Below are 108301 nucleotides of genomic sequence, written 5' to 3'. Positions count from 1 at the left end.
TCGGCCGTCGCGTGCGCCGCACGCATCCGAGGCTCCGCCTATTCGCCATGACTCAAGCTACACTCGCCTCGGTCCTTTCGTTTCTCCTGCCGTGCCTGCTGTACGCGCAGGCCATCCTGCGCCTCTTCAAGGCGGCGTCCCTCAAGCGCGCCTGGTACACCGTTGCTCCTGCCATCAGCTTTGCCTTCACGTCCCTGTGGCTTTCGAGTTCCATCCGGTCGCACTGGGCAGGCGGTCTGCCGGCGGAATCCGTACAGGCACAACTGAGCATCGGACCGCTCTTCTTCGGCTTCCTGCTGGTGCTGGTCGAGGTCCCATTCCTGGCTGCATGGCTATACACGGCACGAGCACCCAAGCGGCGCGCGTGAGTGTTTTTTGCTGACATCCAGAGAGGCCCGCTATCAATCTTCAACCTCAGACCCCTTTTCTCGACCGCATGAGCCAGCTTGCGGCAGGAATGCGTACCAACTTCATCCAGCTGCAAGGCGCCATCGAAGCGGCCCGCAGCCGTCAACTGACGCCGGGACGCTTCGTCGTGCTGAAAGACACCGACGAGTTGGCCCTTGTGCTGCGCTACAACGACGCGGAGCTCTCGCTGTACCCAGGCCACGACTACCCCGTGGTGGTGCGCACCGGCCTCGGCGAGCAGGAATGTGCGCTAGAGGACCTGCACATGAGCCCCCTCGACCAGGTTGTCGCCGTACTCGAGGACGACCGCCAAGTTTGGGTTCGCGCAGTGCAGACCGGCGCAGGCTGGGTCCTCCACGACGCTCAAGGCCGAGCGCTTGCCCTCGACCAGCTGGTCGAGTTGCACGCGGATTCGTTCTGACCTTCCTTCCAAGTCGCCCCATTGGGCGACTTTCTTTTGGCTAAACGCGCCAGCTACAGGTTGCGTCTTCGAACCCACAACACGCCATGAATCGTCGTTTCGCCCGCTTCCTCCTACTGCCCGTGTTTGGCGTGCTTCTCAGCGCCTTGATGGGGTGCACCGGGAAACCGGACCTTGACATCGTCGCTCAGTGCATTGCCGACAAGGCGACGCCAGCTGAAGTTTCGCGGTATGGCTCCCTGCTCGTGAGCGAGGGCAAGGTGACGCCGGACCGCTGGGCGAGCGTTGGTTGCAAGGGCGGGTGGGCGGTGGCCACGGACAAGGAAGCCCGCCAGAGCGTTGCGGAGAAGCTCCCTGAACTCCTGGTCCCCGACCCGGAGTTCCGAGCGGGCGCGTTCAGCGCCTTGCTGGGTGACGGCGCGACGTTAGAGCAACGTAAAGCAGTGGCGTCCCTTGGCCTCAAGCTGGAGGACTTTGCGAACTTGCGAGAAGAAGCCTTGAACTGCATCCAGGCACCGGAGGCGGTGCTCCTAATGATGGCGGAAAGCGACCTTCCATTCGCCATCGCAGTGCTCGGGAGTCGCGCTGACATCGGCGAACCCGCGCACGCGAGGGCGCTCGCTGCGGCGCTGCTGACCCAGGTCAGCCAGACCGCGAGCCTGAAACGCACCCAGCAGTGCGAGGGCGCTAAGGACACTGAATTTCGCGCGTACGCCGCGGAGCTGGAGAGCTTCATGGCGGGCACGCATCCGTGGGCGCCGGGGTGCCGCGCTGAGATGGACGACAAGGGCATGACGCTCTCGTGCCGGGGCGTCGACAAGCCGTAGGCCTATATCCGCGGGCCGCCCGGCCCGGCGGCGCTGCGCCGTTGTAGCTACACGCAGGGTATTCCACCACTAGGACACCTGCACAATGCAAATTCGCACAATCGCTCTCGACACCGAGACCACGGGCCTGGACGCCGGCGCAGACCGGCTCATCGAAATCGCAGCGCTCGACTTCGACCCCGAGACCGGCCTGCCCACCGGCAACACCTTTCACCGGTTCATCAACCCCGAACGGGAAATTCCCCTCGAGGTCTCCCGGGTGCACGGCAAGACCTGGTCCGACCTGAAGAGCGAACCTGTCTTCAAGGAGGTCGTGAAGGACTTCAAGGAGTTCATCGCCGGGCAACACGTGGTCATCCACAACGCGCCCTTCGACCTGCGCTTCCTCGACGAGGAACTGCGCTTGGTCCGCGGAGGCAAGATGGATAAAATCGTCGAGCGCACGACTGACACGCTGGCGATGTCGCGGCGGCACACGACGGCCAAGGTTCACACCCTGGACGCGCTGTGCGACCGCTACGGCATCGACCGCACCAAGCGCGTGCTCCACGGGGCCTTCGTCGACTGCGAAATGCTCGCAGCCGTGTATCCACCCCTTCTGGCAGACGCCAACCAGCTTGTCGCGCGCCTCAATGCCGTGCTGCCGTTTCCCCTCGGAGATGCGGTGCCTGATTCCATTGAGGGCATGGCCAAGCGCGCGCTGTTGCTGGCCGACCTCAAGAAGGTCCTGGAAAAGGAGTACGACCGCTATACCGAGCCTGTCAAGAAGCTGACCGCCGGCAAGGACTTTGCGACCGAGCTCTTTGAGGTCACATACACCCCCAGCACCAAGACCGACTGGAAGAAGGTGCAGGCCAACCACCTCGAAGGGGTGGACCTCAAGCAGTACCAAACGCCGTCGAGTAGCATGTACATCCGCTACGTGTGATTCCCGAAACCAGCCCTTGCGGCTGGTTTTTCTTTTGCCCGATGCGGAAGGTCACAATAGAAAAGGCCCCTGACACGAATGTCAGGGGCCTCGAATGTTGATGTAGTCAGTGGCGGGGTAGGTAGCCACCGGCGAAACCGCGTTGGGGGTCGCCGTAGAGCCGAGCCAATCCACAGTTGTCCATCCATGCCTGCACCAGGTGCGCAGGCGCGCTCCTGATGCCGGCCTTGAGCTGCTTCGCATCCTGGCGCCTCACGTAGATGTAGGGCATGCCGAGACGTGCGGATGCCTCGCTCACTTCCGTGGGCGGCTCCTCGATGAACGCGACCTGCTCGCCGGCCAGCGAGATGCGTGGAGCTGCCTCCAGAAGCTTCGACGCATGGTCAATCTGGCGATGCAGTTCAACCTCGGTCAGGCCCCTGGCCCGGCAGCGACTCGCGATGCGCCAGGCGGCCAGCTCCTCAGGGGTTACGCCCGGGCATCGACCTTGGTAGGCCGAAGTCAGGCAGTGGTCCGCCGCAGCGATGACCAGCTGTTGCTGGGTGGGGTTCACGCCGATGAAGCGCAAGAACTGGCCAAGCGACGAACCCTCGAAGTACTGCTCCGGCGGCATCCCGTATCCGGGGTCGCCCGGGTGGTGATGGTCGATGATGTCGTCGGGCCTCAGCCCCATGACGGCGCACTCCACAAACACCTGGTGTGCGCCCACGGGAATGAGAGCGGTGACACCATTTGCTTGATAGGCTTCGTGCGAGTGGACGATGTTCCCGCCGACGGTTGCAAAACCGAAGGCGAGCCCGCGCTCTTCACAGATGCGGGCAATTTCCTGCATTTCGTGGTCCGGAGCGCCGAGTACGAAAAAATATGTTTTCATGTTGACTCAACGTTCAAATAGTTAAATGTTCCTGGGCCGTATAGCGAGCGGCCCGAACGTCTGCGGCGTTTAAGGGCCCGCGGGCGGAACGCGTTTAGGTACGAGAGCTCGGACTCCGCATCGCCCTCCAGGGAAGGCGCAACAGGCAGGCTGGCCAAGCTTGACGTCCACGCGGCTAAAACCGGACGCTAAATAGGCCATGACCCGTTCGTATGCAACCGACCGGCCAGCACAGCATGTTTGGCACATCACGTATTCCAGCAAGAGCGGGCAGCCGCTAGTGCCGGTTGCGGACGCCCACTTGCAGGCCGAGTCGTTGCACCTGGAGGTACTCGCGCTTCGCTTGCTGTACGCGCAGCAGCGCGAACGCATCGCGCAGCTCGAGGCGCAGTTGCAGGCCCGCTCGAGCGGGTCGATTTCCCTCACTTCCCCCCAATGACCGATTTAGCAAAGCCCGATTTCGAATACCGCGTGACGTACGCGGTTGTGCCTTCCGACTTTCCGGACCACGCTCGCGTGGCTGAGGACATGTCAAGGATTTCGCCCAAGCCGCCCAAGGGCGGGGGCTGGCAACTGGCTGGGTCGACGCCGGTTCAGAACGCGAAGGGCTGCGTCATCTTCTACCAGTGGGAGCGCCCGGCCCGCGAGCGCGCTCCGGCCGGCTGAGGCGCCATGGACGCCGAGCTCCGTTCGCTTGCGGTGGACGTGCTGTTGCCAGCCTGGGGCTGGCGCTGGGCGTTCATCATCGGGGTGGGCGTCCTGCCCTTTGCACTGCCCGCCATACTCCCCCTTCAGTGGAAGGACGTTGTCAAATCCGAGCTCCAGCACATCTGCGGTGTTGTAGGGTTGATGCTGTGCTTTCTCAGTTTTGGACTTGCTGTGGATACGGTCTTGGTCGAAGCGAGAAGCTCGCTGGCGCTTGTGGAGACGCAGTGCAAGGTTGCGCAGGCCCCTGATAGCCGGTGGAGCCGGCTGCAGTGCGACCCGGGCGGCTTCTACTTCGTTGAGAAGCCCATCGACGCCGCCCCCGGCGAGACTCTTCTGGTCACGCACCTGAGGATGTCGGGTTGGGCTCTAAAGGCTGAGCGCATCGCGCCTTAAAAAAGCCGCGGTGCCTGCAAGGCCCGAACGGCTCAAAGGCAGGCGAGGGCGAACCACCCGTCCGTGGGCCGGCCCAGGAGCCGGTCGACTGCCTGGCGAGCTTCCTCCGGCGTTCGAGCAAAGCCTGCGAGCAGCAGGGAAACGGCGCCCGCGCGGCGCGCGGCGAGAAGCTTCAGACAGGTAGTACGGCCCGGGCGGAAGGCCAGCTCGAGTGCCAGTCTCTCGACGCCCCGCTCGGCGAACAAGTCCAGGCGGCCCTCAATGACCCGTCCCTCGTGAAAGTACTCCTGTTTGGCGGTGCGAGTGACGCGTGCGCCGTTTTTCTCCAAGACCCAAACAAGGAGGTCAAGCATCCGCTCAGTCTGCTCGCGTGCGAGCCGTCGGTCTGCGCGTGCCTTGGCCCATAGGCTCGGTGCAGCATTGCGCACCAAGCGGGCGAGCGATGGCCCGGCGGCCGCAGAAGCCACGTGTGCCGGAAGCAATGTGCCCTCCGAACCGGGCTCCCTGAGCGCCGGTGCGGAAGACGGGGCCTGAAGGTCGGTGTCGGAGGGCGGCATTGTGGAGCCTCAGAGAAGGTTGGTCAGCTCTTCAGATGGAGCAGGTAGATGAGGGCGCCGCCCAGGACGACGCTTAGGAGAACGCAGATTCCCGTGATGAGCTCTGCGTTTTGACGAAGCCAGCGTGTCACAGCGAGGCTCCCTGATGGGATGAATTGTGGAATGGTCCGGACATGGCAAATGGGGTTAGAAAGTTGACAGCGCGTATAGGTAGCCGCTCAATTGAACGTGTTGAGCGGTTTCGTGTTGAGGAGCGTCAGGTACGGCCGCTTGAGCTGGTTGTGCTTGCTCGCGCTGAGGTATGTCGCGCCGTAGGCCACGGGCGGGGAGGCGAACGTGCGCTTGGGACCCGGGGTTGCGACTGCGACGTCAGTGACCTCGCCCAGGACCGCTTCATAGAAGGCTTCGTCCTGCTGGACCTGGGCGGTCGAAGCGGCCGCGGGGTCTCGCTTGCGGGTCATGCGCCTGGTGATGTAGGCGTTTACGCGCTTTGCTGGCTGGAGATAGGCCATCAGCAAGCCAGCAACGCCAAAGGCGACTAGTACCCAGTTTTGAAGAAAAAGGCCTACGGCCACGGTACCTGCCGCCAGAAGCCAATCCAGGGCGCCGAGATAACGAATGAGTTTTTCCATGATTCTGTTGGGGAGGGGTCCGCCTTGTAGAGAGGTGGTTTAGCCGGAGCCGCTCGTCGCGGGCGAAGAAAAAGAGCGTCGACGAATCGACGCTCTTTGAAAATGAAGCCTTTTAGGCTTATCCCTTCAGCCAGACCTCGCCAGCTTCGGGTTCGCAGCCGGCCTTCACCCCGTAGGGACGAAGGAAGTGCTCAGCTGCATCGGTCATGACCCGTCCGATGATTTCGTTGTACTCGTCCAGCACCTCGTCGGGCACCTCGAAAAGCACTTCGTCGTGGACCTGGTTGATGATGGTGTCGAAGACCTTCGGGTACTTGCGAAACTCCTCCATCACCTTGCCCAGAATGTCGGCGCCGGTCGACTGGTCTTCGTAGCTCAGTGCCGCGTTCAAGCCGAACGCATAGATGAGCCGGTTGCCCAGCGTGTAGGAGGCGTAGACAGCCTTCTTGCCGAAGCGGCCGCCACGGTCCTTGTCCGGAATCATCACCGTTTCCTGCGGGTTCAGCTCGGTCCACTTGTGCCAGAGGTCGATTTCGACGTATGCCGCAAGCCATTGCGCGCGAACTTCCGTGGCCTCTTCCAACGTCCAGTGGATATTGTAGTTCTTGGCAGCAGCGTCCATCAGGCCGCGTGCTTGCATCGCGTACAGGAGGGAGAGGTTGCCGACCTTGCCGGTTTGACGGACGTCGCCCAGCTCAGCCTTCCACTTCTTCAGCTCCTTGGCCACATCTTCGCCCTTCAGGCCTCCGAAGAGAGCCTTGGGGTTGCGGCCTGTCATGTCCAGCGCGGTCCACGTGTGGATGTCCATGCCTTCAATTTCGAACGCGTCGCGCAGGGAGCCCCAATCGGCGGTGCCGGCGGCGTCCGCGCGCATCCGCACTTCGGCCAAGCAGCGCTGGAAGCCCGAAAGCAGCTGCGTACGCTGCAGCTTGCGGTACTTGTCCCAGAACGCCTTGCTCGCATCTTTGCCTGCTTCCATGGCCGCTTCGCGACCCAGCTTCCACTCCTCGAAGTCCTTGACGGCCTTCAGCTCGAGCGCTCGCGCGTCTTCGTAGGTCACCCGGCCCTCAAGCACCCGGCTGATGCACAGGAACACATCGTTCTGCACCACATGGTCGCCCATGTAGGTCTCGACGATTTGCCTCTGAGCGCGAATCGCGAGCGCCGCGCCCACCCGCATGTCCAGTGCCGAATAGTCGGCGGAGACAATCTTGTGGCCAGGCCGAGCACGAACGCAATTTCGGAACTTCTGGTCCCGCGGAAACTGCTGGCAGTTCGGCTCCGACGAAGACAGGCGCCCTGTCACGGGGCCGTGCCCCGTGTTTGGATGCAGCCGCCCATCGTGCGACCGCCCCGCGTACGAGGAGACTTCCTTGGCCATGCCGCCGGCCTTCTTGGCACGGTTGAGTGCGGTCCAGGTGTCGAACAGGGCCTTGGCTTCGGGCGTGATGGCCGCGCGAACGCGCCGCAGGTCCTTTTCGCCAATCTTGAAGGCGCCGGTCTTCTCGGTCATCTCCAGCTCAATGCCGCGGCTCGTGAACGCCGTCCCGATAGCCTCTTTCAGCTTCGCGTTGACCCCGGTGGTCGGGTCGCTCAGCGCAGGCAGATAGTCCTTGAGCGCAGGCTCGAGTTCCGCCATCTTCGCAGCGTGCTCGCGCACCTTTTCCCACTGGGCCGCAACGTAGCCTTCGGATTCCTCCAGGTTCCACGGCATGCCCGTCTCGCGCATCCGCACGATGTCCCAGACCTGGGGCTCGATGATGCGCAGGGGAGCGTGCTCCTCGCGCAACTCGAAATAGCGCTCCAGCAGTTCCGCCGGGTCGTCGATTTCGAAGAACGACATCAGGAGCTCCAGGAGCACCTTCACGTCGTCCGTTGCGTAGTCGTACGCCTTCTGGGTCAGGAACGGCTCGCACCAGTTCTTCGGGCCTTGCATCTCCTTCGGAAGCACCTTGCGCAGCCGGCTGACCGCCAGGTCGGCTAGCGACCAGCCCGACTTGCCGCCCATGAACATGGACACGGCTTCGGCCTGCAACGTGGGGTCTTCGTCCTCATCCTGGCACATGCGCGCCATGACAACGGGCTGCTCGGGGTAGAGGACCCGTGCGATGAGCATCGAATCCAGGAGCAGCGACGGCTCGGTTGTCGCGTAGGTGCGGGTCCAGTAGGCGTCGAAGCCCGCGTTGTGCGCGATGACGACGTTTGTGAAGCATGCAGAGCACACGTCCACCTTCTCAGCTTCGGTGAGCTGGTCCAGGTCGAAGGATTCGACGAGGAACTTTGAGGTGACTGGAAAGCCGCAAGGCGTCGGGTAGAGAACCGACATCACCCGCAGCCGAAGCTCCGAGTCGACGCCGCGTTGATACTGCTTGCCGGAGAACTTCTGCTCCTTGCTCGCCGGGTTGAGGCCCGTTGTTTCAACGTCGATGATTTTCCACGGCGCCGCCGTGATGCGCGCCAGGAGCAGCTTTTCAGCTTTTGCCCATGGCACTGCTACGTGGGTGACCGGGTCGACGTAGTCGAGGTCGAAGCCCATTTGTTTGTTCATGAAAGTGGTTCCTTAAAAGCACGAGGTTTGGTTTCGCCACCCTCGCTGGTGGCCTCACCCGCCTATAGCGAACAGCGCCTACCGTGCTTTGCTGAGACCTTAAATCGCGCAGCTTCATGGCCGCACCCCGGGCTAAAGGGCATGGCTATCCCCTGAGACCGACCTCAATTTCGTGCTCACCAGACCTCACGCGGTTTACGTGGAGACCTGATATCGCTTCGCCCGGGCATGCGTTTGCCGTCAACTAGTCGTGCCTATACGAGCTCGTTAGGTCAACTAGAAGAAACCAGTTCTCGATATGTACAAAGCAACTTTTGAAATCCCTGCCATCGTTCAAGTCGAGGTTTACGTCGATGGCGTCACCAATCAGGTCGACGCGCTTGCCGATGCGTTCGACCGGCTCGGCGACGCCGCCGCGCGAAAAGCCACGGTCGTGTCGCTGAGCACGGACCAGGCACGCAATGTGGGCCTGGAGCGCCTGCCCGAAACAGGCGAGCGTACTTTCGCGCAGATTCCGACACCGGAGAGCGTGATTGGTGCACGCCGCGACGGGTACACGCTTCACCTATATCGCGGGGAGCTCAGAGGCATCGACCGTCCAGGCGACCTCGTCCTTGAGCATCCCGGCTACCAAGAGGCCCGCGACACGCTTGTGGACCAGGTGGAGAAGAGCGGCCGCGAGTACGGCGCTGGCCGCATCATCAACACGCTGACCGGCAACACCATGCTCACCTCACGCAACCCGCGCGGCGGGTGGGAGGTCGTAGGTCAGTCCGCGAGTGGTGAAGAGCGCCACAGCGAAAGCTGGCTCGACAAGGCAACGGCGCTCAGCACGGCCAGGAAGCTCAGCGTCCGGGACGACATCGCTGTGGTCGTCGTGAACGACTTCACGGACCGCGCTGCGGGCCCGAAGGTTTTCAAGCGAATCGCATGAAGCCAGACGTAGTCGGACAGCTGGAGCGTGACGGCAAGGTTCTGTACGCCGGCGAGCCCGTCGGAAACTTCGAACCGGATGCGTCAAACTTCACACTCACCCTAGGCATTGACGGCAACGAGGTCTCGCTGGACCTCTGCGGTCTGCGGCAAGCCAAGCTCCTCATCCAAGAAGGCGAACGTCGCTTGCTCCTGCGTCAGGAGCAAGCCATGAAACGCCGGAATCTCAGCCTCGATTTCTGACGGCCCCGGTCGCCAGCATTCCATTCAGACCCTGCATGCCAACAAGCGTGCAGGGTCTTCTCTTGGCGCGACGCCTAAACGGTTGCGCTAGACAGGGCTCACCCTCGCCGCGAAGCCGCTTAAACCCGCCCATGTCCATTTTCCCGACCCTGCAGCAGTACGCCACTGACATCCACCTGTTCTTCACCGGAGAAATTGGCCGTGTTGCTGCGACCGTCCTTGTCATCTTGGCTGCGGTCGCGGCCCACCGGCTCAACCTGCGCTACGTGGGGATGTCGACGCGACGAGAGGGCAGCCAGGACGGGTTGCGGCACCGCGTCGTTGCCATCAAGAACGTGCTGTTCCTCGCCGCCAGTCTTGCCATCGGGACCATCTGGGCCACCAAAATCGCCGGAGTTGCGCTTTCGCTGGCTGCCTTTGCTGGCGCGCTGGTTCTGTCGGCGAAGGAGCTCATCATGTGCGCGACCGGCTATCTGCTGTTCACGGTCTCCCGGCCATACCGGGTAGGGGACTTCGTCGAGGTCGCAGGGGTGGCCGGGCGGGTGACCGATGTCGACATGCTCTGTACGACCCTTGCCGAGACCTCCTCGGCGTACCAGCTCACAGGGCGCACCGTCTTGTTTCCCAACAGCTTCCTCCTGTCCACCTCAGTGCGCAACCAGTCGGCCACCGGGGGCTTTGTCATCAACCTCCTGCGCCTTGCGGTGCCGTACAGTGCAGACATCGACGCCTACGAGTCCGCAGCGGTCCGCGCCGGCGATGCGGTGTGCGCACCTTGGCTCGGAACGGCCGACGAGCACTTCCGCCGCATCGAGAAGACCGATTTTGTCGACCTGCCCTCATCGCGGGTGCGGGTGCTCTGGGAGTCTCACGACATCAAGCAGCACTGGCTGGTCATTCGCTTCGCCTCGCCGGCCTCCGAGCGCGTCAATGCACAGCAGGCGGTGACGCGCCTCTTTTGGAAAGAGCTGGGCTCGGTGCCCACAGCCTCGCAGGACTGAGGCGACACGCCTGCGCGCAGGGACGCAGAGCCGGCCAAGAAAAAGGGCCCCGCGAGGATGCGGGGCCCTGAATGATGGTGAGCGCTTAGCTGAGCGTCTTCACCGTGTTGCCAAGACGGTCCAGAATGCGAATCTCTGCGTAGCCGGTCTCGTCATCGAGCGCGAACGCGACTGCATCCTGCACGCTGTCGAACACGCCTTCCTCGCTGGTGCCGCCGCCATGGTCGTCTTCCAGTTGAACCGTGACACCGTCGTGCTGCACGCCGTGCACCGTGAAGCCTTCCAGGTCGTCCTGGTGGGCGTCGTTGTCCAGTTCGCGGTCGCCGCGGTCGATGCCATTGCGCTCGTCGATGGTCACATCGCTCACGCGGTTGCGCAGGCGCACGGAATTCACGTCACCGTTCTCCACCACGTCCTCGAACTCGGCCGCAGCGTCCGACAAGCGGTCGAAGGCCTCGTGCTCGCGCCAGCCGGAGCCATAGTCGACCTCGACGATGAACGGCATGTCTGCCGCCACCGTCGCCGCGGTGAGAATGTTGTTGTCGGCCTTGTACGCGTCGGTCAAGTCGCGAGTCACCTCGTACCTGCACACGCGCATCTTCGTGTTGTTGTAGTCGCGGGGGATGGCCACCACGTCGGCCGGATTCACCTTGCATTCCACGATGCGGCCGTTGGCGTTCGCGAAGTGCGGCAGGTAGTCGTACGAGCACACGTGGAGACCCCGGCTGCAGGTGCGGTCCGGATTCTCGTCGACCTTGTTGCGCAGCATGGTGGGCGTCTGCCCGATGCTGTTGTCGATGCTGCGGGTGTAGATGTCGAGCCAGTCCTCGGTGATTGCCTTGTAGGCGACGAAGCAACCGTCTTCGGTCAGCGCAAGCTTGCCAACCTCGAGGAATTCGTACAGGTGTTCGACCACGCGCAGCGACGGGTTGAGCATCAGGTTTTCCAGGAAATTGGCAGACGGCGTGAGGTCGAAGCCCTCTTCCAGCATGTCGAGCATGCGTTGGACGATGACGCCGGCCACCGGTTCACCCTTGTACAGGACCTGGCCGCCCTTGACCTCGACGTTCGGCGTGAGGAGCACGGCGGCTTCGAGCCGACGCTTCTCGCCGTCCAGGATTTCAAGGATGTCTTCGGGCTTCTGTTTCTCGACCAGGGCCTTTCGGACCGCTTCATAGTGGTCGCTGTTCTTCGCGACCATGATGGGGCGACCGTCGAAGACCATGTGGATTCCGCCGGGCAGGTGCATCATGCTCATTTGCATTGGGTGTTTCTCCATAATTAAAAAAGGTGCCTTACAGAGCGCAGAACAACCGCGCTACTGAGACCTATAGCGAGTGCGGCAGTGAGGAGGCCTATACGCGAAAAAAAAGAGCGCTCCAAATGAATGGAGCGCTCTCGAATGAGAACTTGCCGAGGGCTACGCTGCGAGTAGCATGGCTTCGGCGGTGACTTCGGCGGCAGGCTCGGGAGCACCGTCGCTGTTGGCAGCTTCGGCGGTCACATCGACTTGGGTGTCCGATGAGTCCTCGGCGACGTCCGGCTCGTCTGCATCTTCCTGCACAGCGTCTTCTGGCTCTTCGGCTTCCTCCAACTCCACCCTTTCTCCGGGCAGGGGGTCAAGCGCGAGCGCCGTCACGAGCATGGTGGCCGCCTTTTCAGGCGATTCGGCCATGACCTTCAGCAGGGCGTCGTCGTCGAAGATGCTCGATGCCAGGGGGTAGCTCTTGCCGACTGACTGACTCACCTCATACGGCGTCTTGCGCTTGCACTCGGTCACGTCGAGATACGCGCCGTCGATGTGTGACTGCAGGTACTTGAGCTCCGTTGCCAAGTCGTCGTCCCCGAGCGCTCCGTTCACCTTGAACGCAAAAGCTGCAACCTCCTCCAGCAAGGGATGCCCGGCGAGCCGAGGCTCAAGCGCTTCCCATGCAGGGGTACGCTTCAGCAGATGCATTGCCAGGATGCCTAGCAGCGAGTACTGCTTCGCGATGTAGGGCTGCGCCAGGTCTGCCTTGGGCGTGCGGTCGATGCTTGCGACCAAGCGCTTCCAGTTGCTTCCCGATTTCAGCTTGCCGACTGTCCAGGTCATCAGCGGGCGGTAGCCCAGTTCGACCAGTTTCAGCCGACGCACTGTCGCCTCGCTTTCCACCATCACGGCGCCGGCAACCTCGTGGCCGAGGCGCTTGAGCACCCGTTGCATGGTCCGCATCGTGCTGCAGAAGTCCCGCTCGCGCGGGCCAACCCAGCCGGTCGAGCCATGATTCATGAACCGGTCGCGGCGTCGGATGACGTAGAACTTCTCGGCTTCTTCCTCAATGTCGCCCAGCGTCGTCTTCGAGGTGCCACCCGCGGCAAAAGTGGTGAAGGTCACCTCTTCGCCGGCGGTCAGCTCCTCTAGCGTCATCGACTTGCGCATTCTGCGTCGTTCGAGGTCCGAGGCGTAACTCGGAGACACCGGCAGCGTCGAGGTCCCTGCACACGGCAGGCCTTCGATTCCGTCCGGACCGCAAATCCGCTCACCCAATGCCTTCGCGTGAACGGCGTCCACGCCCCGGCCAGCTACGACTAGGAAGAATGCATCGGTCGGGGAGCCCGACTGCCTCAGCGCGTAGCGGATACGCGCGTCAGCGGACTTGCTGTCCGAGTAGTAAACCCGGGTGTCCGAGAGCACCGGCACGGTGGTCAGAACCGGCTTGTCCTTGGTGAAGTCCTGATAGCCGTTGACGACTTCCTTCTTGCGGATACCGGTTTCGGTGGAGCGATACAGCCACACGCGGCAGCTGTTGTTCTGCCAGGTGGCGTCGACGACCGGATTTCCGGCGACGTCGCGAATCCAGTCGCCATCTGCATCCTTCTGGTAGGGCTGCTGCTTGCCCATGATGCCGTCGCCGACCTTGGGGAAGGTGAGCGCGCTCTCGTTTGCGACCTGTCGGATGTGCTCGATGTCGTCCTTGCCCACGCCGGCCTCCTTGAGGAAGCTGATGAGATTCATGCGGATGCTCGAGGGAAGCGTGCTCACGTAGCTATGGACCTTGCGATACCAGGCCAGCTTCGTCGGCTCCTTGGTCATCACGTCGGCGCGTACGCGCTCCGCGACTTCCTTCACCGCCTGGTCCAGCCGCGCCATGATGGCGCTGCGAGTCTTGTCGGTGTATTGAAGTGCTTCCCGCGACACGGCCATCAGAACTTCGCCGTTGTCGACGAAGAGATGGATGCCGCCGTCCAGCAGCGCCTGCATGTTCGGCGTCAGGTCGCGCAGCCGAGCCTTTTCGATGGGATAGCGCACATTGGCCATGACGACCGCGGGCACCCGGTGGAACGTTTCGCCACTGGTTCCGAAAGGAGCGCCCATATTAAAGAAGCTGCCCTCGAAATGGAACTCTGGCTTCTTGAGAGGCTTTTCCATCCCGAGGATGCGCGGGGGTACCGTGAACCACTGGAAGATTTCCTGCGCCTTGGCGTGGAATTCAGCGATGTCCCGGTCCTGGACCGGGAAGGTCACCATCACGCCGCTTTGCCAGTCCGGGTCGGCGTCGAAGACGCCCATGTCCGTCACTGCCGGCGAGCCGTTGTCGTCGAGGTGGCACACGTAGACGCGCTTCTTGCCTTCCTTGACCGCGACGACCGTGAAGCCGTCCTCGTTCTCGGGGTCGAAGAGCGTGTACGCAAAAGGCGATTTCGAGCCGAGACCGAAACCACCAGTTTGGTCGTTCGATTGCTGTTTGGTCGAGACACCGTAGACGGTGTAGATGCCTTTGACTTCCTCGTCGCTGAGCCCCGGGCCCCAGTCCTTGATGTAGAACTGAAGGTCGAGCTTCGTGGGAAGCTTGACCTCGATGGGGCGGGTGGGCATGCGCCCGAAGATGTGGGCGTCCATCGCGTTGCAGCCGACCTCGCGCTCCACGGCGCCAATCTTGTCCCCGTACAGCCCGGAGGACAGCACGTTGAACATGTGGGCGTTCTGGGCGATGCCGAAAGTGGCGGTCTGGCCGACACCTTGCTTTGCTACGACCGAAGTCGAAGAGCTTTGTGAAACCTGCATTGGGGGTCCCGTTTCCTGAGTGAGTTGATAAATGTTCCTGTGAGTCGTATAGGGAGCTCGCAGGGCCAGCTAAAGCGGCTGGCATCAAATCAGGGGAAGGGGACTAGGCCGACATCGAGCAGTCGGCGAGATGGGTCGCACGCGACCCTCCCGAGGCGGACCGCGCTCTTAGGCGGCCAGCATCGTCTCCTCGTCAAGGCTCGAAGCGTAGAAGCGCTCGATGAGGCGGAGGTTGAGTTCCTGCAGCAGTTCGCCATCGCCGAAACGAACCGGCAGATTCCATACCACGCAGTCGCTGGCCTCACGCCGAACCTCTTGCACCAGAGCATCTGCGGCTGCCTCCGCCTGGTCTAGAAGATTCATGAGCGCCGCCTCCAGGACCTCCGTTTGGACAGCCAGGCCCGCCGTGTGAACCACCGGCAGCCCAACGCGCAGGCGGGCGTAGCTGGCCTCCGGCGTCGTGACCCGCTCGGCGTGCATGGACAGGTGGACCAGGGCGACGCCCGCCACTCGTCCGCTCGGGCGCTGGACGGTTGCCACTGCGCGAACCAGAATGCCGGCTACATCGTCCTCGTTGACCGTCAGCTCGCCAGCTTGCTGGTTGGCCAGACGCCGAGCGGCCTGGGCCGTGAACGGGCCTTGCTCGGTGGCCAGCGAGTCGACCACCATCTCTGACCAGGCAAGGGCTTGCTGCTCACTGGGGAAATCGGGCAGGACCATCACCAGGTCCGGATTTCCGGGCGCAGAGGGAGAGGGCAGTTGAAGTTCGGTGCGAAAGGCGAGCACGGTGGCGGTCATGATGAGGTCCGTTGTGGGTTTTTTTGGATGTCGCGGGGCTTATTCCCCGCAGTGCCGAAAGTCTAAAAGTCATCGCTAACCATCCCAACGGCTTTCGCTACCCAGTTGTGAGCATCCTCACATCCGCCTGCAATCCGCTCGGGCTAACCCCGTGACGCATTTCACGGTTCCGAGCTGACGCTACACAAAGTAAGACCAACTAATTAACCAGAAACCATGAAGCAGGACACCAACATGCAATCTGTCAGCACCACTCTGCAGGACATCCTGAAGAGCCCCGAAAACGAGCAACCGGCGCTTCTGGCAGCCGTGCTCGACAAGTTCCCGCAGCTCTTTCGCGTGTTGCGCTCCCTGAACGTCGACGAGCTGATAATTGCGCCGGCCGAGGTCCCCGAGGGCGCCGGCTTCCTGGTGGTCGCCGACACAGAGACCACCGGAACGGACAACACGACGGACGACATCATCGAGCTCGGCATGGTCGAGGTCGCCTACGACCGTGAAATCGGCTACATCTATGGCGTGACCCGCGTCTTCAACGAGCTCGAGGACCCGGGCCGGGCGATTCCGGCCCAGGCGGCCGCGGTCAACGGCATCACCGACGAGATGGTCGCCGGCAAGCGCATTTCCGACGCGGAGGTCGACGCATTCGTCAAGGACGCTGACCTGGTCATCTGCCACAACGCGAAATTCGACCGCACGATTCTCGAGCGACGTTTCCCCGTGTTTACGACGAAAGCATTCGCCTGCTCTCAAAGGCAGGTGGATTGGCAGGCCGGAGGCATCACCGGCACGAAGCTGGACTACATTGCGATGTGCCTGGGCTTCTTCTTCGAAGGTCACCGTGCCTCCGTGGACTGCCTGGCACTGGTGAAGGTGCTGAACACGCCCATGGCCGGCTTCGACGGCCAGACCCCGCTGCAGCGGATTCTCGAGACCTACAAGCTCGAGGCGCGCCGTATCTGGGCCACCGGGGCGCACTTCGACTTCAAGGACCTGCTCAAGAAGCGCGGCTACCACTGGCATGACCCCGCGAACGAACCCGGTGCCGAAAAGGCCTGGGCGATGGACGTGGCTGTCGAGGACTTCGCGGCTGAACTCGACTGGCTCAAGGCCGAATGCCTGTATGGCAAGGGGCTCAGCATGCCGGTTGACCGAATCGACGCTTACAACCGCTTTACGTCGCGGCGCACTCCGATGGAGCGCGCGTACCGCTGATTAAAAAAGGGCCGCTTCCATGCGGCCCTTTTCTTGTGCGCAGGCGACTGGAAAGGCCTCAACCCAGCCTCAGCCTTCGGTCGAGCTCGTCTAGGTGCTCGGCCGTGAGTGCAATGCGGGGGTCCGTTCTGACCAGGAACGGGCAGCTGGGCGCGAATAGGCTGCCGTCGTCGTCCAGCGCAGCGAAGGGTCTCCGGACGCGCGCGCTCTCGCGCAGGTAGTGCTCAATCTCCGCTTGGCGCTGGTACCGGAGCGCGTCGGGCAGGTCTGGCGTCACGCCGACCACGCGCGGGTGGAGCTGCTCGCTCGCGAAACAGTCCCGAAGCTGCGCCAGGCTGCTTTCGAGCCGCCAACTCGACGAAATCACGATATCGACGCTCGGTCGTGCGAGGAGCCACGCTTCGAGCAGCGGCATGCGCTCAAACGTGCCATTCATGTTGCGGTGCACGACACCGTCGAAGTCGAGTAGGAGAGTTGAATTCATTCCTCCTATAGCGTTCCGCGCCTGGCTAACGATGGCTAAACAACATGCCTAGATTCAGGCATTCCAGGAGCATCGAATGCGCGTTTTCGCCCTGGCCGTACTGTCGGCCGCCCTTTTCGCCAGTCCCGCCTTCGCGTCCGACGACGCCGACGGCAAGCCTTTTACGCTGAAGGTGGAGTCCCCGGGCGTCCCTGAGCGCGGCACCATTCAGACCGATGTTGCTGCCAACCTGGACGGCAGCGCGGCAACCCCGCGGTCCGCCCAGCCACAAGTGGCAACGGCTCCGGTCACTCCTGCGCCGCAGGATGTGGCTCCCGCACCATTGGGTCTGCCGCAGATTGCTGGCACCGTAGGGGCACCGGGGCAACCTGCCCCCGTCCCGGCCCTCCCGGCCGCCACGGCCGCCGCGCCAGCGCCTGCTTCCGAGGCCCAGCCTGGCGGCGTACAACCGCCCGCTGCGGCGCCAAGCCACACTGCCCTGATTCCGGGTCAGCCTGCCAAGGTCTACACCACGCTCGCGGCTGCGGCCGAGGCGGGCGTGGACCCCTTGAACGAGCGGACGCTTACCGTGACTAAGCACCGTGATGCCGAGGAAGACGACGTCGAAGCCGGCTTCAACTGGCGCGACGCCAATGCCTACCTGACCGTCCTCAGAGCGAACGAGCAACTCGCCAAGCTGTGCGGCCTTGGTTTCTTGGGCGCCATCCTGCTGTTGTGGATGGTGCGCCGTCGTCGAGGCTGAGCCGGCTGTGCTGCTGACGCGCGACTACCTAGTCAAGCTTGGCGCTGGCTTTGCCGGCGGCGCGCTGTCGCTCGCGCTTGCGCACTTCATGGCCCCCAGCGTGGCGCTGATTCTCCCCAAGCCGCCTACGCCCGTGCGGGTGTCCGTGAAGGCTCCCTCCGCGGCACCAGTGGCCGCCGCGCCAGCCCCGGCACCCAGCTCGGAGAAGGAACTGAGGCTGAAGTCGGACAAGCCTGTCGAGGCACCGAAGCCGAAGCTCAAGCCGCGGCCGAAGCCGCCCGCCCCGAAGCCCGCGCCAAAGGTCGCGGAGGACGCTCCTCCCGCCCCCAATGTGGCCATTCCGCCCTCGGACCTACCCACGCTGTCTCAGCCCGCATTTCCGCAGGCCGTGCCGATTGCAGCCCTTCCCAATCTGCCGGCCATGGCAGCAGCGCTCGAGGAAGCCCCTGAGGCGCCTCCAGAGAGCCTGCCTGAAGGTCCGCGCGCCAAGATGTATCCAGAGGAGCAGGGCGGCAACGTGTTGGTGCTCGGGTTGCTCGTGAACGACCAGGGCGTCGTCATCGACTCCGACATCCTTGTCAGCTCATTCAAGCCTCTGTCCGATATCGCCGTCGCCTGGGCGTCCATCGGCCAGAAGTGGACGAACTTGCAGCCGCCGCTCAACCCTGGCGAAACACGCTGGATTGAGCTGCGCATCCCCTTTGTGCCGGACACAGACCGGCTGAAGACCCTTCCCTAAATCCAATCCGGAAAATCCATGCAACACCTCGCCGCTTCCATCGACTACCTTCTGTATGCACTTGTCGCATTGACGTTCGCGGTCATCATTTACAAGGGCGCTATCCTCTATGCGCCAGGCTTGGCGGGCATGAAGGCGCCCGCAAGTGCTGACAAGGCGGACATCGATGAACACGTTGAAACGCTGGAAAACGGCATGGCTCTGCTGGCTGTGATGGCCAGCGCGGCGCCGTTCGTCGGCCTCGCAGGTACCGTGTTGCACATCATGCAGGCGCTGTCGCGTCTGTCTTCGGCCGCCATCGACATCACGCTCATCAGTGGTCCCATCGCGACCGCGTTGAACTCCACCTTGGTCGGGTTGTGCGCGGCCGTTCCGGCACTTGTCGCGTACAACCTGATGCAGCGCCGCATCCAGGTGCTGCACAACCGCCTGCTGCGCGCCGCCAACGAGGAGGCAAGGTGAGCGTGGCTGATACCGTCGTTCTCCCTCCCGTAACCGTTGCCGGCTATGAGCTGAACTTCTTTTGCGACTTGGCCGGGGAAGGCGCCGCGCGCGATGTCGTTGCGACCCTGCAGGCCTGGTGCCGCCTGCACCGCCTCGAGAGCGCCGAGGTGGCCAAGCTGGGCGTCGCAGATGAGGACGGCTGGTACGACCTGGCCCGCCAGTGGATGCTGGAAGCTCGGCGCGACCTGACGTCGTGGAATGCCTGCACCCGAGCCATCGCCGCAGCTCGGGAGCCCATCGACCGGATGGGCGCCGCCGGCGGCCAGCTGCGCTACTTCCTCGCCACCTACGGCTGGATTCAATTCACCCCCGCCAGATGACTTCCAACCGCCAACAACTCGCCGCTATCAACGTCACGCCCCTGGTGGACGTGCTGCTCATCCTGCTTGTCATCATGATGTTGGCGATGCCCATGTTCGTGAAGAAGCTCCCCGTGGACCTCCCACAGACGAGCCTGAGCGGTGCCCCCTCAGTTGCCCAAAGCCTGTCGGTGTCGCTCCAGGAAGACGGCAGCCTGATGCTGGACAGCAGTCCCACGACGCTGCAGGAGCTGAAAGCGCGCATTACGCCCACGGTTTCAGTGGAGCTCTCGGTGGACCGCGCAACCACCTACGAGAAGATTGCAACGGTGATTTCCGAGCTTCAGGCGGCGGCGCCAAAGGACATAGCCCTCCTGACCCGATGAGGGCAGGGCCTTATCTGGCAGGCTTTAGGGGCTTAAAGCCGAGCCGTTCCATCGGAGTGGAAAGCAGTTGCGGGGTAGACCAGTAGTCGCTCCACGGGTCCTTCGTCCTCGTCGATAGCTCGTCCGCTGCGTTTGCCACCGTCCAATGGGCGCCACTCGTCAGAAGTGGCAGGTCATCCCAGTCCACAGTCATCGAGACGCCCAATCCTGGCCGGGCCCTTGCCGAAAACGCCGCTACGGTGGTGGCCGCGCGATTGTTCCGGAGGTAGTCGACAAAGAGCCTGCCAACGCGATTGGACGGGCCACTCTTGCTCACGAAACGCGAGGGAATCGCGCGAGCAAGGTGCTCGACGATGGCTTGGGAGAATCCCTTGACGACAGCCACCTCATGGACCGGGGCGAGGGGCACGAGGAGGTGCAAGCCTTTCCCGCCACTTGTTTTCAGCCAGCTTTTTAGCCCCAACTCCTGAAGCATCAGCCGAACCAGGGATGCGTCCTCCTGCACGTGCTCCCAGCTCGTTCCCTCACCGGGGTCGAGGTCGAAGACCATCTGGTCTGGCCTGTCGATATGGCCGCTTCGGGAATTCCAGGTGTGAAGCTCGATGACATTTGCGCGCGCAGCGCTCCACAACGCTGCCTCGCTGTTGACGACCATCAATGGGGCATGGCCTGGCCACAAGCTCGGCTCGAGGAGGGTCAGGCCCCGGACTGCCGCGGTATCGGCATGCTTCTGAAAAAATAGTTCTCCAGTTACCCCTTTCGGCCCCCGAAGGAATGAGCAGGGCCGGTCTGCCAGGTGAGGCTGCATCCAATGTGAAACGCGTTCGTAGTGGAGGACCAAGTCCAGCTTGGTGAGCCCCGTCGTGGGGTCGATGATTCGGCCAGGATGGCTGACCGGGCCACCCCTCACCGTAGCCTTTGACGGGCTCCCCGCGGCATTGGGCGAGTTCGCGGCGCCCTGGGGCTCCCGGACGACCTCTCGAGCGGGTTTGTCATCCCGCAGCCCACGATAGGACGCGTGGCGGATTTGCCCGCCCGGCGTCCATTCGGCGAACTCTACCTCGGCGACCAGCTCCGGGCTCACCCAGCTGACCTTTCCAGTGGACGAGTTCTTGGACCATCGGTCTGGCTTGGGCGCGCCGCCGACAAATGCAACCTTGGGCGTCACCAGCTTGCTTAGCCGGGCCCGAAGTTTCACGGCCTCCTTCGCCGACCAGCCCGTTCCCACGCCCCCGGCGGACTTGAAGGTGCCGTCGGGGCCGTAGACGCCAAGCAGCAGCTTGCCGACCTGAGAGGCGTCATCCGTCCTGGGTATAAAGCCGGCGATGACGAATTCCTGGCGCAGCTTGCATTTCAGCTTCAGCCAGGTATCAGTCCGGGCGGAAACATACGGGGAGTCCAGGCGCTTCGCTATGAGGCCCTCCAGCCCAAGGCCGCACGCCGATGCGAGGATTGAGGAAGGGTCGCCTGGGAGGCTCGAACAAAGTCGCACGTGCTCCTGCTCGTTCGTCTCGAACAATGCGGCCAAGGCCGTGTATCGGTCCTCGTGGCGCGCCGCTCGAAAGTCCCAGCCATTCAAGAACGGCAGCTCGAACACGAAGTACACCAGGTTGGCGGACTTTGCGCCTCGGTCAAAGGAGTTCTGGAGGGCGTTGAAATCCGGGGTCCCCTGGGCGTTCAAGCTGACGACCTCGCCGTCCAGCCAGGCGCTCCCGATGTTCATTGCTTCCAACTCTGCGATGAGGGCCGGCATCTTGGCGCTCCAGTCGTGACCACCCCTCGTGATAAGTTTTGCCCTGCCGTTTTCGACGCGCGCCATCATCCGGTAACCGTCCAGCTTGATGGAGTAGCTCCAGTGAGCCCCCGGGGGAATGCGAGTGGCGAGAGTAGCCAACTGTGGCGCCAGCGAGGGCGGAAGCTCGGAGGCAACTGCGCCTTCGATTGGCGGCCGGTCGGGCTGGGGCCTGGTTTTGCGGGCGGCGGGCATGCGGAGAATTTTCCACCCCGCGCGGTGCCCCAGGTTCACTCCGGTTGCTCGCGTCACCGTCGGACCGCGCCTTCAGCCGACTTGGCCATTGGCCGGCGGCGCGCCCTCTGGGGGCGGGCACTATGTGTGGTGGGCACCGTGCCCGTACGCCTGGAGACAAGTAATGGCTGACGACAAGACGAAGACTGGCGGCCAGGACCGCAGTCGGATTAACGTAAACGAGGACTATGAGCTTCGTGACTGGTCCGCCAAGTTTGGGGTGAGCCCCGAGCAGCTCAAGGAAGCCGTGAAGGCGGTAGGCCCCATGGCCCAGGACGTGGAGCGCCACCTGAAGGGGAAGGGCGGCTAGGCAGACTCGCGCTGCCAAAAAGAAGCCGCTCAAACCAGAAGGTTTGAGCGGCCAGCAGAATCACCTCAGGAGAGGTGTGCGCGCAGCTGCGTCAGACGCATGCGGCACATGTCGAGCAGAGGATTGCGAACATCCCCGAACTCGCGTACCTTGTTTTCGAGGTTCGTGCGCAGCGTGAAGAGTTCACGTCGGCTCGAAAGACGAAGCTTGTCGAAAAAGTCGCCTTCTTTGGCGATTTCCTTCAGGAACGGCTCGGGTTGGCGAGCGTTGTTGTTGGCAAACGGGAATTTGGCAATGGCGTGGCTCATGGGGTCGCTCCTCAGATGTTGACAGTGGTCCTAGGGGTGACTGAAGGGGAAGTACTTCAGACAAGACCTATAGCGACCCACTTGAAACAGCCTCGCCTGCCGTTTAAACTCGCGCCCCGTTCACCAGGAGGCCCATGCTTTTTCACCGCCGCGTCTTTTCACTAGGCTCCCACGACGGCATTCCTGTGCTTGTGCGCCGCGCCCTTGTAGACGGGCGGCTGCCGTACGTAGTGTTCAGGGAAGAGGTGGAGAGCCCGTTCCGCGGCGCGCTGCGCGCGAACTTCGAGAGCGTGGCGACGCAGTACTACCTCGAACTCATCGTCCGCGGGCAGCAGCGGCTAGGGCCGCACCTGCATTTCGTGCACGAGCGGCCGCTTTGGTCGAACGGGGTGGTGACGTTCTCAGCCGAATGGAACGAAGTCAGCATGGAGCTAACCCCGACTGGGTACCGGCGTGGCCGGTGGGAACCGGTCCCGCCTGAAGTACTGGCTCAGCTCAGTGCAGAGCTCCAGCCACCGCGTGTCGTGAGCTGAACCTGCCGCCCGCGAACGGCAGGCCGATGTCGGCGCACATCCCCTCGACGACGCGAAGCAGTTCGGAATCGGCCTCGAAATAGGTGAAAGGCGGGATGAGGATGATGTGACCGTCGTCTTCGTGGGGCAGCTTGCCGACAATTTCTGCGTAGCCCGAGACGTCGAAGCGCACGCCGACCTCCACATTACCGTAGGCCTTGCGGCTGTTGGCGAGATTGGCCTGCAGCTCGACGAGTGCCGGGCCATTGCAGCGAAGGTGCATCTCGGTAATCGTGTGCGGGATGTGGCTCACCACGGACTCCACTTGGACACCTTGGGACACCATCGAAGCCTGCACGACACGCGCAAAGGTTTCGCCCGGCCACAGTACGGTGCGGTTGAACACGGAGGTGGTGCCCACCGGCAAGCGGCAGGAGACCAGCATGAACATGGTCACGCTGCGATACGCGTCCAGCTCGGAATCCAGCATGAGCGGCAACGGCTCGAGCCGGTCTTCACCGCTTTGCTCGGCCTGGAGGACCATCCTTCCGAGCTTTCTCGGACCAATGACCTGGAGGTCCTCCCGCTTGAAAAGCTTTGTCGACGCGCGCAGGATGCCGTGGGGGTTGCAGTAGCCAATGGCGTCCAGTTCGCCGATGAGCGCCTGAGCGTCGATAACCTGGCCCTTGAAGGATACGTGCTGCGCGAGCGCCTCGGGGGCGAAGGTCACGGTGAAGGGCACCGCAAACAGCCACAGGAACTCGGGGAAGCTGCCATCCTCTGCTGGCAAAGGAATCTTGTCGTAGATGGCGCTGGTGCAGAACTCCAGCGTGCGCAACCTGCGCAGGTCGCCCTTGCTCGCCTCCAGGGCCTTCTCGACCAACCCGTCGAATCGGTCTGCCGAGTGCAGCATTTCCGTGTGCAGCGCGTCGTAGCAGGCCTTGATTGCTCCCATCTGTCGTCCCCCGTTTCGAGCCGTGGCGGCTTCATCGAGGTGGTACAGGAAATCGGGACGGGACGAACGCATTGACTTTTCTTTCTGATGGACCTAACTGCGGCGTGCATTTTAAGTCCATAGTTTAAAATGGTCAATGCGTTTTAGGCTCACGTGCAAGCAGCGCCGCCGCGAGACGGTCCGCGCCGTCGTTGAACGCGCGCGGAACCAGGCGCACCTCGAGGTGATGGAATTCCCCGGCCATTCTGAGCAGCTGCGCCTCCAGCACGCAGAATTTGAGGGCAAGCTTGCCCTGGAAGGCGCGCAGCACGCCGAGCGCATCGACGTGCAGGCGGGCCCTGCGGATGCCCGCGGCAAGCATGGCGTCCAGGCACAGCAGTGCCGCCTCCAGCTCTGCTTCCAGTGCGTTGGTGGTGTGCGAAGCCTGAGCTGCCTGGAGCGCTGGCGTGCCGACAGCACCGTGCACGAGGAAGGCAACCGCTGCGCGACCACCGCGCACAGCGCCGTCGCTCCACGCAAGATGCGCGGGCTGTGCGTCGGGCGAACCAAACCGCACAAAGGGGACATTTTCGGCCGAGCGCATGCCCAGTCGCTCCCGCAGTTGCATTCGGACCAGGTGGAAGCCTTCCTTGGCCAGCGCCCGTTGGTGGCGGCCGGCCGCCCCCGCTTGTCGCAGCTTTATCAACGTGAAGGCCTGGGCGAGCTTCGCGCCCAGCACCACAGCGTCATAGGGTCTTCCGCCCACAATGCGCTCGTACAGGTCAGTGGTGAGCTGCTCGACACTGGATTCCGTCATTCCGCGCCGGGCTGTCCGCCGGCAAGCACGGTAGGCGGACCAGACATGTGGCTGGTCAAGGTCGTTGAAACGAAGTAGCTTGCCGAGGAGCTGGGCAAGAGGGTGGGCTTGAAGCGCGCGTGGGAGCCGCGCCATGGCAATCCTTGTGGATGAGAGAAAGGGCAGGGCGTTGCGCCCCTCTCGTATAGCCAGGAGTCCGAGGCGTCCAAAAGAAAAAGAGCACCAGGAGGTGCTCTTAGGAAGAAGCTCAGGCGAAAGCGTGAGCCTTGTGCTTGGCGTAGCCGCGCTTGTGCAGGGCCTTACGGTTGCGTTCAACGCGAACACCAGGCTTCATGGACATGGTCTTGGGAGAGAGACCTTGTTCACGCATGGCGGCGTCGCGGACTTGGGCTTGGGTGAGCCTGATTTGCAGTTGCATAGGGGCCTCGAAAAACGTAGTTGAACTCAGCCCTATAGCGACGATGTCGGAACAGGGACGCGGGCCTAGGAACTCCGACGCATGGGCGGGGCGCGCGGCGCGGTCTGCGGTATTTGAGGGCGCCGCTTACTTTTCCGCCTTCGGGGGAGCGGTGTCGGCCAGCATGGCCGTACACCAGGGGGTTGGAACTGCCTCCCGGTAGCATGCCTTGCCGGCGGGGAATGACAGGGCCGCGAGGAACAGCCCCGCCCAGAAGGCGGTGTGCTCCCAGTAGGTCCACTTTCTCGCCTTGCCGTTGAGCCACGTTGCGCCCCAGGGGCCAATTTCTGACTCGAGGAACGCGGCGGACGTACCGCTCGTCACCTGCGTCAGGCTGCTGGCGATTACGCCGCCAGCCATCCCGGGCCATCCCGGCGATGAGAAAGCAAATGACTGCGAGCGAGGCCAGGGTGCCGGACAGCGGTAGCACCGGCCCGCCCGCGAAGGTGAGCCCAACTGCGGTGAGGTATGACGCTGTGAGCGTCAGATAGGCGCCGATATGGAACTTGGTGTAGTCGTACAGCCGGTCGAGGCTCTTGTTAGGGTCAAGGTCTACGGCGGCAGCTTGCAGTGCTGAGGAGGGCGCCGCCGGACCCAAGGAGAGCGCGGCAGGACTCGAGGGCGTGGGAGCAGTTCCGGTTGGGGACATCGGGCCTCCGTGGCTAGGGTAGTGGCGGCGCTCGCAACTGTGCCTTGGGTTCGTGGGTTCGACAATCCCCTACCAGGAACGATGCGAGCTTCAAGGGCCAGCGCGCCGGCGCTCTCCCCGCTCGATGCACTGTCCCCGCTCGCAGCAGTGACTCGCAAACCGCAGAAAGCGCCGCACCAGCAGAAAGGGAACACCGAGTGCAAAGACCAGGCCGCTCAGAACACCGAACCCCATGCTCACGTCCGCCACGGCCGAGCTCCCGGCTGCGGTCATCCCTGCCACTAGGGTGGGTGCCAGCAGGGGCACCATCACTGCAGCGAGGAGGATGAAGGCAGGAATGGTAAGGGCCAGCCACCAGAGCGACGCGGCGGTGGGGCTGCCTGACTTTGCGGCGGCCGCGCCAGGCGCCGGGCCATAGATGCGTTCCATCAGCCAGTCGCGGTAGCCGAGCCAGAAGAAATGGAAGGTGCAGGCGATGAAGGCGGTTTCCCGGGCATTCGCTTTATGGGTTTTCAACATGATGTGCAAGGCTCGCTATAGAAGTCAGGTCAACTGAAATCTTTAGCGATGAGCATTCATACCCTCAATCCAATGAACGAACGCCGATACAAAACCTTCCAAGAGCTCAAGGCGAAAGCCGACGGCGACTGGCCGTACATCCTCCAAGAGCTGGCCCCTGAACTGGCCGACGCGATGGACAAGGCGCCGCACCACGTGTCGTGCCCTATCCACGGGGGCACGGATGGTTTTCGGCTGTTCAAGGACTACCCGAAGACTGGCGGCGGCTACTGCAACACGTGCGGCCCCCAAGCGAACGGGTTCGCCATGGTCGCATGGGTGCGAGGTATCTCGTACAAGGACGCAGTCCGTGAAGTCGCCCAACTCCTGGAAGGCGAAGCCGCGGCACCCGTCGTGGTACGTCGCCCGCCGCCTCCGAAAATTCCCGACCTCGTCGACCCCCGAAAGGCGTATGGCCGCATCCGGCAAACCTGGATGGCCTCCACGACCCTGAAGGACACGCCGGCGGAGAAGTACCTCGCCGCGCGAGGCATCTGGCTGCAGAACATGCCAAACACGCTGCGTGCGCATCCGCGTATGCCGTACTACGACAAGGTCGCGAAGGCCATCACCGGCTGGCATCCCTGTCTCTTGGCCCCCATCAAGGACAGCCAGGGGCGCATTGCTTCGCTGCACCGAATCTTCGTCAGTCCGACAGGCGGCAAGGCCGACGTGCCCGAAGCCAAGAAGATGATGTCCGCCTGCCATCCTCTGCCCGGGGCAGCCATCAAGTTGTTCCAAGCAGGCGAAGTGCTGGGAGTCGCCGAAGGCATTGAGACCGCACTGGCAGCTCACGCCATCTCGCGCATGCCTGTGTGGGCCTGTGTGTCGGCCACGTTGATGGAATCGGTCGAAATCCCGGCGTCCGTCAGGAAGGTCGTCATCTGGGCTGACCTGGACCGCAGCGGTCGCGGCATCAAGGCTGCAGAGAAGCTGTCGGCCCGTCTGCGCACCGAAGGCAAGGAAGTCGAAATCTGCGTTCCGCAGGGCCCGATTCCTGAGGCCGTCAAGGGCGTCGACTGGCTCGACGTCATGCTGACGGCCGGACTGGAAGGCTACCCACCTCAATGGCAGAAGTGGTCTCCGCCGCCGGAGTACCGCAAGGCCGCTTAATCCATTCTTCAAGAGCTCCCTCCCGGGAGCTCTTTCTTTGCCAGGCGCGGGAGCGCTTCAGGCCAGGCCGGCAGCCACTGCTGCTGCAGCCACCTCGGGGCGCAACGTCCATACCCACTCGGCGCCCTGTCGCTCGCCGTCCGCAAGCGCAAAGGTGTAAACCGGCAAGCCCTCTCGGGGGCTCTCTGGCAGGTCCGTCGGCACCTCGCCGTACAGCAGCCAGCCCAATCGCCCATAGTGAAGATTCGCTGCCTCGTGGCCCTTGTATTCAGCGGCAGCGGCAAGCTCGGTCGCGGTTATCCGGCGGTCCTTTGCCTTCACGTGCGCTCGCAGCATGGCTCGCTGACCATCATGCACGCGCGGTTCGATGCGGCGGAACGCGGCGGTGAGCTCGCCTACTTCCGGGACCAGTCCGTTGCGTGCTCGAGCCTTCTCAGCCAAGCGCTGGGACGTCCAGGCCTGTACCTGCGCGAAACAATCGTCCAGGTTGGCGCCCTTGACTGTGAGCGCCTTGGCTCCGTTGGTGTACACCACGCCGAAATACTCGCCCTCGTAGAGCAACGCAACGAGCCTGTAGGGACCCACCTCGTCACTCTTTGCGGTCTCGTTCATGCGTAGCTCCTCTGTAAAAAACTTCTTCTGTCAGGCTATCAGGGCCTGAACCAGCCGAGCAGGTCGAACGCCTTCGCCAGTTCGTGGTGCATCACCAGCTGAAACTCCCCGCCCTTGGGCTGCATGGGGTTGGCCAGACCGATTGCACTGCTGTAGAACGGCTCGGAGCTTCCGGGATTCGGGGCAAAGCTCATCTTCAGCGACTCCCCCAGCTTGCGAGCAAGCTTGCCATAGAGCACGTTGGCCAACCGGTACGACTTACTCGTCCGTGCTCCCTCCTTGACCTGGGCGGCAGCATTGCCGAGCTCCGTGAAGGTGACCGTCCGGTTGTGCGCCCGGAAGTGCCTCTCAAGCATGGCTCGGCCCATTGCGCTGACGCCCCCTTCCTGTTCGAGCTGGAGGAGGGCTGAGGCATAGCGGTCCGCGCTGGGAACCTCGAACCTCATCACCTCGGCCTCGACCTTTTCACGGCGGGTCGCCAGTCGGAACACCTTCGAGTGGTCGGTAGGCACCCCTCGCTCTGTAAGGAACGAAGCGATTTCGCGCCAGGTGTGACCCTTCTCTCGGAGCGCTTCGATAGCTTCCAAGTAGAGCTCAAGCCCCTCCTTCGGGGCGGCGGCCAGGGCGTCGTTGAGTATGGTGGTAGGGCTGGGCATCGCGCACAGCTTACACCAGGCCGAACAGAATGCAACAGCGTAAACCAGGCTGCAACAAAATGGACTTCCTCGCGGGGCTCCCGGGCGGCCTGGGCGGAAAGCGCCAAGCACAGCCGCGCGGCTAAAGCCCGTGACTACAGGCCAGGTCCCCTCAACCGCTACCAGCCAATGCAAGTCCGTCTCATTGACGCCAACGCGCTGGGCTTTGCCCAGTATTTCATCGGGAAGAAAGCAGGCCACCACGACACGCACGCAGTTCGTGGCTTCCTGGAGCACGTGCGCTCCCGCCTGCACTTCTCGCAGGGCGTAGTGAACCTTCTCCTGTGGGACGGCAGGGCGCAGTGGCGCTACGACCTCCTGCCGGCGTACAAAAGCTCGCGGCACAAGACGCCTGAGCAGCGCGAGGCGCGCGAGACCTACGAGCCACAGCGGCCGCTCATCCAACGTGCGTTGAACTACTTCCCCGTGATTCAGCTTCTGCATCCTGGCGCGGAAGCGGACGACCTGGCATTCGGCCTTGCGGGACAGCTGGCGGCGCAGGGGCATCTGGTCGACCTGTCGACCTCGGACACGGACTGGCTGAGCCTCGTGGCAAACCGGGTGCGCTGGGTGAACGCCAAGAAGTTGACGCAAGTCATCGAGCTGGATGGGTTCTTCAAGGCAACCGGCGTGAGTTCGCCCCAGCTCTACGCCCACGCAAAGGCGATGGCCGGGGACACGACCGACGACATTCCTGGCGTCGAAGACGTGGGCCTCAAGCGGGCGGCGGCGCTCCTCGCGAAATACGGAAGTCTGGAGGCCGCGCTCACCGCGGCGGAGGACCTGCTCACCTTCGGCGCGGAAGCGAAGTACTACCAGGGCCTGACCGACGCGGACGTGCGTGAGAGCGTCCGCCGCAACGTCAAGCTGGTCGACCTATCGGCCGGCCCGGTGCTCCAAGGCTCGGACATCCGAACTACGGTCGGCCAACTCGACGAAATGGAGCTCGCAGGGCTCTTCGACGAACTGGGCTTTGCAGACTACCTGACCAACTGGAGCTACTGGGGTCGCCCCCTGTCCAAAGAGCTGGAGAAGGCCGATGTACTTTCGGTTCAACGCGCCATCTCCAACATCCACTTTAGCTGGACCGCGAAAAGATAAACGGCTGGACTAGACCGTATCACCCATTATTTGCCCCTTGGAGCACACATGAAACAAATGCCCGGCTTGCTGAGCAAACTTTCCCAAATGCAAAAGCGCATGGAAGCCGCTCAAGCCGAAATTGCCGCGATGACCTTCGAAGGCACCGCAGCCAACAACCTGGTCACCGTGACCATCACCGGCGCCGGCGAGCTCAAGCGCGTGAACTATGACGCCAGCCTGAAGAGCGAAGACCTCGAGACCCTGGGCGACCTGGTCGTGGTGGCTGTGGCCAATGCCAATGCGAGGAAGGAAGAAGCGTCGAAGGCCAAGCTGGGCAGCCTGGCCGCCGGCCTGATTCCCTTTGGCATGAAGGTTCCAGGCCTGGGCTAAACCAAGGGCTAGAAGTCCTTTGAAGGCCCGCTTCGGCGGGCTTCTTCATTTGCCTGAACGAAAAGGGGAGAGCCGGAACTGCGTTATAAACCCATCCCCTTTACTAAAGACTAAACTCTACGTAAAATGCATTGGCGCATGCCGGCGTTTTAAGGTTCGATGGCCAGTCCTTCTTCTTCCCAGCCCACCGAGCAACTGAGCGGTGTGGTCAAAATCCTCACGTACGTGAACCCCGAGAACGGCTATTTCGTCGCAAAAGTCGATGTGCCGGGAAAGGGCGAGCGCACGGTGCTCGGTACCGCCCCTGTCATCAACGTGGGCGAGCTCATCAGCGTGCGCGGGGCCTGGGGAAGCTCGAAATGGGGCCCGCAGTTCAAGGCGGTGGAGGTAACCCTTTCGCAGCCCACGATGCTCGAAGGCATCGTCAAGTACATGTCCAATGCCATCCCCGGCATCGGCAAGGGGTTCGCCCAGAAGCTGGTCGACGCGTTCGGGGAAGACGTTTTTGACGTCATCGAGAACCACCCGGAACGCCTGAAGGGCGTCAAAGGCATCGGCAAAAAGCGCATCGACTCGCTCATCGAGTCGTACGCCGAGCAGAAGGCGACGCGCGAAATCATGGTTTTCCTGCACAAGGCGGGCCTGTCTACCCTGCGAGCAAAGCGCATCCTCGACAAGTACGGCGCCTCGGCGGTCGAGAAAATCAAGGCGAACCCGTACATCCTCTGTCAGGACATCTGGGGCATCGGGTTCAGAACGGCCGACGAAGCAGCCTTCAAGCAAGGGATTCCGCGGAACAGCGAGTACCGCATCCGTGCCGGCGTGCACTACGTCCTGCGCGAGGCCGAGGGGCAGGGCAGTTGCGGTCTGCCGGTGGAAGTCGTTCGCGAGAAGGCGAGCGAACTCCTGGGTGTGGACTACGACGTTCTCAGCACCTGCTTCGAGCAGGAGGTTGAATCCGAGAGCCTGATTCGCGATTTCTCAGGCGGGGTGGAGTGCCTGTTCTCCCCGCGAACCTACAAGGCCGAGAAGGCGGTGGCGGACCTACTCCTGAAGCACGCCAAGCGTCCGCTGGCCCATACGGTCAAGGACATCGACGTCTCCATCCTCTCCGTCGAGATGGACATGCACATCACGCTGGAGGACGCTCAGCGCGATGCGGTTCGTGCGGCGCTGCTGTCTCAGGTATGCGTCATCACAGGGGGTCCCGGTACCGGCAAGACGACCATCACCCGGGTCGTTATGGAGTGTCTCCAGGCGGCCGGCATGAGCCCGCTGCAGCTGTGCGCGCCCACCGGCAAGGCAGCCAAGCGCGCGGCCGAAGCCACGGGTTTCCCCGGCCAGACGGTGCACCGCACGCTGGAAGTCCAGCGGGACGGTACGTTCAAGTTCAACGAGAAGAATCCGCTCGATGCGGACGTCCTCGTGGTCGACGAATCTTCGATGGTGGACATCTACATGTTCCTGTCCATCATCCGCGCGCTCGCGCCGCACACGCGCCTCATCATCATCGGCGACGTCGACCAGCTGCCTTCCGTGGGTCCGGGCAAGGTGCTGGGCGACATCATCGACTCGGGCGTGCTGCCCACGGTGATGCTGCGCCAGGTATTCCGCCAGGCCGCGAAGAGCCAAATCATCCGGAACGCGCACGCCATCAACCGTGGCGACATGCCGGAACTGAGCTATCTCCAGGACTCGGACTTCCACTTCTCTAGCATCATGCCGCGGGACCCGAAGAGTGAAACCGACAAGGAGAAGGCGCGCTCGGACATCGAGAAGGAAATCCTTCGCCTTGCCCGCGACATGTACAAGCTCGGCTACGACCCTATCCGTGACGTCCAGATTCTGGCGCCAATGCGGCGCGGCAAGCTCGGCGTGCTGGCCCTGAACGTTCAGTTGCAGGCATTCCTGAACCCGATGCCTGAAAAGCAGGTCGAGTTCAACGGGACCAAGTGGTGCACTGGCGACAAGGTCATGCAGCTGCGCAACAACTACGACAAGAACGTCTTCAATGGCGATATCGGCTACATCTCAGACGTCGATGCCCAGACCCGAACCGTCATGGTGGAGTTCGACGCGGTTCCGGTCGTCTATAGATTCCAGGACCTGGACGAGCTGGCGCTTGCCTACGCGTTCACCATCCACAAGAGCCAAGGCTCGGAGTTTCCGGTGGTCATCATGCCGCTCGATACCAGCCACTACATGATGCTTCGACGTAACCTCGTGTACACCGGCGTGACCCGAGCACGGAAGTTGTGCGTGGTCGTCGGCCAGCCAATGGCCATGAAGCTGGCGGTGGAGCGCGCTCAGAAGGATGAGCGTTGGACGCGCCTAAAGGAATGTCTCATGAAGGGGCTGCCCGCAGAGATGCGGCGAGAAGAAGCGCTTGCTGCATAAGTTAGCTGGCTATACCGAGGGCAACTACCAGCCCCGGAAATCCATGACCTCCAAGCGAAGCGGCAAGCTCAAAATCATCAACCTCTTTGGCGCACCAGGAGTGGGCAAAAGCTCCGTCGCTGCCGGCATCTTCTGGCTGATGAAGGCCCAGCACTGCAGCGTGGAGCTCGTGAGCGAGTATGCGAAGTATCTGGTTCTATCCGGGCGAAAGTGGCAGTTGACCGAGGAACAGGTCTACCTGTTTGCCAAGCAACATCACAAGCAGTTCGTCATCGAGCGCTCGGGTTACGAGTTTGGGGTGACGGACAGCCCGTTGCAGCTCTGCCAGTTCTATGCCCCGAGCAAGTACTTTGGCAGTTTTGAACCCCTCGTCGACGAGGCATCGGAAGCCTTTGAAAACATCAACTTCTTCGTTACCCGCGACCTGGAAGCGGGCCATTTCGAGGAACGCGGGCGGACGCAGGGTCGCGCCGAAGCGCTAGAAGTGGAGCGACAGATGCGAGCCTTCCTGGCACGGAAGAACATCCCCTACACGGAGCTTCCTGTCGACATGCTGGCGCCGTGGCGCGTTGTGAGCAGTTTGAACATTGGCCAGCCGCCGGTGCCAGAGTTTGCCGCCTTTGGGCTGGAGACCTCCTGCATGACGGAACATAAGCCGCTCTTGGTCATGACCTACCTGTTGGCTGTCGACGGGGACGGGTCGCCCTGGGCCACGCTGGAGCGCTGCACCAGACGAAAGAGCGCTCAGCCGGACCGTTGGGCCGTCCGAACGCCCTGGGGCGGCTGTCTGAACAAGGACGCCATCTTCGAGTACGAGCCGTCGAGCTCGAGCCGAGATGCCGCGTTTCTCGCCCGGGCCAGGTTTGACACCCCTGAGCAAGCCTTAGACGTTTGGCTAAAACACTATGCACATGAGCGCATGCAATCCGAATATGACATCCGAGGTATCCGCCTTGTCTGACAAAAAGCCGCTCCTAGAGCGGCTCTTTTCACTCGAAAACTTCCTGCAACTGGTGGGCGTGGTCGGCGGACTATGGGGCAACTACCTAATCAACCAGACCAACGCCGCAGGATTTGTACTGTGGCTACTGTCCAACACTGCGCTCACCTGCCTTCAGTTTCGGACCCGTCTATTTGGACTGGTTGCGTTACACATGGCCTATGTTTATTTATGCTTTCAAGGTATCGCTAGTTGGGCCGAAAAAGCGCCGGCGTCCCTCTCAGCTTGGGTGCCTGCGTGGCTTATTTTCGTCTCGCGGTTTGTCGCATAGCCGCGGCGGCGATAATCTCAGGTTAAGTTGAGTTGCCGGGTACTGCCCGTTTAGAGTGTTCGCTTGCTAGGTAACATATTTGAGCCAAATATCCGCTTCGGAACTACTGCAACTGGCCCGACTAGGGCTCAGCCCGGGCCCCGAAGGTGGGCGCCAGGACGCATTCGCTCTGCTTGCAGAGTGCGTCGAAGACTTTGTTGTCAACGACCGCGACCTCGCCTATGTCGTGTTGAAGGCGCGCTCAGAAAATGTGATTCTTGCACAGTATCTCCAGCGCGTTATCCGGACGGTCTCAGCCGAGGAAAACGTCCCGGCGGCCACAGACAGCTGGCGATTGATTCTCGGCGGCATCGGCGTGCTGCTGCCGCCCGGCTTCGACTTTCAGGTCGACCAGTGGGCGAGGGCCATCGAAGGGTTGGAGTCCAGCCTTTCAACCCTGTGGGCTGACCAGACCCACAACGTGACCGTCATGCCGGAGGCGAGCCCCGTCGAAAGCTTCTACAAGCTACGGCCTAAGGCTATTCGCTCCGGCCTATTGCAACTTTTCAGTGACAAATGGGCTGACGCCTTCCACCTGGGTGACGTGGCACCTGCTGAGGCGTGGTCCGCCTTCGTGCTTCCGTTCGTTGTCGCCGTGGAAGTTGAAAGTGCCCAGAGCTTCGTACGTAACGAACTTGCGCCTCGCGCGCCGACGCTCGCGCTATCCGGGATAAAGCACCGGTTTGAATCCCATTTTGACCTTGGCTCTCCGGGCGCCAAAACCCCCTTTCTGTTGCCTCCGGTGGATTGGGCGAACCTGTTCTCCTTCGTGCGCGGGATGCACTTTCGCAAGGCCGTGCGCGAGCTGGTGACCGACCGCCCGGAGGCCTCCAACGATTGGGTGCTGAAGTTCGACGCCCCGACCCTGCGTTTAACGAACTTCAAAGCGCGGATAACCAAAGAGTTCCTTTTCCCTGAGGAAACACCGGCGGATGTTCGGCAGATTGCAGCTGCGCCTGCAAGCCAGCTAGGCATCCCGTACGTGGACGGCACCAAGGCCGACTAGCTCCGTTTAAGCACAAAAAAGCCGCGCATCTCCCGACGACAGCGCCACGGCTGCGGCCTCGGGGCGCTCAAAAACCTCAGCAGTTCTAGGCCTTTGCTCCGACCCTGGCTACACGTGTCAGGACAATAACTGGAGCAGACATGCAGACCTTTCTCGTTGGAGGCGCAGTGCGCGACCTCTTGCTCGGCCTTACTCCCAAGGACCGCGACTATGTGGTGGTCGGCGCGACCGCCGAGTACATGCTCGACTGTGGATTTCGCCCCGTCGGCAAGGACTTTCCGGTCTTTTTGCACCCCCTGACGCAGGATGAATACGCGCTCGCGCGCGTGGAGCGCAAGACGGCAGCCGGCCACACGGGCTTCACGGTCTCTACTGAGAACGTGACGCTCGAGCAGGACTTGAGCCGTCGAGACCTGACCATCAATTCGATGGCGATGGCGCTCGGGGGCGACCTCATCGACCCCTTTGGGGGCAAACGCGACCTTGAGATGAAGGTACTTCGCCACACGTCGGGCGCCTTCCTGGAAGACCCCCTGCGTGTGCTGCGCGTGGCACGATTCCAGGCTCGGTTCGGCCCCGATTGGTGTATCGAGAACAGCCTGCTCATGACGATGCATGGGATGGTCGCCGCAGGCGACCTGGCGGAACTGCCGTTCGAGCGAATCTGGGCGGAACTCAAGCGCGGCCTCATGGAGCCACATCCCGACTGCATGGTGACGACTTTGCTTGGGCTCGGGCTTCTAAGTGGCCCGAATGCGTTCAAAGGCATCAGCGTCCGGCCGGACTACGTGGAATCGCTTCGGCGCGCGGTAGCCAGCGAGGCAGCCCTCGAGGTTCGCTTCGCATGCGCCTTCCGGCTCGACAGCGACCAGGTTTCGGGCAAGCTGCCAAAAGACGTGACGGACTTGGCGCTTTGCGTGCAGCGTGCCGAGCAGGCCGAGCTTCGCCAATTCGACAGCCTAGTCGCCCAGCGCCAACTGGCGTTGCTCGAGGGGCTCGACGTGCTGCGCCGCCCGCAACGGGTGGAAGCTACGGTGCAAGCGTTGCAGTTGATGCACACGTTCGGTGCCGACGGCTTTCGCGCGTCTTGCGATGCACTCAGGAACATTGACTTCCAGGGCTTGGCCCAAGGGCTAGCCGGACCTGCAATCAAGCACCGCATCGAGCAGGAGAAGCTCGCCGTGTTGATTGCTCGCAAGGCCATGGCCGCTGCCGCCTGAAAACTCGTTCTTCGAAGCGTCCGACCCCTCCGTCGGGCGCTTTTTCTTTGCCTAGGCCAGAAAAGGCGACGCCGGTTGAGCACCGGCGTCGTTGAAAAGGGGAGAAGAGGAGAAAGGGTCTAGCCGAACAGGGACGTGCGCATTTCGAGGTCTGGCTCGCGATAAGCCGCTGACTCGCGCACCACGCCGGCGCCGAACAGGCCTGTAAGGACCTCGAACGCGACGAATCCATGGTGGTTGAAAGGGAAGCCGCTTGCCGCTGCGTAAGCCACAGTGATGCACGTGACCAGCGTCGGCAAAACGAGGCGCCGGAATACCTGCAGGCTGGGGCGTGTGAAGACGGCGCGGCCGCCCCTCAAGTAGATGAAGAGCAGGCCGACCAGCATCACGACCGTTGTGTGGCCCGATGCCTGGTAGCCGCAACATACCGCACTAGCCCCCCACAACGCGACGGCGGGGTACCACTGTAGCCGAAGCAGCCGGCTTGCGAGCTCATACCGGGAGTGAACGGAGGCCATGCGGTCATCGCCAACCATTTCACCGGTCGCCGCGATAACAGCCAACACCGTCGCCAGTATGAGGAAGGTGCCTGGAGACAGAAATGTGTTCATCGTAAAGTTTTCGTTGAATGTTGTCCTGCACCGGTATAGCGACCGAACGGAACCCACTGGCAGTTGAGAATAGTGGGCACAAACGCTTTAGAGTTTAGAGCAACGTATGCTAAAATGCAACGCACCGACGGATGGGATTTAGCTTTTTGGCTCGCCAATTCAGGCGCGCGAGCAGGGGCAGGTGGCTATACGTCGAACGCCCTCTAGGGCGGTATCCTTCAATCCGGCTCTTCCGCGTCTCATCGCCAGCAAGAGCCATCGACAGAGAGTTCCATGAACACGTCGCTCCCGACTCCCAGCAAGAAGTTCGACCTCCTGGTGCAGAGCGCCATCCTTCGAGGCGAGAAGCCTACCAAGGGCCTTGACGCCCAGCTTGCGCCCAACGAAAACCAGATGCATCGACTCACGGCTTTCATGGCCGACGGCCGCCAGGTCGTGGTCGCTCAACGTCACGGCCGAGGCGGGATGGACTTCAACAAGCTGCTGGGCGGCAAGGTTTACGCGGTGGCGGCCGACGCACTGTCGCCGGTGTTCGAGAAGGAGAACAACAAGCCGACGAAAGTTCAGAAACAGGAGGAGGGCAAGCCCCTTTTCTCGTCGTCGGGCTTCTACCTGCTCTCGTCGAAAGACTATCCCGCGCTTCGAATCGCGGAGGGCTATACCCGCCTGTTTGCGGATGGAGCGAAGGTCATGCTCCTCACCGCGGAGCAGCTTGCGGCCAAGGAATCTCTCTCGATGACTTCGGACATGGACTGGGAGATGGCCCTTGCGTTCCTGGGCGCGGCTTTGGGCGATGACCGAAACATGGTCACGCCGTTTGACGCAGACATCAACCGCAAGCGCCGCCGCGGCATCGAGACGGCAAAGGGCGTAGCAGAAGACGACCAGGAGACGTACACCGGCGTCGAGTTCACCGAGTTGGGCGCGAGCAAGAAGGACGGAAACCCCTTCGTCCTCTACACGTGGCGCATCGACGGCGGTGCAGCCCGGACCGGAACGCTCATGCGTGAGTTCGAGGCGACCGACGACAACGACCGACCCATCACGAAGTACGACGACGCGGACGCCACGGTCGCGCGCTTTGCGGACAGCGCCGAGGGTCGTGAGATTGCAGCCGCCTGCGAGGCAGGCAGGACCGTGGACTTTGCCTTCGTCCAGGGCCACGTGATGCGCACGAGCGTTTCGTTCCGCCGCAAGGTCGAGAACGTTCGTGCTGCGGGGAGCGACAAGCCCGCGTACGGCGACGCCGTCTACATCTGGGGCGCGCTAGGCGGTTGGGTGAAGGGCTTGGTGAGCGTGATGCAGTCGATGCACCCCAACTTCCCGGCGAAGGATTACGACGCCCACCACTACGTCGCGGCCTGTCGCCAAGCCGAGGTCGGGATGACGAAGAAGCCGGACGGCAGCGGCTGGCTACCGCCGCAAGCCGTTACCTACGACCTGTCGGCAATGTTGGTCTGAACGACAGTTCTCGCCTAACATACTGTCGACTCGTGCCCGTGCCTGTCGCTCCTTCCCCCGTTCTACTGCAGTCCGGCGTGCGGTTTCGCGCACGCCCCGACGCAGCCATGGCGCAGCGCCTGCGCCAATGGGTCGGACACCAGCGGTGCATCTATAACGCAAAGGTCGACGAAGACCGCTACTTCGCCGGCATGCGCCTCTCGATGCTGGCGCGCGGCAGGACCGCGGCCGAGGCGGCCACGCCGCTGGACCGCGCGTACGCGCAGTTCCGGGGCGAGACGACGCCCTGGCTCGGTGAAGTTCCCTCGCAGGTCCTGCGCATCGGCGCCGAGCGCTGGTTCGAGGGCAAGCAGCGCCAGCTCAAAGGGTTGGCCCGGGCGCCGCGCCGGCGCAACCGCCTCAACTTCGACAGCGTGCGCGTCTCCAGTGAGCTCTTCGAGTTCAGGGAGCTCGATGAGCCTCAAGGCGACCTGCGCCACGAGCTCGTCCTCGGCAACGACAAGTTCGGGTTCGGCAGCCTCCCGTTCACGGCGCACCGTCCATATGAAGTGCCCAAGTCGCTGACGCTGCGCTGCACCGGTGGACAGTGGTTTGTCAGCTTCAGCTACGAGCACGCCGCGCCGAAGGGCTTTGTGGCGCGCAATGAGGAAGAGCTCGCCTACGAGCTCGACCTGCTCGACGGCCCCGCGCTCGAAACGCGCACGCTCGGCCTTGACCGCAATGTCGCGGACAACTGTCTCGCGACCTCCGACGGACGGTTCTACGCCCTGAGCGCCGTGCAGAAGGCGCGCATCGCCCGAAAAGCTGTCGGCGCGAAGCGCCACCAGCGCCGGCTCGCCCGTCAGGAGAAGGGCAGCGCCAACAGCCGCAAGACTCGAGACCGCCTGGCGCGCAAGCTCGCCTACAAGCGCGAGGTTCTGCGGGACTTCAGCCACCAGACCAGCCATGACCTGCTCGAATCCAAAGCGAACGACGCCGGCGTGCCGCAACTGCTGGTGCTCGAGGCGCTGAAGGTGGGAAACATGACGGCTCGGCCCAAGGCCCGGCAGGACGAGACCGGGCGGTGGCTTCGTCAACGGCGCCGCGAGCAAGGCGGGTTTGAACCGGGCCATCCTCTCGAGCGCCTGTGGGCGCATTGCCGAGCAGCTGGGCTACAAGGCGGCCCGGCGCAACGTTCTCGTGCTGCAGGTGCCTGCGGCCTATTCATCCCAAGAGTGTTCCCGGTGCGGGCACACTCACCCAGGCAACCGCGACGCACAGCGGTTTGCCTGTCAACGCTGCGGACTCGAAGCGCACGCCGATACGAACGCCGCCCGCATCATTGCGGGCCGAGGTATCGGGATGGTGCGCGACCAAAAGGTCGTCGTGAAGGCCAGGAAGCGTGTCGCCTATCGACGGCGCGCAACAAAGGCAGGGCTGGAATCGCCCGATGTGCCTGTGGAGGGTGGTGTAAGTCGCGACGAAGCGAAAGCCGACATCGCGCAGTGCCCGAGGAAGCAGGAAGGTGCCACGACTACAGCGCCGTCAGGCGTTTAGTCGCGGGAGATTCACGGTGGCCCACATATCTCGGAAAGCTTCGGAGGGCATGTCGGGGTGGCGAACGACGTTGTGCGGCTGACCGACGAGCTCATCCTCACTGTAGCCGCTCGCCTCAACGAACGCAGGATTCACGTAGGTGATGATGCTGTTCAGGTCGGTCATCGAGACAAGGGTCTCGCTGCCGAGTTGATATTCGCGATGGGTACCAGGGAGATTGCGCTTCATGGTTTGTCTGGTTTCGGGTGGCCAGCGAACGCCGGGCCTAAAAAAGACCGCCCCCTGTGTGGGAGCGGTCTGGAATGAAATGGAGTGGCTCTATCCGGCGAGAAGTGCCTCGAAGGCGGCTTCGTCCAGGACGGACACGTTGAGTTCCTGGGCCTTGGCCAGCTTGGTGCCAGCCTCTTCGCCTGCAAGCAGGTAGTGGGTCTTCTTGGAGACCGAGCCAGCCACCTTGCCGCCTGCGCCTTCAATCAGCGCCTTGAACGTCTCGCGGGGCTTGGACAGGGTGCCGGTGATGACGAAGGTCTTGTCCACAATGGCGGGATTCGCGACGCCGCTTTCGACATCCTTCGGTCCCACGAAGAACAGCAGGCGGTCCACTTCGGCGGCGTTGTCCGGGTTCGCGAAGAACGCCAGCACGTTGCTCGCAGTGGTCTCACCCACGTCCGACACCTGTAGCAGCGCATCGAGGTCCGCATTGCGGAACGCAGCGAACGACTTGAAGCGCTTGGCCAGGTCCTTGGCGGTCGCCTCGCCCACGCCCGGGATGCCCAGGGCATAGATGAACCGATTCAGCTCGGGCTGCTTGACCTCGATGACTGCGTCGACCAGGTTGGTGGCAGACGTAAGGCCCATGCCTGGCAGCGTCTGGATATCCTCCACGCGCAGGTGGAAGAGGCCACTGGGCCGCTCGAGGAGCCTTGCCTGCAGCATCTTCTCAACGGTGCCCTCCGCCATGCCTCGGATGTCGAGCGCAAGGCGCGACGCGAAGTGCGTGATGGCAAACAGCCGTTGCGCAGGGCAGTTCAATCCGCCGGTGCAGCGGTGGTCGGCGCTGTCCTCTTCCTTGTGCACTGCGGAGCCGCAAACAGGGCAGGTGGCTGGCGCCGTGTACGAGGCCTCGGTGCCCGCGCGCAGTTCAAGCACGGGGCGCACGATTTCCGGGATGACATCGCCAGCGCGGCGTACCACCACGGTGTCGCCCACGCGCACATCCTTGCGGCGCGCCTCGTCTTCGTTGTGCAACGTCGCGCTGGTCACCGTCACGCCACCGACATAGACGGGGGCGAGCTTGGCGACGGGAGTGAGCTTGCCGGTGCGCCCCACCTGGACGTCGATGCCGATGCATTTGGTAGTGGCTTCCTCGGGCGGGAACTTGAACGCGATGGCCCAGCGAGGGGTGCGCGAGTTCCAGCCAAGCTGGTCCTGGTAGCGAGAAGCGTTGACCTTGAAGACGACGCCGTCGATTTCGAAGGGAAGTCCGGCGCGCTCCTTCTGTATTTGCTCGAAGTGAGCTTGCACGCCGTTGACCCCCTTGACGACCTTGACCGTGTCGCTGATTTCAAAGCCTTCGGCGACGAGCGTCTTGAGCTGCTCGAACTGGGTGCCGGCTGGCAGGTAGCCCTGGCATTCGCCAAAGCTGTACGCAAGGAAGGTCAACCGGCGCGAAGCCGTGACCTTGGGGTCCAGGTTGCGCAGGCCGCCGGCCGATGCATTTCGAGGATTGGCGAAGCGCTTGTCGCCCTTGGCGTCCTGGGCCGCGTTGATGCGGGCGAAGTCTTCCTTGGTGATGACGACCTCGCCGCGCACTTCCACGCGCGGTGCCGTGTTGCTGATGCGCAGCGGCACGTTTCGGATGGTCCGAACCTGGGCCGTCACGTTCTCGCCGGTCTCGCCATCGCCGCGGGATGCGGCCAACTTGAGGACCCCGAACTCGTAGACCAGCGCGCAGGATGCGCCGTCGTACTTCAGTTCGGCGCAGAACTCCACCTCGCTCTCCGGGATGCCAAGCTGTGCGGCAACGGATGCGACGAAGGCCGCAGCTTCCTGCCCGTCCATCGCGTTGTCAATGGAGAGCATCGGTCGCAGGTGCCGCACGTCAGAGAACGCAGCCAGTGGCGCGCCGCCGACGCGTTGAGTGGGAGAGTCGGACCGGTCAAGTTCGGGATGCCTTGCCTCCAGCGCCTGGAGCTCGCGAAACAGTGCGTCGTACTCCGCATCGGAGATGACGGCCGCGTCCATCACGTAGTAGCGGTGGCCATGGCTGGCGACCGTTGCCTTCAGGTTGCTGTGTTGCTCGTGGATGGTCATGTTGTCCTTGTGTCCAATGTGTGATTATAACAGATTGCATGTAAAAGGGTTCTAGCACTAGTTGTTTAGATACCGGGGGTGTCTGGACTAAGTTTTAGTTTAAACGTCCTGGCTAGACGGACAAAGCTCCCGCAATTGCAGCCAATGTTTCAACTCATCCTGACCGTCATGGCCATCGCACTCACATCCGCGCTTGTGATGGTCTCAATCAACTACCTGCCGGCCTGGCGGGGGGCTGCACGTGACGTGGAGCAGCAGGTGCGCACCGCTCTTCCGCAGCTTGAGGAAGCCTATGACGCGGCGACCCGCGCAGCCGGCGGCGTGCCGCCCGCCGTCCTTGCGGCCAGTGATGGCGGCTTTTCCGCGCAGTTCCTGCCCTTGCTGCGCTTTGCGCCTGCTGCCCCCGCAGGCTACGTGTGGACCTACGGCCAGCACGGTGACGATGGCAGCCGGTACGCAAACCTGAACTATTTCTGCCTGGCCCCCACCCGGGCCGGGCTTCAGGGAGTCGGGCGAGGCCTCTACCGCGGCGTGAGCGCCTTCTCGCGCGACCAGGCGTTCGTGAACACGAGTTGCGGTGCGACGGTCACACAGGCGGCCCCCTCCAATTGGAACGCTGCGCCGGCTCGCGCGGTGACCTTCTACGTGGCGTATACCCCTGGCGTGAATCGATGAACCGCCGCCTGCGCACCACCGTCGCAGTCCTTGCCGTCGCGTTCGCTGCGCCTTGCCTGGCCGCCGAACCGATGTTGAGCGCAACGTCTGTCGGCGCGGAGGTCGCGCGCGCAGCCAAAGACGTGAAAAACGCGTTCTATCGACGCGCCGCCGTCTTCAGTCCTGGTACGTACGACCAGTTGCCCGCGGCCGCTTCTGCCGCAGACCTTTTCCCTGCGTATGGATTCATGCCCCGTGGCCACAAGGTTTCATGGGGGCTCTCGGCGGTAGACGAGGACCAGTCGAAGCTCTGCCTGACAGCCACCCTAAACAGCACGCAGGACTGGATTGACTTCGTTCGAGGCGCCCAGGGCGCCCACTTGACCCCCGCAGACGGCGGGTGCACGGGGGCTGCGCAATGGGTTGCACCCGCGGCATATCCCGTGGGCGCCTCGGCCATAGTGCCCTTGGACCGGAGGCTGGTTCCTACGCCCACCGCGATGGACGCTGGGCTGGAAGTGACTGGGACGCTTCAGGATGAGGAGCCGGCGGCGGTGCTGCCAGGGCATGCACAAGTGGCTGCCGTGCTCCAGGCGCGGGCAGGGCAGCTGAGCGCTCCCTGGACTCTCACCGTGACCAACCGGCTGCCAATGCAATCGCTGGCCATCGCCGGCGCGGCGGCTACGCCGGGCTTCAGCCTTGGTGATAGCAGCTGCGCGGTGCTCCTGCCCGGCGAAAGCTGCTCGGTCGCCGTGCGGTTTCAGTCGTCGGCTCAGTTGCCTTCGACGCCCGGGCGAGTCCGCCTCGAGTTCCGGCAAGAACTGGAAGGCCTGCCAACGGGAGGCATGAGCGCACTGAGCGTCACGCTCTACGGCGAGCAGGTACGTTGAGGAGCGCGTCGAGGTCGGGCGCGAGCTCCGGGGCTACTGCCAGAAACGGGGCAAGCCAGGCGTGCACGTGGGACGCTCGCTGCTCGGGGAGCGAACCGCCTTTGAGCAGGGTGTCCATGGCGTCCAGCATTGGGCTTAGCGAGGACTTGCGCAAAAGAGGCGGGCGCGCGCGCCATTCAGTCGTTGGCACCGGGAAGACGATGTCGCGCTGCTCGATAAGGAACCGGACAGGGTCCTCGGTCGTACGGAACCGCGCGCGCAGGGTCAGCTCAGGGTCCGGCACCGTGCGGTCAACGGCGAAAGTGGCCGCAGCGAGAAGGACCGCCTTGGCGTCGTCAGCGCGGGCTGCGTGGTGCAGCTGCTGAAAGCGCCCAGCAAAGGCCAGGGCGACCGCCTGGTAGGCGCTCCGGCTGAGCGTGCCGAGGCTCACGAGCGGGCTTCCTGGAGCCAGTTGACGTTGACAGGGACGCTGACCATCCCGAGCTGGACCTGGCGCTCGAAGAGCAACCCATTGTGCAGTTCGGTCAAGGACGGGTATTCGGAGCAGACCGCCATGCATTCAAAGCTTTCGAGCTGGCTCTGAATCATGGTCTTGGCACGTACGGCGGCTTCGCGATAGAGGCGGGGCGACAGCACGAGCCGGCGGCTGTCCGCAGCATCAAGCATCATCCCATAGCGGCCAAGCTCGACGCGAACTTCTTCCGGCGTGAGGGCGGCGAGGCCGGGGGCTGCAGCTTTGATGTTTGTCATGCTTAAAGTATACCATCAGAACCACTTTACGGTCAACCAGTATCGCTTCATTAGCAGCGGCGCTGGGGCAGATTTAGCATAGCGCCTATACCATAGCAAGCGACTAGGTCGCAAAACTCCGAAGTGATGAGCGGAATTTGACGGAGGGGCCCGCCTGATGCGGTCTCCTCCGTATTTCGTCCTAAGCCGCCGGCGCCTGGCCGAAGAGGTCGCCCAGGGCGTCGAGCATGCCGGCCCCGTTGGATTCCGGAGCGATATACACCGCCCCCGGTTGCCTTCTGGCCGCGTCAGTCACCCGCGTGGCTGCCTGCACGACCTCGGTCCATGTGGCCGGGCCGGGGCCGAAGGCGAGGACCCCGACGCTGACCTGCGGAGCGGTTTGGGCGTCCGACGCGCGCAGCTTCCCCAAAACGTCCTCCGCGAGGAAAGCGGCCTCCGGCAGGTCGCAGTTCTTGAGAACGAGGAGGAGGCTCGCCTCCGTCCAGCGGAACCCCCTGTCGCCCATGCGAAGGGTCTCGCGAACCGCCTTGCCCGCATTTCTCAGCTGCCCAAGGTTCGGACCCTGGTCCCCGCAACCTGCCATGTCCATGGTGATGACGGCGTGGTGCCCGTCGGCGGGCCCATTGGCGTTGAAGAGCTTTGTCAGAACGGACTGCAACTCGCAGTGCCGCCGCAGCCCCGTGGTTTCGTCTCTGAGGTGCACCCCTGCCACGGCGGGCACCTCGGCCGCGCTTGGACCTCGGATGACGATGACGGCGCCGGCCGTGCTTCCGTCCGCAAGGAAAACTGGGACAGACGCTTCCGAGAGGGGTACCGCCTTGCCGTCACGGCTCACCGCCTCCAAAGTGTTGACTCGTCTTAGCGCAGTCTTGGCGCTCAGCAGCGCAGGATGCAGGCTCGGCATGGTTTCCCCCGAAGCCCGTAGCCGCGGTTGGTAGACCTGGTCCAAGGGCCGGTTCAGCGCGTCGGAAACTCGCCAGCCCAGCAGCCTCGCCGCCACCTGGTTGATGGTAGTGATTCGAGATTCGCAGTCGACGACGAGGACGCCGGCGTCGACGTTGTGCAGGGCTGTTCGCAAGCGCGTGGTCTCCGCCTCCTCGACGGAGAGACTTTTTGTACTCGCGCGCGAGATGGTGCGCACCGCCTCCGCGAGTTCCAGCTCATCAGAGGTGTGCAGTCCGGACGTGTCCATGGCTGGGACAGTATTGCCAAGGCTCACCGCCGCCACCTGGCGGTGGAGAACGCGCAACGGCTGCAGCACCGCGCGGATGGTGAGCCAAAGCAGGGGGAGAAGTGCGGTCCCCGCGGAAAGCACGACCAAGAAGTGCCATCTAAGCTCAGCTTCGTCAGTGAAGATTTTAGACACCGGGGCCTCCATGACCAGTCGCCAGGGGCTGGACGGGCCCGAGATGGTGGTTACGTACATTAGGCTCGGCACGCCATCCGCATTCATGCCGTAAACGAGACCGCTTGGGGCCTCAGCTTCCGTAAAGAGCTTTGCCATCGGGCCCAGCGTGCGCACGGATTCCCCCATCCGGTCGGCGTTCCGTTGGGCAATGATGGTTCCCTCCTCGGAGGCGACGGTCACCAGGGACGCAGGGCCACCTGCGAAGTCGCCAAGGCCGGCGGTGGCGGCAAGCGCGATATTCTCGATAGACCCCACGACCACGCCGACCACCTTGCCTTCTGCTCCGTAAATGGGCGAAGAGAAAATCGTGACGTGCGTGCGAAGGGACCGACTGAGCACCGGACCCACGATGACTCGCGATTGTGTGGCGAGGACGCCGCTGAAGTAGCTCCGGTCGGCCACTGAAGCGTCGGCCTGTGGTCCGGTGGTCGCTGGCACCCATGCGAGTGGGTATCCGTTCAAATCCGTGACGCTCAGCGTCCTGAATGCGTGCGGGGCAACCAAGGTCAGTTGCGCAAGCCGCTGTTGAAGCCGGGGCTTGTCACGCAGGGCTGCCTCGTCGAGCGACGCTGCAACGCCGTCTGCAAGCTCGCTTAGCGCTTGCAGGCGGTCTTCGAACACGGCAGCAGTGCGCTCAGTGAGCCGCGCGTGGTGCCTCTCCACTGAGGCGCGAAGGGCGACACGGGAGCCCTGGTACTGAACAAAGAGCAAGGCGGCGACCAATGATGCCGCGACAACCGTGCATACGGTCGTGAGGCGAGCAGTAAGGCTCTGCCGGAAGGGAGGGGGAAGGCGGCTCAAAACTCAGCAATGCGTGTCCTGCGTAAGCGGGTTATCGGCATCCCGCAGCAGTCTTGAAGTCCGCGCGCTGCGTATCGCAATTTCTTGAAGGCGCCTTAGGCACGCGTCAAAACCTTGCTCCCTACACCTCCTGGACACAACCAAGGAGGTAAATATGTGGAGGAACGTACTACTGGGCGGCCTGCTGGCCACCGCGCTGGCGTCCACCGGTGCGGCGCAGCCAGGCTTTGCGGCTTGCCCGCAGTTCTTTGTCGGCGGCAAGGTGCCAGTCGTCTCCCGCGCGCCCGAGTTGCGACGGGAGCTCTGCTTCGATTCATTCGCAATCCTGCACTCCGGGCAGTCCAAGACCCCGCTCTTTGGCGCGGAGAGGCTGAACCGTAGCCTGCTGCTCGACGCCAAAGGCGAGGAGCGAACAGACCGGTTCTACGAAGAGGCGCGCTTGCCTCGAGCGGAGCGGGCCGCGCTGGAGGACTACAAGGCAGGGTTACTCGTCCAGGACCCGGACGACTCGACCAAGCAGGTCCGAGTTAAGGTCGACCGCGGGCACGTGATTGCGGCAGGGGACATGCCCAACGCCCGAGCGATGGCTCAAAGTTTCAGCTTAGCGAACATGATGCCGCAGGCGCCGCAGAACAATCGCAGGACTTGGAAGGACATCGAATCCGCGACGCGGAAGTACGCCATGCGCGCGACCGGTGATGTATTCGTCTTCACCGGGCCCGTCTTCGCCGGCCCTGTTCGGACGTTAGCGACGGGGCAGGTTTGGGTTCCGAGCCACCTATACAAGCTAGTTTATGACCAGACGTCTAACCGGGCATGGGCACATTGGCTGGAGAACACCGACACCGCGCGTGCCGGCCGGCCAATCTCCTACGAGGAGCTTGTCAGGCGCACCGGCATCGACTTCCTGCCAGGCGTTCGACCTTCCAGCTAAGAACGTGCTTTTACAAGCCCCGGGGATTTACCCGGGGCTTTTTCTTGACTGGCGAATCCCGCGCGGCCGCTGTTTAAACGCCCGTGCCTGTACGAGGCACACGCTCCCGCAACTCTTCTGTGTCTCAAATGAACCTCTTCAACGGACGTCTCGCCCGTCAGCCTGTCAACCGCACCCTGGACGCCTACGCCGCTACTGCCGGTGTTTATGCACAGCGCACTGCCGGGGTCGACATGTCCCGCGAACGGGGGTTCTTCGTGCAAAGACTTCCCAACGGCATCGCAGGCAGCACTGTGCTCGACGCAGGGTGCGGTAGCGCGCGGGACGCATTGGAGTTCCGCCGGCTTGGCCTGGAGGTCGTGGCATTCGACGGTTGCAAGGAGATGGCGGAGCTCGCCAGCGCGACTTGTGGCCAGGAGGTCCTGCACCTGCGCTTCGACGAGGTCGTCTGGCAGGGCGCATTTGACGGTGTCTGGGCATCCGGCAGCCTGCTCCACCTCGATGACTCGGCCCAGGTGGATGCGCTGCAGCGCCTCGCGCGCAGCTTGAGGCCTGGCGGTGTGCTCTGCGCGGTGATGGAGCGGGGAGAGGGCACGTCCGTCGCCAGTGACGGCAGATTCTTCAACTACACGACGACTGAAAAGTTCGCTCGCGTGGTCGCCCGGGCGGGTCTCGGCCAGTTCGAGAGCTTCGCTGCGGACAGCTATCTGGCGGCAGACGGTACGGTGTGGCTCACGATGTGTGCACGCAAGCCGTACTTATAATCGCGACGCTTTGTCGCGGCGACAATTAAACAATCGTAGCCGGATACAATTACTTTAGTTGCACTGCTGTCACCTATATTGCTACCATCAGCGGTTCGATAACCCTTCACGAACGAACCGATGAGCGCCGGAGATTCAAAGTCACCAGAACAGAAGCTTGCAACGTTTGGAGGTCGCTTGGACTTTGCGCTCGACGCGTTAGGCGTCCGCAATCGCGCGGCACTTGCGCGGCGTGCTGGTCTCCGGGAGGCCCAGAGCCTTTTAGCGGCGCTCCGTCGCGGCAGTGCGCACAGTGAGTACTTTGAGCCCGTTCTCTCACTCCTTCCAGACCACCTCGTAAGCCATAGCTGGGTGCGCTTGGGAGAGGGGCGAGGCTTCCCGCGACCCCAGAAACAAGCAACAGCGTTCGACTTCGACAGCGAAGCTTCGCCAACCACTACGGAGGCCCCAGCTGCTTCCAGCCAGAGCCCATCGCTCAGCATCCCTCCGATTGCACTCAAGACGACCTTCAGCGGCGGCACAAAGCTCGAGGTTTGTCCCGACCTGAGCGGCGAACGAAGGGAGTTTGGAGCGTTGCGTAGCCCGTCAACTGGCGGCAGCGCCGGCAGCCTTGTCTTCGCCGAGATGCCGGACGGGTCAATGTCTCCGTACCTGATGCCCGGGGAGGCCTTCGCCCTGAACTATCGAGATACGGCCCCGGAGGAGGGGAAGCTCTACTGCCTGTGGAGAGCTGGTCAGCTCACAGTGCGAAAAGCACAATGCAAAGGTGACTCCGTTGTGCTGTTGGTCTCGCCTATCGAAGCAAAGGATGTCATCGACCTGGCAGAGAGCGCGAACGTGCAGGTACTCGGGCGGGTGGTTGGGCGCGCCGGCGCTGAGCTCTAGCCGTAGCGTCGAGCGATGAGCCCCCGACGTAGCCGGCCGGGGTCGTGCCACCGGCCCTGGTCACGGCTTCAGCAGCATCACTGCCAGTGCGCCAACCGAGGCGCCAATGGCGGTGACGGCCCAGGGGAACCACCAGCGCGCGTCGATGGGCGGATTCTTGACGAGCTGCGCCTGCTTTTGCATTTGCAGGTAGCTGACCTCCCTAGCCAGCGCCTGGAACTCTTCGTCGTTGGTCGGCAGTGGAACGGCGGCTTTGTTAATGCTGTCATCGTAGCGGATGTGGGTGGATTCGTCCTGCCACCCCGCCGCCTTCCTCAGCCGCTGCGTTCTGACGCCAGAGCAGTAAGGCAGTATCCTTTAGCCATGAAGGCGGAACCGCCGAGAGAGCTCGCCCAGGTGAACTGCGTAACCTGTCTTGATAGCGGATGGGTCTGCGAAGACCACCCTGACCGGCCATCAGCGCTCGTAAGCGACAGCGGCTGCGAGTGCGGAGGCGCCGCCGTGCCCTGCGCATGCAACCGTGATGCGGTCTACGTGTTCGCGGAGGTGTATGCAGCTGTCGACCCGAGGTTGGGTAGCCGCTGGGTAGCCGTCCGGTCACAAACGCGGAAGCCAGGAAAGGTGCCAAGCCGGCGCTCCTGAGCGTCGCCTTGGCCGCCCCGACCCTCCGATTACCCGCGGGCTGGTCCTCTTCCCCCGCCAAATGAGAAAAAGGAGCTCCAGCACAGTTGGAGCTCCTTTGAATTAGATGTTCTGACGCAGCTGTACAGGAACAACCCAGCGACGCTGCTTAACCCGGACGGGTGTGCCCGGGTAGCTCGACGTGTGCCCACAGCAGTCGTGCTCGCAGCGGCAGCCAGTAGCGAAGTTGTCGCGCAGAACCTGCGCAACGATGTCCGCGGAGACGGCACGAGGGGCACGTACGGTGATGAAGCTTTGGCCGCCGGACCCGTACTCGGCCTCATGGTCCGATGGCGCCTGGTGGCGCACATTCAGGACGCGAAACCGACCCACGTGCTCATGTTCGTCCTCGGAGGCCCAGCCTTGGCGGAACCGATGGGTGAGGCGCTTGTATCCTTCGAAGTCGTAGCCCATTGAGATGTCCTTTGTGGTGAAAACTGCCACGTATAGGAAGTCTCGCGGGCGAAGCGTTCATACTTAAAACCACGCAACCTACCCAGCTGACCTGCGCGATTGTCACCAACCGCGATGCCATCAAGGCCCGGAGCCTGCGCAAGTTCGGAAGCCCTGCAATCCAGATGTTCCATGACTCGGCGGACGTGCGGGAAGTGCAGGAGCTGCGGCTGTTCCCGAGCGGAACCGCATGTCTCGAAACCCGCCGCCTGGGGGACTTCGACGCCAAGCGCAACGCGTGGACGACCGAGCTGGGCGTGCGGATGGACGACATCGACGACGCGCGTGCCGCCAACCGGGCTGCGGCCGCCATGCTCGCCGAGATTGCCGGCAGTCTGCATCCCTCACGTCACAACACTTCGAAAACCGAGTTCTTCTATCCGACGCCTGACCTTTAGCGCGTCGCGCGGCCGGCCCGTGCTGGATGCGGCACGCCGCCGTCTCAGGCCGCCTAGAATCCGGCTCACCAGGAGGCGCCCAGGATGTTGGTTGCAACGGTGCAGGGGTCCCGACTACAAGCCGCCAAGGCCTCGAAGAGCCAGGCGCCGTTCCTGTGCCCAAATTGCCAGGAAACGGTGATTCTTCGCCAGGGCACGGTCCGCGTCGCTCATTTCGCACACCGCTCGACCATTGCGTGCGCCTGGACGGTCGGAGAGTCGCAAGCTCATCTGCAAGCCAAGCAGGCGATGGCGGACGCCCTGAGAAACTCGGGCTATGACGCGGAGCCAGAGGTCCCACTGGGCGCGCAGCGCGCCGATGTGTACGCGGAACGGGATGGAGAGCGCTTCGTCGTAGAACTCCAGCACACGCCCATCGACCCGAGGGAAATTGAGCGGCGCACGCGCGGGTACGTCGACATGGGTCTGCACGTGGCTTGGGTCAGCCTGGTGGACATCGACTACCGTTGCTTTCTGCGGCCGAGCGATATTCCGATACCGATGCGGTATTCGCCGCGGCCTTTCGAGCGGTGGATTGAGGTTTTCAGCTTCGGGCAGGTGCCCATGTTCAACCCCCTGCTCGGGGGAGTGCTCTGCGGAAAGCTACGTGCTTATAGGACGTCTGTGCCCGTGAGCGAGTGGACGGAGCGCGGAGGCGCCCAACGGTCCGCTGGCGGCTATGAAAAATCCTCACGGAGGTATGCAGACCTGTTTTGCGAAGCCTATTTACCTTTGGAGTGCCTGCAGCTGGAGCGCAGCTGGCGCTCCGTTGAACTGCGTGTAGGTGGGATGTCGTTTCCTCGGGGAGGACTGGCTAAGCTTACGGTTCGCCGCTAGGCGCGCCGCGCCTTCCGCGGACAGGTGCCACCCATCGTGGTCTTGGAGCTCGGCAAAGGAATAGCGCCTGCCTTAAGCAGGGCATCCACCTTCTTCTGGAAAGCGGCCCTGTGCTCGTCGCTTCCGGCGTCGACAGCATACGAGAGCTCGACCATTCGGCTCTTTGTAGGGAGAGTCCACTCTTCGACCTTCCAAGCAACTTTCTTTGACACGTCCTCCTTGAGCCGGCTCACGAGGTTGGAGCACGGCTTCGGCACCATGTTGAAGGACCTTGGATAGGCTGCGCTTGCGGGCGCCGCGACCGAGCAGCTGTAAGAAATCGCTTCGCGGATGACGGGCGGAAGATGGGGCTTCGTTTCGTCCTCCAGGACCCATGCGACGTCGACTTCCACCTTCGCATCCTGCGTACCTTGCAGGGGGCATTGCCAGTTCGGTAGCGTCTGCCTCGCCGTGGGGGTGTTAGGTCCGCGCAGCTTGTACATGGCCTCTGGTCCCTTCTTGTCGGTGCGCTCTCGAGCAATGACCTCGAAGCCCGGGCCCGGCAGCCCGGGCGGCTGCTTGACGGTCAGGTAGCGCACCTCGAACTTCTTCGGTTTGTCATCATCGATTTCCAGCTTGGTCGCCGCATCTGCAGCCGACTGGGGCCCCCCTTTGTCCGGGTCCCAGCGCACCGCGTATTCGGTCGCCTCGGCGAATACGGAAGCACTTGCCCCAAGCGCGCAGAGGGGCAAGAGGAGGGTGGCTGTTCTCATGGGGTTCTCCTTGTCACGCAGGACTCGAAGGCAGGGCAGACGTCGCAAAGTGTCGAGCGCAAGCTAGGTCCCCGTCAATGCTTGCTGACGTGATTTGTGGCGCGCATTCCAGGGCTGGGGAGGAGGGTGCCACCGAGGCGCCGTACCGCGGAGCGGCACATCGGCGGGCACAGGGCGGCAACAGCTGTCGCCAGAAAGGCGACAGATGGCGTTCTGGACCTCCTCGCGGAACCTGGACTCCCTGCCACGTGCAAGCCCTCGGAACTCTGCCCTAGCGCTTCTTGACAGGGGTGTCGTCTGCCCGCGTCTCCACCCATCGCTTGAAAAGGTGGTCGTCAAACTCGTAGGGTCCGCGTGGCGATTTTGAGAGCAGGTTGCTGTCATCCAAGGCGCGCATGACTGACTGCAAAGTCGATAGCGGCAGCTGCTTGAGCCCCAGCTTCGCCGCGATTGCGTGTGCGGTGGCACGCGCGAATGGCTTGAAATCGGGGGCCAGGCTCAGCTTGAGCACTTCGCGCTGAAGCTCGGTGAGGCTGCGCCAGGTGCCCTCGTAGTCATCCTGCCCGGCAGCCGCTTTGACAACATTTTCTGCAGCTTGCTCGAGCGTCAGCTCCGGCGTGGCCAGCAGGTGCATCACCGCGGTCAAGAAGGGCTCGGGACGGTGCTGCATCCTGTCGAGCACTGCGACGCCCGCTTCGATGTCCAACACCCGCGTGCCACCTGTCGCCGCGATGAATTTGGCAGCGGCAAACTCCACTAGGTCCCGGCCCAGTAGGGGGAAGTCGATGATGCCGAGTCCCGGGGCGTACAGCGGCGCTTGGGGGTCGGAGAACATGTGCGACAGGCGTGACCGGGAGGAGCCCGTGTAAACAACTCGCACGCAGTCTCGGTGCTTCGTCAGTGCGGTACGCAAGCTCTTGGCCACGTCTTCATTCGCCTCGGTGCGGGCGAGTTCTTGTGCTTCGTCCACCAAGAGCAGCAGCGGGTGCTTCGACGACAGCTTCCCCACGAGCTCGTCAATGCGCAGCCCTAATTCGGCCGTGGCCGTCTTCGCATCGGCGAACTCGAGCTCCGCCTCGCCCTTGAGCTCTCCAACGCTGCCCTTCATCTTCAACTTCTTGATAGGCTCGCGCAGCTTCGCAGCGGCGCGCTCGCGCAGGCTCTTGGGCTCGTGGGCCTCCTCCAGACCCCTCACGATGGCGAGCGCCGGCGAGACCGTGGTTTGCCAGAGGTCGACGTAGGCGACGCGGTATCCCGCCGCCTGAGCGGCCGGCGTCAAGTCCTTACGCAAGAAGACGGTCTTTCCCGTACGACGGGGCGCAAAGATGGATGTGCTCGTGACGACGCCAGCCCCCAATTGGGCCAGGTAGGCTTTAGCGAGGTCTGGGCGCGGGCAGTGCCAAAGGGGTTGAAGTGGTGACATTATGGTCAATTATGTCGTGCTTGCGTAATTGTACTTCTTCTACGTAATCGGACGTAGTCTTGCGGCGGGCGGAGGGGTGGAGAGGCTACCGACCAGAACATGCCGCGCTGAGTCCATGTCGCGAGCGAGCCCAGCCAAAAGATTGGCCCAGGGCGAACCTCCGGGTGAGCGCTTGCAGGCAGATTGTCACGGTCGCGATGTGCCACTAGGCGGCATGCACGGGCACAGGGCCTCCGACTTGCCGGCGGAACCGGCTCCGAATCACGACGCGGCGCTCGCGATGTGACGGCTGAACTGTCATATCGCGAGAGCGCACGTCATGGGCCGGCGGCTGCATGCGCCGTTTCTGGGAATTCCTCTTCCCAGAAATAGGGCGGATGGATACAGTCGAGGCTATGGCACTTCCACTACCCCTTCGCCCTCTCGACCAGCTCAAGCCGCCGGCGCATCTGCTTGGAGCTTCCGGGCCCAACCGTGCACCACCAGAGCGGCTTCTCATCCGAGCTGACAACGACCTCGAAGCGTTGAAGTCGTTCTTAGCGCAGTTCGATTCGTCTCCGGAGACGCATCGCAAGTACGGCCGGGAGGCGGAGAGGCTGTTCCTCTGGTCCTGGCACGAGCGAGACAAGCCTGTATCCGCGCTAATGACCGACGACTACGAGGCCTACCTGCGGTTCATGGCAGACCCGCAGCCCGCCGAGACATGGTGCGGGGTCAAGGCTCCCCGAGAAACCGACCGGTGGCGCCCGTTTGTGGGACCAGTCGGTGAAAGCGCGCTGATGACTGCGTTCGCAGGCCTAGACTCATTTTTAGGCTATCTGGCCAACAGTGGCTACCTCTACGGCAACCCCTTGGGTCTGATTAAGCAGAAGCGCAAGCAGGTCCGTAAGCAGGTCTCGAAGACTGCTGCCAAGCGCGGCGAGCGGCAGCTCGACGAAGACGCCAAGATTGAGCGATTTCTCGACCCAGAGATGTGGATGGCCGTGTCCCAGGCAGTAGAAAGTCTGCCGGAAGACTCCGAGCGGCAGCTCGACGAAAAGGAGCGCGCACGATTCATCTGCGCCATCCTGTACCTTCTGGGCCCCCGGGCGGGAGAGCTTGAGAGTATGCGGATGAGCTCATTCCGGGAGGTCCGCGGCCATTGGTGGTGGCACGTGCTCGGCAAGGGAGACAAGTTCGTGAAGGTCGCCGTGCCCGACGACATGCTTCAGGCCCTAGTGAGATACCGCAAGCACCGCAAGCTCTCCGCGGTGCCAACCAAGAAAGACGACTCCCCTCTTTTGGTGTCGTTGAAGGACGGCAGCTCTATCACCGCGCGCCGGCTGAACCAGATACTGAAAAAGCTTTTTTCCGCAGCCGCGGACCTTCTGCCATCCGAGTCTGCGCACAAGAAGGAGAAGCTTCTGGCGGCCTCAGCTCACTGGGTGCGGCACACGGCAGTTACCGCTCGCGTTGATGCCAAGATGGACCTGCGAATCGTGCAAAAGGACGCGCGTCACGCGGACGCGCGTACCACCGAGCGATATACCCACTCACAGGATGAGGCGTGGCACGAAGAGAGCCAAAAAGTCACCCTCCCCTGGATTGCCTCGAAAGCCTGAATGGATGAACACCTGCCGCGGCGCGAAGCAGGTGTTCGGTAGGCGTTGACGAACCGATGTCCTACACCCCGCCTTTCCTTCGGTTGCAGGACTTGCAGAGCATCTTGCAGTTGGCCAGGATGGACTTGCCGCCGGCGTGCCAAGGGTCGACGTGGTCCCCCTCCATCTCGTCAAGCTTGAAGATTCGGCCCTTGTCTGGGCACGTCACGTCGGCGCACGCCCCGGCCTGCCGAGCGTAAGCCTCTGCCTTAACCTTGTCAGTGAAGGCCCGCAAGTTGAGGTGACGCTCTTGTTTTGTGATGAGGTACGAGTAGATGCCAGACTTCCTCGAGACGTCCTCATCCTTCATTAGTGCCACGACGCGCGTTTCTAACTCGGCCGGGTCCAAGTCGTCGTCTTTGTGCTTGTTATAGAGCTCTCCCCAAGGGACGGACTTCATTTCCCTGCGGACCACGGGGAATGTAGCCTTTACCCAATTTATGACGCTGCTAAAGTAATTCCAGAGTTCAAAGGCAGTCTTGTCGTGTTGGTGGCCAGACATGTAACGGCGCGGGTTACCCCCCTCAATCCAGTTGAGGGCTGTCTCCAGGTATTCCTGCCGGATAGGCGAGCCCGTCATGTAGTCGGAACCGATTTGGTAGGCCGGGCAGTTCGGTTTGCTGAAATAGGCCTTGGCCGATAGCAGCCACGGGCCAACAAATATTGAGTTCAGGAGTTCTTGGTCGGTAAGCTTTTCACCGGCAATGTTGATAGTTTGAAACCAATCCAGCTTCTCACTCTCAGGGCCTTCGCACACGTACACTGTCAGCGGGTATTCAAGAATCTTGTCCATTTGGTCTTGGGGCAAGTTATGAAAATACACCTCGTCAATTGAAAAGTCACCCTTCACGTACTTGCAAATACTCAGCGTGCGCTGCTGGCCGTCCAGCACTTCGAAACTGGCAAGCTTTTCATCGTCAGGAGCATCTGGGTCTGGGTTTCGAACCCAGTACATTACATTGAGTGGGTATCCTTTGCGAACAGTATCGAGAACCTTGTTGCGTTGCACGTCCTTGTAGACGAACTCACGCTGGTACGGCGGACGGATGTTTAGTCTCCCCCCGAAGCCAACTACGCCGGCGTCGCCGCTGTCTGCGTATCCACTTACCAGCTCCCCGATGGATATCTGTCTTGGTTCAATTTTCATTTTGCTTCTTCAATTTTACGATTATGCGTTTGTAGAGGGGGGCCTTGTTCACTACCGGGCCGTTCCACAACATGGACTTGCCCTTCGTGACAATTGCGGTTTTAGTGGCGCCTAGTTCCTCGCCGTGAGCGCCAGCATTAAAACTCCCCACGATTTCGAATTGGGACGGGTTGTATTTGTCTAGGAACGTGATGGGGACACCCATGCACCCGGCATAGTCACATGGAATATCGCTGACTTTGGACACTTCAATGGCATCAAAGTTGTCGTATCGCGGGTAGGAACTTTCGCTCCCCGCGTAAACTTTGAAAAGGACCAGCTCCGCCTTCCGTTTGCTATGGAAAAGGTTGGTGAACCAATATACGCTGCCCATGCTGAAGTACTTCACTCCATCAATAATTTGAACTCTTGATTGCGTCTGTATCTCATAATGCGTGGGCACCTCAAACCATTTCGTTCCTCCGTTGTCGGTCCCCGCCCAGACGACGTTTTCCTTGATAAGCGTGAAGATTTCCTTGTACGTAAGCGCGTTTTGATTTCCGATTATCAAGAACTGCTTCTTGTGCTCGATGAGCTGAGCCACGTATTCTCTGAAGAGGGAAAACGGCGGATTCGTGACAACGATATCCGCTTCTTGCAGGATTTCTACGCACTCTGCGCTACGGAAGTCACCGTCGCCTGTAAGGTCCGTCTTGACCAGAGACTTATCGGCGCCAGTGAACTCCAGTTTGTAGGATGGCCCCCCGCTTGCGTAATGCGTGGCAACTAACTTAGCCAAACCAAGGTGCTCAAAGTTCAGGGTGAAGTACTTCCAGAAGTTGGACCACTCGGGGTCATCGCAGTTGCAAAAGACAGTTTTCCCTGCAAAGTGGCCCTTGTAGTGCCGCAGCTCCTTTTCAATGTCAGTAAGCTGGGTATAAAACTCGTCGTTTTTGCCACGCTTGGCGGCATGCAGTGAAGTGTTGCTAGTGCTTGAATTGGTTGGTGAGGTGGCGGCACGTGTCAAAGTCTGCTCCAAGAGAGAGCAGCACCCGTAGCAAGCGCGAGTCAACTTTTCCGCCTGCTATCGCAGTGAGGCGGTGCTACGAGTGAATATCCTTGTGGGTGCTGGCGATGGGTTAAGCGCCGCACTTTCGGCGGCTATAACGCGTATAAAGGCCGCGTTTTAAATCCGCGATGAGTCTGCGCCTCGGGCGCGACCACCAGATGGAGCGAGCATGGCTGCAGCCGGCCAGCGCGGCCGTGCTAGGCCCCCAAAGATTTGAGGAGGTGGCGCGGACGCTCATTGAGACCCTCGCGGTTGTCGGAGGGTGGGATACCGTAAGGCCGCCGACCCCGAAGCGATAGCTCCGCGGCCAGCCCCTGACCAGTGCAACGTATCGAAGTGGGCGGCTCGATACCTGACATGGAGACAACTCTCACTAGCTGGGGCGCTCCAGGGCGTCGTTATCAGAGGCATCCCTCCCCCAAGTGTCAGCTACCCTCGAAGCAGCCGGCCCGTCCAACGGGTGCTTTGCCCTCCGGAGGGCCGTCACGTTCGGTGCTAATCCTTGTAAGCGAACTCACGCAGGTAAGCCGGCCTTGCGTTCCGGACGCCCTCGAACAGACGGCCGGGCTTAAACCACTCTGCTTAAAGGTCGCCGATAAGCATTTTGTTGCGGGCAAATGTTTAAAGGCGAGCCTCTTATAAAGTCTTGGACCTGATGATGATTCGCGCATACGGCACGACAACCTCGCTCTCCCGCAACATGTAGAGGTCGCCGTCGACCGCTCCTCTCTGTTGTACGGTTTTCCTATAAGCCTTGTGCTCAGCTAGATAGGGTTTGACGCCAATTTCAAGCCCAGAGCTGGCAATCCCTAGTCCTATTATTTCGAACTGATGAGGGCTATGTTTATCCAGGAACGTAATAGGTACGCCCATGTCTCCAGAATAGTCTTTTGGCAGGTCCTTTACCTGCGACACCTCGATGGCGTCGTAATTGGCATAACTGGGGTACGCATATTCGTGGCCACGGTACTCCTTAACAAGAATGATTTCTTCGTTGCGCTTCTCGTGCGGAAGATTCGTGAACCAAGAAATGGCAGGAACCTTGCCGAACTTGTTGCCAGCTTCGTCCAGCCTATCCCACTTTTCATAGTCGGCCGACAACTTAAACTCCATCGTCTTGTTCGCAGAATGACCAAGCCATAGTTGGCCATCCCTGAGCAGCCTGAAGATGTCTTTGTAGGTAATGGCGTTATTGTTGCCAATAATCACAAATTTCTTCTGATGCTCTATCAATTGGGCGACGTATTCCCTGAAAAGGGAGAAGGGGGGATTAGTCACCACGATGTCGGCTTCGCAGAGCAACTCGATGCACTCAGCACTCCGAAAATCTCCGTCCCCCTCGAGGGAAGTCCTGACACCCGCCATGTCGCTGCCACCGGTGTATTCACGCTTGTAGGAGACTTCGCCTCGAGCGTAATGAGTCGCGACAACTTTGGCCAACCGAAGATGCGTGAAATTTAGCGTGAAGTACTTCCAGAAACTCGACCACTCAGGGTCGTCGCAGTTGCAGAAGACGACCTTGTCCTTAAAGTGGTCCTTGTACTGCCGTAGCTCTTTCTCGATGTCGGAAAGCTGGGTGTAGAACTCGTCGTTTTTTGCGCGTTTCGCCGCGGCGAGTGAGTTATTGTTTGCGCTGGTAGCGCGGATTGCACTGGCACTGGCCAAGGTCTGCTCCAAGAAAGAGCAGCACCCGTAGCAAGCGTGAGTCGACCTTTCCGCCTGCTTGTGCAGAAGGCGGTGCTACGAGTGAATATCCTTGTGGGTGCTGGTGTTGTTGAGGGCCGCGCTTGCGGCGGCTATAGCGCGTCTAGGGGTCGCGATTTATACGCAGGCGAAACGCCCGTTTGGGTCCTACCTACGGCCGTTGTGACCCTTCGGCTGCGCCTTTCACCCGGCGTGCTCCGCCTCGGCGCCATTGGTCGAGCCCGAGTCTGGCTTACCCCGGAATCGGCACCATGGCCCCTTTATTGCGAGACGTTCGCCGCAGAGCTCGCGACTAAGGGCTGAGCTCCTGCTGAGCTCCGGGGCGCCAGTTCTGCTAATACCGGTTATCAGAAGCAGGAGGTTGGACTTCGAGTGGTTTCGTCGGCTACTATTTTGGGCCCGCCTACCCCGCCTACCCCGCCTGTCCGAACCCCGAGATTCCTCCAGCATGCAACGAGCTAGCAAGCAATCCCTCGACCACTACGACGAGCGCCGTCGGTGTAGCCAGGCGCTGGAACCCGCCGCTCGGAAGCTCATGCAGCAGATGCAGGACCGTGAAGTGTTGTGCATCGTTAAAGACAAGCCTTGGGCCTCGTACCGGGTAATTTCGGCGACTAGGGACGAAGTGGTTCAGCTAGCGGAGATGCAGCTCGCAACTGCATGTGGCGGGTCGCTGGGGGACGTGCTCGACTGCCTCGACCCCCTTCCGGCTCCAGATTCGCTACGGGAAGACGATGTCTGGAAGGCGGCCCTGAGGTCTTTGGAAGGACCCGACCACTCCCCGCCAGCGTTTCGCTGGTGGCCGAACACGACCGCGGGCCAAAGGGAATTTGCAGCAGCTGCCGCATCCTGTGGGTTGGCTGAGGAAGCTGCCATGCTCGTAGCCCGAGGCCATAGCCGATAAGCGGGGGGCCTGGTCCCTGGCCCTTTCGCGCAGGGTCAATCCTCGCGAGCCTGAAGTGACGCAAGTGCCTGAAGTGCCTTACGGAACTCCTCTTGGCCATCGAAATACCGGTTATCCGAAGTCTCCGGCGGCTGATTCGACGCCGACCTTCCCTGTTCCGCGCGCTAGCGCGCGGACCCCTATTCCTCGAGGTACTCAGGGATTCGCACCAGGAGCTCCCGGACGACAGAGGCAATGGTTAGCCGTACCGACCCCGGACCCTTCTGGTCGCAGGCAGTGAGCAGGCGCCGCATCTCGTAAGAGCCGGGTCGGCTTCCCGGGAACTTCACGGTTGCGTCAAACAGCCCATCAGCCGCAGTTCTCAGGTCCGCGGCGGCGGGGCCTTGGCTGAGCCCGAACCTTGCACCGTACTCCGATGGCGTGATACGCCGCCCAGGGGCCCCTTCGAGGGCAAGCCTTAGGAGCCTCTTCTCCGGAACAGAAAGCGAGTGCACCGCGCGAGCTACTGCGGCCAGTGCTAGGTTCTCATCGTCCATATCTTTGGTCCAGTTCGGCTCGGCCCTCTAAGGGCGAGCCCTTGACGCGTCGCTCAGTTGGTCCGCCATCATTGCGATGCTCGCGACAACACGCGCGGCTTGTTTGAGCTCCACGCGGTCGGAGTGCATTCGCAAGTTGTCGTCCACGACTGAGAACATCCTGTCGCCGTCGTGGGAGCCACGAAGCTTCTGCCATGCGACGACCCCCGACTCCTCGAGTTGCTCCCGCGTGAACACCACGCCTTCAATGTCGTCGTAACCCCGGTCGCAAAGGTGGAACAGGTCGTCCTCGAATCGCCCAGGGTCACGGACGAACACGTACGGGATGTCACCTCCGATGTGGGCCATCAGGTCGCCCACGCCTGGGTCGTCCGATACGTGGTCGCCGATGTAATCCAATTGCTTGGCCCAACGCATGAGCTCAACCACCGCTGCATGGCTCTGGTCCCCTGGTCGTTGCACGCGCAACCGAAGCTGGGGCAACGGTGCGTCGATGGTTGTCCAGGGCGCGGCATCCGAGCCTGCGACGAGCCTTCCGGCCTTGCCGGCCGCCGCGGCCGCATTCCAGTCCCTGAAGCCGTTCTGCTTTGCGACGGCCTCCAATGCGTCGGCTCGCTTGAGCGGGTGCCCTGAGGCGTTGGCTTGCACCTGCAATGCCTCCGCCTGAGCCTTGAGGCTGTAAAGCGAGTCATGCGTATGCGTCGATTTGAATTCCATGGTTTCTCCATATCCAGGCACATCAACAGGCGTTGTTCGCATTACGCCGGCCTGGGAAAACCAAGGTGGCGACAAGAGTTCGAAGAGCAGATTCACCAAGCCTGGAGGAGGCGCGAACGGCGGGGCTGCTACCCACTATTCCGGAGTGTATCGCGAGGTGCGGCTTTCAGGGGCTCCTTGCTAGACGGTGCATGCCCCAACTATCTGCTTTGCGTCAAGCCGCTCCCGCCAGGAGTGACCTCCCCGTCTTACCCGCCCTCCCCGGCGTAGGTATCCTTTGGGACGTCGACGGCGTCCTTGTGCGCAGCGAGCCACTTCACATGGAGAAGTTGGTCGCGGTGGCGCGCCGCTGCGGCGTCGAGATTCCCGCAGCTGCTTTCTCGACGGTACAGCGCTTCACCGTGCCTGGAGCGGAAGGCGCGCCTGTGGAGGCCCAAATGCCGCTATACGGCGCTGGCGACAAGAACGTCTACCACTGGCTGGTGAGCATTCGCCCTGAAATCAAGCAGGTACTCTCGCTGGACCAGTGGCTCGCTCTGCTCCTCGACCACTACCTGGCGCAAGCACACCGCATCGAAGCCCGAGGCTCGATACCAGAGGTGGTCAGACAGCTCGAATCCGCCAAAGCTCTCCAGGGCGTGGTTACGAGCGGCATCCCTGCCCAGGTGACTGCCAACCTCAAAGCCGTGGGCCCGGCCAGCGAGCACTTCGCCTTCGTGCTGACGGCAGACGATGTGACGCAGTCAAAGCCGCACCCTGAGGGGTATTTGCGAGGGGCCGCGCTGTTGGCCGATAAGTTTTTGTCGACAAAATCCGGCCCGCTCGTCATCGTTGCGGTGGAAGACAGCCCTCCCGGTGTCCGGGCAGCCTTGGACGCGGGGCTGCTGTGCATCCAATTCCTGTTGCCAGGCCAGGCGCCTGAAGTCTTGACGCCGCACGAAGCGGGCCGTTTTCGGGCCGCGACGAGCGCCGAGGAGGTGCTGGCTGCCATTCACGCGTTTGCCGAGCAGCAGCGCGGGCGGTAGCCCGCCCTGGGGGCAAGCTTCAAGACGCGAGAGCCTTTTCGAACTCGGCGACAGCTTCCTTGCTCAGCCATTGGTGGATGTGCTTGTCTCGGATGGGGCCGTGGTGCTCCAGGGTGAACCGCAGGAGCCGGGCACAGTACTCGATGGCGAACGCATGGTTGGCCTTGGTGACTGCCTGGAACGCCTCGCAATCGAGAGTGCCGGCGGCGGCTCGCACCAGGTCCTTGAGGGACTGGTCGAAATTCATGGAGTTACCCGAGACCTGGAAGATTCCAGCCTCGATGGTGCACGGCGTGTTCGAGTCCGGGTTCGTCGTATCGACGCCTGCGGTCCACTTCCAGGAACTCTCGTAGCCGGCGAGCACCCGTAACACCTCAAGCATGACCGCCCTCCTCTGGCGCATATCGCCAGGCGTGAAGGGGCCGAGCACCGGGGCAACGTCGGAATAGATTTCGTGCTGCGGTCGAGGTGCGAAGATGTCGTCGGGAGCGGTTTTGGCCCATGCGACGATTTCGTCCAGGAAGGCATCTGGTGCGACCCCTCGGTTGTGGACCTTCTTTTTCGCGGCAACGAATGGCGTCGGGTTTGGCATCAGGGGTACCTCCTGGGACGCGGATGGTCCCACCGTTCTGCCGGCGCGGCAAGCCCGCGGCCGCCACCGTTCGTGCGGGCCAGCGTGGAAAAAGCCCTGTGAACAGGTCACAGGGCTTTGGAATGAGCGAAACGAATCTAGACAGCGGTCCGGAGCGCGTCGAGCTCGTCGAGCTTGTCAGCAAAAGCCAGGACGCCGGCGCCGAGAGCGCGCAAATCGCTGGGTGTGAGACGCGACGGCAGCTTGATGCTGATGTCAGGCGTCTTGTCCGTCAGCAACGTAGCCTTGATGACCGTCTCGGTCTTGCCCTTGAGCCCGACCTCGAGCTGGGCCATCCCGCGGACGGTTCCGCTGGGCGTCTTGAATATCTGCTTGTTGATTTGGTGCATCGTTTGGTGAACGTGAGGTCTTCCCTGTAGCAATGTCCGCTGGGTCTTGGGAGGGGACGCCGCCCCTCAGCCCTCTTCGACGGCCTGAGCCTGGCGCGTGTCGACGACCACACCGGCCTTGGCGAACTCGGCCATGGTGTAGCCCTTCTTCAGGGCGTTCGACCAAATGAGGGCGTGCTCGCGAACGAAGGCCGCGCGGGCGCCGTAGGCCGTGTCGCTGAAGGTGTCGTAGAGGACGGCATTGTGGGGCCGCGGGGTCACGACGGCGAAATGCCCCTTGCGGTGCCAATCGGAGTGCTGACTTTCTTGGTTCGGCATGACTTGTCCTTTTGTCTGGTTGGCCTGAGAGGTATAGCGCCCTGCCCTCGCCCAGTGAACATTGGCGCCCGAAAGGGGCGCTCAGGACCGGTCTTAGGCCGCCGGCCTGCAGCCTGGCGGACCCGCCGGCGGGCTCTCCTAAACCCTTCCTCGGCTGCCCTGCCCCGCTAGCTATACGGCGCAGGACATAACCAAGGAAAACCATGCAATACAACAAGACGGCTCTCGAGCTCGACCTCTTCGTGAACAGCTCCACTCACGTGGACGGCACGGTGACCCAGCTCGAGAAGCTGTTTTACCCATTTGAAGACATAACCGACAAGTCCGTCTCGCTGGCTGCGGCCTACCGCGCGCGCGTGACGACCCCGACAGGCGACCACACGGTCTTCGTATCCTATCGGGAACTGGCCGGAGCGCCGACCTACAACCTGTGGTGTGGCGACAAGTTCTCCGAAGGCAAGGACCTCACCGACGCGCAAGCGAAGGAGCGCTGCAAAAAGGCGGCGGAAGGAACTTCCGACCCGAGGACGCTGATTGCCCAAATGATGTCCGAAGGCTTCGCGAAAATGCCGGAGTCGACGGGCTGCAACTTCTGGCGGCTGATGCGAAGCAACAAGATTTGCAAGCACGTCGAAACGTTCCTGTTTCACCTGAAGACGAACAACCCGGACTTCGCGACCGAGCTGGCAACGGACTACAAGGCCGTTGCGAGCGGCGTCCCGCCAACGGCCGCCGCGTCCTCGAAGCACTACACCCTTGCCGACCTGGCCTTCCGAGTGCCGGTGCTCTACGAGGGTGACCGCGGCGCAGGTAAGACCTTCGAAGCTCGCGCGTTCGCGCGCAGCCGAAAGCTGCCGTACGTGGAATGCCCGGGGCACGAAGGTATCGAGGCGCCCGACCTGCTCGGCTTTCTTGTGCCATACGGCCCTGGCCAGATGGTGTGGAAGGACGGACCGCTTTCCGAGGCGTTCCGCAAAGCTCAGAAGGGCAAGACGGTGCTGGTGCTGGACGAAATTCTGCGCATCCCCAATCGCGAGCTTTCCATCCTGCTGACGGCGTTCTCGCCGGACAACGGGGTGTACCGGCTGCGCACCGGTCGAATCGTATCTGTGGAAGACGGCATCGCGAGCGAAGAAACGCTCGAATGCCCGGTCGAAAACCTCTGTGTCGTGGCGACCACCAACGTGGGCTCCGAATATGCGGTGGATGACTGTGACCCGGCGTTGGCCGAGCGATTCATCGTGCTGCGCAAGGACACGAACGAGGCTGAACTGAAGCGCATCCTCACGGGGATTGCGGTCAAGAACGGGCTCTCCGCTACCGAGGTGACGAAGGCTCTCAAGTTCTTCAAGCACATGGGTGAGGCGATGAACAACGGGCTGGTGAAAAACATCCCGACGACCCGAACCATGGCTCGCGCGTTCGAGCTGGCGGTGGTCGATGAGGACGTCGTCAAGGGGCTGCGCTCGCAGATTCTTCTGTGGGTTGCGCGCACCAGCGAGGGCAAACCTGTCGCAGAGCAGGTGACGTTCGTGACGGCGACTTTGGACAAAGACTTCCCTTAACAAAAGGAGCTATCAATGCACGCGCTTTCCTTCGCAGGGCTCTCCCCGCGACCACGTGGCGCGCCGGTAGCGCCTTCGCCTCCGCCGCCACCCCCGCCACCTCGGCGGTACACGCTGTCCGACCAGTTCTTCAAAGGATGCATCGACCGCGCCATTCAGGCGGCAATCTTCGGCCCGATAACGCTGGGCGAGAAGCAGGTGGTGAAAATGAAGCCTGCGTTCGACACGGCATGCTGGGTGCATCTGCCGCCGCATCGAATCTACATCGGGGCGGACCTGTTCGAGAAGGACATGGTCAAGCTGAAGCTCTCGAGCGAGCTGCAAGAAAAGTACATCGCCAACCACTATCACCACGAGCGGGCACACGCCCTGTACACGATTCGAGACCTAACGGTCCCGAAGAAGGCTCTGGCGAAGATGAAGGCCCCGTTCTCGCTCTGGAATCTGTTCGAAGATGCGTATATCGAGGACCGGTATCGCCGTGAGGCAAGTTACCAGTTCGAATGGCGCCTCATGGAGGACGGCGACTTCAACAGCCGACCGGAAAGCGTCCTGTTCGCGTTGATACAGCGCGAAGGCGCACTGGACGACGTGACTGCTGACCTCGACGCCTGGACCTACAACGCAAAGAAGGCAGGACGGCCCGACGGACCCATTGCCATCGACGCAACGGGTCTGCGCCTGGAGCCCGACGTCAAGTCGGCGCTCAAGGTCTGGCTGCCGAAGGTTGCATTGTTCTATGCGCGAGCTGTCGCCGTAAGCGGCTCGATGGACCTTATGCCCATCATCAAGGCGTGGATTGCCGAGTTTGGCCTGCCGCCTGAGCGTCCGCCTGGCAGTGGCCAGTTTCCGGGAATTTCTTCGGACCTCCAACTGGGTGAGGGGCTGCAAGCGAGCCCCGAAGCACTCGCGGAGTTCGACAAGGATGCCAAGCCCATGATGGGCGGCGAAACACCTCGAGGAAGCGGGGGGAAGGGCACCGAGGCAGAAGACGACGCGTCTAAGGACGTCCCGGTGTCGCAAAAAGGCACCGTTCTCGGTGACGCGGAGCACTACGTGGACCCGTCAAGGGTGGATGCGGTGTTCCAAAAGCTGAGGAAGTTCTTCGAATCGAAGAGCCGCCATATTTCGACCTTGACGCCACAGCGGCGGGTTTCGGCGAGGCACTTCGCGGTCGGCCGCGCGCCCTACCGAAAGGTGGAGTTGCAGGGCCGCGCCAAGAAGAAAATCGTGATTGTGGTGGATTGCTCCGGCTCTATGGGCATGAATGACGGCCTCCACATCAATGAGGCACGCATCCTGGTCGCCGCGCTCTCGGAGCTGGCACGCAAGGGGCTCCTTTCCGGACACGTCGTCCTCACGGGTGTCGAAAAAGGGCCAATCCACGAGACCTATGAGCTTCCGATGCAGGTCGAGACCACGTCCAGAATCGGTGCCGAGTTTGGGGCCGAGGGGCTGGAAGCGGCCATTCGCGCAAACATGAAGCTGTGCAAGGAGGCGGACTACGTGTTCGTCTACACGGACGGACACATCACGGACCACCGCATCAAGAAGTCGGAACTGCACGCGCAGGGTGTTTACACCTGGGGCCTCTATGCGGGTTTCGACCAGTCGCTCCTGGCGGGCCTCCTGGCGTACTTCGATAAGGCCGTGCTGCGCACCTGCGCAGAGGACTTGGTCGACGCCATGCTAGCGCAGACAAAGTAGCTAGCCTTTCTTCAAAGCCTTGTCGCTCCGCGGCAAGGCTTTTTTCTAGATTGCTGGCTGGCTTGGCGGCCGGTTTAGGGCGTGGGCCCGCGCCGGCGCAACTCCCTATACGCGGTCAAGGAAACCAAACCAGAAAGACCATGCGTCAAGACAAAGCCATCAAGTACTTGCGGCACGCCGCAAGCTTTGCCCGAGAGTTCTCCAAGGACCGTTCGACTAAGGTCGGCGCCCTGTTCCTGCACCCAACGGATTTCACCATCCTGACCGCCGGCTACAACGGCATGCCCCGTGGGGCTGACGACGATGCTCCCGAGCGCCACGAGCGGCCTCTGAAATACGAGTATTTCGAGCACGGCGAGCGAAACGGTGTCTTCAATGCCGTCCGCCCGCTCCTTCGAGGCTCGATTTGCCTGACAACCGAAGTGCCGGGGATGAGCACCGCGCGCGCCGTCATTGCGGTGGGCGCCAGCGAGCTCTGGTTCCCGTACACCCAACTGCCGACAGATGGGCTCAAGCGAGCCCTCGCCCTGTTCGCAGAAACGGGGGTCAAGGTGCAGTCGTACCGCGGAGGCGTCGTCGCCGGCGACCCAGAACGGCACACCCGCAAGCTGACCGCATACCTGGCGCATGCACGCTCCTTGGCAGCAAACCTGGCCAAGGACCCTCGCGCCGGCGCTACGCTCTTCCTCGAACCGGGCACCTACACCCAGCTCGCCGAAGGCTACAGTGGTATGCCACGCGGCTCCAATGATGGCGCGAGCCACCGCTACGACGGCGAGGAACGACAGTTCTGGGTCGAGGACTCGGTGCGCAATGCCATCTACAACAAGGCACGGCCCTTGCTGACCGGCAGCGTCGCTGTCGTCACTGAAATGCCCTGCTCGGAATGCTTGCGCGCCATCGCTGCAGTCGGCGCCTCGGAGGTCGTCACGACGCCTCCTTCGGCCGAGTTCCAGGCCCGTTGGGCCGAACAGCTCGAGCGTACGCGCGCAATGGCGGACGAGCTTGGCATCTCGCTGACTTTCGTACCCCGCGATGAGCTCGCCCCCGCAAAGCTGGAGTTCGCGCTGTAGGCCCGCGCTCCCGCTGATTTCAAAAGCTCCTGCCGGCATTTGCCTGCAGGAGCTTTTCTGTGGCTAAAGCGGGTGCGCTAAACGGCGCATGCGAATTCCCCCGCCCGACCTGCTCGCGCGGCTTGACCCGAGTGCATTCAACCTTGCGAATGCTCCGCATGCGAGCCTCGCCCACCCCGACCCCGACGAACTAGGCCTTGACCAAGGTCGTCGAAGTTTCCTGCGCGCGGCCGCCGGCGCGGCCGCTGCCGGCTTCCTCCCTCCGGCAAACAGCGCGATGGTGTTCAATACGGATGTGGGCTCGGAGCCCGCGAAAGAAGACGCCCCTGCCCCGCAGGCGGTCGAAGAGGGCAAGGCGGAGCTGGTGCTGCCTCAGGCTCCCCGGCAACAGGCGATGCGTCGCCTTGCGATTGGCGAAATCCCAGGAGACTTCTGGGAGCGCCCCCGCGAGCTGCACCTCCAACGTCAAGGCACGTCCGAGCGGATGCGAATCGTCTACTGGCGCGACGGGAAGCTGGTCCCTGAGGGCTACTGGGCCGCCTGCAACCTGCTACGGGACGTCAAAGCCAAGATGATGACCTACATGGACCCAGCGGTCCTGGACATTCTGCGCGGCATCCTTGGCTACTACGAGGCCTGGAACTGGAACTACCCCATCATCATCACCTCCGGCTACCGGACGGTTGGGACCAACAATGGCCTGAAGTCCGAAGGAGCAGCGAAGAACTCGATGCACCTTTACGGGCGCGCGGTCGACCTCTACATGCAACGCATCCCGGTCGCCCACCTCGGCCAACTTGGCATGCACTTCCAGCGCGGGGGTGTGGGCTTCTACCCGCAAAGAGGCTTCGTGCACCTCGATACAGGGCGCCTGCGCAGCTGGAAAGGCTAGGGGTACGGATGGCCGGGCCCAATAGGCCTACTTCGGCTGGACGGCCATGACAGTTTCTATGGGCAAGCGCCGTTTCATTTGAGACGCCCAGCGCCCCTTGCGGGGGCAATCGCTAGACGTGAACAGGACAACCAACCCCCCCTGTTCATGGAAATCTCATTCAACCACGTCATCAAGCTGGCAGCCCGCTTGGGGCGCAGCATCCACATCTTCGACCTGGAGTGCACCACCTTTCGCGGCATGGCGAACTTTGGCATCACCGAGGTTGCCGGCTTCCGGGTCTGGCCTGACAAGGACTCCGGCGCCATCTACAGCCACCTCATCAACCCCGAGCGAGAAATCTCGCGTGAAGCTCAAAAGCTGACCGGCATCACACAGAGCATGGTCGCCGACAAAGAGCTTTGGGGTGCGCGCTACGCCGCCGACTACCGTCGAATGGCCGGCGACACCTGGCTCACCGGGTACAACATCAAGACCTTCGACCTTCATGCCGTCAAAGACATGAACGAGCGGTACGGATTCCCCATCGACGAGTTCAAGTTCGTCTTCGACGTCCGGGACCTTCACCTGAACCTGTCGTGCGCTGAAAACAAAAAGGGAACGCTCGTCGAGGTGGCCGCGATGTACGGCGTGACCCCCAAAGGCGCAGCGCACAGGGCCAAGGCCGACGTTATCCTGACGGTGGAGACCCTGGACAAAATCATCGACCTCTACGGGATGCAGGCGGTCCTCGACCGAATTCTCCCGAAGGCCGATGGGGCCTACGACAAGCTGACAGCTCAAGCCATCGCGAAGTTCGTCAAGAACAAGACCCAGGTCTCGCTCCCGCAACTCGCCAAGGCCTTTGTCACGGACGAAAAAAAGGTGAGCTTCGAGCTCGCCGGGCCATCGACGAGCGCCTGGTCGACCCGACCATCTTCGCGGCCGCGGACACGCAGCATTGGCTTGCTGAAGCACTTGTTGAAGTCAACGGTGAGCTCGTCACTGGCGGCAAGCTGAAGCCTCTGTACGAGGCCTTGGCGTCCGGCAAGCCTGAAGGCGTGCTGCTGGACTACGTGCAGCTGCGCGTGGCCCTCAGTAGCATGGGCATGGACTGGAGCTCTCGAAAGCCCACCTGAAGCGACAATTCGAAACGCCGGCAATGCCGGCGTTTTTCTTTCACTAGGCGGCCAGAAGGGCCGGGCTGTCGTCCGTGTCGGCGCTGAGGTCCAGAAGAACCGTTTTTTGCTGCTGGTACAAGACCGAGATGCGGGTGACCCGCTCATCCGTGAGCTTGAGCAGCGCTTCCTGGCAGGGCTGTCCCACCGGGTAGTAGACCCAGCGCAGCGTCTTGGCGCAGATTTCGGCCAGGAGACGCGTATGCAGGCGCGCGGCCGGGATGCGGGAAGTCCGCCAGCCGCCACGGTCAAGAACGCGAACGTCCACGAACGTATCCGGGGCTGCGGTGCGGTCGATGTTGATGTCAAAGAGGGGTGCGAAGCTCTCAAGGCGGCGGCGGTCGGTTTCAGTGAGCTTCTCAGTTGCTCGAACGATGGTTGCGGTCATTGCGGTCTTTCCATAGGCGTTAGCCGTGGAGGTTCATCTGGCGGGCGGAGCCCGGGCTAAACCAGTAACAGCGCACAAATGCAAGCAAGGAGCGCTGTACCAGCGGGGTACCGCAGGGCAACCGCCACGTCCGTCGAGGAAGGAATGGCCGCCCAGGCGGTGATTCCACCCACCATCCCCCAAAGGAGTTCCTCTCCTATTGCGGCGGACGATGGGCGGAGCCAGAGAATCCAATAGCTCGCGGCGCCAAGCACCCACAAGGGGGCCAGTGCCACGAATCCAGTCGAAAGTTTTCCTGGGGTGAATGTGACAGAGCCGAGTTCCCAGTAGTTGTCGCGAACCCGCTTCGGGATGAGCGAAAAGCCCGCTGGCCGGCAGCCAAGGAGCAACGCAACGACGAAATGCGAAAGCTCGTGCGCGACCGTGGAGGGCAGCGACTGCACCGCAAGCATCGCAATGCGCCTGGTGGTCAGGAAATGCAGGCAGATGAGCCCGGCGACGATATGGCTGAGGTTCATGGCGCGCAACTCAGCAGCGGCGGCTCGTAACCGTCCGAGACGCGTTCTAGGAGGTTTAGGGGTCGACCGCCCACCACTCCGCCACGAAGGAGGAACTCACGCAGGCCGGCCGGGCTTGAAATGTTGCGTCCGCAGTGCAGCAGGCGCGCCTGGAAGGGCATCGGGCGGACGCGAAGGGGCGCCGAACCCAGTTGCCGGAGGTGGTTCCTCGACAGATTCTCTGTTTCGATAAACCGTCTAGCAACCAACCCACCAAATTTTTAGCCTTTCCGAATTTAAAGGGCGTCTTCTAGACAGACGGTCCTCTTCCGCTAGCTATAGGTGGCTGGTAGAGCTTCTCTTCTCCCAACAGGTTCAACACACACAAAGGCAATATGGATACCAAGCAAATCATCGCAAACCTCCAGGCATTCTTCCCTGCATCGGCCATCAAGTGGCGCGCCGGCAAGAAGGAAAGCGAGCGCCGCGGCCTCGCCCTCCCCTACATCGATGCGCGCGACGTTCAGGCCCGCCTGGATGCCGTCGTTGGCGCCCAGGGCTGGGAAGTCACGATGAAGCCGTCCTCGGTTGGCGTCATCGCCGGCATCAAGATTCTCCTGGACGGCCACTGGGTCCTGAAGGAAGACGGCGCCCAGTTCGACAGCTTCAAGGACAACGACGCCAAGGAACTCGCCATCAAGGGTGCGTTCAGCGACGGTTTCAAGCGCGCCGCCGTGATGTGGGGCATCGGTCGCTACCTCTACGCCTTCGAGGCGCCGGTGGTCGACCTGGACGAAAACGGCGAACTGGTGTCGACACCGACCTTGCCGCCGCAGTTCCTGCCGGAAGCCGACCGCGAAGCTGCCATTGCACAGGCCCAAGCCGGTGCGACGTCGAGCAAGACGACGGACACCGCAGCCGAGGTCCCCGCCCAAGCCAACCCCGTTGCTGAGGCCAAGGTGACTCCGGTCGCCGAGGTGAAGGCAATGCCGCCCGTAACGGAATCCGTCAAGGTTGCCGAGACGAAGCCCAAGGAAACGAAGGTCCAAAAGACCTCCGCCCCGGTGCCGGACACCAGCGCTGACGACGAGCGCCGCGCACGCGCAGATGCACTTGCTGACAGCGCTGCAGGCCAGGACACCGGCTCGAAGGCCGCTGCCGCGAACGACAGCGCGGCTGGCAACGGCGCTGCGAACGACAGCGGCACGGCCAGCACGGCACCGGCCGGCGCGAAGGTCGTTGCAGGCTTCGACTACGGGCACCTGACCCTGAGCGACGCTGAAGAAGGCTTCGTGAAGGACATCCTCGTGAAGGTGCCGAAGTTCCCGTATGAAGTGCTGAAGAAGTACCTCGACGGCGACAAGGCAAAGCAGAAGGTCAACGAGACCGCCATGAAGTGGCTGCTGAAGTGCCTTGACGAAGAGAACGCCCGCAAGAAGGCCGCTTAACCCTCATTCGGCCCGCACCTTAACCGGTGCGGGCTTTCACTTCCCTGAAATTTCCTGAACAAGCAAATGAAGAAGTCCCTCATCGCCCTCGCCCTCGCCTTCGGTTTCGTTGCGGCCGGTCACGCACAAGATGCGACGCCCACCTCGCCGGCGGCAATCCCCGCTCCCTTGCAGCTGGCCATCCAGGGCGGCATGAAGGTCGAGAACAAGTTCGACGCCGCAGGTGGCCTCACCGGTTGGATTCTGTCGCAAGGTGTCGGCAAGTACCTGGTGGCTTACACCCCGCCGGGTGGTGAAGTCGTGCTCGCGGGCATGCTGCGCAACGCCAAGGGCGAAGACCTGACGAAGCAATACCTCGACAAGTACGCCCCGAAGCCGGACTACGACAAGTTCTGGTCCCGCCTGGAGAGCACGCAAACCATCAACGAGGGCGCGCAAGGCAGCGCTGCGAAGTCGGTCATCTATGCCTTCATGGACCCGAATTGCATCTACTGCCACTTTGCTTGGAAGGCCCTGCAGCCTTACGAAAAGGTTGGGCTGCAAGTCCGCTGGGTGCCGGTGGCCATCCTTGGCGGCAACTCGCCCGGCCAGGCCGCGGCGCTCCTCACGTCGAAGGACCCGGTCGCGGCCTTTGCAGAGCACCAACGCACCTGGGACCCGAAGAAGAACCAGGTTGGCATCACGCCGCTGGCGAGCATCCCCATGTCTGCTAAGAAAACCCTCGACGCAAACAGCAGCCTCATGGTCGAGCTCGGCGTGAGCGGTACGCCTGGCATCTTCTACAAGGATGCCAAGGGCAAGGTGCAAAAGGTCGACGGTATGCCAGGCCTGAGGGACCTGCCAGGCATCACTGGCCTTCCCGAACAGGCCATCACCGACCCGGAGCTGCAGCGCTTCCGTCGCTGAGCAGGCGCACGCGCGGAGCATGGGGCTCAACCGGACCCAGCACAGACCGCCCTTCCTGCAAAGGCCTGCCTCTCGAGGCAGGCCTTTTCGTTGGCACGGGCATCATCCCCTCAGGCTCCGAAGTCCCTACACCGCAAAGGCACTAACTAGCACAATAGGAAGGAATACCTCCATGACGTCGTTCCTCGTCAAGAACGGCAAGGGCGGATATGTCGAGGCCCTCGAGGCCATGCGCCTTGGCTACGACTACGACGGCTACAGCCTCTATCACGGAGGGCTCCGGTTCACGCCCTTCGAGGTGGAGACGGTCGAGCCTCACCTGGATGCACATCAATCGTGCGCCACGGTCAGCGAGCTGGAGGAAAGCGGCCTTCTTCGCACGGAGACGGGCCGACTCTATAGGCGTTTGCCGTCAAGTTGACGCTTTCCTTCTCAGACTAACGCCAGCCAGGGCCCAAGTTTGGGCCGTGAGCTATACGACTCGTATATGTTCTTGCCTAACCTTTTCGCCGCTCGCCGGAAAGGGGCCCTATGCGCTCAACGTCTTGGGGCTGGCAATCGAGGTCATCCGCGTTTCAGGTAGTTTTCTCATGGCTTACGAGCGAATTCAGGTAGTAGGAAATATCGGGTCTTCAGAAACCCGAAAGTCAGGTGCAGGGAACCCGTACTTCGAGATGAGTGTGGCAACCGACAGAGGCATTGGTGGCGCCAAGCAGACCGTTTGGTACAAGGTCTTGCTATTCGGCGCGATGGCGCAGAAGCCCGAGGCTTTGGCGAACTACACCAAAGGCCGACAAGTTCTCGTCGAAGGTCGCCCCCAGGTGGAGGCGTACCTCAAGAAGGACGGAACACCAGGTCTGGACAACGCCATTGTCGCCATCTCCATGCCCGAGCTACTCGGCCACAAGTGACCGAAGGCTGGAAGCTCCCTTGCCCGCGCGCGAGCTACATCGCGCCACTCCAGATACCGTGATTAACATCCCCGGAGCCATTGGTTCCGGGGATTTCTTTTTGCCCGCTCAGTTGGCGCTGGCCTAGCCGTGTCGGCAGCAAGGTGGTTGCGGTTCCGTGTCTTGTCTTTCTGGTCGTACGGTCGGCCGGCAGCCGCTCCGTGCTCGAAAGGACGTGCCCCGGCGGCCGCCTCGTACGACCCCGAATTTCAGACCCGAGGTCCGCAGGCTTACCGAGTTCGTACCCCGTCTGACGGCGGTCCAGGATGGACCTTTCCGCTGAACGCTAGAGCGTCGTCATTGATACCCAGGGGTCAGCCGCTGAATTCAACGAGCGTTGTCAGGTTCGCCTGGCTCGTACGGTAGACAATCATCTCGTTGTTCAGGACACCGCTCTCCCCTCCCTTTGCGAACGTGGAGTCGTAGCCTTTGGCCGGATACTGCGCGCGTGCGTTGGGTCCGCTCGGCGTCATGGCGCGGCCCATGGCGACGTCCGCGAGAAACATGAAACAACGGTTGTCGATGCCCTGCGAGCGGCTCCAGTCGCCCCGCGAGTACGCCAGGGACTTCGTCGACTGGTCGCTGAAGTAGAGTCCGTCGCCGAACATGCGCCCGGTGATGTTGTACGAACCGCCGCTCTTGGGAACAATGAGGCCCTGCTTGAGGATGGACAGCACGTTGTAGGCCCGGGTGCCGTGCCAGAGCCGCTGAACATTACCTACCTTCATCCCATCGTTCTCGAACGCCCGCGCCATCGAGCCGATGGTCACGCGGAAGGCCCGAACGGGCTTGAGGCCTGAGGACGCGTGCCGAAGGTTGATGGACTGCTTGAAGAAGCGCTCGATGCTGGTCCACTCCGCTCCGTCTTCGATGAGCTCCAGTTCGACGTCGAACACCTTGGCCGGCTCTGGGCCTGAGCTCTTTGCGTTGGCAAGAGCCAGTTCGATGGAGCCCTCGAGCTGGTCGAGGAACGCGCTCTGCTTGATGATGGCATCGTCCGCGGCGAGGAAGGTGGTGTGCCAGCCGCGCTTCGCCGATACCTTTTGGGGAACCAGCGTGAGGTACTGCTGCAGGTAGTCGATGAACACCGTGGAGTTGAAGTCCTTGGTCGCGTGGGATAACGCGATAGTGGCCAGCACCTGCCTGGCGGAGCGGACCGACTCGCCATCGATGACCCCGACGGCGGTCGTCACGACGCCGTCAGCGGACACATTGATTTGCCCGCCGGACATCACGAAGATTTCGTGGCGGTTCTCCTTGACCAGGCGCTCGAGCAGCGCCTCGATGACTGGGTTTCCTGCGCTCGATATCTGTCTCTTCACGGCCTCGGTTGTCGTCGCGACAACCTGTGATTTCGGGCTGCCTAGCACGGCCACTTCGGTGTAGCCGCCACGTCGCTTCTCGTTGGCCTTGCTCGTGAGGAACGACTTGCCTGCGCTGGCGAACACCTTGGTTTGCCCCGTCGCGCCGACGCGGCCCCACCTGCAATGGACGTCACCGTTTGCCTGAAGCGTGCCCTCCCAGAATTTGTTGTTGTTATTTAGTGCGTCCGTGCACACCAGCATGACAGTCTCGACGGCGGTTGAACTCAAGAAGGGTCTCCGAAAAACGAGTTCCGGAGAGCCGACGAGACGCAGGAGGCGTTGGCAGGCTCCCCGGAGGGGGTTGCCCGCTGTCTATCCAACGTGTTTAGCCGCCAGGCGGATAAAGGAGCCTGGCTAAACGGCGCATGAAATCTCTTCTCAAATCCGCGCTGCTGCTCGCGTTTGCAGTGCCGGCCATGGCGATGGCCAACCCCAAGCTCGTGGGCAAGTGGGAGACCGTGTCCGGCAGTGACCGCGCCTTGACGGGCGTGATGGAGTTGGGGGCGGATGGCTCGGCGAAGCTCGGCCCCAACGGCTTTGCGCCGCTCATTGGTACCTGGACGACGGGCAGCACGGCGGAGTCAAGCGCCGGTACGCTAACTTTTGAGATGCCGCCCCACGGCTCGGTCGACAACACCTACGTGCTGTCAAAGGGGAAGCTGACCCTGACCTACAACGACGGGTCGCAGCAGGTGTTCGCACCACAGAAGAGCCAGCCGAGCAAAGCAAAACCCAGCACCGCGACCAAGAAATGAAAACAAAATCCTGGAATGGCGGACTATCCCGCGCCAATGAGCCCTCCGAGTCGCCGACGGCATGGATGCGGACGCAGTTTGTCTTTCACGGACCAACAGGCGCTCCCCTGCAACTTGAATTCATCGGCGCGACCTACCACGTCTGGTATCACATCCTGGCCGCGAAGCCCTTCATGCTCAAGCTCATTGACGGTGAGGTCATCGCTTCGCTGCAAGGAGGACAGCTGGAGGTGCAAGACGAGTTCAAGCCGGCCATCGCCTTCTTGGACCGCTTCATCGAAATCGAGCGGCGGGCGGCCTCAAGTGACATGCTGGCCCAGCTCGAAAAGAAATTTGAAGAAAGCGCGAAGCGCAACGTCGGGGCCTCCGTCGCCGTTGAAGGCTCGGACGATGGCGCCGCCTTGCAGCCGGTCACCGAATCGAGTGAACGAGAACTGGGTGAAACCCGTGCAGTCCGGCAGGAGGGTGGGCAGGGACAGTCACGGCCTGAATCTCATCGTCGTCGGCGATAGTTCTGGCCTGCACGAGCTCGGCGTCACCTTGGGTGACCAGCTCAGAGATTTGACGGTCGTCATCGCCAACAGTGATGCTTGCCAGATAGCCACAGCCCTTGTCGTCGTCGCAGACCGCAAGGGCTGTGGCCTTGATGGCGGCAGGCGCTCCGCCGGGGGCAAGGAAGCGAATGTAGCGGGTTGCGAAATCAGCTTCGAGTTCACCTGCTTCGGTCTTCCAAGGCTGGTCCATCGTGCGGTAGGCGACCTCGGTCCCCGGCGCAGCGACGAGGCACCAATCGGCAATTACCTGGGCGCCTGCGGCGGCCGTCACGCCCTCTGCCCACGTCTGAAAACGTCGCGTGCCGGCCTCGTACGTGCCCTCGCAGGTCGGGCCTCGTCCGACAACCTCCAACTTCACGGTTGCCCCGTCTGCCGCACTGACCGCCGAGCTGGCACTCACGAAAAGGAATTCGACAGGCGCAGCTTCCTGAATTTTTGGGCCCGGCTGCACGGTGACCGCCACCTCACCCTGCCCCAGCGATTCCAGGTAGGACACCGCGGCCGTCACTGCCGTGGGTGCCAGCCTCGCATGCTCTGGGGTGCGCTTCAGGACGCCTGTAGAGGTGCCCACGTGGAAGAACGCGTAGCCGCCCAGCGCGGTACAGGCGGCAACCAAAAGAGTATTTAGACCCAGACGAGCAAGTGGCTTCATACGTTTTAGATTGGGTTTGATTTTAGTGCTTGTATAGCTTAAAATGTTATCTTCCTAAAGGGTTTTATCTTGAATTACGCTGACCTTTTTGCCGACGTCCGCGAGACGTCCGATGCGCCTCGTTCCTCCGCCCTGCGCGCGGAAGGCGGGACGCTCTCGCCCGAGCAGCGAAGCGCACTCGAATCGTCGTTCAATCGAAATGCTGTCATCTGCGCCGGTGCTGGCGCTGGAAAGACCCGGTTGCTCGTCGAGCGAGCCGTGGCCCTCATCCAGGCTGGCGCGGACCCTGCCCGGGTCGCGGTGGTCACCTTTACGCGCAAGGCCGCCAAGGAAATCCAGTCTCGTATGCTGGCTCGCTTCGGCGACCGTTCCAAGATTCCGGTGTGCGGCACCGTCCACTCCCTGGCCCTGTCCAAGCTTTCCAGCCAGAAACTGCAGGTCGTCATCGCGAACGACGATGAGCTCGTCTATTTTCTGGACAATCTGCGCACTGAGCTGCCGGAGGACTACGAGGACTTTTCCGACTCCGAGCTGTTGCTCGCGCTGAACCGGTCCCGCGAGGAGGAGAAGCACACCACGACCATGGGCATCATCGCCTATCGGTTCGAGGAGATGCTCCAGGAGGAAGAGGTCGTTGACTTCACGGGCCTTCTAAAACTTGGGGCCGAAAAGCTGAACCCCTGTTTCGACCACATCCTGGTCGACGAGTCACAGGACCTGAGTTCGCTCCAAAAGACCTTCCTGCGCAAGCTCGGGCGGCCGAACGCCAAGTATTGGTACATCGGAGATGCCGACCAGGCCATCTATGCGTTCCGCGGGGCCCATGGCGGCGTGATGCATCAGCTCCAGAAGGAGTGCGATGACACGCACGTCCTTTCTGTGAACTACCGCAGCGCGTTGAGCATCGTCGAACATGCCAACAACGTCATCTCGGTCAACCCCGACCGCTTCCCCATCCAGTGGAAGGCGCACCGCACGGACATCGGAGAGGTCGTCATCAACCACTACGACGACGCTGCCGGGGAGTTGCAGGCAGCGAAGGACTGGCTGGAGGCTTCTCCCAAGAGCCGGGCAGTTCTGGCTCGCACCCAAGCCGTGATTTCACCGCTGCGCGAACTGAACCTGCAAGCCTACACCGTGCACGAGTCGAAGGGCCTCGAGTGGCCGGAAGTGTGGGTGATGGGCTGCGAGGCATCGCTGTTTCCGCATCCCCTGGGCGTGAAGGAGGAGGAGCGCCGCCTCTTCTACGTAGCGATGACTCGCGCGCGCGATTTCCTGCGCATGTCGTACAGCGCCTCGCGGGCTCAGAAGCGCAACCCCAATGGCGGTCGGCATCCATCGGGCTTTCTGTTCGAAGCGCACGCGTTGGAAGGCTAAATCAGCTTTCTACAGGTCAGGCATCTGGTTTTCGAGCCCGATGCGATAAGCCTGGGGACCGTCCGTCTCCTGATGTGCTCCAACTTCTTAACCTCATGAAGCAGAAACCCAAACCTAACGGCTCATCCTCCACCGTGTCGATGCTCCTGACAGGCGTCATTCTGTTGTTCGGTGCGGGGTCGGCGTCTGTTGTCATGTTCGGAGGTGCGGAACACCCCGTTGCGGTTGAGTCGCGCGCCACGCCGCCCACGGCCGCCGTGCCGCTCGCCGCCTCTGTAACTCCTGTTGCTGCCCCGGCAATCAAGCTTGAGCAGGCACCCGTGGTCGCAGAACACGCGTCCGCGGGGGATGGTGAGTCAACGCCCCTCGAAGCGCTGCCCCTCGTCGCCGCACACGCCGCGCCGGTGGCGGCCGTTCAAGCTCCGGTAAAGGCACTTGACCACACCGCTGCGGCTCAGCCCGTTGTTTCGAGCGAAGCCCCAACTGCGGCGACTACGGTCCATGTGCAAGCCGCGCCTGCCGCGGACGCGAGGAAGGCAGATACGCCGCCGCTGGCGGTCGCGTCTGCAGCGTCCCCCGCGCCTTCCGCTCAAGTTTCCATCGCTTCCGCGCCCGCCCCGGTGTCGGCGGCTGTCCCCGCCGACGCGTCGGTTGCCGCGCCTGCGAAGCCCGTAGAGCCTGCGCGCCGTCCGGTCGCAAAGAAGGTCGTGCAGGCCCCCGTCGCCCGACAGCCTGTGGTGCGCAAACCCGTGCAGGAAGCGAGGGCCCCGCAGGTAGGGCTGAAAACGACTGCGACCCTCGCGGCGCCCGTCGCTCCAGAGCGTTCAGAGCTGCTTCCAGACGCTGCACGAGCTGCCGCTGCCGTCCTGGCAAAGCGCGACAACCTTGCTGGGCCGACAGCGCTTCCACCGCCGCCTCCTGTTCACCCTGTGCCGGCTTCGGCGCCTGTGGCGGACAAGCCCGTGGCCGTCTCGCCGGCGTCCGAGAAGCCGACCATCAAGGTGGTAGCAGCCTCCCCCGCCCCCGCAGCGCCCGCCCCGGCTGAGCAAATCGCTGGGCCGGCGGAGCGCCAGGCAGTGCAAGCAGAACGCCCTGCGGCCAAGGAGCCTGTGCGTATCCAGAAGCCGGTACTCGCCGACGCACAGGTCCGCGGCAACCCGGCAACGGTCGTCGCCGCCAGTCCGACTGGCGACAAGGCCTGGGTGCGCATTGGTGACCAGCGCACCGTGATTGTGAGTAAAGGTCAGTCAGTTCCCGGTCTGGGCGTCTTCCATGGCGCTGAAGGCAAGGGAGCCAAGTTCGATTCGGGCTACCTGCCCATCAACCCGTAAAAAAGGAAAGTTCCCATGATGACGAAGTCCATTGTTGATATGAGCCGCCCGAACATGCTGTACGCAGCCGGCATCGGCTTCATCCTGCTCGTGTCGCTGGTTATCAGCAACGTGCCGATGCCGCCCTTCTCCCAGTTTGTGGACATCCCGCACAGGCGCCAGGTCTGTGCAGGGCTGTTCATGGCCGGCGCACTGTTTGGCGCATTCGCCATGCAGCGCCACCTCCAGCGCGCCAAGACGCCCTGGAAAGTGCCTCAGTCCCAAGTCGCCCTGCCGTACTGCGTGTTCTTCCTGGCCACGCTCGCTGCGGTCGTCATCGCTCGCTAAGGAACCAGTTCAATGTCTCACGTCAATACCGCCGTCGTCCGCGCCCTGATGAGCCTGCGCGGCATCTCCACTGAAACGCTCTGCACCCTTGCTCATGTGTCCAGCGAGGACATGCACAACTGGCTCTACGACCAGGGCGGTGAGAGCGGCGAGCAGGTGGAGTTCGAGACCCAGCTCGAGATTCTGCGATTCCTCGGCATCCACGGCGAGAGCCCGCGCGCCGACGTCGTGCACTACTGGCGCATCGAAGAGCCGTTCTTCTCGCGTGCAGAGAAAACGTACCAGCCGCTCGGCGTGATGCTCCGTGCCTTCGGCAAGGCTCAAGTGGCCTACCTCGCCCGCGAATCGGACCCCGCCCTGACGTTCCAAGCAAAGTCGTGCTTCGCCTTGAAGTTCGCCAACTTCCAGGCGATTCTCGAGGTCTCGGTGCATCCGCTGCGCAGCGTCTCGTTCGACCCCGACTCGATGACCGACGTGGAGTGGGTTCCCGACACGATGGGCGTGCTACTGCCGGATGCCCAGTACGACCGGCTGCAACCTGGTGCGATGAAGGTCCGCAATCTGACTCAGTACATCACGTACACGTCCGAGATGGCCCAATGGGAGCGCCTGCGCGAAGTTGCCAATGCTCGCGGCATCCTGGCTGAGCAAGTCGCGAACGCACTCGTCGTCACGAGCGGCGTACCCCTGCCTGCGCTCACTGAAGCGACGAGTGCACGCCAGTCGACCGCCGCCGTGCCAGCCGCCCACGTCGCACCGGCGCCCGTCGCCGCTGCCGCCCCGCCCATTCAGGCACCTGCCGCGGTGGTGCCTCCTCCCCCGGCGCCGTCCCCGGTTGCAGTGCCCTCGGAGCCGCTGCAGCCCGAAGAGCTCAAACTCTTCGTTCGGCCGGCCCTGGTGGGCGGCGAGAAGCGCAACCTACGCGCGGTGAACTAGAACAAACGCCGGCCTTGCCGGCGTTTCTCTTGGCGCAGCCGAACCCGAATGCGCGCCAGGCCTGCGGCCGTTGTTATCCGTCTTCGGGTTCGGCCACCCTCCTGTCGGCCAGCGAAAGCAGTGGCCATCGGCTGCTCGACGCGGAGGGCGTGAGCCACTACGCCCTCGGTGGCTGGGTCCACATTAGCTGGAAGGCGAAGGAAGGGCATCTGAACTTCGTCAGCTGAGGCCCCCAGCTCGTCGCTTCGCGAACGCGCGGCCAGAACAAAGCCCTCCAACCTGATGGTCCGGAGGGCCTTCGGATGACTGGACCTGTCCTCAGGCCAGGTCTTCAAGTGAGGGCGGCTTTGCCCCTGTCAAGGCTTCGTAGAGCACAAGCGGTAGTTGGGGGCGCACCATCTCGCGGGTGAGCGGAACCTTGTGGCGTGACAGGATGGCCTCGAGCCGGAGAGAGAGAGCGTCGGACTGCGCACGGTCCTGGATGCGGCCGTGCTTCTTGTGCTCGTATGAGGGGTTTCGGTCCAGGAAGAAATTGACGTTGTCGAAGGAGCTGAAGACCTCCATGACGAGCGGCTCGTAGTACTTGAAGTAGGTCTCGGGCGTGTACAGCAGCGCGATAGGCAGCGGACCGTCCATGACCACAAAATCGAACTCTTGGTCCTTGAACACGTGGAGCCGGTTCTCCTGCTTGGCGAACATGTACACCTGGTCGCTCAAGGCGGCCTGGTTCCCCGAGAAGGTCTGGAATTTGGCGAACTCCGGAACGTACTCGACTCGGTAGCCACCGATGGACAGGAGGCCAGTGAGAATCTGTGCGGAGGTGGACTTGCCAATCCCGGGTGCTGCGAACAGGTTGATAACCTTCATGGCGAGGTAGCCGTGCGTTGCGGCTCGATTGCGCGGAAGCCGTTGCCGGCGGGTTGAGAAATCCGAAAAGCGGCACTACGACCATTGCGGGAGACGACGGTGACCGTGGTTTCGCGAGGCGTAGCGCTGTCGTTGGGTTCGATGACCACGGACGCCTGGCTCTCGTCAGCGCGGCTCACGTTGGCCCAGGTCGAGTCGGAAGCTGCGCCTGAAAGGCATACCCGGCCATTGCTCACGACATAGCGCAGCGTCACCGTGCCGCCGGCAGGGGAAACAGCCTCCGTGCCGCTCGCCTTGCGCGAGATGTCGCACTGGCTGCGCTGGGCCTGAAGTTCCTGTTGATTCAGGAACACGCGGCGCGAGCCACTGCCTGGCGACGGTTGGTCGGCACCAGCCGGGGCCGCATTGGCAGTTGGTAGCGGCGGAGGAGGAAGCGAGGGAGGCAAAACGGGAGGCAGTACCGCTCGCCCCTCGACCGTGGGGATTGGGGGCGGCAGGCGCAAAGCTGGAAGGCCCTGAGGTAGCGTGCCTTTACCGGCTGGAGCCTGCGACTCGGACTGCGGTGTATTCGCGGATGGCGAGGGGTTGAACGGATTCCGCTCAACCTCGGCGGCAAGTGCACCACCTGTGCAGGCCAGGGCTACCAGCGTGGCGGCGAGGTATCTCGGCAAAAGGGTCATCCGGCGTGTAGCCGCCGGATTTAGCTTTTCCGCGGGAGCCGGTAGAGGCGGTGAGACGCCTCGAGCAGGTAAGGCGTCGGGTCGCGCAGGGTGTGCGGACGCGTATCCGAGCTGAGCCAGGCTGGGCACTGCCGCGCGCCAGGCTCGTGGAGTTCAATGTGAAGCATGGACGTCGGCCGCCCCTTGTCTTGGCGAAGAACTCGCACGACCCGCGCCACAACCTCCCCAGGTTGGACACGGTCTCCGCAAGAGACCAGAGGAGAAACCTCCCCGTAGGCGACGACGCCTGACCGGCCTTCGACCAGTACGGCCTTGGTGTCTCGCCACCAAGGCAGGCCCGCGCCCGGGCCCGTGAACGGCATCACGCCGACCACGAGACCTTCCTCAACGGCTAGCACAGGGCAGCCCTCCTCGGTATAGAGGTCGACGCCCTCGTGGATATGGTTACGCCGCACCACGCCGAAGGCGCCCGGGTGGCTGCCAATCGGGAGCCCGGTGACGCCAGGGGGCATGCTTCGGAAGGACTCGGCATCCGCCGTAGGGCGGAGTTCGAGCTCAAGGGGGCACAGCCAGGCGGTCGGGTTGCTCATGAGCCTTATAGCCCTGCCCTTTAGCGCAGAGAAAGAAAGAGACGCCGACACATGAAGTGGCGGCGTCTCGAATGAGCAGACTAGGCGGCACAAGCCTCTTGAACGCCCGCCGCAGCGGACCTGCGGGAGGCACTGGGGACGTCCCCGCGCGTGAGGAGCGGCTCTGTGATTCCGTGCCCGGTACCGTAAGGAACATGGCCGGAGGTCACATCGCTGCTTCGTGCGCTGTCGATATTCTTCGAAGCGTCGTCAAAGAACATGTCGGCACCGAACGCCTTCAGAATGGGGCCTTTCGGGGCACCGTTCGCGAAGGTGGCCACGTCGAGCACAACGCCCCAGGAGTCGAGCGTTGTCATGACGCGACCGTGACTTGGAATTGCGCGCGCGGTCACAAGGGCAAGTTTCAGAGGGCACTCGTTCACGGGGAACTCGTGTTGAATCCGATGCAGTTCCTCCAGGACAAGCTTGAAGGGGCCAGCGCCCAGCGGAATAGCGGCCTTCTGGTGCTCGGTCTGATGGAAGACCTCCAGACCGTGCTCGCGGTAGCACTCATCCCCTTCGGAACTGAACAACACGCTGTCGCCGTCGAAAGCGATGCGGATGTCGTCGTCGCTGGCGTCGTCGTCTCGTTCGCTTGGAAGCATGGTTGCCGCGGCGATGCCATTGGCGATGGCGTTCTGCACGTCCGCTGAATTTGCAGACAGAAAAAGCTGGACGCCCATGCCGGCAGCGAAGCGGAAGCGGTCCGAACCCTTGGTGAACACCGCGCCCTTGATGTCAAGGCCGTGGTGAACGATGCTGTTCGCTATGCGCACCCCGGCGACCGGGCTGTTGCGCGACAGCATGACCACATCGACCAAGCGCTTGGCACCGGGCCGATTCAGAGTGAGCAGCTTGCGAATGAGCGGGAAGGCCGTTCCCCGACGAAGTGGGACGTCAGCCTTGGAGCGCATGTACTCGTCGAAGGCCTTTTGGCCCTGGGTCTGGAAGATTTCATCGCCATCTTCGATGTGAAAGAGGGCGCGACTGGAAACTGCGATTGTTAGCATGTGGTTTGACCTCAGAAAAGTAGTTCTGACCTGTCTAGCGACCGGACCTCCCAACGCTCCCCAGAAATTTCTCCAACGTTCGTTCAAGCAAATTTCCGTTGCGCGACAATAACTTAGAGGAAATTCGAGGGGCGCGCGACGGCCCTAAAGCACGCTGCGCGCCTTTAGCGGCCCGCAGGTGTCATCGGAGAGGCTGTCGTGGCTCGTCGGGCAAGGCGGGCCGCTTACCGCAGTTTTCCGTGGCAGTGCTTAAAGCGCTTTCCCGAGCCGCAGGGGCAGGGTTCATTGCGCTTGACCCACCGTTGCTCGAGCTCCACGGCTACCCGGGCGGCCTTGCGAGCCTGCTCGTCGGCGTCCGCAGATTTCGCCTCGCGCTCCTCTTGCAGGGCCGAGGAAAGAAGTTGCCGCGAGATTTCTGCGCAGAGCGCTTCCTCGAACGACTTGAAAAGCGCGAACGCGTCGTTGTGAAACTGGAAGAGCGGGTTCTGTCCGGTCGCGCCCTTAAGAGAAACAGCTTGGCGCAGCTCGTCAAGTGCAGTCAGGTGCTCGGTCCAGAGGTCTGTCAGCACCCTGAGTACCAGCCGGCGGCGCGCGGCGGTGTCGAGCGGGTTGGCTGCGAGCCGTGCCTGGACAGCGGCGCGGATGCGCTCGACCACCTCGTCGCGACCCAGGTCCTCGCTGTGAACCCAGCCGACCAGGCCGGGCTGGATGTTGAAATCAGCTTCCAGTTCGCGCTTTAGCGCGGGCAGGTCCCACTGCTCAGGCATGTCGTGCACGCCAAGCCGAACGTTTGCCCAATTGGCGACAGCCGCGTCAACCGCTGCCTCGCAGTACTCCATGACGCCGTCAGCGAGCAGGCTGTCACGGAGGGCGTAAACGGCCTTGCGTTGTTCCGACATCGAGCTGTCGTACTTCATGACATTCCGGCGAGCCTCGAAGCCCTGCCCTTCAAGGCTTCGCTGCGCGGTAGTCACAAGCTTCGCGATGGTTTTGCCGCTAAGGACGCCGCCGGCGCCGTCGATGAGCTTGGCGACGACTTTCAGCTGCCTGGACTGCCCGAACACCCGCAGGAGCTCGTCTTCCAAGCTCAGGAAGAACTGAACCTCGCCAGGGTCGCCCTGGCGCCCGGAGCGGCCGGCCAGTTGGTTGTCCACCCGGCGGATGCCTGAGCGCTCGGTACCGAGGACGAACAGGCCGCCCGCTGCAAGAACGGCAGCACGGGCGGACTCCCACTGCGCCTTACCGTGTGCGTAGGCCGCAGGGTCAGTGAAGTCGCCCTCTGATGGCTTTTCGCCACCCAGGATGATGTCGGTTCCCCGCCCGGCCATGTTCGTCGCTACCGTAACGGCGCCAGGACGCCCGGCTTGGGCGATGATGTGGGCCTCTCGCTCGAGGTGCTTCGCCGTGAGCACTTCGTGCACCACGCCTTTGCTCTCAAGCAGGCGGCTGAGCACTTCCGCGTCGCGAACGGACGCGCACCCCGCAAGCACGGGCTGGCCTGACGCTTGCCTGCGAACAATTTCGTCCGCCACAGCGACGAACTTGGCAGACTTCCCAAGGTAGACCAGGTCCTCCTTGAGAATGCGGGCCACAGGTCGGTTGGTAGGAACGACCACGGTCTCGAGGCCGTAAAACTCGGTGAACTCCTCAGCTTCCGTGAGCGCGGTGCCGGTCAAGCCGGCCAGGCGCTCGTAGAGGCCGAAAAAGCTCTGATACGTGATAGTCGCACGCGTGACGGAACCAGCGTGGATTTCCAGCCCTTCCTTCGCCTCAATTGCTTCGTGCAGCCCATCCTCCAAGCGACGGCCCGGCATCTTTCGACCGGTCCCCTGGTCGACCAGGACCACCTCACCGGCAGAGACGACGTAGTCTCGGTCAAGGCGGTACACGCCATGGGCGCGCACAGCGGAATGCAGGCGACGCGCAATGTGCAGGTTGTGGGCAGCGTAGAGCTCGCCTTGGCCCGCGATGATGCCTTGCTTCGCAAGGCTCGCTTCGGCCTCGTCGTAGCCGCGCTCGGTGAGCGTGGCGTTGCGCTCCTTGGGGTCCACCACGTAGTCGACGCCGCTCTTGAGCTGGCGAGCGGTCAGGTTGAGCGCGCGAACGATGGCATCCTGCGAGTCTCCCGAGCCGGAAATGATGAGCGGCGTTCGTGCCTCGTCGATGAGAACCGAGTCGACTTCGTCCACGATAGCAAACGACAGCGGGCGTTGTACCTTGTCACCGGCGTCGCTCACCATGTTGTCGCGAAGGTAGTCGAAGCCGAACTCAAAGCCCACCCCGTACGTGACGTCCGCTGCATAGGCTTCCCGCTTCGCAGCCGACGTCTGCGAGGTCTCGATGAACGCTACAGAAAGGCCCAGGGCTTCGAAGACTGGACGCATCAGTTCCGCATCCCGGCGGGCCAGATAGCTGTTCGCAGTCACGACATGGACGCCTTTGCCCTGCAGGGCAAGCAGTGCCGCGGGCGCCACGAGTGTGAGGGTCTTCCCCTCACCCGTGCGCATTTCAGCAAGCTTGCCTTGCAAAAGGGCCAAGCCCCCAATCAGTTGGACGTCGAACGGCCGCAAACCCAGCGCGCGGCGTGCGGCTTCTCGCGCGAGCGCGAACCCGGGCACAGTGCGCTTGGGCTCGGGAAGGTCGCGCAGGGCCAGGAACCGCGCCTTGAGCTCCTCTGCGGGCAGGGAAGTGAGAGATGACTCCCCCTCGGAAATGCGCTTGGCGTCTGCCGTGAAGCGGTTGAGCGCGGACTGCGAGCGCACTCGCGTATACAGACTCGAGAAGTCCATGTTCAGGCTCGGACGATGCGATTCATGGCGGACTGCAGAGCGTTCTTGTCGCCACGGCAGGCCATCGCAATGGCGGGGTCCGTTGCTTCGCCTGTGTCGCGGTCGAGGTGGTAGACCGAGATGAGAGCAAGAACTTCTTGCTCCTCGTTCAGAAAGCTGATGCCCTCGATTTCATCGCTCACATCCAACGAGACATCGACCTCAATCGGCCCGGAAGCCTCGCTGAGAGCGTCGACCGCTCGCTGCACGGCCAGTTCCAGTTTCCCGAAGTTGTCGCACTCGTCGGTACCGCCACCGGGGCTGCTGAGGATTTCGAGCAGGTAGACGGGCGGGAATTTGACTGGGGTCATGGGCATTTGATGGCTGAGAGGTTCAGGTTAATGGCAAATCTAGCCAGGCCTTTTAGTCCTCGCCCCAGCCGCGTCGAGCTATAACGCTTCTGTCGATTTAGGTATTGACCCGGCTCCCTAAAAGGGCCTATAATGGCCGAGCATACTGCCCTGCCCAGGACGCAGTTCGAAAGGAGTTTCGGTAAGACGAGGACCCGAGAATGACAACCACTCTTAAAGCCCCCAGTGGGGCAGACGCAGCCATCAAGACGGCCGTACCCCTTGCCATCATCGTTGCGGCGGCATTCGCCATTGGCATAGAGCCGACGAGCTGGATGTGCATCGTGATGGCGGCGGCTGCTTCGAGCCTGGAAACGGTGGTCACCCATTTCACGCTTGCCCCGCGGCGTGAAGACTATTCCAAACGCAAGGCGATGGGGTCGTACTACAACCACTTGGCGTCTATCAGTGCGCTCTCCGCAGCCCTCGCGGTTGGCATTGTTTACGCGGTGTGGCCATGAACGTTGGGCAAGAGAGCCCCGTTCAGGCTCCGGTTTCGCCTGGCCCTGTTCCGTTGGTCGCAGCGCTGAGTTCAACGCGCGCAAGGCTGCACTAGTCCTCTTCTGTCGTCTCTTAAAGCCCTTCTGGCTCTTGCCCGGAGGGCTTTTTGCCGTTGGGCAGCCGTCGACCCGAATAGGACTGAGACGCCATCGCCAAAGAAAAGGCCTTCCAATGCAGTTGCATTGGAAGGCCTCGAAGGAGGGGGAACCGGGTTAGAGTTGCCTCGCAGCTGCCAAGTCGAAGTCGTCTGGCATCGCGAAGTCCGCTGGTGCGTCGTAGTCATGCGCCTCTTCGAGCTTGCGGCGCCTCTGACGTTCTACATTGCTCTGAGCCAGTTGGGCGGCGTGGTTCACGGGCACTCCTGTTGCCGCCACCACTCCGCTGGGAGTTGCGGGGTGTGCGTCAGCCATCTGCTCGACCGATTTCGACCTCTTCTGGCGTCGTTCGCATTCTTTCTCTTCGACTTCGTTGGGATGAAGCGCGTCGAGAATCCCCTGGGCGAAGATGGCGAAGAGGATGGGGGTGGCGATGAGCGCGAGTATCTTCCAATCCATGTGAGCTCCAAAAATGTTGTTGACCTATACCGGATGTAGCGACCACCCCTTCCCAGGGTGTCGGTCGTTATATGGCACTTGCGACGGAGGGTGCTGCCGCTATGGGCAGACCTAAATACGGAGTGCTATAGGGGTGAAGTGCTGCTACGGGCGGCCTCGATTATAACACTGCCGACGTACATTTTCAACGCCTAAACAGATGAGACAGAGTTGCAAGGTGCTGGGTTTGATGACCACGCCTCAAGCGGAGCTTCTGAAGACGCTCTATGAACTGGAGCAGCAATTGCGAGATGGGCGCTACTGGCGGCCCCGGGACCTGGGGGCGTTCCGCTCAAGTCACCACGCCATGACCCTGCGTAAGCTGGTCGAGCAAGGCCTGGTTGAGCGACAGGGCGAAAGCGGGAACTTCGGCTATCGCATCGCCCAGGCGGGCCGCTCTGCGTGGAACCTGGTGCAGGCCACGAGTAAGTTGCCTTCCGTGGCGTTCATCGGCGGCGCAGCCGTCCAGAGCCGCGTGATGGACCTGGCCAGATTGGCGGCCTGAGCCAACTCACCGCACAGGAGCCTGGCACCCCAGGCTTTTTCGCCGTCTGGGCGCCGTCGGACAATGAAAAACGCCTGCTGTGATGCAGGCGTTTGGAAGAATGGGTCAGAAGCCGGCGAAGCCTCGGTATTCGTCCGAGTCCATACCGCGACCTGCACGCGAAGAGGTTCCCTGTCCGTGGAGAACGGCGAGGTCTAGCTTCTCGGTCTCAGCGCCTTCGTCGTCACCATCGAGGGAGAACTCCCGTTCGTTCTCGGCCTTTGCGCGGTCTGCGAAAAGCTGGTTCTCTTTCTTGGGGATGCGTTTTGCCATGATTTGCTCCTATGAGGCAGGTTGTCCTAGCTCCTATAGCGAGTCGGACAAACTGCCTAAAACGGAGCGAAATCAGCGGCTGGGTGCGGCTTCCCTGCCCGCGCGTCGGGTGCGGACTCGGTCGAGCAACTCGCCTGTCGAGGCTTCCTGCATATGGCCGAGAAAATCCGCAATCTCCGCGACGTCCGTCCCCATGTCCTTCAACTCCCGTGCCTTCGTCGCTCGGATGAGCCCAGTGCCAAAGTGGCGAACGCCCTCGCTGCCCTGCGCGGCCAGCGTCACGCGCTTCAGTTGACGCCAAAGCGTCGCATGGTCCATGCACCGTCCAGTCGCATCGGCAACGAACAGGAAGTCAGTCGGTACGGCGGGCCGGACGGCGAGCCACTCCGTCATCAGCGCCGATGCCTTCGCACTGAGGACAAACTCACGCTCTTTGGCCTTGTGGCCGGCGTTGAGCCACCGCGGTGGCGTGCCCCTGAGATTCTCGAGCCTGAGCTCGACGAGTTCGCTGTTCTTGAGGGCAGTTTCACAGAGGAGCATCACTATGGCGGCCAACCGCACGCTCTTCCATCCCGAGCAGCTCGCGCGCGCCTCCTCGGTCATCCTGTCGGCCCAGGACCTGCCCAGCATCTCGTGCTCGGGCCTGAAGTCCGGCATGAACAGCTTTTCCACTTCCTTGCATTCGTTGCGCAGCGGAAGTCCGCTCTTCTGAAGCGTGTCGTAGGTCCACCGGACCAGGCCGTAAACACGCTTGCGGACGGAGTAGTCCCCTGCCCCTTCGAGGGCGCCGACGAGTTGCGCGGCCGACTCAGCGCCGGGGATTGCGGGCCCCGCCGGCGCGGCGGGCGAGGCAAGGCGTGTCGTGTAGCCGTTCCACATTGACCGATATACGGCCAGGCTGCTCTGGCGGAGCCGTTTTCGAGAGACTTTCAATGCCCATTCAAAGAGGTCCATAAAATGCAATTAACGCAATTCCAGCGGGACCACTAGTTTACAGCCACTAAGAATTTAGTGTGCTAGTTGCGTTAATTGCATTTAGACGAAAAAGAGCTGCGACGGTCAGAAAAAGGCCGCAGGCATAGACCGGAAGAGGCAGGCCGAGGAGGTTGGCCGCGTCCTGAAAGCAATCTCCCATGGGTGCAAAAACGCTCGGCAGCAGCTCGGCGGTCCAAAGGCTGTCGACCCAGGTGGCTAGGCCTGGGCCGCACGCCGCGTCCTCCGTGGGGGCGGCAACCATCTTGAAGATGTGCCACGTGGCGAGGGTGAACCCGCCTAGTGAAGCTGCGAATCCAAGCCAGGTGAGTGGCGTCGTGAATCGCTTCTGCAAGGCCATTTGGGCAGCGCCGACCAAGGCAGTCGCAACGAGCGCCAGGCGCTGGAGTACGCACAAGGGGCAGGGAGCCATGCTAAACCCATATTGCAGCACGAGGGCGAGCGCCAAGGCACCGAGGGAGACGGCAAGGACGCCGAGCGGGAATCGATTGGTTCGGAGGAATCGCATGGTTTGAATAGCTCGCGACGCTTAAACACCGCAGCGCCACTAAGCCCGGCTCGAGCCGGGCTTTATGGGAGGTTGCGGGTCAGATGGGCTGGAGAACCGCCTTTTTCGGCAGCTGGGCCCCCTTGCGAGCCCGGTGCAGAACGTGGCGGGTCCAATCGTCCCCCTTCAGCTTGATATCAACCATTTTTCCGTTCGCCAGGCCCTTGCCCTCGAAAGGAGCGTCAGCCGTATGCAGGAGCGCGGAGAGCTTGTCGTTGCCCAGCACCATGAGGATGACACCCATTCCACCGGCGGGCAGCGTCTTGACTTCGGCCAGCGGGAAGGCGAGCATCCGCCCGTCCGTTGAACCGCAGACCACGAACCCTGTGTCGTCTTGCGGAATTGCGACTGGTGGCATCGGCGCCTCCCCGTCGGCGAGTTTCAGGAACACCTTGCCGGCCTTCTGGCGCGAGGCGAGGCTCTTGAGCGGTGCAACGTAGCCATTGCCAAGCGCACCAGCGAAGATGAAGCGGTCGTCGTCGGCACCAGCCAGCATCGTGACAACCCGTGCGCCGGCCTGCAGGTCAATGGAGGCCGAGAGAGGGGCACCCTCGCCGCGGCCGTTCGGAACGCCTCCTGCCGGCAGGCTGTAGGCGCGGCCGTTCGAGTCGAGCAAGTAAAGCGTCGAAACCGTGCGGGTCTTGACCATCGCGAGAACCGAATCGCCCTGCTTGAGCACATAGGCCTCCGGCGGCACGTCGTGCCCCTTGTAGGCCTTGAGCCAGAGGTTGCGGGACAGAACGACCGTGATTTCCTCATCCGGCAGGTTCACCGTCGAGGAAACGCCTGCCTCTGCGCGTGCAGCGGGCTGCAGCAGGGTCCGGCGGTCGTCGCCGTACTTCGCAGCGTCGGCCTTGATTTCAGAGATGACCATGCGGCGCATTGCCGGGTCGGACGCCAACAGCGCCTCGAGCCGCGTGCGTTCCTTGCGGAGCTCGTCCAGCTCGCTCTCCAGCTTGAAACCTTCCAGCTTGTTGAGCTGCCGCAAGCGCATCTCCAGGATGTCCGTGGTCTGGATGTCACTCAGGCCAAGCTCCGCCTTCAGTTGAGCCGCCGGGTCGTCCGCTTCTCGGATGATTTTGATGACACGGTCCAGACTCACGAAGACCACCATGCGGCCCTCGAGGATGTGAATACGCTTGTTCGCTCCGTCCAGTTGGAACTGCGTGCGCCGGCGCACGGTGGTCATCCGGAACTCGGCCCACTCCTTCAGGAGTGCATCGATACCCTTCGTCTGAGGCCGGTTGTCGATGCCGATGACGGTCATGTTCACGGTCACCGACGCCTCGAGGCTGGTGTTGGCCAGGAGGAAGGCCATCATCTGTTCCTGGTCGACCTTCGAGTTCTTCGGCTCAATCACCAGGCGTACGGGTGCCAGCTTGCCCGACTCGTCGCGAACCGTGTCCAGGAAGTCAAGCGCGACCTGTTTCAGGTTGGCCTGGCGCTGGTCGATGGTCTTTTTGCCGGCCTTGGGTTGCGGGTTGGTAAGGGTCTCGATTTCCTCCATGATTGTCTTCACCGAGACCTGGTAGGGGAGCTGCGAGACGATGACCTGCCACTGCCCACGTGCCAGGTCCTCTCGACTCCACACGGCACGGCAACGCAGGCTTCCGCGACCGGAGGTGTATGCGGCCTCGATGTCTGCGGCGGAACTGATGACTTGCGCCCCGTCCGGAAAGTCCGGGCCCGGGATGAGCTTCAGAATCTCCGAGACTGTGACGTCCGGATTCTCGATGACCGCCACTGCTGCGTTGGCGACCTCTCGCAGATTGTGCGGGAGGATGTCGTTGGCCAGGCCAACCGCAACGCCCTTGGACCCGTTCAGCAAAGTGAATGGGAGGCGGGCAGGTGTTGGCGCCGATGGAATATTGACCAGCTGTGCCGGTTGAATTTTGACCAGGGGCTAAGGCTGCCTCCGCAGGAGGTCAGCTGTGGATAACTATAGAGACGTTCCTGGTTTCTCGCTCCCTTCATTCAAGGGTTGACTGGCTGAAGTCTTGCGCTCCTGCTCCCTGGACTTGATGCGGCCCTTGGCCTCCTTGGAGCTGTGGCGGAAGCGGTAGGACTCGTTTCCGGTCTCGATGATGTGGCAGTGGTGCGTCAACCGATCGAGCAGCGCGGTGGTCATCTTGGCGTCCCCGAACACGCTGGACCATTCCGCGAAGGTCAGGTTGGTCGTGATCATCACGCTGGTGTGCTCGTAGAGCTTGGACAGCAGGTGGAACAGCAAGGCACCACCGGACTGGCTGAACGGCAAGTAGCCCAGTTCGTCCAGAACCACCAGGTCCATGCGCACCAAACTCATGGCAATGCGGCCTGCGCGACCTTGGGCTTTCTCCTGCTCCAGCGCGTTGACCAGATCCACCGTGGAGTAGAACCGCACCCGCTTGGCGTGCCGGCTCAACCCGGCAATGCCCAGTGCGGTGGCCAGGTGCGTCTTGCCCGTGCCAGGCCCACCGATCAGCACAGCGTTCTGCGCATCGTCGGTGAAGGACAGGTCTGAGAGTTTCTGGATCAGCGCCTTGTCCACCTGCGACACCTCGAAGTTGAACCCGGCCAAGTCGCGGTGCATGGGGAAGCGGGCCGACTTCATCTGGTGCGCAATCGAGCGCATCGCCCGGTCCGCATCTTCGGCTTGCAGCAGATGCTCCACCAGCCAGCGTGAGGCATCCAGCGTCGAGTCCCCACCTTGCTCGACCAGATCCGCCCAGGCCACGGCCATGCCGTTCAACCTCAATGCCTTGAGCTGCGCGTGAACATCCCGTGTCGTATCACGCATGACGCACCTCCTGATCATCCAGGTGGGTGGGACGCAGCCGGTCGTACCGCGCTGTGTCGGCCTTGGGCGCCAAGGTCAATTGCAGCGCGGTCTCGGCCTGCATTGGGGTCACCGGGTTGTTCAACCGCGCCAGCACATTGCGAACGTGCTCCACGCTGATGCTGCCGCTGGGGGCCATGCCTTCGAGCACCAGCTCTACAGCCACCAGCACCGCCTCCAAACCCGCCTGCGGAACCACCGCCAGCACCTGCGCCATGACCCGGTCACCTCCGGCGTGGCGCAACAAAGACTGCCGCAGCCGCAGCAGCGCAGGCGGCAGATCCAGGAAGGGTGTTCCATTGCGAAGCGCACCCGGCTTGCGCTGCACCAGGTCGATGTAGTGCTGCCAGTCAAAGACGGTCTGTCCACTGCCCGAGAGCCGGGCGTGGCTGGCCACCACCGCATCCATGGCAGCCACCTCCACCCGCTCCGGATACACCCGGGTGCTCACGATGTGACCCGCCCATTCACACGGCACCGAGTAACGGTTGCGGGCGGCCACCACCAGGCAGGTGCTGCTTACCCGGGCCAGGCGCTCCACATAACCATCAAAGAGCGTCGGCATGGACATGAGGTGGCCCCTCTCCAACTCCAGCATCTCACCCACGGTGAACTGTCGATGGATCGGGTGCGACGTGTCGGCCCACACCGAGCGGCAACGCTCTGCCAGCCAGGCATTGAGTTCGATGAATGAGCCGAAGCGCCGGGTGCTCGCCTCGATCCAGATACGCCGGCGGCTGTCCTGCACGTTCTTCTCCACCACCCCTTTCTCCCAACCCGAGGCCACGTTGCAGAAGTCCGGGTCGAACAGGTAGTGGCTGCACATGGCCGCAAAGCGCGCGTTGACGATGCGCCCCTTGCCCCGCTTGACCTTGTCCACCGCGGTCTTCATGTTGTCGTAGATGCCCCGCCGCGCCACCCCGCCAAGCGCCTGGAACGAGCGCGTGTGCGCGTCAAACAGCATCTCGTGCCCCTGGCTGGGATACGCCACCAGCCAGAACGCTCGGCTGGCACACAGCTTCAAATGCGCGACCTGCACGTTGTAGAACACGCCGCCCACCACCATCGCCTCATCGCTCCAGTCAAACTGGAACGCCTCGCCCAACTCAAAGCTCAAGGGCACGAACGCCTTGGCCGGACTGCTGTCAGAGCGCGTGCGCCACGCCCGGATGAAGTCCGTGACCGCGCTGTAGCCACCGCGGTAACCCTGCGCCTGGATCTGGGAGAACAGTGCCCTTGCAGAACGCCGGCTTTGCTTGGGCCGGTGCGCATCGGCCGCCAGCGCCTGGTGCAGCGTGCCCTCGAACGCCGTGAGCTTGCGCTCAACGACGCGTCGCTCGTACTTCGGAGGCTCATGGCCGGGGGCCTTGAGCCATTTCTTGACCGTGTTTCGGGCCAAGCCGGTTCGCTTGGAAATCTCGCTCAGGGAGAGTTGGTCGCGCAGCTTCATGCGCCTGACCTTGCCAATCATGTCCATGGTGATCACCTAATTTCCCTGCTGAAAGTTTCAGCAGGTCAGTGGAACACCCTGGTCAATTTTCAGTAGGCACTTCGACCTCTAGATGGTCAGTTTTCGGTCGGCGTCAACAAATCAGGGCCCTGGCGAGCGTCCGTGAAGCGCACCTCGAGCCCTGGAAGCAAGACCGCCTTAGTCTTGAGCAGTTCGCGCAGAACCTTGACTGGCAGCTCGGCCGATGTGAAGTACTTCGGATTGGGCTTCAGCGTGATTGTCGTGCCCGTCCCCTCTTCCTTCCCGACCATATAGAGTGGCTTCACCACGTCGCCGTCGGCAAAAGAAATCTCGTGGCGCTTTCCGTCACGAACCACTGAGGCGGTCAGGGACTCACAAAGTGCGTTGGTGACCGAGACGCCCACGCCGTGGAGACCGCCGGCGTAGCTGTATGCGCCCCCGGAGGTCTTGTCGAACTTGCCGCCAGAGTACAGGACGGTGAAGATGGCCTGGACGACCGGAATCTTCTTCTCCGGGTGCAGACCGACAGGGATGCCGCGACCGTTGTCCGCCACGCGCACGAAGCCCTCCGGCAGCAGTTCAACACTCACCGTCTTCGCGTAGCCAGCGATGGCCTCGTCGATTGCGTTGTCGATGCACTCCTGCACGATGTGCAAGGGGTCTTCGGTGCGGGTGAACTGGCTTGGACGAAGCTTGACCGGCTCGAGGCCCTCTAAAATTTTTATTGCGGATTCGTTGTACTGACGTTGCGTCATAGGCGATGTGGGCGCGAGATTGGATTTACATTATAGCATGCGGCCCTAAAATCGTTATGAGGCGCTGCCGCGTATAAACCGAAATCCCTATAGGTTGCTTCGCACGGCACGTTCGGCCACCTTACTCCAGGCCGGCGATTCCCCTCGTCTATCGAGCGCCTCTGTTCGACCTACGAGGCGAATGGCCCTTCGGGCCATCGGGCCGCCACTTTGCTGGCGCCCTGCCCTGCCGTCCCGCGTTGCCTAAACGCAGGAGTTACATCTGTTTTAGAAGGCAATCATGAAGTCAATCAAACTGACGTTTCACGTCGGAATGCTCGCTCTCGCGCTCGTTCTATGTCTCGCCAACGCGCCAGTGCACAGCACATTTGTCGCAACTGAGGTGTTCCCGACCGCCCTGGTCGAAGTAAGGGCTCAGGAGGCTAAGCGCGTGGCCGCGGTGGCTGCGGAGCAGCAAGTGCTCGTAGACCACCTGGCGTCGAAGTACAAGAAGCCTGAAGGGCTCGTAAAGCGCATCGTCTCCAGTGCCTACTCCGAGGCGGTCAAAGTCGGCATGTCCCCGCTGCTGATTCTGGCCATCGCCATGAAGGAGTCGAGCCTCGACCCGGCGGCAAGAAGCGGATACGGCGCCGTGGGCCTGATGCAAGTCGTGCCTCGCTTCCACATGGAAAAGATGCGCTCCAAGCAAGACCCTGAGGTCCTCTTGCGCTCGCCGGAGGTCAATATCCGCGTCGGAACCACCATCCTGGCGGAATACCACGCGCAGCAACGCGGGTCGCTCACGTCGACCCTGGCAAAGTACTCAGGCAAGGCCCGCGGCTATGCAGAACGTGTTTTCCACTTCCGCAAGGAGCTGGAGACCGTGAAGAACCGCAAGCCTCTGCTCGACGCCTAGCCCGCGCTCATTCATCCGCTCGGCCCGACTCACGTCCGGCCGAGCTTCTTTTTGTGGTCGGCGCTAAAGCAGGTTGCCGGATGGCAGTTCCCTACACTGTGTCTCAACAGGCCACATCAAATCAACGAATATATGACTGAAACGACTTCACCCGCAGTGGCTGCGAAGCCCCACCCAATGCAGCAGTTTCACGACATGCTGTCGCGCATTCTCGACGAAGGCGTCCTGCGGCCAAACCGCACGGGCATCGACACGCTGTTCGTGCCCAGCGTCACATTGAAATTCGACATGGCGGATGGCTTCCCCGCAATTACCACCAAGAAGCTCGCGTGGAAAACTGCGAAGGGCGAACTGTTTGGTTTCTTCCGAGGTTTTACGAGCGCTGCTCAATTCAGGGAGCTCGGATGCAAAGTGTGGGACGGCAATGCCAATATCACGCCATCGTGGCTAGCAAACAAGCACAGAACTGGCGAAGACGATATTGGGCGTTCATACCCAAAACAATGGACCGATTGCCGGGATTGGCGGGAGGTCAATTCGCAAAAGGAATGCGACGAGCTGATAGCGCTTGGCTACGAGGTTCGTGCCCATGACGCCGCTCGCAACGTCTGGGTGATGCGTCGGGGAATCAACCAGTTGGAGGTGGCGCTCAAAGCCATCATGACCAATCCGACGGACCGCCGCATAATAATAAATGGCTGGCGACCGGACGAGCATGACCAGACATCAATTCCCGTCTGCCACGTTCTTTATCAATTCTTGGTCGACACGGAAAGCAACACGCTGCACATGTGCTTTTTTCAGCGAAGTTTTGACACCGCATTGGCCTTTAATTTAGTAATTGGCGCACTGCTTCTGGAAATCATGGCGCGGCTCTCTGGACGTAAAGCGGGGACCATGACCCAATTTATCGGTGACGCCCACATTTATGTGCCGCATATTCCGGGCGTCAAGGAGCTGCTGTCCCGCGAACACTTTCCCCAGCCAACCTTGGACTTGGGCAATATCCCGAGGCTGAACTCAGTCGATGAAATTCCTGGCGTGTTTGCGCGCTTGGACCCCGAGGATGTCAAGTTGGTCGGCTATCAGTGCCATCCTGCAATCAAGCTCGATATGGCCGCGTAAGCCACCATCCCTGCCGTCATTCACGCAAAAGCCCCTCCACGAGGGGCTTTTTTCTTTCCGGGCCGTCCAAAGGTAAGCCCATCTGCTCGGCCACCGTGCCCTAGCTCACAAGGACATGGCGTCCTGCCGAACTTGGCCCAAAAGGCCCAGAAGCAGTTGCTGCGTCGCGTCCGAGATGGCGCCGGCGCCGAAAATCTGCGTCAGGTCACCATGCAGGATGGAGGCGTCGTCAGTGCGCTCCGCATCAACATCTGCCTTCGCCTCTTCCGTGATGAGCGCCGCGAACTTACTGGTGCTCGGCAGGGCCGCAACTGCCGCGTTGGCGTCAGAAGGGGCAACCTGCAGACCGGTGAGGTCAAAGAGGTCAGTCCCGTGCTTGAGTTCGATGCCGGTGAGTTCGGCGCCATTTCCCGTGCCCGGCGACCACAGCCACACCTTCGGCACGTGATGTGCCAGGTCGACGGAGAGGGGTTCGATGTTCCCCGGGTTGTGCCAAGTGGTGGCGCCAGCAATCACGCTGGGCTTCGTGTCGTGCATATGGCCGTTCACGACCATCATGACGCCGTCAACAGGGTCGATTGGCAGCGAGCCTGGGTAGGCGCCATCGAAGGCCAAGTCGTGGTGCGTGATGAGCACAGCGGTGCCCTCCCCTTCCGGAACACTCCGTGGAATGGCCGAGCCGTAAGGTGCCGCAAAGAGCCGCACAGGTTGGCCCGCGACATCGAATGTGCCGACAAGTCCGGCCGTTTCCAGCACGTGCACGGCGCCGGCCTGCGCCAGCAAGTACAGCGCATCGCTCTCGGTCAACGAGGTTTCTTCCTTGTCGTGGTTGCCTTCCAGCGTGAGCGGCGGCACCGGGAAGCGCTTCAAGACGGTCATCAGGCGGTTGAGCATGCGCAGGTTGTTGTCATCGCTGCGATGCAGCAGGTCGCCCAGGATGACCGGCAGCAGGCCATAGTCGTCACAGATTTCGGCGCATTCCTCGAGTTTCGCGAGGACGGATGCCAGATAGTCATCCTTGCGGCGCCCAGGTCGCTTGGAGGTAACATGAGGGTCACCTATGAACAGGATGCCGTTGAAGCTGCGTTGCTCAGTGGGCGTGATGTGCATGGTCTGTTCCTGTGTGGGTGGCCAGGTGCGAATCGCACAGCGGGCAGACACCCAGGGCTTGTTTTAGGCTTTCGAACTCGTCGCGAGCGGTGGTTTCTTCGGCGGTCGCCTTAGCAACTTCGGCCACAGCAGCAGCCAACCGGCTTTCGGTCTCCGAGATGGTCTCGATGGCGCGGTGCATGCCGCTGAAGTCCTTGAGCGTCGGCAGCGCAGGCAGCTCGGGCAGCGACTCCATGGCGGCAAGCTTCGCGATGCTGCCTGTGAGCCGCACGCCCAGTGCCGCGATAGAGGCGGTGTCCGTCAAAACGGGTAGCTCCGGGAGCGTAGGAACCTGAATCTTCTCGAGCAGGTATTGGCCACGTTCGATGGTGTCCAAAAGCGTCTTTGCCCTCGACATGTCAGCAAGGTCGGGCAGGTCTGCCATTTCCGGCACCTTGAGGGTGTTCACCAGGAATTGGCTACGCTCGATGGCGTCGGCCAGGGCCTTGCGCTTGGCCGTGTCAACAAGCGTCGGGAGCTCGGGGAGACCGTCAAGAGCCGACAATTCCTGCTGAGCGATAGACAGCTTCGAGGCGGCCTCTTCGATGCGGCCAAGAAGGGAGGAAATGCGCTCGCGCTTCGCAAGGTAGTCGGCCAGCTCGTTGGCCGTCGCAGACAGCGCATCCAGCTTCTCGACCAGGCCGGGCACCGGCGTCATCCGGTCCAGGTTGAACGTGAGCCGGGTGAGCTCGAGCTCGCCACGCTTGACGGTCTCGCCGTCCGAGGTCCGGATGCCCTCATAGAGGCGCATCAGCGCCTTGTGGTGGCCGGATTCACGACCGAGCGAAAGGATTTGAGCGCGCCGGGAAGCCGTCTCGTTGAGGAGGAAGACCGGGTTCTTCTGGCTACCGATTTGAATGTCCAGGTCGTCCGGCTTCGTAACCCGAAGAACTTCCGTCACCCACTCAGGCGCAGTGTTCCGGGCCTTGGGGCGACCCTCGTGGAGAAGTTCGGTGCCCTGGTACAGGCGGTACATGACGGCGGGAGAGCGCTTGGTAGAGCGCACCCACTCGATGCGTTGCCCCTTTTCCAGGTGCAGGATGACACGCGCCTCATCACAGCCATGGCGCACCATCGAATCGTCCGACTCGCCATAGGCCACTGCCTTCAGCGAGCTTGTGATGGCGGTGGACTTGCCGAGGTTGTTCCCGCCGACCAGAGCGGTAGCGCCCGGGAAGCACGGGATGGTCGTGTGCACGTGCGCGCGAAAGTTGAAAAGCTCGATGGCCCGGATTCCCGGGACCTCATCGTTCTCCCATTGGTGCTTGACGATGCTGTTCACATCGGCAGCCGGATTGCCATCGGCACCGCGAACGAGCCGGACAACGTTCACCAGGCCGGAATACGACTCCGGCTTGTCGAAATGGGAGACGAAAAAGGTCTGCACCTTTGCGGATTCAGCAACCTGGGCTAGGACTCGGATGAACGCCGGAATGCGCTCCGGCTGAATCCAGCAGTCTGGTTCATCCAAGACCATCAGGCCGCGGTTCTTGGTGCGGGTGAGCGCCGCAAAGCGGAGGCCGGCGCTGACGACATTGGTGACCGCGCCGCCATTCCCATCAAGGATGTCTTCCAGATGGCCGTTCTTCTCCAGGGCCACGTCGAGCCAGGTCGTGTTGTCCCGGTACTTCGGCAGCAGACGGATGCTGCCCTCGTCAGGCATGACATCTTGAAGGATTGCGGTGAGCAGCCGGTCGAACGTTCCCACGCTGCGCTCGTGAGCCTTCGTTTGAAGCGCCTCGAAGACGCGCTTGACCTCGTCCCCCAGACCTTGACGGGCCTTCGCCGCGGCGACCGACTCAAGCAATTCAGCCTTGCGAGCAGCTTGTGCGGTCAGCACGCCGTTGAGTTGAGCGGCGCGCAGGCTGGTACCCTGGACCCGTTGGCGGAGTTCTGGCGCGTTCAATGTCATCGAGGGCACCCTTAATCAGCGCGTCGTGGCAGTCAGGCGTTCAATGTCAGCAAGTCGCTGGTCGATTTCGTCCAGAGCCTGGACGGTGGCAATGATTTTCTTGTCGTTCTCTTCCACGCCGTTTGCGTAGAGTTCGCGAAGCTTCCCGACGTCGTCCGTGCCGAGCAGCTGCTTCGCCTCCGTGCGGGCGCGCTCCAGATTCGCCGCCTCGGCGTCGCGACGTTCCTCGACGCGCGCTCGGCGCTGCTGGAGGGCGGCGTGGCGCTTCTTCTGGGCTTCAAAGATTTCGAGAGAGGTTTGTGCGGTCATCAGTGAAAAGTGGTCTTTGTTTTGCAGGAGGCGAAGGCAACGGCTGGTCAGGTCGCGAAGCGAGAGAAGCTCATCTCTTGGCGGACGGTAGCCATTTGCGAGCGCATCAGCTCAAGCCGCATCTTTCCCATGTCGTATCGGACCCGGGTGATATCGGAGTACTCGCGCGCTTGAACCATCAGGTCCAGGTGCTGCTCGTAGCGCTCATCGGCAAGCGCCGATTGCTCGGCTGACGAAACGGACACCGACTTCGCTCGCTCGCCGGCGGCACCGCTCCGCAACCCGTTGTTCATGTACTCGCGGGTCAGCTTGGCCAGTAGTGTTTTTCTGGTCTCTTCGAGCGACGAAGCGGAGGAATTGGCCTTCGCCCAGTCCTCGCCGAGTTCTCGAACCGTCTCGACGAGGGTGTCGGGGTCGAACCGCTTGAGGACGGCGTGCAGTTCCTGGTTCTGGCTGTTGTTCATTTTAGGTTTCTGAAGGAGAGACGTGATTATAGCTAAATCGTAACTAGGCGTCAATGCGTTTTAGAGACGGCGTGGCCAAGATGACGGTGGAGTTCCACGCGCAGCGTGGCGATGTCCGGCTTCTTCCGCGACCAGAACCGAACCGTCCGGAGGCCGCAGCGAGCGACGAGGGAGTCACGGGTCCGGTCTTTTGAGAAGTCGTGCATCCGGTCGTCTAGCTCCACGACCAGCAAAGGCTGAAAGTGTTTTGGGTCGCAGACCACGAAGTCGATGATTTTAGAGGCGTAGCTTTCGCGCACCGCCCAGTAGTCCGGGTGCTCCGGGGTGAGCGTAGTGGCCATCACAGCGCCCATGGACACCTGGGGAAGAACCTGGAACTCCGAGCCAAGCGCACGCTGCAGTTTTCGGAAGAAATCGACTTCGTTCCCCGTCAGAAGCGGCCGGCGGGTAAAGCCATGGCGCCCCACACGAAGTTCGCGAGTGGCCAGGTGTCGGCGGTAGCCGACCGCGACCAACGCGCCGAGGGCCAACGCGAGCAAGATTCCGACAAAAACGCCAAAGTGCATAAAACGTGTTCTCTACTTAAAGTCTTTCTCTCGAGTTAGACTTCATCAAAATACAAAGAAAAGAAGAACTTAGTATTTGATAGAGCCTTACGCGGGACCAACGGCCCTCACGGGAGAGGCTGGCTTTCTTGGAGTTCTGCGCGAGAATGGCGTGCATTTTAGCACGTATGGCTAAAACTCGGAAGCCATACCGTTGCTGGCTGAAACAGGTCTGCCGGTTCGCGCTGCGCTATACGGCGTAGACCAATTTCCACTCAAGGACACCCATGGACATCGAAGAACGAAGGTTTCCACCTTCCACCGTGCTGAAGCTCATCCGCTCCGGCATGAGCCCAGTGCTCGCCCGCGTCCTAGCGTCGCGGGGCATTACCGACACCGCTGAGGTGTCGACCGGCCTAAGCGCGCTCATCCCCTACTCCCAACTCCTGGGTGCCGAAGCATTGGCCAAAGTGCTTGCTGACGCAATCGTGGAGAAGAAGCGTTTGCTCATCGTCGCCGACTATGACGCGGACGGGGCCACCGCGTGCTCGGTGGGCGTTCGCGCACTGCGGGCGTTCGGCGCAAACGTCGGCTTCATCATCCCGAACCGAATCGAGCACGGGTACGGCCTCACGCCTGCCATCGCCCGGATTGCCTGTTCGGCTGAACCAAAGCCTGACTACCTGGTGACGGTGGACAATGGCATCGCATCCCACGCGGGCATCGAGGAAGCCAATCGCCTCGGCGTTCCAGTGCTGGTCACCGACCACCATCTGCCGGGCGAGACCCATCCGGATGCCCTGTGCATCGTGAATCCGAACCAGCACGGCTGCCCTTTCCCCTCCAAGGCCCTCGCGGGCTGCGGGGTGATGTGGTACGTAATGTGGGCGCTGCAGGACGAACTCCTCGAGCGCGGTATCGTTTCGGCGGACCCGGAATTCTCGGTCGACTCGCTGCTCCCCATCGTCGCCATCGGAACGGTGGCGGACGTGGTGGCGCTGGACACGAACAATCGCATTCTGGTGAACGAAGGGCTGCTTCGCGTTCGCGCCGGCCACTCGTTCCCCGGCGTTGATTTCCTGGCAAAAGTCTCCGGCAAGGACCCGCGCATGCTGGCTACCAGTGACATCGCTTTCGGCATCGGCCCGCGTATCAACGCGGCCGGGCGCCTGGAGTCGATGGACGCCGGCGTCGAATGCTTGACCACAGATTCTGTGGCACGAGCCCAGGCGCTGGCGGAGGAGCTGCACGGAATCAACGACCGCCGCAAGGCAATCGAAGGGGACATGACGGACGAAGCCGTTCGCCGCCTTCTCACGGACGTCCGCGCGGACCGCTATACGGCCGTCCTGCACGCCGAGGACTGGCATCAAGGCGTCATCGGAATCGTCGCTGGCCGACTCAAGGAACGTATCTGGCGCCCCACGTTCATCCTCGCCTCAGGCAAGGACGGTGAGCTCAAGGGGTCCGGCCGTTCAATCCCCGGCTTCCACCTGCGCGACGCGCTCGACCTGGTCGACCGTCGGCATCCGGGCCTCCTCCCGAAGTTCGGGGGGCACGCGATGGCAGCTGGCGTGACAGTACGCGCCGGCGGCCTGGCTGAGTTTGCAGAGGCCTTCGAAAAGGTTGCGCGAGAAATGTTGACCGCCGCTGACCTCCAGCAAACCCTGCTGGTGGATGGTGCGCTCGAGGCGAACGAGATGAGCCTCGAAACGGTCGCGATTCTCAAGGAGCAAGTATGGGGCCAGGCATTCCCGGAACCCACCTTCTACGACGCGTTCCAGGTCCTCGACGCTCGCTCCATCGGTGGCGGCAAGCACATGAGCATGTTGCTCCAAAAGGACGGCCGAAAGTTTCGCGCTGTGAAATTTCGCCATACTGACGCGCCGCCGCAAAAGGGCTCGGAGCTCAAGCTGGCATACAAGCTCGATGCCAACAGCTTCAACGACGAAACCAACGTCCAGCTGCTGGTTGAGACCTTCGGTTAACCGTCATTCTTCTTCTGCCACGTTCCCAATCTTGGGCCGGCGGCTACCGAGGCTCCTCCCTTCTGGGACGGGGCCTCTTTTTTTAGGAACGCCGCCGGAGCCTGGCTGGGCACAACTTCCGCCGCTATTTTGTCGACGAAATTCAACATGCGCGCTGAACCTCTATAGGCTCAATCATGCGTTTAGCTGGTATCCTCTCCACCGAATTTCACCAAGCGCACGAAGGACACGAGGCTCAGGCATCCATGAAGAAGACCCGCATCATCGTCACCGCAAATCAGAAAGGTGGCGCCGGTAAGACCACGGTCGCGATGTGCCTGGCTGACGCCCTCAGCCGTAAAGGACTTTACGTCGTTACGGTTGACGCAGACCCGCAAGCGACTGCCTTCAAGTGGGAGTCACGTCCCTCCTCGTCCTTCCCTCGATTCCCTGTTCGCGTAGAGAAGCGGTCGGGCTTCAGCCCGCTGGAGTTCCTGCAAGCCCTGAATCAGCTCAACGAGGAGCAGAAGCGGGCGACCGGTGAAGATTTCGACTTCATCGTCATCGACACGCCACCAAACCTGGCAAGTAGCGACCTTGAGGCGGCCCTGTTTGTAGCAGACCAGGTCGTTGTTCCCGCAAAGCCGAATGGCATGTTCGTCGACGCGCTTGAGGAGCTCTTCCCTTTGTTTGCAGAAATCAACGAGCTGCGGGCCACTCACGGTCGTCCGAGACTGGATGTGCGCTTGCTGGTGAACTTCATGCAGGCCCATCGGCGGACCAACGTAAGCCTCGTTACGGTTTTACGGGAGAGCGTGGCGAAGTGGAGCAAGCTGCGTCAAGTGCGGGCTAAAGTGCTAGCGACGCAGCTCAAGCAGTTGAGCGCGTTTGAGAACGCCCCAAATTACCGGACAAGCTTGTACCGCATCCCTGGTTCCAGGGCCGCGCGTGAAGAAGTCGACCAACTCCTCGAGGAGCTCCTCTGATGGCTAAAGCTCTCCCCGACCTGGCCAAGGAATCGTTCGGGCTTGCCGCGGCGGCCGCATCTACTCCGCGCCGGAAGTATTCCAACGGCCTGGCGCAACTCGACCAAGCGCTTCGCCGCGGCCTGGGCGCGGTCGCGGCTGGTTCTGGCGGGTATGCCGAGTTCATCGAAGGGGTTCGGTACCCTGTTGGCGCCCGTGTCGCGATGCCGCTCTCCCTGGTGGTGGAGCATCCCGAAAACCCCCGTGTCTACTTTGACGCTGCGGAGCAGGCAGAACTGGAGGCGTCGCTGTCCGCCATCGGCCAGCAGGAAGCGGCCAAAGTCTTCTACGACGAGAAGCAGCAACGGTTCGTCCTGAAGGCCGGCCACCGCCGCTGTCGCGGGCTCGCGAACCTCGGTCATCCGACAATCCTGGTTGAAGTCGTTGAGCACAAAGCGGGGCTGCAGTTCTTCAGGGAGGCCCGGGACATGAATGCCCAGGCCAAGGGTCAGCACCACTTGGACGATGCCGTGAGGTTCCCGGAGCAGATGAAGGCCCACCGCATGGACGGCAAGTCGTTCGCAAAGGCGATGGGGCTGAGCGAATCGGAGGTGTCCAAGCGGGTCAAGATTGGGACGCTCCCCCGGGAAATCCTCGACGAGCTCGCATCGACGGTGGGGGCGTTTGGTGTGGACGCGTGCTACTGGTTGGCGGTCATTGCCGACCGCTACGAGGATAAGGGCCTCGACCTCGTGCGAAAGCTGGTCCCGCAAATCCGCGCGCGAAGGGTGTCGAACCGGCGGCTGCAGGAAATCGCAAAAGGTTCTCAGGCTGGTGACATGCCGGCCGAGCAAAGCAAGCGGCAGTCGCCGGAACGACGCTGCGAACTCAAGGGTGCGGGCAACGGAGTGCTGAAGGCGTTTCCGAATCGCCTCGAATTCAGCCTGGTAGACGTGGAGCCGTCGATGCGCGACCAACTCTTTGACCGACTGGAAAAGCTCTTCAAGGCAGAAGGCCTGCTTGGCGGGGCCGGGAGCAAGCCAACTGCCGCAGGCACCCGCGCACCGGCTTCACAGTCGACCTCCCGCGGGCCAAAGGCCTCGCAAGGGACGAGGGGCGGCAAGGCGCCGCAGGCTCCGCGCCGGAAAGCTAGCGCTAAGTAGCGCCCTCCCCTGCTCCAGACATCGGGATTTTGTCGCCAAAATCGCGGTATTCAGGGGTAGGCTGCAGGGCCGTAAATCCGCTTACGGCCTTTACACAATCCGGTGCGGCCCTCGGTCGGTCAGGTGCCCACGCCGATTTTGTCGACGAAATCAGGCCGTCCTGAACTCGACCAGGCCCCGTTGGGCACCCCAATGCAGCAGGTCATCCGAGTCCAGAGCCTTCCAGCCCTTGTCCCGGATGTACCAGCGCAGGAAGGTGTCCCGCAAAAACATTGGAAGTTTCGCCTCCGAGCTGACGTCCTTGCGGCGGAATTCGCGCCAGGCCCGTTGCAGGGGCGTCTTAAGGTCTTCAAGAACGTCACGCTCGAAACACTCGTACTCTGCTCGACGCATCTGAGCAGTACTCTCATTCAGCAACGCCTCTGCGTCGTTCAAAAGTGACTCTTCGTGCCTCTTGCGGAGCACCGCCAGGTTGTTCTTAGTCGTCGTGTCGGCCGTCTGCAAGGGCTTGCCGATGGCTTTGACCTCGACGTCCAGGACGTCCTCCCTTGAGGGCGGCTGGGCCACAATGACTTTCCGCAAATAGTTTGCCGGGTTGGCGATGGGTTCGCTCAGTTTGCGGCGTTCCATGGCTTCAAGGCCGGCCCCCATGCGTGGCCCGTACTTTTCGTAGATTCCCTCAGCTTCGTGTTGCGAGATACCCAGGTGGATGGCTCGTGCAATGAGGGTGAGGTCCTCCGTCGGCATCTCGAGTCCGTCCTTAGTCCCGAGCTTTGCTGACCTTCCTTGTCGCTTCGGCTGGACGATGAAGCGGATGAATTCAACTCGGCGGCCGAGGCGTTGCTCATGGATGGCAATGGTGAACGGAATCTGCGGCACGTTCGGGTCATTCACGTCCCGGAGCGCCGGCTTGAGAACGTCCCTCATGAATGTCTTGTACTCGAGCCCCTCCACTTGCCTGTCGGCGTTTCCGGTGAGCGGCACGACCCACTGGCGCCAGGGGAGCGCTTGGCTCTGGAATCCCTTGCCGTCGTTGAAGTACCGTTGCCCCAGTTCGTACAGGACGTGTGCTGCGTGAGTCGACATCTTTGGCCCGACGTCTAGAGCCACTTTTGCGTAGAACTCCGGCCGCAGCATCTTCTGTCTGAGGTCGGGGTCGAAGTCGTAGAGCAGAACCGGTACCTCTCCCACCCGCTTTTGAATCGTTGCGTGCGAGATAAGGGTGGCCGCCGACCACTTGTATTCCGGGCCAGAAAGCTTTGCCGATGCGTCCCCCCACTCGACGGTGGTGGTCATGAGCATCCGTAGGACCTCCGCCAGGTATGCGTTATTGACCTGCTCAAGCCTCGTGTTCTGCACGAACTGCGACAGCGGCAT

Annotated in this window: 119 protein-coding genes; 59 read left to right on the top strand and 60 right to left on the bottom strand. The window is 62.2% G+C overall.

Going from position 1 to position 108301, the window contains the following annotated elements; all coding sequences use genetic code 11:
• The first annotated feature begins 47 nt into the window (after nucleotides 1-47).
• The 4 genes from G3W89_RS28755 to G3W89_RS28740 all read left to right on the top strand — a co-directional run bounded on the left by G3W89_RS28755 (nucleotide 48) and on the right by G3W89_RS28740 (nucleotide 2584).
• Complete coding sequence (locus G3W89_RS28755) at nucleotides 48-368, top strand: hypothetical protein (protein WP_068673811.1); 321 nt, start codon at nucleotides 48-50, stop codon at nucleotides 366-368.
• 89 nt (nucleotides 369-457) lie between these two features.
• Nucleotides 458-829, top strand: coding sequence for a hypothetical protein (locus G3W89_RS28750; RefSeq protein WP_068673809.1), 372 nt, complete (start codon nucleotides 458-460; stop codon nucleotides 827-829).
• Between the two features lie 86 nt (nucleotides 830-915).
• Nucleotides 916-1656 carry a hypothetical protein gene (locus tag G3W89_RS28745; RefSeq protein WP_162571091.1) on the top strand — a complete coding sequence of 247 codons (741 nt, stop codon included), beginning with the start codon at nucleotides 916-918 and terminating at the stop codon, nucleotides 1654-1656.
• Nucleotides 1657-1741: 85 nt separating this feature from the next.
• Entirely contained in the window at nucleotides 1742-2584 is an 843-nt protein-coding gene (locus G3W89_RS28740; RefSeq protein WP_068673805.1) for an exonuclease domain-containing protein, read from the top strand.
• A 106-nt stretch (nucleotides 2585-2690) separates the two neighbouring features.
• Here the strand turns inward: G3W89_RS28740 and G3W89_RS28735 are convergent, their stop codons facing one another.
• Nucleotides 2691-3416 (bottom strand): hypothetical protein, encoded by a 726-nt coding sequence (locus G3W89_RS28735; RefSeq protein WP_162577696.1) that lies wholly within the window; start codon nucleotides 3414-3416, stop codon nucleotides 2691-2693.
• Nucleotides 3417-3657: 241 nt separating this feature from the next.
• Here G3W89_RS28735 and G3W89_RS28730 point away from each other — a divergent pair, with 241 nt between their 5' ends.
• From G3W89_RS28730 to G3W89_RS28720, 3 genes are all read left to right on the top strand, one after another.
• Nucleotides 3658-3897 (top strand): hypothetical protein, encoded by a 240-nt coding sequence (locus G3W89_RS28730; RefSeq protein WP_068673801.1) that lies wholly within the window; start codon nucleotides 3658-3660, stop codon nucleotides 3895-3897.
• 89 nt (nucleotides 3898-3986) lie between these two features.
• Nucleotides 3987-4124: a hypothetical protein gene (locus G3W89_RS28725; RefSeq protein WP_157103370.1), complete on the top strand. Its 138-nt coding sequence runs from the start codon at nucleotides 3987-3989 to the stop codon at nucleotides 4122-4124.
• A 6-nt stretch (nucleotides 4125-4130) separates the two neighbouring features.
• Entirely contained in the window at nucleotides 4131-4559 is a 429-nt protein-coding gene (locus tag G3W89_RS28720; RefSeq protein ID WP_068673797.1) for a hypothetical protein, read from the top strand.
• A gap of 32 nt (nucleotides 4560-4591) precedes the next feature.
• On the opposite strand, the gene G3W89_RS28715 is transcribed toward G3W89_RS28720, so the two are convergent.
• The 3 genes from G3W89_RS28715 to G3W89_RS28705 all read right to left on the bottom strand — a co-directional run bounded on the left by G3W89_RS28715 (nucleotide 4592) and on the right by G3W89_RS28705 (nucleotide 8296).
• A complete protein-coding gene (locus G3W89_RS28715) occupies nucleotides 4592-4912 on the bottom strand; it encodes a hypothetical protein (RefSeq protein ID WP_068673795.1) in 321 nt (106 codons plus the stop codon).
• Between the two features lie 422 nt (nucleotides 4913-5334).
• Nucleotides 5335-5748: a hypothetical protein gene (locus G3W89_RS28710; protein WP_068673793.1), complete on the bottom strand. Its 414-nt coding sequence runs from the start codon at nucleotides 5746-5748 to the stop codon at nucleotides 5335-5337.
• A 118-nt stretch (nucleotides 5749-5866) separates the two neighbouring features.
• Nucleotides 5867-8296, bottom strand: a complete 2430-nt coding sequence (locus tag G3W89_RS28705) for a DNA polymerase (protein WP_083944133.1) — start codon at nucleotides 8294-8296, stop codon at nucleotides 5867-5869.
• 298 nt (nucleotides 8297-8594) lie between these two features.
• On the opposite strand from G3W89_RS28705, the gene G3W89_RS28700 reads away from it, so the two are divergent.
• The 3 genes from G3W89_RS28700 (at nucleotide 8595) to G3W89_RS28690 (ending at nucleotide 10473) form a co-directional block, all read left to right on the top strand.
• Nucleotides 8595-9230, top strand: a complete 636-nt coding sequence (locus G3W89_RS28700; protein WP_068673789.1) for a hypothetical protein — start codon at nucleotides 8595-8597, stop codon at nucleotides 9228-9230.
• Nucleotides 9227-9472 (top strand): hypothetical protein, encoded by a 246-nt coding sequence (locus G3W89_RS28695; protein ID WP_068673787.1) that lies wholly within the window; start codon nucleotides 9227-9229, stop codon nucleotides 9470-9472. Before G3W89_RS28700 ends, G3W89_RS28695 begins: the two co-directional genes overlap by 4 nt.
• Nucleotides 9473-9603: 131 nt before the next feature.
• Nucleotides 9604-10473, top strand: coding sequence for a mechanosensitive ion channel family protein (locus G3W89_RS28690; protein WP_068673785.1), 870 nt, complete (start codon nucleotides 9604-9606; stop codon nucleotides 10471-10473).
• A gap of 85 nt (nucleotides 10474-10558) precedes the next feature.
• Here G3W89_RS28690 and G3W89_RS28685 read toward each other — a convergent pair whose 3' ends face one another.
• From G3W89_RS28685 to G3W89_RS28675, 3 genes are all read right to left on the bottom strand, one after another.
• Nucleotides 10559-11737 (bottom strand): hypothetical protein, encoded by a 1179-nt coding sequence (locus G3W89_RS28685; protein ID WP_162577695.1) that lies wholly within the window; start codon nucleotides 11735-11737, stop codon nucleotides 10559-10561.
• A gap of 156 nt (nucleotides 11738-11893) precedes the next feature.
• Complete coding sequence (locus G3W89_RS28680; protein ID WP_068673781.1) at nucleotides 11894-14518, bottom strand: ATP-binding protein; 2625 nt, start codon at nucleotides 14516-14518, stop codon at nucleotides 11894-11896.
• A 168-nt stretch (nucleotides 14519-14686) separates the two neighbouring features.
• Nucleotides 14687-15316: a hypothetical protein gene (locus G3W89_RS28675; RefSeq protein ID WP_162571093.1), complete on the bottom strand. Its 630-nt coding sequence runs from the start codon at nucleotides 15314-15316 to the stop codon at nucleotides 14687-14689.
• Between the two features lie 234 nt (nucleotides 15317-15550).
• Here G3W89_RS28675 and G3W89_RS28670 point away from each other — a divergent pair, with 234 nt between their 5' ends.
• Entirely contained in the window at nucleotides 15551-16531 is a 981-nt protein-coding gene (locus tag G3W89_RS28670) for a 3'-5' exonuclease (protein WP_162571094.1), read from the top strand.
• A gap of 58 nt (nucleotides 16532-16589) precedes the next feature.
• Here the strand turns inward: G3W89_RS28670 and G3W89_RS28665 are convergent, their stop codons facing one another.
• Nucleotides 16590-17015, bottom strand: a complete 426-nt coding sequence (locus G3W89_RS28665; protein ID WP_162571095.1) for an HAD domain-containing protein — start codon at nucleotides 17013-17015, stop codon at nucleotides 16590-16592.
• 76 nt (nucleotides 17016-17091) lie between these two features.
• Here G3W89_RS28665 and G3W89_RS28660 point away from each other — a divergent pair, with 76 nt between their 5' ends.
• From G3W89_RS28660 to G3W89_RS28640, 5 genes are read left to right on the top strand one after another with little or no spacing between them, the layout of a single operon-like run.
• Nucleotides 17092-17757, top strand: a complete 666-nt coding sequence (locus tag G3W89_RS28660) for a hypothetical protein (protein WP_162571096.1) — start codon at nucleotides 17092-17094, stop codon at nucleotides 17755-17757.
• A 7-nt stretch (nucleotides 17758-17764) separates the two neighbouring features.
• Nucleotides 17765-18496, top strand: a complete 732-nt coding sequence (locus G3W89_RS28655; protein ID WP_162571097.1) for a hypothetical protein — start codon at nucleotides 17765-17767, stop codon at nucleotides 18494-18496.
• Between the two features lie 18 nt (nucleotides 18497-18514).
• Nucleotides 18515-18958, top strand: coding sequence for a MotA/TolQ/ExbB proton channel family protein (locus G3W89_RS28650; protein ID WP_162571098.1), 444 nt, complete (start codon nucleotides 18515-18517; stop codon nucleotides 18956-18958).
• 2 nt (nucleotides 18959-18960) lie between these two features.
• Entirely contained in the window at nucleotides 18961-19320 is a 360-nt protein-coding gene (locus tag G3W89_RS28645) for a hypothetical protein (protein ID WP_162571099.1), read from the top strand.
• Complete coding sequence (locus G3W89_RS28640; RefSeq protein WP_162571100.1) at nucleotides 19317-19685, top strand: ExbD/TolR family protein; 369 nt, start codon at nucleotides 19317-19319, stop codon at nucleotides 19683-19685. Before G3W89_RS28645 ends, G3W89_RS28640 begins: the two co-directional genes overlap by 4 nt.
• 10 nt (nucleotides 19686-19695) lie before the next feature.
• On the opposite strand, the gene ligD is transcribed toward G3W89_RS28640, so the two are convergent.
• Nucleotides 19696-21672, bottom strand: a complete 1977-nt coding sequence (gene ligD, locus G3W89_RS28635; protein ID WP_162571101.1) for a DNA ligase D — start codon at nucleotides 21670-21672, stop codon at nucleotides 19696-19698.
• 163 nt (nucleotides 21673-21835) lie between these two features.
• On the opposite strand from ligD, the gene G3W89_RS28630 reads away from it, so the two are divergent.
• Complete coding sequence (locus G3W89_RS28630) at nucleotides 21836-22021, top strand: DUF3606 domain-containing protein (RefSeq protein WP_162571102.1); 186 nt, start codon at nucleotides 21836-21838, stop codon at nucleotides 22019-22021.
• A 65-nt stretch (nucleotides 22022-22086) separates the two neighbouring features.
• On the opposite strand, the gene G3W89_RS28625 is transcribed toward G3W89_RS28630, so the two are convergent.
• The gene (locus G3W89_RS28625) at nucleotides 22087-22329 is read right to left on the bottom strand and encodes a hypothetical protein (protein ID WP_162571103.1); all 243 of its coding nucleotides are present in this window, start codon (nucleotides 22327-22329) and stop codon (nucleotides 22087-22089) included.
• Between the two features lie 134 nt (nucleotides 22330-22463).
• On the opposite strand from G3W89_RS28625, the gene G3W89_RS28620 reads away from it, so the two are divergent.
• On the top strand, nucleotides 22464-22862 hold the full coding sequence (locus tag G3W89_RS28620) for a hypothetical protein (RefSeq protein WP_162571104.1): 399 nt from the start codon (nucleotides 22464-22466) through the stop codon (nucleotides 22860-22862).
• Here the strand turns inward: G3W89_RS28620 and G3W89_RS28615 are convergent.
• The 5 genes from G3W89_RS28615 to G3W89_RS28595 all read right to left on the bottom strand — a co-directional run bounded on the left by G3W89_RS28615 (nucleotide 22825) and on the right by G3W89_RS28595 (nucleotide 26226).
• The gene (locus G3W89_RS28615; RefSeq protein ID WP_162577694.1) at nucleotides 22825-23724 is read right to left on the bottom strand and encodes a hypothetical protein; all 900 of its coding nucleotides are present in this window, start codon (nucleotides 23722-23724) and stop codon (nucleotides 22825-22827) included. The two genes, G3W89_RS28620 and G3W89_RS28615, sit on opposite strands and share 38 nt — an antisense overlap.
• Before the next feature lie 205 nt (nucleotides 23725-23929).
• Nucleotides 23930-24727 carry a reverse transcriptase-like protein gene (locus G3W89_RS28610; RefSeq protein ID WP_162577693.1) on the bottom strand — a complete coding sequence of 266 codons (798 nt, stop codon included), beginning with the start codon at nucleotides 24725-24727 and terminating at the stop codon, nucleotides 23930-23932.
• 112 nt (nucleotides 24728-24839) lie between these two features.
• Entirely contained in the window at nucleotides 24840-25010 is a 171-nt protein-coding gene (locus G3W89_RS28605; RefSeq protein WP_157103369.1) for a hypothetical protein, read from the bottom strand.
• A gap of 126 nt (nucleotides 25011-25136) precedes the next feature.
• The gene (locus G3W89_RS28600) at nucleotides 25137-25409 is read right to left on the bottom strand and encodes a hypothetical protein (RefSeq protein WP_162571107.1); all 273 of its coding nucleotides are present in this window, start codon (nucleotides 25407-25409) and stop codon (nucleotides 25137-25139) included.
• 379 nt (nucleotides 25410-25788) lie between these two features.
• On the bottom strand, nucleotides 25789-26226 hold the full coding sequence (locus G3W89_RS28595) for a hypothetical protein (protein WP_162571108.1): 438 nt from the start codon (nucleotides 26224-26226) through the stop codon (nucleotides 25789-25791).
• A 39-nt stretch (nucleotides 26227-26265) separates the two neighbouring features.
• Here G3W89_RS28595 and G3W89_RS28590 point away from each other — a divergent pair, with 39 nt between their 5' ends.
• Nucleotides 26266-27369, top strand: a complete 1104-nt coding sequence (locus tag G3W89_RS28590; protein ID WP_162571109.1) for a DUF7146 domain-containing protein — start codon at nucleotides 26266-26268, stop codon at nucleotides 27367-27369.
• A 57-nt stretch (nucleotides 27370-27426) separates the two neighbouring features.
• Here G3W89_RS28590 and G3W89_RS28585 read toward each other — a convergent pair whose 3' ends face one another.
• Nucleotides 27427-27981, bottom strand: a complete 555-nt coding sequence (locus G3W89_RS28585) for a hypothetical protein (RefSeq protein ID WP_162571110.1) — start codon at nucleotides 27979-27981, stop codon at nucleotides 27427-27429.
• Between the two features lie 38 nt (nucleotides 27982-28019).
• On the bottom strand, nucleotides 28020-28637 hold the full coding sequence (locus G3W89_RS28580) for a hypothetical protein (protein ID WP_068673747.1): 618 nt from the start codon (nucleotides 28635-28637) through the stop codon (nucleotides 28020-28022).
• A gap of 168 nt (nucleotides 28638-28805) precedes the next feature.
• On the opposite strand from G3W89_RS28580, the gene G3W89_RS28575 reads away from it, so the two are divergent.
• The 7 genes from G3W89_RS28575 (at nucleotide 28806) to G3W89_RS28545 (ending at nucleotide 36082) form a co-directional block, all read left to right on the top strand.
• Entirely contained in the window at nucleotides 28806-29777 is a 972-nt protein-coding gene (locus G3W89_RS28575; protein WP_162571111.1) for a 5'-3' exonuclease H3TH domain-containing protein, read from the top strand.
• A gap of 48 nt (nucleotides 29778-29825) precedes the next feature.
• The gene (locus G3W89_RS28570; protein WP_068673742.1) at nucleotides 29826-30149 is read left to right on the top strand and encodes a YbaB/EbfC family nucleoid-associated protein; all 324 of its coding nucleotides are present in this window, start codon (nucleotides 29826-29828) and stop codon (nucleotides 30147-30149) included.
• A gap of 159 nt (nucleotides 30150-30308) precedes the next feature.
• Complete coding sequence (recD2, locus tag G3W89_RS28565) at nucleotides 30309-32546, top strand: SF1B family DNA helicase RecD2 (RefSeq protein WP_068673740.1); 2238 nt, start codon at nucleotides 30309-30311, stop codon at nucleotides 32544-32546.
• Nucleotides 32547-32589: 43 nt separating this feature from the next.
• The gene (locus tag G3W89_RS28560) at nucleotides 32590-33507 is read left to right on the top strand and encodes an AAA family ATPase (RefSeq protein ID WP_162571112.1); all 918 of its coding nucleotides are present in this window, start codon (nucleotides 32590-32592) and stop codon (nucleotides 33505-33507) included.
• A complete protein-coding gene (locus G3W89_RS28555; protein WP_146039466.1) occupies nucleotides 33500-33817 on the top strand; it encodes a hypothetical protein in 318 nt (105 codons plus the stop codon). Before G3W89_RS28560 ends, G3W89_RS28555 begins: the two co-directional genes overlap by 8 nt.
• A 79-nt stretch (nucleotides 33818-33896) precedes the next feature.
• The gene (locus tag G3W89_RS28550; RefSeq protein ID WP_068673735.1) at nucleotides 33897-34862 is read left to right on the top strand and encodes a hypothetical protein; all 966 of its coding nucleotides are present in this window, start codon (nucleotides 33897-33899) and stop codon (nucleotides 34860-34862) included.
• A 140-nt stretch (nucleotides 34863-35002) separates the two neighbouring features.
• Nucleotides 35003-36082, top strand: a complete 1080-nt coding sequence (locus G3W89_RS28545) for a hypothetical protein (protein WP_162571113.1) — start codon at nucleotides 35003-35005, stop codon at nucleotides 36080-36082.
• Between the two features lie 119 nt (nucleotides 36083-36201).
• Here the strand turns inward: G3W89_RS28545 and G3W89_RS28540 are convergent, their stop codons facing one another.
• A complete protein-coding gene (locus G3W89_RS28540) occupies nucleotides 36202-36693 on the bottom strand; it encodes a hypothetical protein (RefSeq protein ID WP_162571114.1) in 492 nt (163 codons plus the stop codon).
• Nucleotides 36694-36966: 273 nt separating this feature from the next.
• Here G3W89_RS28540 and G3W89_RS28535 point away from each other — a divergent pair, with 273 nt between their 5' ends.
• The gene (locus G3W89_RS28535) at nucleotides 36967-38154 is read left to right on the top strand and encodes a hypothetical protein (RefSeq protein WP_162571115.1); all 1188 of its coding nucleotides are present in this window, start codon (nucleotides 36967-36969) and stop codon (nucleotides 38152-38154) included.
• A 62-nt stretch (nucleotides 38155-38216) separates the two neighbouring features.
• On the opposite strand, the gene G3W89_RS28530 is transcribed toward G3W89_RS28535, so the two are convergent.
• Nucleotides 38217-39266, bottom strand: coding sequence for a hypothetical protein (locus G3W89_RS28530; protein WP_162571116.1), 1050 nt, complete (start codon nucleotides 39264-39266; stop codon nucleotides 38217-38219).
• Between the two features lie 67 nt (nucleotides 39267-39333).
• Here G3W89_RS28530 and G3W89_RS33755 point away from each other — a divergent pair, with 67 nt between their 5' ends.
• The gene (locus tag G3W89_RS33755; RefSeq protein WP_443083219.1) at nucleotides 39334-39690 is read left to right on the top strand and encodes a zinc ribbon domain-containing protein; all 357 of its coding nucleotides are present in this window, start codon (nucleotides 39334-39336) and stop codon (nucleotides 39688-39690) included.
• Here G3W89_RS33755 and G3W89_RS28520 read toward each other — a convergent pair.
• Both G3W89_RS28520 and ligA read right to left on the bottom strand, forming a co-directional pair.
• Nucleotides 39679-39855, bottom strand: a complete 177-nt coding sequence (locus tag G3W89_RS28520) for a PAS domain S-box protein (RefSeq protein ID WP_332107465.1) — start codon at nucleotides 39853-39855, stop codon at nucleotides 39679-39681. The genes G3W89_RS33755 and G3W89_RS28520 overlap by 12 nt on opposite strands.
• Before the next feature lie 153 nt (nucleotides 39856-40008).
• Nucleotides 40009-42003: an NAD-dependent DNA ligase LigA gene (ligA, locus tag G3W89_RS28515; RefSeq protein ID WP_162571119.1), complete on the bottom strand. Its 1995-nt coding sequence runs from the start codon at nucleotides 42001-42003 to the stop codon at nucleotides 40009-40011.
• 144 nt (nucleotides 42004-42147) lie between these two features.
• Here ligA and G3W89_RS28510 point away from each other — a divergent pair, with 144 nt between their 5' ends.
• Nucleotides 42148-42678 carry a hypothetical protein gene (locus G3W89_RS28510; protein ID WP_162571120.1) on the top strand — a complete coding sequence of 177 codons (531 nt, stop codon included), beginning with the start codon at nucleotides 42148-42150 and terminating at the stop codon, nucleotides 42676-42678.
• The gene (locus tag G3W89_RS28505) at nucleotides 42675-43547 is read left to right on the top strand and encodes a hypothetical protein (RefSeq protein ID WP_068673723.1); all 873 of its coding nucleotides are present in this window, start codon (nucleotides 42675-42677) and stop codon (nucleotides 43545-43547) included. The genes G3W89_RS28510 and G3W89_RS28505 overlap by 4 nt, the downstream gene beginning before the upstream one ends.
• On the opposite strand, the gene G3W89_RS28500 is transcribed toward G3W89_RS28505, so the two are convergent.
• The 3 genes from G3W89_RS28500 to G3W89_RS28490 form a co-directional block, all read right to left on the bottom strand.
• Complete coding sequence (locus G3W89_RS28500) at nucleotides 43519-43977, bottom strand: hypothetical protein (RefSeq protein ID WP_162571121.1); 459 nt, start codon at nucleotides 43975-43977, stop codon at nucleotides 43519-43521. The genes G3W89_RS28505 and G3W89_RS28500 overlap by 29 nt on opposite strands.
• The gene (locus tag G3W89_RS28495) at nucleotides 43974-44297 is read right to left on the bottom strand and encodes a hypothetical protein (protein WP_162571122.1); all 324 of its coding nucleotides are present in this window, start codon (nucleotides 44295-44297) and stop codon (nucleotides 43974-43976) included. Before G3W89_RS28495 ends, G3W89_RS28500 begins: the two co-directional genes overlap by 4 nt.
• Before the next feature lie 181 nt (nucleotides 44298-44478).
• Complete coding sequence (locus G3W89_RS28490; RefSeq protein ID WP_232076890.1) at nucleotides 44479-46326, bottom strand: PAS domain-containing protein; 1848 nt, start codon at nucleotides 46324-46326, stop codon at nucleotides 44479-44481.
• 334 nt (nucleotides 46327-46660) lie between these two features.
• On the opposite strand from G3W89_RS28490, the gene G3W89_RS28485 reads away from it, so the two are divergent.
• The gene (locus G3W89_RS28485; protein ID WP_162571124.1) at nucleotides 46661-47440 is read left to right on the top strand and encodes a DNA/RNA non-specific endonuclease; all 780 of its coding nucleotides are present in this window, start codon (nucleotides 46661-46663) and stop codon (nucleotides 47438-47440) included.
• Nucleotides 47441-47568: 128 nt separating this feature from the next.
• Nucleotides 47569-48204 (top strand): class I SAM-dependent methyltransferase, encoded by a 636-nt coding sequence (locus G3W89_RS28480; RefSeq protein WP_068673713.1) that lies wholly within the window; start codon nucleotides 47569-47571, stop codon nucleotides 48202-48204.
• A 945-nt stretch (nucleotides 48205-49149) separates the two neighbouring features.
• On the opposite strand, the gene G3W89_RS33535 is transcribed toward G3W89_RS28480, so the two are convergent.
• On the bottom strand, nucleotides 49150-49272 hold the full coding sequence (locus G3W89_RS33535) for a hypothetical protein (RefSeq protein WP_269475012.1): 123 nt from the start codon (nucleotides 49270-49272) through the stop codon (nucleotides 49150-49152).
• 561 nt (nucleotides 49273-49833) lie between these two features.
• The gene (locus G3W89_RS28475) at nucleotides 49834-50184 is read right to left on the bottom strand and encodes a hypothetical protein (RefSeq protein WP_068673706.1); all 351 of its coding nucleotides are present in this window, start codon (nucleotides 50182-50184) and stop codon (nucleotides 49834-49836) included.
• A gap of 164 nt (nucleotides 50185-50348) precedes the next feature.
• Here G3W89_RS28475 and G3W89_RS28470 point away from each other — a divergent pair, with 164 nt between their 5' ends.
• Complete coding sequence (locus G3W89_RS28470; RefSeq protein ID WP_162571125.1) at nucleotides 50349-50621, top strand: hypothetical protein; 273 nt, start codon at nucleotides 50349-50351, stop codon at nucleotides 50619-50621.
• 84 nt (nucleotides 50622-50705) lie between these two features.
• Complete coding sequence (locus tag G3W89_RS28465) at nucleotides 50706-51497, top strand: competence protein CoiA (RefSeq protein ID WP_162571126.1); 792 nt, start codon at nucleotides 50706-50708, stop codon at nucleotides 51495-51497.
• Here G3W89_RS28465 and G3W89_RS28460 read toward each other — a convergent pair.
• Nucleotides 51494-52249 (bottom strand): hypothetical protein, encoded by a 756-nt coding sequence (locus tag G3W89_RS28460; protein ID WP_068673701.1) that lies wholly within the window; start codon nucleotides 52247-52249, stop codon nucleotides 51494-51496. The two genes, G3W89_RS28465 and G3W89_RS28460, sit on opposite strands and share 4 nt — an antisense overlap.
• 271 nt (nucleotides 52250-52520) lie before the next feature.
• A complete protein-coding gene (locus G3W89_RS28455) occupies nucleotides 52521-53528 on the bottom strand; it encodes a hypothetical protein (RefSeq protein WP_232076889.1) in 1008 nt (335 codons plus the stop codon).
• A gap of 521 nt (nucleotides 53529-54049) precedes the next feature.
• On the opposite strand from G3W89_RS28455, the gene G3W89_RS28450 reads away from it, so the two are divergent.
• Nucleotides 54050-55273 carry a tyrosine-type recombinase/integrase gene (locus G3W89_RS28450; protein ID WP_162571128.1) on the top strand — a complete coding sequence of 408 codons (1224 nt, stop codon included), beginning with the start codon at nucleotides 54050-54052 and terminating at the stop codon, nucleotides 55271-55273.
• A gap of 61 nt (nucleotides 55274-55334) precedes the next feature.
• Here G3W89_RS28450 and G3W89_RS28445 read toward each other — a convergent pair whose 3' ends face one another.
• From G3W89_RS28445 to G3W89_RS28425, 5 genes are all read right to left on the bottom strand, one after another.
• A complete protein-coding gene (locus tag G3W89_RS28445; protein WP_162571129.1) occupies nucleotides 55335-56459 on the bottom strand; it encodes an HNH endonuclease family protein in 1125 nt (374 codons plus the stop codon).
• Complete coding sequence (locus G3W89_RS28440; protein WP_162571130.1) at nucleotides 56449-57465, bottom strand: adenine-specific methyltransferase EcoRI family protein; 1017 nt, start codon at nucleotides 57463-57465, stop codon at nucleotides 56449-56451. The genes G3W89_RS28445 and G3W89_RS28440 overlap by 11 nt, the downstream gene beginning before the upstream one ends.
• A gap of 678 nt (nucleotides 57466-58143) precedes the next feature.
• On the bottom strand, nucleotides 58144-59172 hold the full coding sequence (locus tag G3W89_RS28435; protein WP_232076888.1) for an adenine-specific methyltransferase EcoRI family protein: 1029 nt from the start codon (nucleotides 59170-59172) through the stop codon (nucleotides 58144-58146).
• 1122 nt (nucleotides 59173-60294) lie between these two features.
• Nucleotides 60295-60651 (bottom strand): hypothetical protein, encoded by a 357-nt coding sequence (locus G3W89_RS28430; protein ID WP_162571131.1) that lies wholly within the window; start codon nucleotides 60649-60651, stop codon nucleotides 60295-60297.
• A 27-nt stretch (nucleotides 60652-60678) separates the two neighbouring features.
• Entirely contained in the window at nucleotides 60679-61464 is a 786-nt protein-coding gene (locus tag G3W89_RS28425) for a glyoxalase superfamily protein (RefSeq protein WP_162577692.1), read from the bottom strand.
• Nucleotides 61465-61559: 95 nt separating this feature from the next.
• On the opposite strand from G3W89_RS28425, the gene G3W89_RS28420 reads away from it, so the two are divergent.
• Complete coding sequence (locus tag G3W89_RS28420; RefSeq protein ID WP_269475011.1) at nucleotides 61560-62393, top strand: HAD family hydrolase; 834 nt, start codon at nucleotides 61560-61562, stop codon at nucleotides 62391-62393.
• Between the two features lie 19 nt (nucleotides 62394-62412).
• On the opposite strand, the gene G3W89_RS28415 is transcribed toward G3W89_RS28420, so the two are convergent.
• The 3 genes from G3W89_RS28415 to G3W89_RS28405 form a co-directional block, all read right to left on the bottom strand.
• Nucleotides 62413-62985, bottom strand: coding sequence for a hypothetical protein (locus G3W89_RS28415; protein WP_162571134.1), 573 nt, complete (start codon nucleotides 62983-62985; stop codon nucleotides 62413-62415).
• 137 nt (nucleotides 62986-63122) lie between these two features.
• Entirely contained in the window at nucleotides 63123-63374 is a 252-nt protein-coding gene (locus tag G3W89_RS28410; RefSeq protein WP_162571135.1) for a hypothetical protein, read from the bottom strand.
• Nucleotides 63375-63440: 66 nt separating this feature from the next.
• Nucleotides 63441-63692: a hypothetical protein gene (locus tag G3W89_RS28405; RefSeq protein WP_162571136.1), complete on the bottom strand. Its 252-nt coding sequence runs from the start codon at nucleotides 63690-63692 to the stop codon at nucleotides 63441-63443.
• Nucleotides 63693-63895: 203 nt separating this feature from the next.
• On the opposite strand from G3W89_RS28405, the gene G3W89_RS28400 reads away from it, so the two are divergent.
• The 5 genes from G3W89_RS28400 to G3W89_RS28380 all read left to right on the top strand — a co-directional run bounded on the left by G3W89_RS28400 (nucleotide 63896) and on the right by G3W89_RS28380 (nucleotide 69928).
• Nucleotides 63896-65257, top strand: coding sequence for an AAA family ATPase (locus G3W89_RS28400; RefSeq protein ID WP_162571137.1), 1362 nt, complete (start codon nucleotides 63896-63898; stop codon nucleotides 65255-65257).
• Nucleotides 65258-65272: 15 nt separating this feature from the next.
• On the top strand, nucleotides 65273-66964 hold the full coding sequence (locus G3W89_RS28395) for a hypothetical protein (protein ID WP_162571138.1): 1692 nt from the start codon (nucleotides 65273-65275) through the stop codon (nucleotides 66962-66964).
• Nucleotides 66965-67104: 140 nt separating this feature from the next.
• A complete protein-coding gene (locus tag G3W89_RS28390) occupies nucleotides 67105-68037 on the top strand; it encodes a hypothetical protein (RefSeq protein ID WP_068673669.1) in 933 nt (310 codons plus the stop codon).
• Nucleotides 68038-68125: 88 nt separating this feature from the next.
• A complete protein-coding gene (locus G3W89_RS28385; RefSeq protein ID WP_162571139.1) occupies nucleotides 68126-68929 on the top strand; it encodes a YcbK family protein in 804 nt (267 codons plus the stop codon).
• Between the two features lie 147 nt (nucleotides 68930-69076).
• Entirely contained in the window at nucleotides 69077-69928 is an 852-nt protein-coding gene (locus G3W89_RS28380) for a 3'-5' exonuclease (protein WP_162571140.1), read from the top strand.
• 162 nt (nucleotides 69929-70090) lie between these two features.
• Here the strand turns inward: G3W89_RS28380 and G3W89_RS28375 are convergent, their stop codons facing one another.
• Both G3W89_RS28375 and G3W89_RS28370 read right to left on the bottom strand, forming a co-directional pair.
• Complete coding sequence (locus G3W89_RS28375) at nucleotides 70091-70474, bottom strand: hypothetical protein (RefSeq protein WP_068673665.1); 384 nt, start codon at nucleotides 70472-70474, stop codon at nucleotides 70091-70093.
• Between the two features lie 56 nt (nucleotides 70475-70530).
• Nucleotides 70531-70992 carry a hypothetical protein gene (locus G3W89_RS28370; protein WP_068673663.1) on the bottom strand — a complete coding sequence of 154 codons (462 nt, stop codon included), beginning with the start codon at nucleotides 70990-70992 and terminating at the stop codon, nucleotides 70531-70533.
• 374 nt (nucleotides 70993-71366) lie between these two features.
• On the opposite strand from G3W89_RS28370, the gene G3W89_RS28365 reads away from it, so the two are divergent.
• From G3W89_RS28365 to G3W89_RS28350, 4 genes are all read left to right on the top strand, one after another.
• Nucleotides 71367-72419 (top strand): Rad52/Rad22 family DNA repair protein, encoded by a 1053-nt coding sequence (locus G3W89_RS28365; protein WP_068673661.1) that lies wholly within the window; start codon nucleotides 71367-71369, stop codon nucleotides 72417-72419.
• Nucleotides 72420-72485: 66 nt separating this feature from the next.
• The gene (dsbG, locus tag G3W89_RS28360; RefSeq protein ID WP_068673659.1) at nucleotides 72486-73325 is read left to right on the top strand and encodes a thiol:disulfide interchange protein DsbG; all 840 of its coding nucleotides are present in this window, start codon (nucleotides 72486-72488) and stop codon (nucleotides 73323-73325) included.
• Nucleotides 73326-73497: 172 nt separating this feature from the next.
• Complete coding sequence (locus G3W89_RS28355) at nucleotides 73498-73746, top strand: hypothetical protein (RefSeq protein ID WP_068673658.1); 249 nt, start codon at nucleotides 73498-73500, stop codon at nucleotides 73744-73746.
• Nucleotides 73747-73792: 46 nt separating this feature from the next.
• Entirely contained in the window at nucleotides 73793-74236 is a 444-nt protein-coding gene (locus G3W89_RS28350) for a single-stranded DNA-binding protein (RefSeq protein WP_162487232.1), read from the top strand.
• A 353-nt stretch (nucleotides 74237-74589) separates the two neighbouring features.
• On the opposite strand, the gene G3W89_RS28345 is transcribed toward G3W89_RS28350, so the two are convergent.
• The gene (locus tag G3W89_RS28345; protein ID WP_146039472.1) at nucleotides 74590-75867 is read right to left on the bottom strand and encodes a WGR domain-containing protein; all 1278 of its coding nucleotides are present in this window, start codon (nucleotides 75865-75867) and stop codon (nucleotides 74590-74592) included.
• Nucleotides 75868-76004: 137 nt separating this feature from the next.
• Between G3W89_RS28345 and G3W89_RS28340 the strand changes: the two genes are divergently transcribed.
• Nucleotides 76005-76394, top strand: coding sequence for a hypothetical protein (locus tag G3W89_RS28340; protein ID WP_068673652.1), 390 nt, complete (start codon nucleotides 76005-76007; stop codon nucleotides 76392-76394).
• Nucleotides 76391-76906, top strand: coding sequence for a hypothetical protein (locus G3W89_RS28335; protein ID WP_146039473.1), 516 nt, complete (start codon nucleotides 76391-76393; stop codon nucleotides 76904-76906). Before G3W89_RS28340 ends, G3W89_RS28335 begins: the two co-directional genes overlap by 4 nt.
• Here G3W89_RS28335 and G3W89_RS28330 read toward each other — a convergent pair.
• Nucleotides 76806-77600 (bottom strand): hypothetical protein, encoded by a 795-nt coding sequence (locus G3W89_RS28330; RefSeq protein ID WP_068673650.1) that lies wholly within the window; start codon nucleotides 77598-77600, stop codon nucleotides 76806-76808. The genes G3W89_RS28335 and G3W89_RS28330 overlap by 101 nt on opposite strands.
• Before the next feature lie 69 nt (nucleotides 77601-77669).
• On the opposite strand from G3W89_RS28330, the gene G3W89_RS28325 reads away from it, so the two are divergent.
• The 5 genes from G3W89_RS28325 to G3W89_RS28305 all read left to right on the top strand — a co-directional run bounded on the left by G3W89_RS28325 (nucleotide 77670) and on the right by G3W89_RS28305 (nucleotide 81798).
• Entirely contained in the window at nucleotides 77670-78977 is a 1308-nt protein-coding gene (locus G3W89_RS28325; RefSeq protein ID WP_083944125.1) for a UvrD-helicase domain-containing protein, read from the top strand.
• A gap of 1076 nt (nucleotides 78978-80053) precedes the next feature.
• Nucleotides 80054-80308, top strand: coding sequence for a hypothetical protein (locus G3W89_RS28320; protein ID WP_146039474.1), 255 nt, complete (start codon nucleotides 80054-80056; stop codon nucleotides 80306-80308).
• Between the two features lie 15 nt (nucleotides 80309-80323).
• The gene (locus G3W89_RS28315; protein ID WP_146039475.1) at nucleotides 80324-80635 is read left to right on the top strand and encodes a hypothetical protein; all 312 of its coding nucleotides are present in this window, start codon (nucleotides 80324-80326) and stop codon (nucleotides 80633-80635) included.
• 12 nt (nucleotides 80636-80647) lie between these two features.
• Complete coding sequence (locus tag G3W89_RS28310; protein ID WP_162571141.1) at nucleotides 80648-81571, top strand: hypothetical protein; 924 nt, start codon at nucleotides 80648-80650, stop codon at nucleotides 81569-81571.
• A 14-nt stretch (nucleotides 81572-81585) separates the two neighbouring features.
• Entirely contained in the window at nucleotides 81586-81798 is a 213-nt protein-coding gene (locus G3W89_RS28305) for a hypothetical protein (RefSeq protein WP_102906930.1), read from the top strand.
• 91 nt (nucleotides 81799-81889) lie between these two features.
• Here the strand turns inward: G3W89_RS28305 and G3W89_RS28300 are convergent, their stop codons facing one another.
• From G3W89_RS28300 to G3W89_RS28275, 6 genes are all read right to left on the bottom strand, one after another.
• On the bottom strand, nucleotides 81890-82438 hold the full coding sequence (locus G3W89_RS28300) for an AAA family ATPase (RefSeq protein WP_068673638.1): 549 nt from the start codon (nucleotides 82436-82438) through the stop codon (nucleotides 81890-81892).
• Nucleotides 82435-82791 (bottom strand): BACON domain-containing protein, encoded by a 357-nt coding sequence (locus G3W89_RS28295; protein ID WP_068673636.1) that lies wholly within the window; start codon nucleotides 82789-82791, stop codon nucleotides 82435-82437. Before G3W89_RS28295 ends, G3W89_RS28300 begins: the two co-directional genes overlap by 4 nt.
• Nucleotides 82792-83138: 347 nt before the next feature.
• On the bottom strand, nucleotides 83139-83630 hold the full coding sequence (locus tag G3W89_RS33750; protein WP_443082794.1) for a peptidoglycan DD-metalloendopeptidase family protein: 492 nt from the start codon (nucleotides 83628-83630) through the stop codon (nucleotides 83139-83141).
• A 158-nt stretch (nucleotides 83631-83788) separates the two neighbouring features.
• Nucleotides 83789-84757 (bottom strand): 5'-nucleotidase, encoded by a 969-nt coding sequence (locus tag G3W89_RS28285; RefSeq protein ID WP_068673633.1) that lies wholly within the window; start codon nucleotides 84755-84757, stop codon nucleotides 83789-83791.
• Between the two features lie 224 nt (nucleotides 84758-84981).
• Nucleotides 84982-87546: a preprotein translocase subunit SecA gene (secA, locus tag G3W89_RS28280; protein WP_068673631.1), complete on the bottom strand. Its 2565-nt coding sequence runs from the start codon at nucleotides 87544-87546 to the stop codon at nucleotides 84982-84984.
• 2 nt (nucleotides 87547-87548) lie between these two features.
• Nucleotides 87549-87896, bottom strand: coding sequence for a hypothetical protein (locus tag G3W89_RS28275; RefSeq protein WP_068673629.1), 348 nt, complete (start codon nucleotides 87894-87896; stop codon nucleotides 87549-87551).
• A gap of 200 nt (nucleotides 87897-88096) precedes the next feature.
• Between G3W89_RS28275 and G3W89_RS28270 the strand changes: the two genes are divergently transcribed.
• Nucleotides 88097-88396, top strand: coding sequence for a hypothetical protein (locus G3W89_RS28270; RefSeq protein WP_068673627.1), 300 nt, complete (start codon nucleotides 88097-88099; stop codon nucleotides 88394-88396).
• Between the two features lie 252 nt (nucleotides 88397-88648).
• Here G3W89_RS28270 and G3W89_RS28265 read toward each other — a convergent pair whose 3' ends face one another.
• Nucleotides 88649-88990 (bottom strand): hypothetical protein, encoded by a 342-nt coding sequence (locus tag G3W89_RS28265; RefSeq protein WP_068673625.1) that lies wholly within the window; start codon nucleotides 88988-88990, stop codon nucleotides 88649-88651.
• A 229-nt stretch (nucleotides 88991-89219) separates the two neighbouring features.
• Between G3W89_RS28265 and G3W89_RS28260 the strand changes: the two genes are divergently transcribed.
• Nucleotides 89220-89534, top strand: a complete 315-nt coding sequence (locus tag G3W89_RS28260; RefSeq protein ID WP_068673623.1) for a hypothetical protein — start codon at nucleotides 89220-89222, stop codon at nucleotides 89532-89534.
• A gap of 105 nt (nucleotides 89535-89639) precedes the next feature.
• Here G3W89_RS28260 and G3W89_RS28255 read toward each other — a convergent pair whose 3' ends face one another.
• The 7 genes from G3W89_RS28255 to G3W89_RS28225 all read right to left on the bottom strand — a co-directional run bounded on the left by G3W89_RS28255 (nucleotide 89640) and on the right by G3W89_RS28225 (nucleotide 96430).
• Complete coding sequence (locus tag G3W89_RS28255; RefSeq protein ID WP_068673621.1) at nucleotides 89640-89846, bottom strand: hypothetical protein; 207 nt, start codon at nucleotides 89844-89846, stop codon at nucleotides 89640-89642.
• Between the two features lie 72 nt (nucleotides 89847-89918).
• The gene (locus G3W89_RS28250; RefSeq protein ID WP_068673619.1) at nucleotides 89919-90800 is read right to left on the bottom strand and encodes a tyrosine-type recombinase/integrase; all 882 of its coding nucleotides are present in this window, start codon (nucleotides 90798-90800) and stop codon (nucleotides 89919-89921) included.
• 46 nt (nucleotides 90801-90846) lie between these two features.
• Entirely contained in the window at nucleotides 90847-91347 is a 501-nt protein-coding gene (locus G3W89_RS33745; RefSeq protein ID WP_068673617.1) for a disulfide bond formation protein B, read from the bottom strand.
• A 79-nt stretch (nucleotides 91348-91426) separates the two neighbouring features.
• Nucleotides 91427-93253 carry a DNA gyrase subunit A gene (locus tag G3W89_RS28240; RefSeq protein ID WP_269475018.1) on the bottom strand — a complete coding sequence of 609 codons (1827 nt, stop codon included), beginning with the start codon at nucleotides 93251-93253 and terminating at the stop codon, nucleotides 91427-91429.
• Nucleotides 93254-93325: 72 nt separating this feature from the next.
• The gene (gene istB, locus G3W89_RS28235) at nucleotides 93326-94165 is read right to left on the bottom strand and encodes an IS21-like element helper ATPase IstB (RefSeq protein ID WP_162570835.1); all 840 of its coding nucleotides are present in this window, start codon (nucleotides 94163-94165) and stop codon (nucleotides 93326-93328) included.
• Nucleotides 94158-95681, bottom strand: coding sequence for an IS21 family transposase (gene istA / locus G3W89_RS28230; RefSeq protein ID WP_162571147.1), 1524 nt, complete (start codon nucleotides 95679-95681; stop codon nucleotides 94158-94160). Before istA ends, istB begins: the two co-directional genes overlap by 8 nt.
• Nucleotides 95682-95770: 89 nt before the next feature.
• Nucleotides 95771-96430 (bottom strand): ATP-binding protein, encoded by a 660-nt coding sequence (locus G3W89_RS28225; protein ID WP_162571143.1) that lies wholly within the window; start codon nucleotides 96428-96430, stop codon nucleotides 95771-95773.
• Between the two features lie 280 nt (nucleotides 96431-96710).
• Between G3W89_RS28225 and G3W89_RS28220 the strand changes: the two genes are divergently transcribed.
• Nucleotides 96711-97325: a transglycosylase SLT domain-containing protein gene (locus G3W89_RS28220; RefSeq protein WP_068673611.1), complete on the top strand. Its 615-nt coding sequence runs from the start codon at nucleotides 96711-96713 to the stop codon at nucleotides 97323-97325.
• A gap of 132 nt (nucleotides 97326-97457) precedes the next feature.
• Nucleotides 97458-98450: a thymidylate synthase gene (gene thyA, locus G3W89_RS28215; protein WP_232076886.1), complete on the top strand. Its 993-nt coding sequence runs from the start codon at nucleotides 97458-97460 to the stop codon at nucleotides 98448-98450.
• A gap of 105 nt (nucleotides 98451-98555) precedes the next feature.
• Here the strand turns inward: thyA and G3W89_RS28210 are convergent, their stop codons facing one another.
• The 5 genes from G3W89_RS28210 to G3W89_RS28190 are packed head-to-tail and all read right to left on the bottom strand — an operon-like array spanning nucleotide 98556 to nucleotide 102850.
• Nucleotides 98556-99560 carry a metallophosphoesterase family protein gene (locus tag G3W89_RS28210; RefSeq protein ID WP_068673607.1) on the bottom strand — a complete coding sequence of 335 codons (1005 nt, stop codon included), beginning with the start codon at nucleotides 99558-99560 and terminating at the stop codon, nucleotides 98556-98558.
• Nucleotides 99541-101511 (bottom strand): hypothetical protein, encoded by a 1971-nt coding sequence (locus tag G3W89_RS28205; protein ID WP_102906931.1) that lies wholly within the window; start codon nucleotides 101509-101511, stop codon nucleotides 99541-99543. Before G3W89_RS28205 ends, G3W89_RS28210 begins: the two co-directional genes overlap by 20 nt.
• Nucleotides 101512-101526: 15 nt before the next feature.
• The gene (locus G3W89_RS28200) at nucleotides 101527-101820 is read right to left on the bottom strand and encodes a hypothetical protein (RefSeq protein WP_068673603.1); all 294 of its coding nucleotides are present in this window, start codon (nucleotides 101818-101820) and stop codon (nucleotides 101527-101529) included.
• Nucleotides 101821-101867: 47 nt separating this feature from the next.
• Entirely contained in the window at nucleotides 101868-102284 is a 417-nt protein-coding gene (locus tag G3W89_RS28195) for a hypothetical protein (protein ID WP_068673601.1), read from the bottom strand.
• A 50-nt stretch (nucleotides 102285-102334) separates the two neighbouring features.
• Nucleotides 102335-102850: a DUF2726 domain-containing protein gene (locus tag G3W89_RS28190; RefSeq protein ID WP_068673599.1), complete on the bottom strand. Its 516-nt coding sequence runs from the start codon at nucleotides 102848-102850 to the stop codon at nucleotides 102335-102337.
• A 266-nt stretch (nucleotides 102851-103116) separates the two neighbouring features.
• On the opposite strand from G3W89_RS28190, the gene recJ reads away from it, so the two are divergent.
• The 3 genes from recJ to G3W89_RS28175 all read left to right on the top strand — a co-directional run bounded on the left by recJ (nucleotide 103117) and on the right by G3W89_RS28175 (nucleotide 106924).
• The gene (gene recJ, locus G3W89_RS28185; protein WP_068673597.1) at nucleotides 103117-104817 is read left to right on the top strand and encodes a single-stranded-DNA-specific exonuclease RecJ; all 1701 of its coding nucleotides are present in this window, start codon (nucleotides 103117-103119) and stop codon (nucleotides 104815-104817) included.
• Nucleotides 104818-105062: 245 nt separating this feature from the next.
• Nucleotides 105063-105782 carry a ParA family protein gene (locus G3W89_RS28180; protein WP_068673595.1) on the top strand — a complete coding sequence of 240 codons (720 nt, stop codon included), beginning with the start codon at nucleotides 105063-105065 and terminating at the stop codon, nucleotides 105780-105782.
• A complete protein-coding gene (locus tag G3W89_RS28175; RefSeq protein WP_068673593.1) occupies nucleotides 105782-106924 on the top strand; it encodes a ParB/RepB/Spo0J family partition protein in 1143 nt (380 codons plus the stop codon). Before G3W89_RS28180 ends, G3W89_RS28175 begins: the two co-directional genes overlap by 1 nt.
• A 150-nt stretch (nucleotides 106925-107074) precedes the next feature.
• Here G3W89_RS28175 and G3W89_RS28170 read toward each other — a convergent pair.
• A partial coding sequence (locus G3W89_RS28170; RefSeq protein ID WP_162577691.1) for a RepB family plasmid replication initiator protein occupies nucleotides 107075-108301 on the bottom strand: 1227 nt, incomplete at its 5' end.

Source organism: Variovorax sp. PBL-H6 (genome assembly GCF_901827155.1).
GTDB lineage: Bacteria > Pseudomonadota > Gammaproteobacteria > Burkholderiales > Burkholderiaceae_C > Variovorax.
This window is presented reverse-complemented; position numbering and strand designations above follow the sequence as displayed.

What these genes read in the sequence shown, in the direction of transcription:
- G3W89_RS28755 (WP_068673811.1), top strand. Translation starts at nt 48, where the DNA reads ATGACTCAAGCTACACTCGCCTCGGTCCTTTCGTTTCTCCTGCCGTGC.
- G3W89_RS28750 (WP_068673809.1), top strand. Translation starts at nt 458, where the DNA reads ATGCGTACCAACTTCATCCAGCTGCAAGGCGCCATCGAAGCGGCCCGC.
- G3W89_RS28745 (WP_162571091.1), top strand. Translation starts at nt 916, where the DNA reads ATGAATCGTCGTTTCGCCCGCTTCCTCCTACTGCCCGTGTTTGGCGTG.
- G3W89_RS28740 (WP_068673805.1), top strand. Translation starts at nt 1,742, where the DNA reads ATGCAAATTCGCACAATCGCTCTCGACACCGAGACCACGGGCCTGGAC.
- G3W89_RS28735 (WP_162577696.1), bottom strand. Translation starts at nt 3,416, where the DNA reads ATGCAGGAAATTGCCCGCATCTGTGAAGAGCGCGGGCTCGCCTTCGGT.
- G3W89_RS28730 (WP_068673801.1), top strand. Translation starts at nt 3,658, where the DNA reads ATGACCCGTTCGTATGCAACCGACCGGCCAGCACAGCATGTTTGGCAC.
- G3W89_RS28725 (WP_157103370.1), top strand. Translation starts at nt 3,987, where the DNA reads ATGTCAAGGATTTCGCCCAAGCCGCCCAAGGGCGGGGGCTGGCAACTG.
- G3W89_RS28720 (WP_068673797.1), top strand. Translation starts at nt 4,131, where the DNA reads ATGGACGCCGAGCTCCGTTCGCTTGCGGTGGACGTGCTGTTGCCAGCC.
- G3W89_RS28715 (WP_068673795.1), bottom strand. Translation starts at nt 4,912, where the DNA reads ATGCTTGACCTCCTTGTTTGGGTCTTGGAGAAAAACGGCGCACGCGTC.
- G3W89_RS28710 (WP_068673793.1), bottom strand. Translation starts at nt 5,748, where the DNA reads ATGGAAAAACTCATTCGTTATCTCGGCGCCCTGGATTGGCTTCTGGCG.
- G3W89_RS28705 (WP_083944133.1), bottom strand. Translation starts at nt 8,296, where the DNA reads ATGAACAAACAAATGGGCTTCGACCTCGACTACGTCGACCCGGTCACC.
- G3W89_RS28700 (WP_068673789.1), top strand. Translation starts at nt 8,595, where the DNA reads ATGTACAAAGCAACTTTTGAAATCCCTGCCATCGTTCAAGTCGAGGTT.
- G3W89_RS28695 (WP_068673787.1), top strand. Translation starts at nt 9,227, where the DNA reads ATGAAGCCAGACGTAGTCGGACAGCTGGAGCGTGACGGCAAGGTTCTG.
- G3W89_RS28690 (WP_068673785.1), top strand. Translation starts at nt 9,604, where the DNA reads ATGTCCATTTTCCCGACCCTGCAGCAGTACGCCACTGACATCCACCTG.
- G3W89_RS28685 (WP_162577695.1), bottom strand. Translation starts at nt 11,737, where the DNA reads ATGCAAATGAGCATGATGCACCTGCCCGGCGGAATCCACATGGTCTTC.
- G3W89_RS28680 (WP_068673781.1), bottom strand. Translation starts at nt 14,518, where the DNA reads ATGCAGGTTTCACAAAGCTCTTCGACTTCGGTCGTAGCAAAGCAAGGT.
- G3W89_RS28675 (WP_162571093.1), bottom strand. Translation starts at nt 15,316, where the DNA reads ATGACCGCCACCGTGCTCGCCTTTCGCACCGAACTTCAACTGCCCTCT.
- G3W89_RS28670 (WP_162571094.1), top strand. Translation starts at nt 15,551, where the DNA reads ATGCAATCTGTCAGCACCACTCTGCAGGACATCCTGAAGAGCCCCGAA.
- G3W89_RS28665 (WP_162571095.1), bottom strand. Translation starts at nt 17,015, where the DNA reads ATGAATTCAACTCTCCTACTCGACTTCGACGGTGTCGTGCACCGCAAC.
- G3W89_RS28660 (WP_162571096.1), top strand. Translation starts at nt 17,092, where the DNA reads ATGCGCGTTTTCGCCCTGGCCGTACTGTCGGCCGCCCTTTTCGCCAGT.
- G3W89_RS28650 (WP_162571098.1), top strand. Translation starts at nt 18,515, where the DNA reads ATGCAACACCTCGCCGCTTCCATCGACTACCTTCTGTATGCACTTGTC.
- G3W89_RS28640 (WP_162571100.1), top strand. Translation starts at nt 19,317, where the DNA reads ATGACTTCCAACCGCCAACAACTCGCCGCTATCAACGTCACGCCCCTG.
- ligD (WP_162571101.1), bottom strand. Translation starts at nt 21,672, where the DNA reads ATGCCCGCCGCCCGCAAAACCAGGCCCCAGCCCGACCGGCCGCCAATC.
- G3W89_RS28630 (WP_162571102.1), top strand. Translation starts at nt 21,836, where the DNA reads ATGGCTGACGACAAGACGAAGACTGGCGGCCAGGACCGCAGTCGGATT.
- G3W89_RS28625 (WP_162571103.1), bottom strand. Translation starts at nt 22,329, where the DNA reads ATGAGCCACGCCATTGCCAAATTCCCGTTTGCCAACAACAACGCTCGC.
- G3W89_RS28620 (WP_162571104.1), top strand. Translation starts at nt 22,464, where the DNA reads ATGCTTTTTCACCGCCGCGTCTTTTCACTAGGCTCCCACGACGGCATT.
- G3W89_RS28610 (WP_162577693.1), bottom strand. Translation starts at nt 24,727, where the DNA reads ATGGCGCGGCTCCCACGCGCGCTTCAAGCCCACCCTCTTGCCCAGCTC.
- G3W89_RS28605 (WP_157103369.1), bottom strand. Translation starts at nt 25,010, where the DNA reads ATGCAACTGCAAATCAGGCTCACCCAAGCCCAAGTCCGCGACGCCGCC.
- G3W89_RS28600 (WP_162571107.1), bottom strand. Translation starts at nt 25,409, where the DNA reads ATGGCTGGCGGCGTAATCGCCAGCAGCCTGACGCAGGTGACGAGCGGT.
- G3W89_RS28590 (WP_162571109.1), top strand. Translation starts at nt 26,266, where the DNA reads ATGAGCATTCATACCCTCAATCCAATGAACGAACGCCGATACAAAACC.
- G3W89_RS28585 (WP_162571110.1), bottom strand. Translation starts at nt 27,981, where the DNA reads ATGAACGAGACCGCAAAGAGTGACGAGGTGGGTCCCTACAGGCTCGTT.
- G3W89_RS28580 (WP_068673747.1), bottom strand. Translation starts at nt 28,637, where the DNA reads ATGCCCAGCCCTACCACCATACTCAACGACGCCCTGGCCGCCGCCCCG.
- G3W89_RS28575 (WP_162571111.1), top strand. Translation starts at nt 28,806, where the DNA reads ATGCAAGTCCGTCTCATTGACGCCAACGCGCTGGGCTTTGCCCAGTAT.
- G3W89_RS28570 (WP_068673742.1), top strand. Translation starts at nt 29,826, where the DNA reads ATGAAACAAATGCCCGGCTTGCTGAGCAAACTTTCCCAAATGCAAAAG.
- recD2 (WP_068673740.1), top strand. Translation starts at nt 30,309, where the DNA reads ATGGCCAGTCCTTCTTCTTCCCAGCCCACCGAGCAACTGAGCGGTGTG.
- G3W89_RS28560 (WP_162571112.1), top strand. Translation starts at nt 32,590, where the DNA reads ATGACCTCCAAGCGAAGCGGCAAGCTCAAAATCATCAACCTCTTTGGC.
- G3W89_RS28545 (WP_162571113.1), top strand. Translation starts at nt 35,003, where the DNA reads ATGCAGACCTTTCTCGTTGGAGGCGCAGTGCGCGACCTCTTGCTCGGC.
- G3W89_RS28540 (WP_162571114.1), bottom strand. Translation starts at nt 36,693, where the DNA reads ATGAACACATTTCTGTCTCCAGGCACCTTCCTCATACTGGCGACGGTG.
- G3W89_RS28535 (WP_162571115.1), top strand. Translation starts at nt 36,967, where the DNA reads ATGAACACGTCGCTCCCGACTCCCAGCAAGAAGTTCGACCTCCTGGTG.
- G3W89_RS28530 (WP_162571116.1), bottom strand. Translation starts at nt 39,266, where the DNA reads ATGGCCCGGTTCAAACCCGCCTTGCTCGCGGCGCCGTTGACGAAGCCA.
- G3W89_RS28520 (WP_332107465.1), bottom strand. Translation starts at nt 39,855, where the DNA reads ATGACCGACCTGAACAGCATCATCACCTACGTGAATCCTGCGTTCGTT.
- ligA (WP_162571119.1), bottom strand. Translation starts at nt 42,003, where the DNA reads ATGACCATCCACGAGCAACACAGCAACCTGAAGGCAACGGTCGCCAGC.
- G3W89_RS28510 (WP_162571120.1), top strand. Translation starts at nt 42,148, where the DNA reads ATGTTTCAACTCATCCTGACCGTCATGGCCATCGCACTCACATCCGCG.
- G3W89_RS28505 (WP_068673723.1), top strand. Translation starts at nt 42,675, where the DNA reads ATGAACCGCCGCCTGCGCACCACCGTCGCAGTCCTTGCCGTCGCGTTC.
- G3W89_RS28495 (WP_162571122.1), bottom strand. Translation starts at nt 44,297, where the DNA reads ATGACAAACATCAAAGCTGCAGCCCCCGGCCTCGCCGCCCTCACGCCG.
- G3W89_RS28485 (WP_162571124.1), top strand. Translation starts at nt 46,661, where the DNA reads ATGTGGAGGAACGTACTACTGGGCGGCCTGCTGGCCACCGCGCTGGCG.
- G3W89_RS28480 (WP_068673713.1), top strand. Translation starts at nt 47,569, where the DNA reads ATGAACCTCTTCAACGGACGTCTCGCCCGTCAGCCTGTCAACCGCACC.
- G3W89_RS33535 (WP_269475012.1), bottom strand. Translation starts at nt 49,272, where the DNA reads ATGCAAAAGCAGGCGCAGCTCGTCAAGAATCCGCCCATCGACGCGCGC.
- G3W89_RS28475 (WP_068673706.1), bottom strand. Translation starts at nt 50,184, where the DNA reads ATGGGCTACGACTTCGAAGGATACAAGCGCCTCACCCATCGGTTCCGC.
- G3W89_RS28470 (WP_162571125.1), top strand. Translation starts at nt 50,349, where the DNA reads ATGTTCCATGACTCGGCGGACGTGCGGGAAGTGCAGGAGCTGCGGCTG.
- G3W89_RS28465 (WP_162571126.1), top strand. Translation starts at nt 50,706, where the DNA reads ATGTTGGTTGCAACGGTGCAGGGGTCCCGACTACAAGCCGCCAAGGCC.
- G3W89_RS28460 (WP_068673701.1), bottom strand. Translation starts at nt 52,249, where the DNA reads ATGAGAACAGCCACCCTCCTCTTGCCCCTCTGCGCGCTTGGGGCAAGT.
- G3W89_RS28450 (WP_162571128.1), top strand. Translation starts at nt 54,050, where the DNA reads ATGGATACAGTCGAGGCTATGGCACTTCCACTACCCCTTCGCCCTCTC.
- G3W89_RS28445 (WP_162571129.1), bottom strand. Translation starts at nt 56,459, where the DNA reads ATGAAAATTGAACCAAGACAGATATCCATCGGGGAGCTGGTAAGTGGA.
- G3W89_RS28430 (WP_162571131.1), bottom strand. Translation starts at nt 60,651, where the DNA reads ATGGACGATGAGAACCTAGCACTGGCCGCAGTAGCTCGCGCGGTGCAC.
- G3W89_RS28420 (WP_269475011.1), top strand. Translation starts at nt 61,560, where the DNA reads ATGCCCCAACTATCTGCTTTGCGTCAAGCCGCTCCCGCCAGGAGTGAC.
- G3W89_RS28415 (WP_162571134.1), bottom strand. Translation starts at nt 62,985, where the DNA reads ATGCCAAACCCGACGCCATTCGTTGCCGCGAAAAAGAAGGTCCACAAC.
- G3W89_RS28410 (WP_162571135.1), bottom strand. Translation starts at nt 63,374, where the DNA reads ATGCACCAAATCAACAAGCAGATATTCAAGACGCCCAGCGGAACCGTC.
- G3W89_RS28405 (WP_162571136.1), bottom strand. Translation starts at nt 63,692, where the DNA reads ATGCCGAACCAAGAAAGTCAGCACTCCGATTGGCACCGCAAGGGGCAT.
- G3W89_RS28400 (WP_162571137.1), top strand. Translation starts at nt 63,896, where the DNA reads ATGCAATACAACAAGACGGCTCTCGAGCTCGACCTCTTCGTGAACAGC.
- G3W89_RS28395 (WP_162571138.1), top strand. Translation starts at nt 65,273, where the DNA reads ATGCACGCGCTTTCCTTCGCAGGGCTCTCCCCGCGACCACGTGGCGCG.
- G3W89_RS28390 (WP_068673669.1), top strand. Translation starts at nt 67,105, where the DNA reads ATGCGTCAAGACAAAGCCATCAAGTACTTGCGGCACGCCGCAAGCTTT.
- G3W89_RS28385 (WP_162571139.1), top strand. Translation starts at nt 68,126, where the DNA reads ATGCGAATTCCCCCGCCCGACCTGCTCGCGCGGCTTGACCCGAGTGCA.
- G3W89_RS28380 (WP_162571140.1), top strand. Translation starts at nt 69,077, where the DNA reads ATGGAAATCTCATTCAACCACGTCATCAAGCTGGCAGCCCGCTTGGGG.
- G3W89_RS28375 (WP_068673665.1), bottom strand. Translation starts at nt 70,474, where the DNA reads ATGACCGCAACCATCGTTCGAGCAACTGAGAAGCTCACTGAAACCGAC.
- G3W89_RS28370 (WP_068673663.1), bottom strand. Translation starts at nt 70,992, where the DNA reads ATGAACCTCAGCCATATCGTCGCCGGGCTCATCTGCCTGCATTTCCTG.
- G3W89_RS28365 (WP_068673661.1), top strand. Translation starts at nt 71,367, where the DNA reads ATGGATACCAAGCAAATCATCGCAAACCTCCAGGCATTCTTCCCTGCA.
- dsbG (WP_068673659.1), top strand. Translation starts at nt 72,486, where the DNA reads ATGAAGAAGTCCCTCATCGCCCTCGCCCTCGCCTTCGGTTTCGTTGCG.
- G3W89_RS28355 (WP_068673658.1), top strand. Translation starts at nt 73,498, where the DNA reads ATGACGTCGTTCCTCGTCAAGAACGGCAAGGGCGGATATGTCGAGGCC.
- G3W89_RS28340 (WP_068673652.1), top strand. Translation starts at nt 76,005, where the DNA reads ATGAAATCTCTTCTCAAATCCGCGCTGCTGCTCGCGTTTGCAGTGCCG.
- G3W89_RS28335 (WP_146039473.1), top strand. Translation starts at nt 76,391, where the DNA reads ATGAAAACAAAATCCTGGAATGGCGGACTATCCCGCGCCAATGAGCCC.
- G3W89_RS28330 (WP_068673650.1), bottom strand. Translation starts at nt 77,600, where the DNA reads ATGAAGCCACTTGCTCGTCTGGGTCTAAATACTCTTTTGGTTGCCGCC.
- G3W89_RS28315 (WP_146039475.1), top strand. Translation starts at nt 80,324, where the DNA reads ATGATGACGAAGTCCATTGTTGATATGAGCCGCCCGAACATGCTGTAC.
- G3W89_RS28310 (WP_162571141.1), top strand. Translation starts at nt 80,648, where the DNA reads ATGTCTCACGTCAATACCGCCGTCGTCCGCGCCCTGATGAGCCTGCGC.
- G3W89_RS28300 (WP_068673638.1), bottom strand. Translation starts at nt 82,438, where the DNA reads ATGAAGGTTATCAACCTGTTCGCAGCACCCGGGATTGGCAAGTCCACC.
- G3W89_RS33750 (WP_443082794.1), bottom strand. Translation starts at nt 83,630, where the DNA reads ATGCCCCCTGGCGTCACCGGGCTCCCGATTGGCAGCCACCCGGGCGCC.
- G3W89_RS28285 (WP_068673633.1), bottom strand. Translation starts at nt 84,757, where the DNA reads ATGCTAACAATCGCAGTTTCCAGTCGCGCCCTCTTTCACATCGAAGAT.
- secA (WP_068673631.1), bottom strand. Translation starts at nt 87,546, where the DNA reads ATGGACTTCTCGAGTCTGTATACGCGAGTGCGCTCGCAGTCCGCGCTC.
- G3W89_RS28275 (WP_068673629.1), bottom strand. Translation starts at nt 87,896, where the DNA reads ATGACCCCAGTCAAATTCCCGCCCGTCTACCTGCTCGAAATCCTCAGC.
- G3W89_RS28270 (WP_068673627.1), top strand. Translation starts at nt 88,097, where the DNA reads ATGACAACCACTCTTAAAGCCCCCAGTGGGGCAGACGCAGCCATCAAG.
- G3W89_RS28265 (WP_068673625.1), bottom strand. Translation starts at nt 88,990, where the DNA reads ATGGATTGGAAGATACTCGCGCTCATCGCCACCCCCATCCTCTTCGCC.
- G3W89_RS28260 (WP_068673623.1), top strand. Translation starts at nt 89,220, where the DNA reads ATGACCACGCCTCAAGCGGAGCTTCTGAAGACGCTCTATGAACTGGAG.
- G3W89_RS28255 (WP_068673621.1), bottom strand. Translation starts at nt 89,846, where the DNA reads ATGGCAAAACGCATCCCCAAGAAAGAGAACCAGCTTTTCGCAGACCGC.
- G3W89_RS28250 (WP_068673619.1), bottom strand. Translation starts at nt 90,800, where the DNA reads ATGGACCTCTTTGAATGGGCATTGAAAGTCTCTCGAAAACGGCTCCGC.
- G3W89_RS33745 (WP_068673617.1), bottom strand. Translation starts at nt 91,347, where the DNA reads ATGCGATTCCTCCGAACCAATCGATTCCCGCTCGGCGTCCTTGCCGTC.
- istB (WP_162570835.1), bottom strand. Translation starts at nt 94,165, where the DNA reads ATGCGTGATACGACACGGGATGTTCACGCGCAGCTCAAGGCATTGAGG.
- istA (WP_162571147.1), bottom strand. Translation starts at nt 95,681, where the DNA reads ATGGACATGATTGGCAAGGTCAGGCGCATGAAGCTGCGCGACCAACTC.
- G3W89_RS28225 (WP_162571143.1), bottom strand. Translation starts at nt 96,430, where the DNA reads ATGACGCAACGTCAGTACAACGAATCCGCAATAAAAATTTTAGAGGGC.
- G3W89_RS28220 (WP_068673611.1), top strand. Translation starts at nt 96,711, where the DNA reads ATGAAGTCAATCAAACTGACGTTTCACGTCGGAATGCTCGCTCTCGCG.
- thyA (WP_232076886.1), top strand. Translation starts at nt 97,458, where the DNA reads ATGACTGAAACGACTTCACCCGCAGTGGCTGCGAAGCCCCACCCAATG.
- G3W89_RS28210 (WP_068673607.1), bottom strand. Translation starts at nt 99,560, where the DNA reads ATGCACATCACGCCCACTGAGCAACGCAGCTTCAACGGCATCCTGTTC.
- G3W89_RS28205 (WP_102906931.1), bottom strand. Translation starts at nt 101,511, where the DNA reads ATGACATTGAACGCGCCAGAACTCCGCCAACGGGTCCAGGGTACCAGC.
- G3W89_RS28200 (WP_068673603.1), bottom strand. Translation starts at nt 101,820, where the DNA reads ATGACCGCACAAACCTCTCTCGAAATCTTTGAAGCCCAGAAGAAGCGC.
- G3W89_RS28195 (WP_068673601.1), bottom strand. Translation starts at nt 102,284, where the DNA reads ATGAACAACAGCCAGAACCAGGAACTGCACGCCGTCCTCAAGCGGTTC.
- G3W89_RS28190 (WP_068673599.1), bottom strand. Translation starts at nt 102,850, where the DNA reads ATGCACTTTGGCGTTTTTGTCGGAATCTTGCTCGCGTTGGCCCTCGGC.
- recJ (WP_068673597.1), top strand. Translation starts at nt 103,117, where the DNA reads ATGGACATCGAAGAACGAAGGTTTCCACCTTCCACCGTGCTGAAGCTC.
- G3W89_RS28180 (WP_068673595.1), top strand. Translation starts at nt 105,063, where the DNA reads ATGAAGAAGACCCGCATCATCGTCACCGCAAATCAGAAAGGTGGCGCC.
- G3W89_RS28175 (WP_068673593.1), top strand. Translation starts at nt 105,782, where the DNA reads ATGGCTAAAGCTCTCCCCGACCTGGCCAAGGAATCGTTCGGGCTTGCC.